The organism is Chryseobacterium sp. BGARF1, assembly GCF_001677955.1.
Lineage (GTDB): Bacteria > Bacteroidota > Bacteroidia > Flavobacteriales > Weeksellaceae > Chryseobacterium.
Genome location: NZ_LELA01000006.1, coordinates 1 through 95,441, shown reverse-complemented (window position 1 = coordinate 95,441; position 95,441 = coordinate 1). Strand labels below are relative to the sequence as shown.

The 95,441-nt window shown below is 34.6% G+C and carries 84 protein-coding genes; 47 read left to right on the top strand and 37 right to left on the bottom strand.

Features of this window, described 5'->3' with window-relative positions:
* Window positions 1-187: 187 nt before the first annotated feature.
* Together AB671_RS02085 and AB671_RS02080 are read left to right on the top strand one after the other, a co-directional pair.
* Window positions 188-1,375, top strand: coding sequence for a hypothetical protein (locus AB671_RS02085; RefSeq protein WP_066678835.1), 1,188 nt, complete (start codon window positions 188-190; stop codon window positions 1,373-1,375).
* Between the two features lie 6 nt (window positions 1,376-1,381).
* The gene (locus AB671_RS02080; protein ID WP_066678837.1) at window positions 1,382-1,765 is read left to right on the top strand and encodes a hypothetical protein; all 384 of its coding nucleotides are present in this window, start codon (window positions 1,382-1,384) and stop codon (window positions 1,763-1,765) included.
* Window positions 1,766-1,947: 182 nt separating this feature from the next.
* Here AB671_RS02080 and AB671_RS02075 read toward each other — a convergent pair whose 3' ends face one another.
* From AB671_RS02075 to AB671_RS02035, 9 genes are all read right to left on the bottom strand, one after another.
* On the bottom strand, window positions 1,948-2,484 hold the full coding sequence (locus tag AB671_RS02075; RefSeq protein ID WP_066678839.1) for an adenine phosphoribosyltransferase: 537 nt from the start codon (window positions 2,482-2,484) through the stop codon (window positions 1,948-1,950).
* A gap of 3 nt (window positions 2,485-2,487) precedes the next feature.
* Window positions 2,488-3,678: an NTF2-like N-terminal transpeptidase gene (locus tag AB671_RS02070; RefSeq protein WP_066678840.1), complete on the bottom strand. Its 1,191-nt coding sequence runs from the start codon at window positions 3,676-3,678 to the stop codon at window positions 2,488-2,490.
* A 52-nt stretch (window positions 3,679-3,730) separates the two neighbouring features.
* The gene (locus tag AB671_RS02065; protein ID WP_066678841.1) at window positions 3,731-4,750 is read right to left on the bottom strand and encodes a hypothetical protein; all 1,020 of its coding nucleotides are present in this window, start codon (window positions 4,748-4,750) and stop codon (window positions 3,731-3,733) included.
* Between the two features lie 150 nt (window positions 4,751-4,900).
* On the bottom strand, window positions 4,901-6,232 hold the full coding sequence (locus AB671_RS02060) for a quinol:cytochrome C oxidoreductase (protein ID WP_066678843.1): 1,332 nt from the start codon (window positions 6,230-6,232) through the stop codon (window positions 4,901-4,903).
* Between the two features lie 8 nt (window positions 6,233-6,240).
* A complete protein-coding gene (locus tag AB671_RS02055) occupies window positions 6,241-6,927 on the bottom strand; it encodes a c-type cytochrome (protein ID WP_066678847.1) in 687 nt (228 codons plus the stop codon).
* On the bottom strand, window positions 6,920-7,441 hold the full coding sequence (locus AB671_RS02050; protein ID WP_066678849.1) for a DUF3341 domain-containing protein: 522 nt from the start codon (window positions 7,439-7,441) through the stop codon (window positions 6,920-6,922). The genes AB671_RS02055 and AB671_RS02050 overlap by 8 nt, the downstream gene beginning before the upstream one ends.
* A complete protein-coding gene (gene nrfD / locus AB671_RS02045) occupies window positions 7,428-8,825 on the bottom strand; it encodes an NrfD/PsrC family molybdoenzyme membrane anchor subunit (protein WP_066678851.1) in 1,398 nt (465 codons plus the stop codon). The genes AB671_RS02050 and nrfD overlap by 14 nt, the downstream gene beginning before the upstream one ends.
* Before the next feature lie 30 nt (window positions 8,826-8,855).
* On the bottom strand, window positions 8,856-11,918 hold the full coding sequence (locus AB671_RS02040) for a TAT-variant-translocated molybdopterin oxidoreductase (RefSeq protein WP_066678853.1): 3,063 nt from the start codon (window positions 11,916-11,918) through the stop codon (window positions 8,856-8,858).
* A 24-nt stretch (window positions 11,919-11,942) separates the two neighbouring features.
* Entirely contained in the window at window positions 11,943-13,301 is a 1,359-nt protein-coding gene (locus AB671_RS02035; protein ID WP_066678859.1) for a c-type cytochrome, read from the bottom strand.
* A gap of 182 nt (window positions 13,302-13,483) precedes the next feature.
* Between AB671_RS02035 and AB671_RS02030 the strand changes: the two genes are divergently transcribed.
* Window positions 13,484-14,020, top strand: coding sequence for a sporulation protein (locus tag AB671_RS02030; RefSeq protein WP_066678860.1), 537 nt, complete (start codon window positions 13,484-13,486; stop codon window positions 14,018-14,020).
* 49 nt (window positions 14,021-14,069) lie between these two features.
* On the opposite strand, the gene AB671_RS02025 is transcribed toward AB671_RS02030, so the two are convergent.
* The 6 genes from AB671_RS02025 to ricT all read right to left on the bottom strand — a co-directional run bounded on the left by AB671_RS02025 (window position 14,070) and on the right by ricT (window position 22,244).
* Window positions 14,070-15,344: a DUF6080 domain-containing protein gene (locus AB671_RS02025; protein ID WP_066678861.1), complete on the bottom strand. Its 1,275-nt coding sequence runs from the start codon at window positions 15,342-15,344 to the stop codon at window positions 14,070-14,072.
* A 78-nt stretch (window positions 15,345-15,422) separates the two neighbouring features.
* Window positions 15,423-16,274 (bottom strand): T9SS type A sorting domain-containing protein, encoded by an 852-nt coding sequence (locus tag AB671_RS02020; RefSeq protein ID WP_066678866.1) that lies wholly within the window; start codon window positions 16,272-16,274, stop codon window positions 15,423-15,425.
* A 70-nt stretch (window positions 16,275-16,344) separates the two neighbouring features.
* A complete protein-coding gene (locus AB671_RS02015; protein ID WP_066678868.1) occupies window positions 16,345-17,886 on the bottom strand; it encodes a protein adenylyltransferase SelO in 1,542 nt (513 codons plus the stop codon).
* A gap of 76 nt (window positions 17,887-17,962) precedes the next feature.
* On the bottom strand, window positions 17,963-20,344 hold the full coding sequence (locus AB671_RS02010; protein WP_066678870.1) for a penicillin-binding protein 1A: 2,382 nt from the start codon (window positions 20,342-20,344) through the stop codon (window positions 17,963-17,965).
* 6 nt (window positions 20,345-20,350) lie between these two features.
* Window positions 20,351-20,812, bottom strand: a complete 462-nt coding sequence (locus AB671_RS02005; RefSeq protein ID WP_066678873.1) for a gliding motility lipoprotein GldH — start codon at window positions 20,810-20,812, stop codon at window positions 20,351-20,353.
* A complete protein-coding gene (gene ricT / locus AB671_RS02000) occupies window positions 20,805-22,244 on the bottom strand; it encodes a stage 0 sporulation family protein (protein ID WP_066678875.1) in 1,440 nt (479 codons plus the stop codon). Before ricT ends, AB671_RS02005 begins: the two co-directional genes overlap by 8 nt.
* A gap of 277 nt (window positions 22,245-22,521) precedes the next feature.
* On the opposite strand from ricT, the gene AB671_RS01995 reads away from it, so the two are divergent.
* From AB671_RS01995 to AB671_RS01970, 6 genes are all read left to right on the top strand, one after another.
* Window positions 22,522-23,760, top strand: coding sequence for an OmpP1/FadL family transporter (locus tag AB671_RS01995; protein ID WP_066678876.1), 1,239 nt, complete (start codon window positions 22,522-22,524; stop codon window positions 23,758-23,760).
* 9 nt (window positions 23,761-23,769) lie between these two features.
* A complete protein-coding gene (locus tag AB671_RS01990) occupies window positions 23,770-25,308 on the top strand; it encodes an SGNH/GDSL hydrolase family protein (RefSeq protein ID WP_066678877.1) in 1,539 nt (512 codons plus the stop codon).
* An 85-nt stretch (window positions 25,309-25,393) separates the two neighbouring features.
* Entirely contained in the window at window positions 25,394-26,332 is a 939-nt protein-coding gene (locus AB671_RS01985; RefSeq protein WP_066678878.1) for a ribose-phosphate pyrophosphokinase, read from the top strand.
* Window positions 26,333-26,388: 56 nt separating this feature from the next.
* Entirely contained in the window at window positions 26,389-27,033 is a 645-nt protein-coding gene (locus AB671_RS01980; RefSeq protein ID WP_066678880.1) for a 50S ribosomal protein L25/general stress protein Ctc, read from the top strand.
* Window positions 27,034-27,193: 160 nt separating this feature from the next.
* Window positions 27,194-28,414: an aminotransferase class V-fold PLP-dependent enzyme gene (locus AB671_RS01975; protein WP_066678882.1), complete on the top strand. Its 1,221-nt coding sequence runs from the start codon at window positions 27,194-27,196 to the stop codon at window positions 28,412-28,414.
* A gap of 166 nt (window positions 28,415-28,580) precedes the next feature.
* Entirely contained in the window at window positions 28,581-29,213 is a 633-nt protein-coding gene (locus tag AB671_RS01970) for an NAD(P)H-dependent oxidoreductase (protein ID WP_066678884.1), read from the top strand.
* A 57-nt stretch (window positions 29,214-29,270) separates the two neighbouring features.
* On the opposite strand, the gene AB671_RS01965 is transcribed toward AB671_RS01970, so the two are convergent.
* The 8 genes from AB671_RS01965 to hemA all read right to left on the bottom strand — a co-directional run bounded on the left by AB671_RS01965 (window position 29,271) and on the right by hemA (window position 35,382).
* A complete protein-coding gene (locus AB671_RS01965; RefSeq protein ID WP_066678886.1) occupies window positions 29,271-29,591 on the bottom strand; it encodes a type II toxin-antitoxin system RelE/ParE family toxin in 321 nt (106 codons plus the stop codon).
* Window positions 29,588-29,824 carry a hypothetical protein gene (locus AB671_RS01960; RefSeq protein ID WP_066678887.1) on the bottom strand — a complete coding sequence of 79 codons (237 nt, stop codon included), beginning with the start codon at window positions 29,822-29,824 and terminating at the stop codon, window positions 29,588-29,590. The genes AB671_RS01965 and AB671_RS01960 overlap by 4 nt, the downstream gene beginning before the upstream one ends.
* Before the next feature lie 230 nt (window positions 29,825-30,054).
* The gene (gene hemE / locus AB671_RS01955; RefSeq protein ID WP_066678888.1) at window positions 30,055-31,086 is read right to left on the bottom strand and encodes a uroporphyrinogen decarboxylase; all 1,032 of its coding nucleotides are present in this window, start codon (window positions 31,084-31,086) and stop codon (window positions 30,055-30,057) included.
* Between the two features lie 38 nt (window positions 31,087-31,124).
* The gene (locus tag AB671_RS01950) at window positions 31,125-31,811 is read right to left on the bottom strand and encodes a uroporphyrinogen-III synthase (protein WP_066678889.1); all 687 of its coding nucleotides are present in this window, start codon (window positions 31,809-31,811) and stop codon (window positions 31,125-31,127) included.
* A complete protein-coding gene (locus AB671_RS01945; protein WP_228390946.1) occupies window positions 31,811-32,470 on the bottom strand; it encodes an N-acetylmuramoyl-L-alanine amidase in 660 nt (219 codons plus the stop codon). The genes AB671_RS01950 and AB671_RS01945 overlap by 1 nt, the downstream gene beginning before the upstream one ends.
* 3 nt (window positions 32,471-32,473) lie before the next feature.
* Window positions 32,474-33,055, bottom strand: a complete 582-nt coding sequence (locus AB671_RS01940; RefSeq protein WP_066678997.1) for a DUF1287 domain-containing protein — start codon at window positions 33,053-33,055, stop codon at window positions 32,474-32,476.
* 157 nt (window positions 33,056-33,212) lie between these two features.
* Window positions 33,213-34,121, bottom strand: coding sequence for a hydroxymethylbilane synthase (gene hemC / locus AB671_RS01935; protein WP_066678891.1), 909 nt, complete (start codon window positions 34,119-34,121; stop codon window positions 33,213-33,215).
* Window positions 34,108-35,382, bottom strand: coding sequence for a glutamyl-tRNA reductase (hemA, locus tag AB671_RS01930; RefSeq protein ID WP_066678893.1), 1,275 nt, complete (start codon window positions 35,380-35,382; stop codon window positions 34,108-34,110). The genes hemC and hemA overlap by 14 nt, the downstream gene beginning before the upstream one ends.
* 240 nt (window positions 35,383-35,622) lie before the next feature.
* Between hemA and AB671_RS01925 the strand changes: the two genes are divergently transcribed.
* The 6 genes from AB671_RS01925 (at window position 35,623) to AB671_RS01900 (ending at window position 42,015) form a co-directional block, all read left to right on the top strand.
* Window positions 35,623-36,648, top strand: coding sequence for a rod shape-determining protein (locus AB671_RS01925; RefSeq protein WP_066678895.1), 1,026 nt, complete (start codon window positions 35,623-35,625; stop codon window positions 36,646-36,648).
* A gap of 31 nt (window positions 36,649-36,679) precedes the next feature.
* Complete coding sequence (gene mreC, locus AB671_RS01920; protein WP_066678897.1) at window positions 36,680-37,534, top strand: rod shape-determining protein MreC; 855 nt, start codon at window positions 36,680-36,682, stop codon at window positions 37,532-37,534.
* On the top strand, window positions 37,527-38,033 hold the full coding sequence (locus tag AB671_RS01915) for a rod shape-determining protein MreD (protein ID WP_066678899.1): 507 nt from the start codon (window positions 37,527-37,529) through the stop codon (window positions 38,031-38,033). The genes mreC and AB671_RS01915 overlap by 8 nt, the downstream gene beginning before the upstream one ends.
* Window positions 38,030-40,048, top strand: a complete 2,019-nt coding sequence (locus AB671_RS01910; RefSeq protein WP_066678901.1) for a penicillin-binding transpeptidase domain-containing protein — start codon at window positions 38,030-38,032, stop codon at window positions 40,046-40,048. Before AB671_RS01915 ends, AB671_RS01910 begins: the two co-directional genes overlap by 4 nt.
* A gap of 3 nt (window positions 40,049-40,051) precedes the next feature.
* Window positions 40,052-41,299 carry a rod shape-determining protein RodA gene (gene rodA, locus AB671_RS01905; protein WP_066678903.1) on the top strand — a complete coding sequence of 416 codons (1,248 nt, stop codon included), beginning with the start codon at window positions 40,052-40,054 and terminating at the stop codon, window positions 41,297-41,299.
* A 134-nt stretch (window positions 41,300-41,433) separates the two neighbouring features.
* Window positions 41,434-42,015 carry a pentapeptide repeat-containing protein gene (locus tag AB671_RS01900; protein ID WP_066678905.1) on the top strand — a complete coding sequence of 194 codons (582 nt, stop codon included), beginning with the start codon at window positions 41,434-41,436 and terminating at the stop codon, window positions 42,013-42,015.
* A 142-nt stretch (window positions 42,016-42,157) separates the two neighbouring features.
* Here the strand turns inward: AB671_RS01900 and AB671_RS01895 are convergent, their stop codons facing one another.
* Together AB671_RS01895 and AB671_RS01890 are read right to left on the bottom strand one after the other, a co-directional pair.
* The gene (locus AB671_RS01895) at window positions 42,158-42,847 is read right to left on the bottom strand and encodes a C40 family peptidase (RefSeq protein WP_066678906.1); all 690 of its coding nucleotides are present in this window, start codon (window positions 42,845-42,847) and stop codon (window positions 42,158-42,160) included.
* A 338-nt stretch (window positions 42,848-43,185) separates the two neighbouring features.
* The gene (locus tag AB671_RS01890; RefSeq protein ID WP_066678907.1) at window positions 43,186-45,381 is read right to left on the bottom strand and encodes a glutamine synthetase III; all 2,196 of its coding nucleotides are present in this window, start codon (window positions 45,379-45,381) and stop codon (window positions 43,186-43,188) included.
* A 217-nt stretch (window positions 45,382-45,598) separates the two neighbouring features.
* Here AB671_RS01890 and AB671_RS01885 point away from each other — a divergent pair, with 217 nt between their 5' ends.
* The 11 genes from AB671_RS01885 (at window position 45,599) to AB671_RS01835 (ending at window position 59,030) form a co-directional block, all read left to right on the top strand.
* Window positions 45,599-48,082, top strand: coding sequence for a toxin-antitoxin system YwqK family antitoxin (locus AB671_RS01885; RefSeq protein ID WP_066678909.1), 2,484 nt, complete (start codon window positions 45,599-45,601; stop codon window positions 48,080-48,082).
* 191 nt (window positions 48,083-48,273) lie between these two features.
* A complete protein-coding gene (locus AB671_RS01880) occupies window positions 48,274-49,965 on the top strand; it encodes a DUF6909 family protein (protein WP_066678911.1) in 1,692 nt (563 codons plus the stop codon).
* A 298-nt stretch (window positions 49,966-50,263) separates the two neighbouring features.
* Window positions 50,264-52,105 carry a M1 family metallopeptidase gene (locus tag AB671_RS01875; protein ID WP_066678912.1) on the top strand — a complete coding sequence of 614 codons (1,842 nt, stop codon included), beginning with the start codon at window positions 50,264-50,266 and terminating at the stop codon, window positions 52,103-52,105.
* A 103-nt stretch (window positions 52,106-52,208) separates the two neighbouring features.
* A complete protein-coding gene (locus AB671_RS01870; RefSeq protein ID WP_066678913.1) occupies window positions 52,209-52,712 on the top strand; it encodes a hypothetical protein in 504 nt (167 codons plus the stop codon).
* Between the two features lie 110 nt (window positions 52,713-52,822).
* A complete protein-coding gene (locus AB671_RS01865) occupies window positions 52,823-54,286 on the top strand; it encodes a DUF5687 family protein (RefSeq protein WP_066678914.1) in 1,464 nt (487 codons plus the stop codon).
* 156 nt (window positions 54,287-54,442) lie between these two features.
* The gene (locus AB671_RS01860) at window positions 54,443-55,174 is read left to right on the top strand and encodes an ABC transporter ATP-binding protein (protein WP_066678916.1); all 732 of its coding nucleotides are present in this window, start codon (window positions 54,443-54,445) and stop codon (window positions 55,172-55,174) included.
* A 47-nt stretch (window positions 55,175-55,221) separates the two neighbouring features.
* Window positions 55,222-55,599, top strand: a complete 378-nt coding sequence (locus tag AB671_RS01855) for a hypothetical protein (RefSeq protein ID WP_066678918.1) — start codon at window positions 55,222-55,224, stop codon at window positions 55,597-55,599.
* Between the two features lie 156 nt (window positions 55,600-55,755).
* Entirely contained in the window at window positions 55,756-56,316 is a 561-nt protein-coding gene (locus AB671_RS01850) for an RNA polymerase sigma factor (protein ID WP_066678920.1), read from the top strand.
* On the top strand, window positions 56,303-56,914 hold the full coding sequence (locus AB671_RS01845) for a hypothetical protein (protein WP_066678922.1): 612 nt from the start codon (window positions 56,303-56,305) through the stop codon (window positions 56,912-56,914). Before AB671_RS01850 ends, AB671_RS01845 begins: the two co-directional genes overlap by 14 nt.
* 29 nt (window positions 56,915-56,943) lie before the next feature.
* Window positions 56,944-57,981 carry an outer membrane beta-barrel protein gene (locus AB671_RS01840; protein WP_066678924.1) on the top strand — a complete coding sequence of 346 codons (1,038 nt, stop codon included), beginning with the start codon at window positions 56,944-56,946 and terminating at the stop codon, window positions 57,979-57,981.
* 20 nt (window positions 57,982-58,001) lie between these two features.
* Window positions 58,002-59,030 (top strand): S41 family peptidase, encoded by a 1,029-nt coding sequence (locus tag AB671_RS01835; RefSeq protein WP_066678929.1) that lies wholly within the window; start codon window positions 58,002-58,004, stop codon window positions 59,028-59,030.
* 131 nt (window positions 59,031-59,161) lie between these two features.
* On the opposite strand, the gene fumC is transcribed toward AB671_RS01835, so the two are convergent.
* Window positions 59,162-60,556, bottom strand: a complete 1,395-nt coding sequence (gene fumC, locus AB671_RS01830; protein WP_066678932.1) for a class II fumarate hydratase — start codon at window positions 60,554-60,556, stop codon at window positions 59,162-59,164.
* A 338-nt stretch (window positions 60,557-60,894) separates the two neighbouring features.
* Here fumC and AB671_RS01825 point away from each other — a divergent pair, with 338 nt between their 5' ends.
* Both AB671_RS01825 and AB671_RS01820 read left to right on the top strand, forming a co-directional pair.
* Window positions 60,895-62,502, top strand: coding sequence for a fumarate hydratase (locus AB671_RS01825; protein ID WP_066678933.1), 1,608 nt, complete (start codon window positions 60,895-60,897; stop codon window positions 62,500-62,502).
* A gap of 179 nt (window positions 62,503-62,681) precedes the next feature.
* Window positions 62,682-62,972, top strand: coding sequence for a hypothetical protein (locus AB671_RS01820; RefSeq protein ID WP_066678935.1), 291 nt, complete (start codon window positions 62,682-62,684; stop codon window positions 62,970-62,972).
* A 99-nt stretch (window positions 62,973-63,071) separates the two neighbouring features.
* On the opposite strand, the gene AB671_RS01815 is transcribed toward AB671_RS01820, so the two are convergent.
* On the bottom strand, window positions 63,072-63,938 hold the full coding sequence (locus AB671_RS01815; protein WP_185114094.1) for a helix-turn-helix domain-containing protein: 867 nt from the start codon (window positions 63,936-63,938) through the stop codon (window positions 63,072-63,074).
* 146 nt (window positions 63,939-64,084) lie between these two features.
* On the opposite strand from AB671_RS01815, the gene AB671_RS01810 reads away from it, so the two are divergent.
* Window positions 64,085-66,208, top strand: coding sequence for a T9SS type A sorting domain-containing protein (locus AB671_RS01810; protein WP_066678940.1), 2,124 nt, complete (start codon window positions 64,085-64,087; stop codon window positions 66,206-66,208).
* A 204-nt stretch (window positions 66,209-66,412) separates the two neighbouring features.
* Window positions 66,413-68,482 (top strand): T9SS type A sorting domain-containing protein, encoded by a 2,070-nt coding sequence (locus AB671_RS01805; protein WP_066678941.1) that lies wholly within the window; start codon window positions 66,413-66,415, stop codon window positions 68,480-68,482.
* 99 nt (window positions 68,483-68,581) lie between these two features.
* Here the strand turns inward: AB671_RS01805 and trxA are convergent, their stop codons facing one another.
* Genes trxA through AB671_RS01790 form a run of 3 tightly spaced genes read right to left on the bottom strand, consistent with a single transcriptional unit; the run spans window position 68,582 to window position 70,672 of the window.
* Window positions 68,582-68,881 (bottom strand): thioredoxin, encoded by a 300-nt coding sequence (gene trxA, locus AB671_RS01800; RefSeq protein ID WP_066678943.1) that lies wholly within the window; start codon window positions 68,879-68,881, stop codon window positions 68,582-68,584.
* A gap of 12 nt (window positions 68,882-68,893) precedes the next feature.
* Window positions 68,894-69,262, bottom strand: coding sequence for a rhodanese-like domain-containing protein (locus AB671_RS01795; protein WP_066678944.1), 369 nt, complete (start codon window positions 69,260-69,262; stop codon window positions 68,894-68,896).
* Complete coding sequence (locus AB671_RS01790) at window positions 69,263-70,672, bottom strand: MBL fold metallo-hydrolase (protein WP_066678945.1); 1,410 nt, start codon at window positions 70,670-70,672, stop codon at window positions 69,263-69,265. It lies immediately after the preceding gene.
* 384 nt (window positions 70,673-71,056) lie between these two features.
* Here AB671_RS01790 and AB671_RS01785 point away from each other — a divergent pair, with 384 nt between their 5' ends.
* The 14 genes from AB671_RS01785 to AB671_RS01720 all read left to right on the top strand — a co-directional run bounded on the left by AB671_RS01785 (window position 71,057) and on the right by AB671_RS01720 (window position 86,522).
* Window positions 71,057-72,583: a helicase HerA-like domain-containing protein gene (locus AB671_RS01785; protein ID WP_066678947.1), complete on the top strand. Its 1,527-nt coding sequence runs from the start codon at window positions 71,057-71,059 to the stop codon at window positions 72,581-72,583.
* A 125-nt stretch (window positions 72,584-72,708) separates the two neighbouring features.
* Entirely contained in the window at window positions 72,709-73,932 is a 1,224-nt protein-coding gene (locus AB671_RS01780) for a PolC-type DNA polymerase III (protein WP_066678951.1), read from the top strand.
* A 258-nt stretch (window positions 73,933-74,190) separates the two neighbouring features.
* Window positions 74,191-75,390, top strand: coding sequence for a diaminopimelate decarboxylase (lysA, locus tag AB671_RS01775; protein WP_185114095.1), 1,200 nt, complete (start codon window positions 74,191-74,193; stop codon window positions 75,388-75,390).
* Window positions 75,391-75,569: 179 nt separating this feature from the next.
* On the top strand, window positions 75,570-76,805 hold the full coding sequence (locus AB671_RS01770; RefSeq protein ID WP_066678952.1) for an MFS transporter: 1,236 nt from the start codon (window positions 75,570-75,572) through the stop codon (window positions 76,803-76,805).
* A gap of 65 nt (window positions 76,806-76,870) precedes the next feature.
* Window positions 76,871-77,353, top strand: a complete 483-nt coding sequence (locus AB671_RS01765) for a hypothetical protein (RefSeq protein ID WP_066678953.1) — start codon at window positions 76,871-76,873, stop codon at window positions 77,351-77,353.
* A gap of 3 nt (window positions 77,354-77,356) precedes the next feature.
* The gene (locus tag AB671_RS01760) at window positions 77,357-77,695 is read left to right on the top strand and encodes a hypothetical protein (protein ID WP_157444104.1); all 339 of its coding nucleotides are present in this window, start codon (window positions 77,357-77,359) and stop codon (window positions 77,693-77,695) included.
* Between the two features lie 177 nt (window positions 77,696-77,872).
* Window positions 77,873-78,601, top strand: coding sequence for a hypothetical protein (locus AB671_RS01755; protein ID WP_066678959.1), 729 nt, complete (start codon window positions 77,873-77,875; stop codon window positions 78,599-78,601).
* A gap of 130 nt (window positions 78,602-78,731) precedes the next feature.
* Complete coding sequence (gene miaB / locus AB671_RS01750; protein ID WP_066678961.1) at window positions 78,732-80,171, top strand: tRNA (N6-isopentenyl adenosine(37)-C2)-methylthiotransferase MiaB; 1,440 nt, start codon at window positions 78,732-78,734, stop codon at window positions 80,169-80,171.
* Between the two features lie 126 nt (window positions 80,172-80,297).
* Window positions 80,298-81,341 carry a YhcG family protein gene (locus AB671_RS01745; RefSeq protein WP_066678962.1) on the top strand — a complete coding sequence of 348 codons (1,044 nt, stop codon included), beginning with the start codon at window positions 80,298-80,300 and terminating at the stop codon, window positions 81,339-81,341.
* Window positions 81,325-81,756, top strand: a complete 432-nt coding sequence (locus tag AB671_RS01740) for a hypothetical protein (protein ID WP_066678963.1) — start codon at window positions 81,325-81,327, stop codon at window positions 81,754-81,756. Before AB671_RS01745 ends, AB671_RS01740 begins: the two co-directional genes overlap by 17 nt.
* Window positions 81,757-81,839: 83 nt before the next feature.
* Window positions 81,840-83,132, top strand: coding sequence for a sigma-54 interaction domain-containing protein (locus AB671_RS01735; protein ID WP_066678965.1), 1,293 nt, complete (start codon window positions 81,840-81,842; stop codon window positions 83,130-83,132).
* An 18-nt stretch (window positions 83,133-83,150) separates the two neighbouring features.
* Entirely contained in the window at window positions 83,151-83,858 is a 708-nt protein-coding gene (locus AB671_RS01730; protein WP_066678967.1) for a hypothetical protein, read from the top strand.
* A gap of 17 nt (window positions 83,859-83,875) precedes the next feature.
* Window positions 83,876-84,400, top strand: a complete 525-nt coding sequence (locus tag AB671_RS01725) for an LptE family protein (protein ID WP_066678969.1) — start codon at window positions 83,876-83,878, stop codon at window positions 84,398-84,400.
* 1 nt (window position 84,401) lies between these two features.
* The gene (locus AB671_RS01720) at window positions 84,402-86,522 is read left to right on the top strand and encodes a tetratricopeptide repeat protein (protein WP_066678975.1); all 2,121 of its coding nucleotides are present in this window, start codon (window positions 84,402-84,404) and stop codon (window positions 86,520-86,522) included.
* A gap of 71 nt (window positions 86,523-86,593) precedes the next feature.
* Here AB671_RS01720 and AB671_RS01715 read toward each other — a convergent pair whose 3' ends face one another.
* Window positions 86,594-87,589, bottom strand: a complete 996-nt coding sequence (locus AB671_RS01715) for a hypothetical protein (protein WP_066678977.1) — start codon at window positions 87,587-87,589, stop codon at window positions 86,594-86,596.
* A gap of 62 nt (window positions 87,590-87,651) precedes the next feature.
* Here AB671_RS01715 and AB671_RS01710 point away from each other — a divergent pair, with 62 nt between their 5' ends.
* Together AB671_RS01710 and prfA are read left to right on the top strand one after the other, a co-directional pair.
* A complete protein-coding gene (locus AB671_RS01710; protein WP_066678979.1) occupies window positions 87,652-88,416 on the top strand; it encodes a hypothetical protein in 765 nt (254 codons plus the stop codon).
* A gap of 104 nt (window positions 88,417-88,520) precedes the next feature.
* Window positions 88,521-89,606, top strand: coding sequence for a peptide chain release factor 1 (gene prfA / locus AB671_RS01705; protein WP_066678985.1), 1,086 nt, complete (start codon window positions 88,521-88,523; stop codon window positions 89,604-89,606).
* 158 nt (window positions 89,607-89,764) lie between these two features.
* Here prfA and AB671_RS22675 read toward each other — a convergent pair whose 3' ends face one another.
* A complete protein-coding gene (locus AB671_RS22675; RefSeq protein ID WP_317040100.1) occupies window positions 89,765-90,529 on the bottom strand; it encodes a M23 family metallopeptidase in 765 nt (254 codons plus the stop codon).
* 230 nt (window positions 90,530-90,759) lie between these two features.
* On the opposite strand from AB671_RS22675, the gene AB671_RS01695 reads away from it, so the two are divergent.
* The gene (locus AB671_RS01695; protein WP_066679006.1) at window positions 90,760-91,518 is read left to right on the top strand and encodes a type III pantothenate kinase; all 759 of its coding nucleotides are present in this window, start codon (window positions 90,760-90,762) and stop codon (window positions 91,516-91,518) included.
* A gap of 59 nt (window positions 91,519-91,577) precedes the next feature.
* Here the strand turns inward: AB671_RS01695 and AB671_RS01690 are convergent, their stop codons facing one another.
* The 5 genes from AB671_RS01690 to AB671_RS01670 all read right to left on the bottom strand — a co-directional run bounded on the left by AB671_RS01690 (window position 91,578) and on the right by AB671_RS01670 (window position 95,233).
* Complete coding sequence (locus tag AB671_RS01690; RefSeq protein WP_066678987.1) at window positions 91,578-92,009, bottom strand: nucleoside deaminase; 432 nt, start codon at window positions 92,007-92,009, stop codon at window positions 91,578-91,580.
* A gap of 236 nt (window positions 92,010-92,245) precedes the next feature.
* Window positions 92,246-92,797: a DUF3575 domain-containing protein gene (locus AB671_RS01685; protein WP_066678990.1), complete on the bottom strand. Its 552-nt coding sequence runs from the start codon at window positions 92,795-92,797 to the stop codon at window positions 92,246-92,248.
* A gap of 56 nt (window positions 92,798-92,853) precedes the next feature.
* On the bottom strand, window positions 92,854-93,399 hold the full coding sequence (locus AB671_RS01680; protein ID WP_228390947.1) for an energy transducer TonB: 546 nt from the start codon (window positions 93,397-93,399) through the stop codon (window positions 92,854-92,856).
* Between the two features lie 115 nt (window positions 93,400-93,514).
* Window positions 93,515-94,435: a helix-turn-helix transcriptional regulator gene (locus AB671_RS01675; RefSeq protein WP_066678992.1), complete on the bottom strand. Its 921-nt coding sequence runs from the start codon at window positions 94,433-94,435 to the stop codon at window positions 93,515-93,517.
* A 372-nt stretch (window positions 94,436-94,807) separates the two neighbouring features.
* Window positions 94,808-95,233 carry a hypothetical protein gene (locus AB671_RS01670; RefSeq protein ID WP_066678994.1) on the bottom strand — a complete coding sequence of 142 codons (426 nt, stop codon included), beginning with the start codon at window positions 95,231-95,233 and terminating at the stop codon, window positions 94,808-94,810.
* Window positions 95,234-95,441: the final 208 nt, after the last annotated feature.

The window sequence follows — 95,441 nt, the reverse complement described above, 5'->3', positions numbered from 1 at the left end:
TTTTTGTTTTGCAACTCTAAAATGACAATTTTTAGCCAGTTTTTAGCCCATACTCTTTTTTATTATTCATTTTTTAAACAGGCTCTTACAACAATCAAAATAAAAAAAGTAAAATTTGTTTGAAGCAAAATTAGCAGAGTATTATTTTTATTAAAACAAACCTTTAATCACAAAATCTTTAACATTTATGAACAAAAAAATTAAAAATCTATTTTATTTCCTGTTACTTACATTAGGAATAATCTCTTGTAGACAAGAGGAAGGATTATCGGAAAGGAATGATGAGCAAAAGACATTTAGTCTTTTTAATAAAAAAAACTATGAGAATAGTAAAAGTTCTCAAAATGATTCTTCTTTAGGTAGAGCGTATGCTTTAGATTTCTTACAAGCCTACTATTCTTACGACCTAAAACATAATACAAACTATACAGGTCTTAACGTAAAAGCTCCAGCACCAGATTCATTTATTAATTTCAGAGTACATTCACAAGTTATTGAGGATGAAAAGGGAAATATCTATATGGTTTTTCCAAAAATTAAAAATGAAAAAGTTTATGAACTTTATTTTTCTACAATTAACAAAGAAAATACTTTCTTAGGATTATTTAAATTAGAAAATGCTACTGAGAAATATGATGAGTATTTTTCTGCTTTTGAAAATGCCTACAATTATCCAAACGCAAATATTGCAGCCAATAAAGACGGAGGATACGGAGATATTGAAGAAGTTATCATTTCAGGGCCATTAAAACCTGTATTTAATGAAGCTCCAGTATTACCTGGAGAGTGTGAAATGTATGGTTATTGTAATGGTGGGGGCTCTAGTGGAGGTTCAGGCGGTGGCGGTGGCAGCGGTGGTGGAAATACCCCCGTGCTTCCACCTCCTCCTCCTCCAAATGTTGCAATTTCAGATTTGAAAGATTATTTAAAATGCTTAAATATCAATCAACCAGCAACTTTAAAAGTTTATGCTCAAAAAGTGTTTAGTTCATTTCCTGGTCACGCATTTATTTCAATCACACAAGGCAATAATACGATGACTTTCGGTTTTTATCCTAAAAATGGACTCAATCAATCTATAACTGGACCTGGTATTTTTGGGGACAATGGCGGACATGCTTATACTCATTCATGGAATGTAGGTACTATCTCACCTACACAATTACAACAGATTATCGCGGCTTCTGTAGCATACTCTGGGTACACATACGATATTGGGTTTAACAATTGTGCAGATTTCACTCTTAATGTATTAAGCTATGCTGGAGTTAGCACCAATACCTCAGGAATTGACACTCCTGATACTGTTGCTAACTTAATTGGTGGCTTACCACAGCCTGGAACAGCTCCTGCAACTAAAAAAACTTGTAATTAAAATTTTATGAAAACTTTAAAAGTTATTTCTGTTGTTTCTTTTTTACTTATTTTTGGTTTACAGGAAGTAGGATTGCCTATTTTTATTTCTATATTGTATATAATAGTTAATCTTTTGGTAAATAGTAATAATCCAGATATAGATTTTTGGATTGGGGGACTATTGGGGATTTCACTAATAGCCACTCTAATAATTTTTCTTCTATGTAGAAAAGGTAAAGATAGGTTTCTATTATTATTCTGTTTTATTGCTTTATTAGTATCTTCTTTGTTTCTAACAGGGGTGTTTGACCAAAATAATTACGAAAGGATTTCATTGGGATTTGTTATACCTCTATTGACTTTTATAGTAAGTTCAATACTATTGATTGTAAAAAATTTCAGAAAATAAAATAAACCACTGCAAACGCAGTGGTTTATTTTATTGATTTTTCCTACAAATTGGTAAGCTATGAGAAAAAGATATTTTGAGATTTTACATATGTAGAAAAGGTATAGATGTACTAAAAATTCTACACAGGGAAACACGTAAACTAATATAGATATTAATAAAATGTAAGAGATAAAAAATATTTAATATTCTAAAGTATGGTAGATTTCCGCATTAAACTTTTTAAGTTTTTCGTCTCCTTTCAAACCTTTTAAACCGATTAAAAAACTAAACTGAACGACTTCTGCACCTTGCTTTTCTACGAGTTTTGCTGCGGCTTCTGTAGTTCCACCGGTTGCTAAAAGATCATCATGAATTAAAATGCGTTGTCCTTTTTTTATTTGTCCTTCTCTGGTTTCTATTTCGGCACTTCCATATTCCAAATCATATTTTTCTGAGATGATTGGTGGTGGAAGTTTTCCTTTTTTTCTGATCAGAATAAATGGAACTTCCAAAGCTACTGCGATCGCGATCCCGAAAAGATAACCGCGGCTTTCTATTCCGCAGACAGCATCTACTTTTCCTTTGCTGAATTTTACCAGATCTTCGATTACTTCTTCATACAATTTAGGATCAAGAAAGATCGGTGTAATATCTTTAAACTGAATTCCCGGGATCGGAAAATCAGGAATGTTTTCTATAGTTGCTTCCAGCTTTTTGATGAGTTCCTGAGATGCCATATTTTAAGGATTTATCTTATAACTTGAGATCTTCCACTCTCCGTTTACATTTTTAAGTCCAAAAGTAACTTTTAAAGAGGTTGTTTTTCCACTTTTATCGGTCACATCATATGTTGCATTAACACTTGATGCATTCGTGCCAGTTCCGTTTGTTGTAATGTTTTTAACACTTACATTCTTTACAGCTCCAAACCCTGAAGTAGGGTTTGAGAACGATTCATAAGACCCCCAACTTGGGTTGCTTGAAGATTCGAAAGCTGCTTTTAAATTTTGAGAACTTACATTATTTAAAAACTTGCTTACCGTATTTTTAGGATCTGCAGTCGGCTGTTTTGGTGCTGCCGGAGTTGCTGTCGCTGGATCTGTGGTCGTTGTTGGCGGTATCGTAGGATTACTTGGATCAATTACTGCATTTGGATCTTGCTCAATCATCGTAGAATCCGTTTTAGGTACTTCAGGAACCTTTAACGCTGAAGGATTTACATCTAAACCAATTTTCGACATTTTGAAAGTCTTGGCAGTAGTTTTTACAGAAACGGTAATGTCAATTTTATTGTCAACAATTTTGGAAGCCAATAAAGATGAAAATTTAAGATGAAAACCTTTAAAGTTATTATCCTGCATTAGGTTTTTAGCGGTTGAAAGCTTTACACCGTTGCTGAATACTTCTAAAGTTGTTTCTAAACCAGCACCTGTAAAGGCAATAGGATTTCCTGCATTGTCAACTAATCTTGGTACGATCTGCATCGCAGTTGGCCCATTTCCTGTGTCTCCTGAAAGCTGGGTAAGAATGCTTAATGAGCTTGCTCTTACATCATTCGGATCACTTTCTTTAGCAGTTTCATCACCGAAAATATTCATTTCTCCTAATGAAGGAGGAGCTGTACTTGCCCATTCGATACCGTTTTGTTGTGCTACCTGATCTGCCAAAGCCAAAATTTCAGGCACCTTTTTGCCGTTGATCAATTGACCCAATGCTTTCAATTCGTTTACATCACCTTCAGCTTCTACACCGAAAGTTTTAAGAATATATAGCGCTTCATTGAATTTTATCTGCTTAATGGTGGTAAGATCAGACGCCATATCGTTGATACTCGACTGTAAAGTCTGTGTCGTAGTCGCATCTACATGATCTTTTTTGCATGCTGTAAACATCAACAGACTGAAGATGAGTAGCAAAGAAAACTTTTTCATTTTAATAATGGTTTACGACAAATTTAGTAAAACCTTTATTAATACAGATTTTTTATTTTTTGTTTTCTTTTTCTTTTAAATCATCTTTAAAGAATGAACTGAAAATTGCCTGCATGTTTGGGAAAGACGCATCCTGCCAATAATTTGACTGGTAACTGCTATTGTTTTTATTGAATTTTACTTTTCCTTCAACATTATTATCATCACTGAAGCTTAGTTCTGTTGGATAAAAGTTTCTGTAAGCAATAATTTGATTGTAGTTAGGCTCGCTTTTATGTTTAAGCTTGATGAAAGCAATTTCATTAGACTCAAGAAAATCTCTTAATGTTTTTTTTGAATCTTTTTCATATGAATGGTTAACGATACCCCTGATATCATATATTCTGTAACCGAATAGTGCCAATTCTTTTTCCTGTAAACCTTCGCCTGTAATTTCTATTTCGTCTTTCTTAGTACCTTTAAGCTCTTTGATTTTGGTGTTTTTGGATCTGTACTCTTCAATATTTCCTACATCCTTTAATTTTGGCAGATCTAAAAAGCTATTGTAATCCCAAGAACCGGTTTCTTTTTTTTCATTTTTAGCATCTTCCAGTCTGAAAATTCTGTACTGTTCTACATTGGTACTTTTCAGTTTTTTAGTTTTATTATCGAAAACATAAGTGATCACGCCATCTGCATAACAATTCAGTTTACTGTTTAGAGTAACATAGGTATTGAAATTACCTCTTACAAAAACATATTTCGCGGGTTTATTATTTTTTATGACAACCGCTTCGATATCTTTTACTCTGTCATTTAGTTTTACAACCTCTTTATTGATTTCGTTAAATGATAAAGTGGCGATAGACATGTTATCATACACCAACTGAAATTTTTCCTGTTCGGGAGAAAGAGCTGATTTCTCAATTTTTCCATCAATGTCTGATGTTGCCAGAATATTTCCGTTTTTTCCAAATACCGAAACTTTAGGAAGTGGAGCATCTGTCTTTTCTGAAACAAAAGTAATGCTTTGCGCATTGAATACACTGAATAGTAGAATCAACAGAAAGTTTAAAAGAATAGTTTTTTTCATAGTTTTTAATTTAGTTTAAAAGGTAAGCATTAAAATCTATTCATAAGACGAAATATTTTTGAAATGGTTGCCTGGCTTTTTTTGATTATTGCAAAAAAAAAGACTGATTTTAATAATCAGTCTTTTTAAAGTTTATCTTGTTATAAGTCCTTAGAAAGGATACTCATAAATTTCAGATTCATGTAAGTAAGGGTTACCTGTAGGAATTAATTTTAATTTAGCTAATGCTGAAAGCACTGTAAACATAAATAATCCTGCGATAAATAAAATAGCACCCAATACTAATAACAGAACTTCTGGAGTATTCCAGTAAGGACCTACTGTTCCTGGCATTACCATGTTGAAGTAATCTAAAAGGTGACCTAAGATTACTACAATTGCCATTATAGTTACTACTTTGTAGTTTCTCTTGATGCTGCTACTTACCAATACCAATAAAGGTAATAAGAAGTTTACAACAAGCATCGGTAAGAAAGTAGGAGAGTAGTGCTCAAATCTTCCGAAGAAATAATTTACCTCTTCCGGAATGTTTGCATACCAATACAACATGAACTGTGCAAACCAAGTATAAGTCCAAAGCATACTTGTAGCAAAAAGGAAAACTCCTAGATCGTGCAAGTGATTGTCGTTAAACTGTGGTAAGAAACCATTTTTCTTAAGATAAACACTTAATAGAATGATTACCGCAATACCACTTGAAAGGCAGCTAACCATTGAATACCAGATATACATTGTAGAATACCAGTGAGGGTCAATAGACATCAACCAGTCCCAAGCCCAAGCTGCAGAAGCAAACCCGAAGAATGCGATATATCCTACTGCCCATCTGTAAAGGAACTGATACTCAACCAAAGATTTTGTATCGTCTACTTTTTTAGACTGAGCTTTTAATTTCCATGCGAAGAATGAAGCTCCAATTACATAAATTAAAGTTCTTACTGCGTAGAAAGGAATATTTAAGAATATTTTCTTTTCAAATAAGATAACATCAAAGTGTGGAGATCCTTCTTTTGTTAATTCAGGATCCATCCAATGGAAAAGGTGACCGTTGTGCGTGATATTAAGAATCATCAAGATTACTAAAATAGCACCACCCCAAGGAATGTAAGAAGCAATAGCTTCCATCACTCTAGTGATAATAATTGGCCATCCTGCATGAGCAGCATGCTGAATACAGTAGAAAAATAATACTGCGCAACTTACTCCGAAGAAAAATACTGCTACAAAATGAAGTGAAGCTAATGGCTGGTTGTGAACCTGCATTTCCGCGTGCTCTAAGTGTGCAGCATGATCTTGAGGTCCCACCATTTCGCTTGAATGTGTAGGAGAATCATGACCTGCAGAATGCACTGCTTCCATCATGTGTTCTATTTTTTCTGTAGTAATTCCTTTATTTAAAAAGAAACCTGCAGCAAATAAAACTAAACCTACAACAAGAAGGATAATAGAAGTTGATTTTAATTTTGGTGAAAAACTATACATTTCTTTTCTTATTTTTTAGTTTCGGTAGTCTCAGTTGTTGCTGGCGCTGCTGCGGGAGCCGGAGCTGCGCTTTTTTTGAAAGCACTCATTACATACATTGCCACTCTCCATCTGTCTCCAGGATTTAATTGCCCTGCATAAGATCCCATAGCATTTCTACCGTTTGTTAATACATAATGTACAGATCCTACAGTGATTTCTCTGTCTGCATAATTTGGTACACCAGAATAAGCTCCGCTTTGTACGATTGGTCCTTGTCCGTCACCACCAGTTCCGTGACAAGCTGAACAAGTACGATCAAAAAGCATTTTACCTCTTTCTATATCTTTCGCTGCGTTAGCAGGATTAAGAGGAGAAGTACCTATTGCTTTTGAAGCGTCATAACCTGAGTTATATTCATCCGGAGTTTTAGGAAGTTTACCTTCTTCAAATACTCCGTCTTTATTTTGAGCTACTGAACCTTCTACAGGAGCAAGGCCAGTTGCACCGTTATTTCTTACAAATGCAGGAATTTCATTTTCATGATCTGAATAAGCATCTTGAGCTTTCATCAACGGATCGTATGCCACAGGGAAATACATATCCGGGAAATATACTAGAGGTGCATTTTCATTTGGTCCGCAAGAATTAAGTAAAACTGTAGTTAAACCTAAAATTGCTGTAATTTTTAATACATTCTTTTTCATTTTAAGCATCTTTAACAGTTATTTCTTCTACTCCCGTTTCGATAAGCAACTGCTTTACAGATTCTACATCTTCTGTAACAAACTCCATCAAGAATTTATCATCTGTAGTTCTTGGATCTGGGTTTTGTGCAGGAGCTCCTGGATACATTTTATTTCTTACAAAGAAAGTAAGAGACATCATGTGAGCTGCACAGAATACCATCAATTCAAACATCGGATCAATAAACGCTGGGAAGTTGTCTACCCAGTTAAAAGATGGTTTACCACCAATGTTTTGTGCCCAGTCATGGTTCATAATGTACCAAGTAACCGTCAAACCAATTGAAACTCCATAAAGCGCATAAATGAAAGCAGCATCAGAAATTCTGGTTTTCTTTAAACCTAAAGCTTTGTCTAGGCCGTGAACAGGAAATGGGGTATAAACTTCGTTTATTGCAATTCCTTTATCGTTGAATGCTTTAACGCCGTTCATTAAATCGTCGTCATCGGCATAAAGTCCGTATACAATTTTAGTGGTGCTCATCTCCTTCTTTTACTTTATAAGTTTCACCTGAGATCTTCAAGATCGATTTTAATTCTGCCTGTGCAATTACAGGGAATGTTCTTGCGTATAATAAGAATAATACAGAGAAGAATCCGATTGTACCTAAATATACACCTACGTCAATAATGGTTGGTTTAAACATCGTCCAAGAACCAGGCAAGTAATCTCTTGAAAGGTTAATTACGATAATGTCGAAACGCTCAAACCACATACCGATGTTGATAATTAATGCAATGATAAATGTTGCAATAATGTTTGTTCTAACTCTCTTAAACCAGAACAACGCCGGAATAACAAGGTTACAGATAATCAATGCCCAGAATGCCCACCAGTAAGGTCCTATTGCAGCACCTGGAGAAAGGTATGTAAAGTCTTCATATCTTGAACCAGAATACCATCCGATGAAATATTCAGTTGCATAAGCTACTGTTACCATACCACCTGTAAGAACGATTACGATGTTCATAATTTCGATATGATACATTGTGATGTAGTCTTCCAAGTGACAAACTTTTCTAGCAATTAACAATAGTGTTTGTACCATTGCAAATCCTGAGAAGATTGCTCCAGCTACGAAGTAAGGAGGATAGATTGTAGAGTGCCATCCTTTAATAACTGAAGTTGCGAAGTCAAAAGATACCGTAGTGTGTACCGAGAATACAAGTGGAGTTGCCAAACCTGCCAATACTAAAGATACTTCTTCAAATCTCTGCCAGTGTTTTGCTTTTCCACCCCATCCGAAAGATAGTAGGGTATAGATTTTCTTAGTCCAAGGAGTTTTAGCTCTGTCTCTGATCATAGCAAAGTCAGGAATCAACCCGATAAACCAGAATACTGTTGATACAGAGAAATACGTACAGATTGCAAATACGTCCCAAAGTAGAGGCGAGTTGAAGTTAGTCCAAAGAGAACCAAACTGGTTAGGAAGAGGGAATACCCAATATCCTACCCAAACTCTACCCATGTGAATAAGCGGGAAGATTGCCGCCTGTACAACTGCGAAGATTGTCATTGCTTCCGCAGAACGGTTTACAGACATTCTCCATCGTTGTCTAAATAATAATAATACTGCTGAGATTAGGGTTCCGGCGTGACCGATACCTACCCACCATACGAAGTTGGTAATATCCCAACCCCAGTTAATAGTTCTGTTAAGCCCCCATGCTCCAATACCTGTCCCGATAGTATAAGCGATACAGCCGAATCCGTAGATGAAAAGAACTAAGGCTGCATATAGTGAGATCCACCATAATTTACCTGCTCTTTCTTCGATAGGTCGTGCAATATCTTCTGTGATATCGTGATAAGTTTTGTGACCAATAATCAGAGGTTCCCTTATCGGAGCTTCGTAATGTCCTGACATTTTTTACCTATTTATTATTTAAACTTTATTTTATACTCTATTTCTTACTTTAGCGTGATAGAACACATTTGGTTTGGTTCCGATCTCTTCAAGTAAATGATATCTTCTGTTGCTAGAATATAATTTTCTAACTGAAGATTCTTTATCATTCATATCTCCAAACTGCATTGCTCCAGTAGAACATGCTGCTGCACAAGCACAAGAATTTTTAAATTCGTCGTCTGTTACTTTTCTGTTTTCTCTCTTCGCAGTCAAAATTGTTGCCTGAGTTTCCTGAATACACATTGAACATTTCTCCATTACCCCTCTTGTTCTTACAACAACATCAGGGTTAAGAACCATTCTTCCAAGATCGTTATTCATATTGAAATCGAACTTGTCATTCAAGTTATAGGTAAACCAGTTGAAACGTCTTACTTTGTACGGACAGTTGTTTGCACAATATCTTGTTCCAATACATCTGTTGTAAGCCATATGGTTTTGTCCTTGCTTACTGTGAGAAGTTGCCGCTACCGGACAAACAGTTTCACATGGAGCGTGGTTACAGTGCTGACACATTACCGGCTGGAAAATCACATCTGGATTTTCTGCTGGGTTTTCTAATGCTCCTTCAATACCAAGTACGCTACTTCCGTAAAGCTCAGGAACTGCCATTCCTTCTTTAAGACCATCATAAACAGTCACTTTTTTCTCAGAAGAATAGTAACGGTCAATTCTTAACCAGAACATATCTCTAGACATTCTGATCTCTTCTTTACCAACTACAGGAACGTTGTTTTCTGCCTGACAAGCAATGATACAAGCTCCACAACCCGTACAAGAGTTTAAGTCTACTGATAAGTTGAAGTGAGGACCATCTGTATCATCAAAAGCATCCCAAAGGTCAATTTTACCTGCTGGAAGAGCTCCACTGATAGTGTGATATTCCAAAGGCTTATTCCATCCTTTATGTTCGTCATCGAAAGGTACATTAATAAATTCTGCTAAAGGTACTTCTTTTGCAATTTCGTAACGACCCATTAGTGTATTCTGAAGCTGAACTCCTGCAAACTCGTGCTCTTCACCCGTTTTCTCAATTGATACGTTTGAAATCACCAAGTTTGACCCGTCAAATAGAGGATAAGCATTTACCCCAGTATCTGCAGTAGCGCCAGAATCTTTTTTACCATATCCTAAAGCAAGACCAACAGATCCGTCTGCTTGACCTGGCTGAATGAATACTGGTACGTTTTCTATTTTTACTCCGTTTACTGTAAGATTTACAAGAGAACCATCCAACTGCATTCTTGCATTAAGACTGTTTTCTATTCCTAATTCTTCAGCATCTTTGGTAGAAATTGTTAAATAGTTATCCCAAGACATTCTTGTAATAGGATCTGGTAATTCTTGCAACCAAGGATTGTTTGCCTGAGTTCCGTCTCCAATAGAAGTTTTTGTATAAAGAACTAATTCTAATCCTGCAGCTTTAAAGTTTCCTAATTCTGCTACAGCTTGAGTACCATTTCCACCAGCATAAGACAACATCGTTGCATTATTAGAAGAAACAATACCGTTATATAAAGCTTTGTTGAAAGAAGTCGCTCCTAAAAGAGAAGCCGCACTTGCTTTTAAGTAATCGTAGTAATTGTTTGCAGCATTGTTTTTTCCGTTTTTCCAAACCAATAAAGATTCTTCAATCTGTCTTGATTTATAGATTTTCTGGATTGTTGGCTGCATTAATGTATAAACTCCAGTCTGAGGTTCCATATCCCCCCAAGATTCTAGCCAGTTAGCTACCGGAATTACAGCTTTTGCTGCTTTATACATTTCGTTTTTCTTATCTGTAACTGCAATTACGTAAGGAACTTTTGCCAAAGATTTTTTGAAATCCTGACCTTTGTTGTTAGAATAAATCGGGTCAACGTTGTTTGTAATCAATACTCCAACTTGTCCTGCATTTACCCAACCTAAAAATTCCTGATATCTTGCATTATCAAATTCTCTTAAGAAGTTTGCTTTACCTGTGAAAGCAACTGAACCTAATTTTTGGTTAATTAAGTGTGCTAAAACCTGTGCAGCTTTAGAACCATCAGCTAAAACAACCGCTCTGCTTCCTTTAGCTTGTAATTCTTTTACAATATCTGTAGCAGCTTTGCTTTTTGCAGCAACACCTGTTACAATTGCGTTATAAACTTCAACCAAAGCTTTGTTTACATCGCTAGGCTTAAGTCTGTATCTTGAATCTGAGTTTGCCCCAGTTAAAGACATATTAGATTCAACCTGAACGTGTCTCAACATGTTTGGTCCCGGAACTCTTGCCGCTGCATAAGAAGTTTCTAAGCTCGCTGCATTGTAGTCTCCTAAGAAATCAGCCTGGAAAGCAACCACCAATTCAGATCCTTTAAGGTCATAAACCGGCAATGCTCTTTGTCCGAAAACTTCCTGAGCTGCATCTAAAGCTGCAGAATAAGGGAAAGCATCATAAGTTACTAATTCAGCGGTAGGATATTTTGCTTTAAATTCAGCAAACAATTTTTTGAATGTAGGTGAAGCGAAAGACTGAGATAAAAGAACAATCTTTTTACCAGAAGCCTTAGCCTCTTCAAGACCTTTGATTGTAAAAGTATCTACCGTATCAAAAGTATCATCTTTACCTTCAAATTTCGGCTGTTTTACTTTGTCGTTATCATAAAGAGAAAGTACACTTGCCTGAGCTCTTGCATTAGTTTTACCTAAATCTCCAGCTGCCGGGTTTGGGTCGATTTTGATGGGTCTACCTTCTCTGGTTTTTACTAAAACACTTGCAAAGTCGAAACCGTCAAAATATGTTGAAGCGTAGAAGTTGGGAACCCCAGGAATAATTTCATGTGGTTTTACTACGTAAGGAATCGTTTTGATTACCGGAGCTTCACAAGCAGCTAAAGTTACGGCTGCCGTAGAGAATCCTAATATTTTTAAGAAATCTCTTCTCGATGTACCGTCAGTTTTTTCGGCACTTTCCAGAAAATCTTCTACCGGAATTTCTTCTTGGAACTCTTTAAGAGCCAGCTTACCAGTTAAGGCAGGGTCTTTAAGTTCGTGAATACTTCTAAATTGTATTTTGTTTGAAGCCATTTTATACTTCTAATTTTTTAGTTATTAATAATGACATTTACCACACTCAAGACCTCCAATTGCATCTACAGTGATTTTACCACCATCTTTCGGGTATTGCTTTTTAAGCTTTTCGTGTAGATTTTTGAAGTATTCTTTATTATAACCGTTGTTCATATCAATTTCGGTTGTTCTGTGACATTCGATACACCATCCCATAGTGAAATCGTTCGCCATTTGTACAACGTTCATTGTATCGATTTTTCCGTGACAAGCTTTACAAACTACGTCGATTTTGTTGTCTGGATTTTTCTTGTTGAATGAATTGATAATCGCTTGCTCACCTGCTACTACGTGTTGAGAGTGGTTGAAGTAAACGAAATCTGGCATGTTGTGGATTCTTGTCCATTCTACAGGGGTAGTTTTCCCAGTGTACTGTTGTTTTTCAGCATCCCAACCTGTAGCCGCATAGATCTTCTGGATTTCTCCGTCGTAGAATGCTTTGTCTTTTCCTGGCTCCATGTATTTACCGTTGTATTCAGAAACAGTTCTGTGACAGTTCATACAAACGTTCATAGAAGGTATTTCAGATACTTTACCGTATTTAGCACTTGAGTGACACAATTGACAGTCGATTTTCTGTTCTCCAGCGTGAATTTTGTGAGAGAAGTAGATAGGTTGTTCAGGCTTATATCCTTTGTAAACACCAATCCACATAATCCAGTTCCAGATACCGTAAGTCGCTAAAATAGCAAGAATAGCTAAAGCTCCTTTTCCGATATAGTGGTATTTTTCGTAGATCTCGCTGAAAGATTTTACTCTAGTTTCATTAAGAGATGAAAGCTCTTCAGATTGACCTAGTTTTACAAGTTGTCTTAACTTGATTAAAATCCAAGCTAATAATCCTGCGATAGCAATAAGTGAAATAATCACAATACTTGAAGTTGTATTGTTTGCTGGTGCAGCATTTGCAGCGTCTCCATTAGCTGGTGTTTTATCATCAACTGGAGGTGCTGGTTCAGGAGGATTAGTTGTATACGCTAAAATATCGTCAATATCCTTATCTGCAAGATTAGGAAATTGCTGCATTTCAGTTTTATTAAATTTCTCAAAGACTTCATTCGCATACTTGTCGCCTGAAGCTCTAAGTGCTTTATTGTCTTTAATCCACTTGTGAAGCCAATCTGTGTCGAGTCCTTGCTCAGTTTTCAATCTGTCAACCACACCTTTCAGTGCAGGTCCTACAACTTGTTTGTCTAAAGCGTGACATGCCGTACAGTTTGCCTTAAAAAGTTTCTCACCATTTTTAGGATCTCCGTCTTGCCCGTAAATTGAAGCACTTGTTGATAGCAATAACCCTATCGCAATCAGCCCTTTTTTATAATGCTTTCTCCAACTAATCATTTAAATTATCTTATGTTAGTAAATATTGAATGTGTATCAATCCCGCAAAAATAATATTTTTAAGAAGAATTTAACGGCTTTAGCAAAAGGTAAAATGTCATATAGCTATAATTTGTAACTATTCTAAATAACTCTGTTTGCTGTATTTTCAAATTATTATAACTTTGCGGAAACAAGTTTAAATGAAAAAAATCATCAAAATATTTTCTCTACTTTCTTTAATGGGTTTTTATACTGTTGAAGCCCAGCAGGTTGTAAAGAAGGATACATTGTCTGGAACTGAGCTGATTATTACTATGGATGCTCGTGTGAGCGATGCTTTAACTGCAATTGAGGATCGTTGTGCGAAAACTGCGGTGACAAAAGGGCTTTCTGGTATTGATGATGATGCTCCCGCAAAGCCTGCAAAAATATTCGTTCCCAGTCGTGAATTGACAAATGCAGAAATTTGTAGAAAAAATCCTAGAATTTTAGGCTTTAAAATTCAGATTACAACGGTGAAAAGTAATGAAGAAGCTAATGAGATTAAAGCTTATTTTAGAAAAAGATTTCCCAACCTAAAAGTTGAAACAGATGCTTCTTTAAGACCAAATTATAAGATTTTGGCAGGAAGTTATTTCTCAAAACAAAGTGCCGCGAGTGATTTGGCTAAAATAAAAGAATACTTTAAATCTGCAACGCCAGTTCAGTACAGAGTTTTCTGTGCAGAGGCAAAATAAAGATTTAAATAAAAATTAAAAGGCTGAGAAAAATATTCTCAGCCTTTTTTTATCTATAAAATTGATTCACAAAATCATAAAATTCCCACATTCTCATGTAATTGTTAAAAAGTAAATACACCAGCATTATTCCAATGATTGACGTGAAAAATGACATCATTTTTGGTGATTTTCTGTAAGAATAAAATAGCCATCCCAACATAATTGGGAAAACAAAAACAAAATGCCCTCCGTAAATGTAAGAAGTGTGAAGTCCAAATCTGAAAACGCAATGAATTAAAATGTCAACCAATAAAGAAAGCATGATAATTTGCACTAATTTATTCTTGAAATTTCTAAAATAACTCCATAAAACAAGTCCTAAAAGTAATCCTATGAATAAATAAGGAACGATTGAAGTGTAAACATTCATGAAAAGAGCTTTGTAGTAAAAGCCTTTCATATTGTGCTTTTCACGGATAAAAAAGCTTGGAAAAAGGATGCTTCCTCCAAAAAAATAGGAGTAAATCATATCCCAAGTCGGAGTAGATTTTACATTAGAAAACTTCTCATATTGCTCTCCTGATTTTGAGAGAATATTGGTGTATTTAAAATCGATTCGATAAAGGTAAAGCAAGATGAAAGTTACGCAGGTAAGCGCGACTCTGAAAACAGCATTGCCAAATTTTTTCCAGCTTTTAAAAACATCTTTTTCAAACGCGATAGGGATAAAAACTTTTACAATATTTGTTACTGTTAATCCGCCAATTGCAACTCCTGCTAGAACCAAAGCTGTGCCTGCAATTTTTTTATTTTTCTGGAATTTTATTGCTGTGTAATAGTTAAATAAAACCAATAAAAATAGGGTATAAGTATAGGTTTCTGGCGTGAATGACAATAAAATATTAGTTGAAAAAACACTAAAAAAAGCAACAAGTAATAAGTTTAATCCTATGGGAAGGCGAACGATATTTTTTAAATATTTAAATATTTGAATTAAGCTTAAACTGATGGTGATATTGCTCAACCATGCCAATGTTAATCTAAAATTACTTCCCGTTTTTCCATCTGAAATATAAAAAGCAAGCTCGCGAACCCAGTTGAAAAAATAATAAGATAATGGATGTCTTTCGAAGCTCCCGCCGCTCATGACGATGGCTTTGTTGTCGAAACTGAAATATCCATCCCAAGGAATTCTTGCATCAAAAATAATGCGGTAATGCTGGGCTAAATAAGTTCCGAATATGCCATACGCGATGATGAAAAAAATAAATATACCCCATTCTGTGTACGAAGAAGGAAATACGATTTTAAAAAAGTTGATTAATTTTGACTTAAATGACACCCTGTATAATTTATTGCAAAAATAAAATAAAAAACCCACCTGAAAAGATGGGTTTAAAAATATTAAAAAGAATATTAATTAATCTTTGATAATTTTCTCTGTTTTGCTCGTTCCGTCAGCAAATTCAACTTTAAGTAAGTAAGTCCCTTTTGTGAAAGAACTGATATTAGCTCTTTCAGAACTAGTTTGTAATAAAACTTTTCCTGACAAATCAAGTACTGTAGTAGATTTTATCTTTTTATCAGTTTTGATGTTGATTTCTCCTTTTGTAGGGTTAGGATAGATGCTTGTTTTAGATTTTGAAACTTCTTTGGTAGAAAGAGTTGTTGCTAAAACCTGTACGTCATCTATCGCAACGGCATCAGCATCCGCGCCACTATATTGAAATCTGATACGGACATCCGCTTGTCCTATGTATGGACTAAGACTTTTCTGTACGGCAACTGTATTATATGTATCTGAATCTTCATCACCATCACCGTCATCAGTAAATCCTGGTTCGGTATCTTCGTCCCAAAGAGTGGTCCAAGATGTTCCTCCATTAGTTGATACTTGAGCGATTAAATCTCCGGCGTCAATGTCAATCATATAAGACCAACCTACAACCACGTTAAACTTCAGTATTGGACTAGCTGCGCCAACTAAAGTAAATGAAGGACTCGTAAGATTAGCGGTATTAGCTGTGCCTACCCAATTGATAGTTGCTGAGTTGTTACCAGTAATTGTAAAGTGGTCTCTTGTTTCAAGATCTTGTGCTGTAGTTCCTGGAAAATTAACTGTAGATAAATCCCATTGACGAGTTGCATTGGTGTTTGTTCTAACCCATCCATTTGGAGGGAATGTTGTTCCTTCAAAATTTTCAGACAATAATGTCTGGGCATTCATTGATAAACAAGACAAAATGCCTAAAGAAAGTAGAATTTTTTTCATGAAAATTATTTTTTTTTGCTAATTTAGTCAATATAATTACATGTAAGTGTGAAAACTTTAATAAATTACACTAAGAACTACAAGAAAGCATAGAACATCCGGAAATATCGTCATAATTCGCAGGTTTTTTTACCGAAAATTCGGGAAAAATTTCTTCATAGGGATTCTCCAAAGCTTTTGTGAGTTTTTTTAACATTTCGGTTTTTCCATTGTTGATTTCTTCAATACATTCAAAAAGAAGGTAGTTTCTGAGAATGAACTTCGGGTTTGCCTTTTTCATTAAATCTAAAGACTCTTCTTTTGAAATGGTATTGGTTTTTAATCGGAGATTATATGTTTTTATAAAATCTTCAAGCTTTTTTATTTTAGCATCGTCCAAAGATGTATAAGATATTTTCTGAAAATCTGTTTTGATATCAGAAATACTTTCAAGTTTTTCTAAGAGATTAAAAAATAGAGTATAATCGAGTTGAAGTTCCTGCATGAGGCCTTGCCAATTCGTGAAAAATTCTTCGTCTTCTTTTCTTAATTCATCAAAACCAAATTTTCTACACAGCATCTTGTCGTGAACTTCCCAGAAGTAATTACCGTAACGATTGAGTGTTTCCTCCAAGAATTTTTCATCTTTTATTAAGGAAAAAAGAGCGTTGGCCAATTGCCAAAGATTCCATTGTGAGATTTGCCCTTGTTTTCCAAAAGCATATCTTCTTCCGAGTAAGTCTGTGGTATTGGGTGTGAAATTGAGGTCATATTCATCCATCATCGAAAAAGGACCGTAATCTATCGTTAAGCCTAGAATCGACATGTTGTCAGTATTCATTACGCCATGTACAAAACCTACTCTAAACCATTCAGTCATTAAATCTGCAGTTTTGGTGCAAACTTCACTGAAAAAGTCTTTGTATTTCTGTTCGCCCTGAGCAGTTATATTTTTAAAATAATTTTTAATTGTAAAATCTACTAACTCGGTAAGGGTATTTATTTCTTTCTGAGCCGACAATAATTCAAAATGACCAAAGCGGAGAAAACTTTCCGCAGTTCTTACAACGACCGCTCCTTTTTCTTCTTGAGGATTTCCGTTATACATTATATCACGAACTACACTTTCACCAGTGAGACTTAAGCTTAAAGCTCGGGTTGTGGGAACTCCCAAATGATACATGGCTTCACTCATCAGATATTCACGAACAGAAGACCTTAAAACGGCTCTTCCGTCTGCATGGCGGGAATAGGGTGTTGCTCCGGCTCCTTTCCATTGAATTTCGTTTTTTTGTTCTGTCTCATTGGTGATTTCACCGGCGAGAATTGCTCTTCCATCTCCTAACTGACCAGCCCAGTTTCCGAATTGGTGTCCTGCATAAGCGGTGGCGTAGGTTTTTATGTTTTCGGGTAAATTGGTGGCGGCTAAAAAGTCAATATCTTTTTCGTCTAATTTTCCCAATCCTATTTCTTCTGAAAGCTTTTCGTTAAAAATAATCAGTTCAGAATCTTCAAATCCAACGGGCTCGACAGTTGAAAAAAGAACTTTGGGAGTATTTCTTTGAATGGTATTTCCTGAGAAGTCTCCTGGGAAAATCTTTGTAAAAGGCTGGGTAATCTTGTCGATATTCATAGTTCAAAGATATTAAAAGAAGAAACAAAAAAGACCTTTCAATTATTGAAAGGTCTTATGATAATGATCAATAAGTTTATTTGTTAAAATCTACATCTTCACTGGTATTCAGGTGTTCATTTACATTTTCTTCTTTTTTACCAGGGTTATTTTTTTGTCCGTTGTCTGCAGGACGTGGGTTTTTTAAATCATCAATGGTTTGTAATCCTCCATCGTCACCATATCCGCCGCCTAAGCCTTGAAGATTTGAGCAGCCGTCTTTCCAATCAAGAGGTTTTACAAATTTATCGTCAGGTGATATTTTTAAACTTTTATCAGCCCATACTTTTTTCATAAATATTGCCCAGATTGGCAATGCCATTTTTGCTCCCTGACCTTCACCTGTTCCTAAGAAGTGCGTTGCTCTGTCTTCCCAGCCCACCCAAGCTCCGGTTGCTAATTTAGGAGTAATACCCATAAACCAACCGTCTGAGTTATTCTGAGTTGTTCCGGTTTTTGCAGCAATTTCAATGTCCTTAGACACTCCTCGTCTTCCCAATTCTCCTGAAGCTGTACCGTATTGTGCTACACCTTTCATCAATTCAATCATGGTATAAGCGTAATTAGGATTCATTACTTCTTTCGGTTCAGAAATCACTTCTTTTATCACTCTTCCGTTTACGTCTTCAATTCTCCAGATCATTTCTGGTTTGTTGTAATTTCCGTAATTGGCAAATGTGCTATATGCTCCAAGCATTTCATAAATCGTAATATCTGAAGCTCCTAAAGCCATTGGTAAACTTGTTGAAATTTCTTCAGTTACTCCCAAATCTCTTGCGGTCTGAATGACACTTTGAGTTCCTGTCATTTCAGCCAATCTCAATGCAACAGGGTTTTGAGAGTGAGCTAATGCGTCTTTTAGAGTTAGCATTCCTCCTCTTCCCGGTACTCGATAATTGCCTTTGGTAAAAGTAGCGTTAGAAATCGTCGAACAAGGTGTTAAACCTAATTTCATAATAGCAGTAGCGTAAACAAAAGGTTTAAAGGTAGATCCTACCTGTCTTTTTCCTTGTTTGATGTGGTCATATTGAAAATGCTGCCAATCAATCCCTCCAACCCAAGCTTTAATCTCACCTGTTCCTGGAACCATAGACATTAAGCCTGCCTGTGCAATTTGTTTGTGCCATCTGATAGAATCCCAAGGGCTCATTTCTACTTCTTCTTCACCAGCCCAAGTAAATCTAGACATTTTTACAGGCTTGTGGAATTCCATCATAATAGAATCCTCAGGAACTCCTGCTCTGTTCAATTGTTTATAACGACCAGTTCTTTTTACAGCCTGCATCATTATTTTATTTACCTGTTGGTCATTAAGATAATAGAAAGGTCTGTTTTTTCTACCTCTTTGTTCTGCATCAAACCTTTTTTGAAGGTCAGTTAAATGCTCTTTAATTGATTCTTCGGCGTATTTCTGCATTTTAGAATCCAGGGTAACATATATTTTTAAACCGTCTTTGAAGAGGTTTAAAGGTTTTCCTGTTTCTTTTTCATAGTCTTTAAGGTAATTATCTATTTCCTTTTTTAAATAAAACTTATAGTACGCAGAATAATCATCTGTGATATTTTTTATAGGACGGTAATCTGTTGTAATAGGAGTTTCAACTGCTTTGTCGTGAGTTGCTTGATCTACATACCCTGTTTCAAGCATTTGGTCTAATACAACATCTCTTCTTCTTTTTGCGCGCTCAGGATTTCTTAAAGGATTATTGGCAATAGGCGCTTCAAGCATTGATACAAATACAGCAGCTTCCGGAAGTGTTAATTGCGAGGTCGATTTATTAAAATAAATTTTAGACGCCATCTCAATTCCGTTTGCGTTGTAGGTGAAATCAAACTTGTTGAAATACAAAGTGATGATTTCTTCCTTGGTGTATCTTTTCTCTAAACTTACCGCAACAACCCATTCTTTAAGCTTTTGAATGGCTCTTTTTACAGGGTTTTTTGAAGGCTCTTTAGTGAATAAAAGTTTTGCCAACTGCTGTGTGATTGTAGAACCTCCACCTCGGTCTCCACCATATCTTACGGCCCTCAGAATTGATTTCAAGTCAATACCCGAATGTTCCTTAAAACGCTCATCTTCTTTTGCTTGAAGAGCATATATCAAGTAAGGAGGTAAGTCTTTGTATTGAATAGGTTGAGTTTTTTCTTTCTCAAATTTTCCTAAAAGTACTCCGTCTGATGAATAAATTTCAGATGCAACATAAATATCAGGATTTTCAAGCTCTTTTACATCGGGCATTTCACCAAGAAAACCTTGGGAAACTGCAAAGAAAAGCCCTGAAATACCTAAAACAACTGCAAGGAACCCGATCCAAATGAATTTTACCCATCTTTTCCAAGCTGGGTTTTTAGCATTTTTTTTAGGAGGAAGCGGGAAGGTTTTTCCCTTGCTTCCTTTATTTTGTTTGTTTTCTTCCATGTATAATTACGGTTTAGCCGTTTCTACTTTTATACCTAAGTCTTCAATTCCTGGAAGGTTGTCATTTCTCATTGCCTGAGCAACAGAAATTTCATAATTACCTTTTTCAGGGAATTTGTAATTCAATTTATACTGAAATAAAGTTTCTTTCGTTTCTCCAAATCCTGTTCCAAGCCATTCCCCATTTGGTTTTGCCAAAATATAATTCAGCGTATCAATTTGCTTGGCTTTGGTTTTCGGATTGGTAAGATTAACAATGAATCTTATATTGCTGTAAGGATACTCGTTATTATTTCTTACAACAAATATAAGGTTTTTAGGATTTTGCGGATCCGAAATTTCAAGATTAAACTTTTGTTCGGTCTTCTTATTCCATTTATTATCAATGTTATTCATGATAACGTCTTCTCCGGAAGCATTACAGCTTACCAAAAAAATAAGGAGAAAAAGCCCTGAAATTTTATGCATTATTATCTTTTTTTGGAGGAAATTTCTTTTTAAACTTCTTTTTGGGTGGTTGATTCTGAGGTTTTGTCTCAGTGTCATTATTTACAGCATTTACATTTTCCGTCTTTTCTATTGAGGGTTTCTGTTGCTGTGGTTTTTGAGGCCTTTGATTATTATTTTGATTAGGTCTCACCGGTTTTTCAGGTCGCGGTTGGCGTTCCTGTCTTTCTGGTCTCTCTTCTTTATCGTTTCTCTCAGGTCTTTGGTTGTTGTTTTCAGGTCTTGGTTTTCTTGGTCCTTGATTCTGATTGTTGCTTGGTCTGTTTTGATTTTGTCCTTGATTCCTGTTTTTGCTAGAACCTCTATTTTTCTTTTCAAAACGATCAACACTGTTTTCTTGAATCAAATCTACCGTTTTCACAGAGATTTCAGGTTGTTTTAAATCTTCGAGAGGTAACGTTCTTTCGCCTCTTTTATTTTGCGAAATCATTTTTTTTACCAAATCAACGTCGAAATCATACCACGCCATCGAGCTGTCTACATACGCAAACCACATTTTCTTTTTGAAAACATCAATTTTTATACAAAAAGCTCTTCCTTTTTCGGTGTCAATCATTGTTGAAGAAGAAGGGAAGTGGCTTAATGCATCAAGATAGCTGTCTAATTCATAATTTAGACAACATTTAAGCTTACCGCACTGTCCGGCCAGTTTTTGAGGGTTGATGCTCAATTGCTGATATCTTGCAACGTTGGTGTTTACTGATCTGAAATCTGTTAACCAAGTTGAGCAACATAGTTCTCTTCCGCAAGATCCAATTCCGCCTACTTTTGCGGCTTCTTGTCTGAAACCGATTTGTTTCATATCGATTTTTGTACGGAAAGCTCCTGCAAATTCTTTAATCAACATTCTGAAATCTACTCTGTTATCAGCAGTGTAATAGAATGTTACTTTAGAAGAGTCGCCTTGATATTCCACATCAGTAATCTTCATTTCAAGACCAATTCTGTGCGAAATTTTTCGGGCTTCAATTTTTATATTTTCTTCTTTTTTTCGGACTTCCTGCCAAACTTCAATGTCTTTTTGGTTGGCTTGCCTATATATTTTAAGTGGGTTTTCTTCTGAAGCTCTTTTTTTCTTCATCTGAATTTTCACTAATTCTCCCGTAAGGCTTACTACGCCTACATCGTGTCCCGGACTAGATTCTACTGTTACAACGCTACCTATATGTAAAGGGATATTATTTACATTTTTATAAAATAATTTTCTGTCATTTTTAAATCTAACTTCCACAAAATCAAACCTGTTTGATGCAGGGTTTTGTACGTTAGATAGCCAATCGAAAACACTTAATTTATAACTATTACCGCAGGTATTTACACTTTCACAGCCATTCGCAGATTTTGTTCCGCAAGAATGTGCAGAATCGCCAGATGTTTTACATCCACAACTCATATTATAATTTGTTTAATCTTGCAAATTTATTGATTTTTATCTTTATACAATTCCAAATGTACTAAATATTAATTTTTGAAAATGTTTAATATTAAACATGATTAGTATAATGTTAAAATTTTAAATTTAAATATTTGTTATTGAGTATGTTATTTTGTTTTTTGTTTGAAATATTATTTTAAACATAGCTTTCTTTTACTTGTTAGTTTAAAATGTTGTGATTTATTAACAGGTGTATTCAAAATAATTTTATATTTGGGTTATATAATAATAGTCTATGAAAAAAATATTAATATCAACTGCTTTATTGGCTGGTGTTTTATCTTATGCGGGAGGCTTTAGAGTTTCTTTGCAAGGGGTAAAGCAATTGGCAATGGCGCACACCAGTGCTCATGCTGAAGATGCAAGTGTTGCATTCTTTAACCCAGCAGGTATGTCATTCATTCCTTCTAAACTAAGTATTGTTGCGGGAGGTTTTGGAGCAAGTAATAAGGTTACTTTTCAGAATTTAAATACTTTATCGAGTACACAGACTGACAATCCTCTAGGTACGCCTATTTATGCGGCGATAGCTTATAAGCCGATCGATAAATTGTCTATTGGTTTTAGTTTTTCTACTCCTTTTGGTAGTACAATTCAATATCCTTACGATTGGGAAGGAAGAGAAATGGTACAGAAACTTGAGCTGAAAAGTTTTTATTTCCAACCAATGGTTTCTGTGAAAATGGCTGACTGGGTGTCATTCGGGGCTAGCTATATTTATGCTAGAGGATCAGTAAACTGGGATAAAGCGGTAACTCAATTTGGAGGAACGGTTAATATTAATGACGAAAAAGCAAGCGGTCATGGTTTTGGTTTTGGTTTCTATTTCAGACCCGATCCTAAACTTGATGTAAGCATCGCTTACCGATCGCCGGTAGATATGAAAGCTAAGAAAGGAACAGCTACTTTTGTTGCTCCTGCCCAGAATACAGTTAATTCACTTTTAGGGTTAAATGGAGCTGGACAAGACAGTTTTACGGCAACTTTACCTCTTGTAGAAGAATATACAATTGGTTTGACGTATAAGGTAACTCCAAAATGGTTAATCTCGGCAGATTTTAATTATCATGGTTGGGAAAGATACAGCAAGCTAACTTTAGATTTTGCTAATGCTCCAATTGGAAATCAGGCAGATCCTACGATATTGGTGGCTCCAAAGAATTTTAAAAATTCAAAAACTGTAAGATTGGGAACTCAATATGCATTCACGAATATGATTTATGGTCGTTTAGGTGCTTATTACGATGAGTCTCCTTATTCTGATGAAAACTTCATTCCGGAAACACCATCTTTTGATTCTTTTGTTTTAACAGGAGGGGTAGGTTTCAAACTTAAAAAATTCGGAGTTGATGTTGCGGGCGGTTATGCAATGCCACAAAGCAGAGATGTGAAAAATAATTATTTAGGCTTCTATGGTCAGGCAAAGGCTAAAGCATTCTATTTTGGTCTAGGTTTATCTTATAATGCTTTTTAAATTTAAATTATGAAAAAAATAATAATATCTACAATAGCTGTTTCTGCACTTCTTTTTACAGTAAGCTGTAATACAGATTTTGATACTGATGTAGAAGACATCGTTGTAACGAAAGGGGAAGCAGATTTTTCTAAATATGTAGCTTTAGGAAATTCCCTAACTTCAGGTTATAGAGACGGGGCTCTTTATATTGATGGGCAAAATGAATCTTATCCTTCAATGATGGCTCAGCAAATGAAGCTTGTAGGAGGAGGTGATTTCAAACAGCCTTTAATGGCTGATAATAATGGAGGTCTTCTTCTGAATGTTGGTGCAAATGTACAGATTGCGAGTACAAAGCTTTACATTGACAGCTTTATAGCAGGTGCTCCAGACATAAAAAATGCGAATAATAACGTTGCTACAACTGTAACAAATACTGTTTTGGCAGGACCTTTCAATAATATGGGAGTTCCGGGAGCAAGAGTTTCTCATTTGTTGGCTCCTGGGTATGGAAACGTTGCGGGAGTTTTAGCAAAAACAGCAAATCCTTATTTCGTAAGATTTGCATCAAGCCCTACAACCTCAGTTATTGCAGACTTTAAAACTCAAAAGCCGACATTCTTTTCTTTATGGATAGGTAATAATGATGCTTTATTGTACGCTCTGGCAGGTGGTGATAGTTCGGTAGAAGCTTTAACACCTCCGGCTCAGTTTACTCAATATTATAACTTGTTGATTTCTGAGATTGCTACAACTAATGCTAAAGGAGTTGTTGCAAATATTCCTAGTGTAACATCTATTCCTTCGTTAACAACAATCCCTACAAATCCTCTTACATCTGCTGTTTTAGGAGGAGGAAATGTGGCTGCAGGTGAAGCGAATATTGATAATTTGAATACAAATCTATACGGACCATTAAATCAGATATTAACGGCATTTGGAGCTGGAGACAGAATTAAGCTTCTTTCTAAAACTGCTGCAAATCCATTGCTTATTAAGGATGAGAGTCTTCCAGACCTAAAACTTCAAATTACGGCTGCAGCGGCGGCTTCAGGAAATGCTCAGTTGGTTGCTTTGGCTACTTATTTGGGAAATACCTATGGGCAAGCAAGACAAGCAAAGGCAGGAGACTTGGTTCCTTTAACAACTAAGTCTGAAATTGGTAAAACAGAACCGACTGCATTAGCTGCTCTTTCGGCAAGAGGGGTTTCTTACCCGTTTGCAGATAAATATATTTTAATTCCATCTGAAATTACAGAAATCAATACAGCTATTGATGCTTATAACGTGACAATTAAAGCAGCAGCAGCTTCAAAAGGATATGCTTTTGTTGATGCAAACAAGAAAATGAATGAGCTTGGATCTCAGTCAGGAGTTTCATGGGATGGCGTGAGATATACTGCTAAATTTGTTACAGGAGGAGCTTTCTCTTTAGATGGAGTTCACCTTACAGGTAGGGGGTATGCGATTATCGCAAATGAATTTATTAAATCAATAAATACGACTTATAAATCGAATTTACCACAGGTTGATCCTAATAAATATTCAGGCGTTAAATTTCCTTAATCGGGAATAAAAATAAATAATAGAAACCACAGGATTGATTCTTGTGGTTTTTTTTTAAATTTGCAAAATCTTTTAAAAAGTAAAAATGGCCGATCAGTTAAGTTATCTATTTTCTACAAGAACCAGTAAGGATCTTGCAGAAAAAATTGCCCAGCATTATGGGAAAGAATTAGGAAAAATCAACTTTCAGGAGTTCAGCGACGGAGAATTTGAACCAGTTTTAGACGAGTCTGTAAGAGGAGGAAGAGTTTTCCTAATCGGATCTACGTTTCCGCCGGCAGACAATCTTTTAGAATTGCTTCTAATGATTGATGCTGCAAAAAGAGCTTCTGCAAAAAGTATTACCGTAGTACTTCCGTACTTTGGGCTTGCAAGACAAGACAGAAAAGACAAGCCAAGAGCACCGATTGGAGCTAAATTGGTGGCAAATCTTTTAACGGCTGCAGGGGCAACAAGAGTAATGACGATGGATCTGCACGCAGATCAGATTCAAGGATTCTTCGAAATTCCTGTGGATCATTTGTATGCTTCTACAATCTTTGTAGATTACATCAGAGACCTTAAGCTTGATAATCTTACGATTGCTTCTCCGGATATGGGAGGTGCAAAAAGAGCAAAAAACTATGCCGGTCACCTAGGTGCAGATGTAGTAATTGCTTATAAAGAAAGAAAAAAAGCAAACGTGGTAGAAGAAATGTTCCTTATCGGAGATGTGGAAGGTAAAAATGTAATCCTTATTGATGACATGATTGATACCGCAGGAACGCTTTGTAAAGCTGCAGAGATTCTAATGGAAAAAGGTGCAAAATCTGTAAGAGCAATGGCTACTCACGGAGTACTTTCTGGGAAGGCTTACGACAATATCGAGAACTCACAATTGTTAGAAGTTATTGTAACTGACTCAATTCCTGTGAAAACTAATTTGTTATCTAAAATAAAAGTGCTATCTTGCGCCCCATTATTTGCAGATGTTATGAAGATGGTGCATGAGCATCAATCTATTAGCAGTAAGTTTGTTATCTAATTGATAATTAATAATTTGCAAATTAAAAACGAAACAATTTTTTTAAAATTTTTATAATGAAATCTATTACAATTCAAGGTACAAAAAGAGAAAGCGTGGGCAAAAAGTCTACAAAAGCTTTACGTGATGCTGAATTAGTTCCTTGTGTTGTTTACGGAGGTGGTGAGCCATTGAATTTCTCTGCTACAGAGAAGTCATTCAAAGGTTTAGTATATACTCCTGAAGCACACACGGTATCTATTGAAGTTGATGGGCAGGTAATTCCTGCAGTTCTTCAAGATATTCAGTTCCACCCAATTACAGACAAGATTATTCACGCAGACTTCTACAGATTAGCTGACGATAAGCCAGTGGTTATGGAAGTTCCTGTAAGAATTACTGGTCGTTCTAAAGGTGTTGTAGCTGGTGGTGTTTTACGTCAGACTTTCAGAAAATTGAAAGTAAAAGCTATTCCTGCAAACTTGCCAGATGAGGTAGTTGTAGATATCACTTCTTTGAAGATTGGTAACAAACTTTATGTTGGAACAATCAAAGCTGAAGGGTATACTTTCATGCACCCAGACAATGCAGTTGTTGTAGCGGTTAAAATGTCTAGAAATGCAGCGAAAGGTGGAGCAGCAGCTCAAGATGACGATGAGGATGAAGAAGAAGTTGCAACTGAAGGAGAAGCTCCTACAACTGAAGAAGCAGCAGCAGAATAAGAATATTTTCTTACTCAAAATACAAGAACCTGTCAATTTTGGCAGGTTTTTTTGTTTTTAGATTACATCTATCATGAGTTTTAGCATAGAATGTTTTCAGAAAAAAGACGTAAATTTGATGCGTTCTAAATAAAGAACCTTTTAATTAAAATTGTAATAAATGTTTGACATTCAGGAAATCAGAAGTCAGTTTTCTATATTAAACCAAGAAGTGAATGGTAAACCTTTGGTTTACTTAGATAATGCAGCGACCTCACAAAAACCGAACTCCGTTTTAGAGGTTTGGAATCAATATTATACAGAAATCAATGCCAATGTACATCGTGGAATTCATACATTGAGCCAATTGGCAACCGAAGAAATGGAACTTTCGAGAAGGAAAATCCAGAAATTCATCAATGCAAAACATGATTTTGAAGTCATCTTCACCAAAGGAACAACCGAAGGTTTAAATCTTATCTCTTATATTTTAACTCAGAAGCTAAAAAAAGATGACGAGATTATCGTTTCTTATCTCGAGCATCATTCTAATATTGTTCCTTGGCAATTGCTTTGCGAAAGAACAGGTGCGAAACTTCGTGTTATCCCAATCGATGAAAACGGAATCCTTCAGCTTGATTATTTAGACCAGTTTTTAAGCGAGAAAACTAAAGTAGTTTCTGTAAATCAGGTTTCCAATGCGTTGGGAATAGTAAATCCTATTGAAGAAATTATTGCTAAAACAAGAGCTAATTCTGATGCTTATATCGTTATTGATGGTGCTCAGTCGGCTCCGCATTTTACGATTGATGTTCAGAAATTAGACTGTGATTTCTTCGTGTTCTCAGGGCATAAAATGTACGCTCCGATGGGAACCGGAATATTGTACGGAAAACAGGAAATTCTTGAAGATCTGCCGCCTTTCCACGGTGGAGGTGAAATGATCGCGGTATGCTCGTTCGATGCAACAACGTATGCAGGATTACCTTTTAAATATGAAGCAGGAACTCCAAATGTAGGCGGAAATATTGCTTTGGGAGCGGCTATTGATTTCATTAAAAAAGTAGGGCAGGAGAATATTCAGAATCATGAAAATGCTTTGTTGGAATATGCACAAAAACAACTTTTAGAAATCGAAGGACTAAAAGTATATTGCGAAAAAGCGCATAGAACAGGTGTAGTTTCATTTAACTTAGAAGGAATTGGTATTTCTTCGGATGTAGGAATGATTCTCGATAAAATGGGAGTTGCGGTAAGAACCGGACATCATTGTACGCAACCGATTATGGATTTCTTTAATATTGCGGGAACCGTAAGAGCAAGTTTTGCGGTTTACAATACATTTAATGAAATCGATTTGCTTGTAGAAGGGGTGAAAAAAGCAAAACGAATGCTTTCTTAATAACTTAACAGACTGTTTCTTTGAAGCAGTCTGTTTTTTTACCTTACAAACATAATGTAATCAATTTTATTACATTATAGATTTTAACAATTGTTCAAATTACTTTTTTATCGATTTTCTTAGGTTTGTTTATACTAATTTTGTCCAGTAAAATTTTATTCAATCTATGGAATTGTTAGATAAATTAAACTGGAGATTTGCTACAAAAGCAATGAACGGGCAAAAAGTGCCACAGGAAAAACTAGATAAAATATTAGAGGCGGCAAGATTAGCGCCTACATCAAGCGGTTTGCAGCCTTTTGAGATTATCGTGATCAGCAATCAGGAAATTAAAGAACAAATCAAACCTCACGCTTGGAATCAGCCTCAGGTTACAGATTGCTCACATCTTTTAGTTTTTGCAGCTTGGGATAATTATACCGAGGAAAGAATCAACAAAATGTTTGATTTGACCAACGATGTAAGAGGTTTTAAAAATGAAGGCTGGGAAAATTACAGACAGCAGATCTTGGCAATGTATCCTCCTAGACCGGCTGAAGAAAACTTCACACATGCAGCAAAACAGGCTTATATTTCTTTTGGTGCAGCGATTATAGCAGCAGCTTTCGAAGAGGTAGATTCTACGCCAATGGAAGGTTTTTCCCCTGAAGCAGTAGACGAAATTTTAAATTTAAAAGAAAAAGGTTTAAGAAGTGTTCTTCTTTTGCCAATCGGTTACAGAGACACTGAAAACGATTGGTTGGTAAACCTTACCAAAGTGAGAAAATCGAAAGAAGATTTCATCACAGAACTTAATTAACGGCTAATTTTTTTCTTCATAGAAAAATCCCTTTCAAAGTTATTTTTGAAAGAGATTTTATTTTTCTCGTTCCATTTTTTCTAGATTTTGTCTGGTGTCAAAAAAATCGGCAATTTTAATGAACTGATTTTCATCATCAATAGAATAAATGATTTTATAATTTGATTCTACAATATAATGATACTCAATATTCCTGTTTTCCAGCAAAAGTTCTCTTTGATCGATTTTAGGATTGTAAATTAATTTATCGGGAGCTAAAAGAATTTTAGTGATAATTTTTAATGCAACTTGATAACTCTTAGAAACTTCTTTGTAATAATTGAAAATTTCATCAATCTGTTTTTCAGAAAATTCAGACCAAATAACTTCGTATTTCAATTTGAATATTTTGAAAGTAATTCAGAAGTTGTTTTAAACTTTTTATTTTCAAAATCATCTTCTGACTTTGAAATCCTTTCATTCATCTCTTCAACAGTTAGCTTTTCAAGCGTGTTTTCTTCCTCAATATTTTTAGCTTTTTTCAATAACCTTTCAAACTGAGCAATCACTTCCTCGCTTTGAAGCTTAAGAAAGTCTTGTATAAACTCTAATTTTCGTGATTGAATATTCATTTTATAAATATTTGATAATCAAATATATAAAAATAATTTTGGAATTGAAAATCCCTCTCAATTAGTTTGAAAGGGATTTTATTTTTAATAAATATTACATAAAGTTTGTCATTCCGTAGGAATCTCGACAATGTATTTGCGTAATTTTTAAAGCTAAATTTAGATTCCTCCGGAATGACAAACGTATTGAAAAATCTGTGTTAATCCGTGAAGATCTGTGGGAATAAAATTTAATTATTCGGCTTCCAATCTACCACCGCTCTGATAAATGCTTCTGCATTTTCCAAAGGAATATTAGGTAAAATTCCGTGTCCTAAATTGGCAATATATCGGTCTTTTCCGAAACGGTTGATCATTTCATTCACCATTTTCTTAATGGTTTCAGGTGTAGAATGCAATCTTGCAGGATCAAAATTTCCCTGAAGCGTCATGGTGTGATTCGTCAAAGTTCTTGCAAATTCTGGTTTGATCGTCCAGTCAACTCCCAAAGCTGAAACCGGAGCCATTGTCATTTCTTCCAAAGCGAACCAGCATCCTTTTCCGAAAACTACAACGTGCGTTAATGGGCTTAAAGCTTCAACGATTTGATTGATGTACTGCCAAGAAAACTCCTGATAGTCTGTGGGAGAAAGCATTCCGCCCCAAGAATCGAAAACCTGTACTGCAGAAACTCCTTTTTCAACTTTTCTTTTCAAATAAGCGATTGTAGTATCTGTGATTTTCTGAAGTAACAAATGTGCCGCTTCCGGTTGTTGGAAACAGAAAGATTTAGCAATATCAAAAGCTTTGCTTCCTTTTCCTTCCACGCAATAGCAAAGGATCGTCCACGGAGAACCCGCAAAACCTATCAATGGGATATCGTTGTCTAATTTAAGTAAAGTTAGTTCTATGGCATCAAAAACGTAGCCTAAAGTATCATTCACATCAGGAACAATTACATTTTGTACGTCTTCCATCGTTCTGATCGGATTATCCAACCACGGTCCTACATTTTCCTTCATTTTAAAATCAATTCCCATTGCTTGAGGAACCACCAAAATATCAGAAAATAAAATCGCAGCATCCAAAGGATATCTTCTTATCGGCTGTACTGTAATTTCAGAAGCCAGTTCCGGAGTCTGACATCTTGTGAAGAAATCGTACTTGTCGCGAAGTGCAATAAATTCCGGCAAATATCGTCCTGCCTGTCTCATCATCCAAACCGGTGGTCTTTCTACAGTTTCACCACGAAGTGCTTTTAAATATAGGTCGTTTTTAATCATATCTTTTAGTTGATAGTTGAAGGTTTTTAGTTGATAGATTATGAAATATCTTTCTCTAATCTATCTTTTATGACCGACAATATGTTTAATAATGTATTTTCCGGACTCGTAAAAATCTCAGATCTTGTATGTTTTCTTACTTCTTTAGAGGTTGTTTCTCCTATTGAAAATAGAATGGCGTTTTCTAAAGAATTATTTTTCGCAAAACTACGAACTCCACTCGGGCTAAAAAAAACTATTGCATGATATTTTTCATGTATCACAGGATTAAGTGCTTCGGTCTCATAAACAGTCACTTTTTTATATGAAATATTTTGTAACGGAAGTTTTTTATCTAAAACATCCAGCGCTAAATTTCCACAAAAATGAATGAATTTTTCGTGAGCGCAGTTTTCGATAATAAAATGGGATAATGTTTCTGCGTTTTTTAAAACCTTAAAGGTTCCGAATCCGTTTTTACGAAGTTCTCTTTTGGTTTTTTCACCTACACAATAAATTTTATTATAGTTTTTTGCGGTAAAATCTTCATTAGGCAGAAACCTGTTTTCAAAAAAAGATTTTACGCCATTGAAACTTGTGAAGATAAGCGATCGATCTTTCAGGTCAAAACGCTCTATAGAAATCGATTTTGTTTTTATTACCTCAACACAATCAATCGAAATATTATTTCCCAGTTTTTCTGAAAGATATTTTGGATCGATGTTTTTGGTAAATAAAATGTTCATTAAGGTTTGTCTTTTAAGTGTAAATCGGCGACTTGCTTTCGTACTTTGGTCATGAAATCTTTTCCTGGATCTTCTTTTCCGGTGAAATATTTGGGATCAGATTCTTTCCATAATTTAGAATTTCTGAAAACTCCGTATTCCGAATGTCCGATCAAGTATTCTATTTTATATTTTTTGGTTAAATATCTCACCAGTTCTGCGTTGGCTTCCACTTGTTTTTCGGTAAGCGGTTGTTTCTTGCTTCCGATGTTTTCAACTCCGATGGCGCAATAATTTAGACCAATCGTATGTCTTGCAAACATTGTAGGTTCCATTAACTGATAAATAGTTCCATCTCGGTCTATAATGAATTGTGAAGAAACATTTAAAGTGCTTTGCTTTTTTAGAGTGTTTCTTGCACTTTCAAGGTGAGTTTTATTGAAATATTTGTGGTTGCTTTCTACCGTTCCTCCTGCTGTGTAATGCAAAACAATCATTTTGGGAACAATTGTCGGCGTTTTTTGAGTTAAACCGTGATGTTCTTTTAGATACTCTAAACTTAATTGAATTCTTTCCGCAGAATAACTGATCGGTTTTTCGATAATCTTTAAGCTTGAGTTTTGTGCCAAGCTAAAGTTTAAAATAAATAAGAAAAGAACGAAACCTATCTTTTTCATCATAAATTATTTTGAATATTGATAATGTCCGGTAATGTCAAATTTAAACAGACAATCTTCAATAACCTGTCCTGCACCGATGTTATGTACAATTAAATATCTTTTTCCGTCTGTCGATTTTTTGTTGACCACAATTCCGATATGCGTTAAATTTCCTGGAAGAAGCCACGTTACAATATCTCCGGGAGCATATAATTCAGGTTTGGTTTCGATTGATTTAGATTTTCCAAATTTTGCAAAGAAAACCATCAGGTTGGGAACTCTTCGGTGATCAATATTCGTGTCGGGTCTTTTCAAACCAAACTTTTTAGGATATTTAGAAAAATTCTTCTTCATATCTTCATGCACTTCTTTTTGTAAATCAATTCCCAATTTTCTGTAGGCTCTGATAACAACGTCTGTACAGACACCTTTGTCTGAAGCTACATCGCCGTTTGGATATTTGATGGAGTAGTAAGCAGGATCGTAAGTCACCTTATCTTTAGTTAAGCTTAAAGCTGCATCAGATAATTTTTGAGCAAACTGAGCTTGTGCTTTTCCAAAAAAAACAAAAAGTACTAAAATGAATATTGAAAAGAATTTTTTCATTGGCTTAAAATGTTGAATTGAAAAACAAGGTTTGTAAAGTTCAAAAATTAATTTTAAACATGAAAATTCTTTAAGCATAAAGAAATGTTAAGATTCAGAAAATCTTAATTTTACCTAAAACCTAAAACCTAAAACCTAAAACCTAAAACCTAAAACCTTAAAGCTGACTTTTAATTTCAGTCATCAATTCTTTACCTCCGTTTTCTAAAACAATATTGGCAAATTTTTCACCAAAATTTTCTTCTTCATTATATTCAAAACTTTCGTCGGTTGCGATATAATTTTTTCCATCTAAAGAGCAAAGAGCAGCTTTGAATCTGATCTGATCGTCAAATTTTTCAGCAAAGGCTCCAATTGGTGCGGTACAGCCACCTTCCAAAGTGCTCAGGAAGTTTCTTTCGATCTCTACACAAATTTGAGTCTGTTTGTGAGAAATTTGTTTTAAAATATCGTTAATTTCTTTTTTATCCGAATGTCCGGCAACAGCTACCACACCTTGTGATGGTGCAGGAATCATGAATGGAATAAACTCATAATCGATATCCATTTTCATTCTTTTAATTCCGGCAAGAGATAAAATAGTAGCATCAAAATCTTGTTCCTCCAGCTTCTGAAGCCTAGTTTGGATATTTCCTCGGATGTCAAAAAATTCTGTAGTAGGATAGTGTTTAGACCAGAAAGCCCTTCTTCTTAAACTGCTTGTCGCCAATTTAAGTTCGTGAAATTCTTTGTCGATTGCTGATTTTCTTTTAATCAAAACATCCTGCGGAAAATCTCTTTCAAGATAAGCGACAATTTCTATGTTTTCGGGTAGTTTTGTAGGTACATCTTTAAGCGAATGTACGGCAATGTCTATTTCGTCATTCAGTAATGCGGTGTCTAGATCTCTCGTAAAAACACCTGTTATTCCTAAAGTATAAAGAGGTTGGTTTAGATTTTTATCACCTGAAGAAACGATTGGGACAATCTCGGTAAGGTAATTAAGGTTTTGCAAATGCCTTGCAACTTCTCTTGCCTGCCAAAGAGCAAGTGCAGAATTTCGGGTTCCTATTCTAATGCTTTTCATTGAATTCGTTATTGGGTTGTTCGACTAAAATTTCGTGCATTAATTTACTAATTTCCTCCGCTTTTAAAGGGTTGTCGATAATATATTTTGCAAAACGGTTGGTTATTTTCTGAATCATCTTCTCAGAAAGCTCCATGTCGTTGATATTGATGTACTTATTTTTTCTGTAAAAATTGTGCATTTCGTTGCGCTCCATATTTTTCAGCACTGCTTTGAAATGATGAATGTTTGGCGCTAGTTTTCTCTTTTTTTCCCATTCCAGAAAATCTTTGGTCATTTCTTTAATGATAACCTCGGCTTTGGGGATTTCTTTTTCACGCTGCTGAATGGTTTCCTGAATTTGTTTTGAAAGCTCGTCAACATCGATCAAGGTTACATTATCGAGTTCGGAAACATCTTTGTCAACATTATGAGGAATAGAAAGATCAATAATCAGAATTTCTTTTCCGTTTTTTAAATGAGACTTATTGATGATGGGAGTTTTTGCGCCCGTAGCAACAATTAAAATATCAGTATTGTCTAATTCCTTTTCAAAATCATTATAATCAATATTGGGAATATTGTATTTTTCTGAAATTTTCGCCGCTTTTTCCTGAGTTCGGTTAGCGATTTTTATGGTGGGTTGATAAACGTGTTTTACCAAATTTTCGACCGTATTTTGGCCAATTTCACCAACTCCGAGAAGGAGAATATTCTTTTCGGTAATTCTTTTTTGATTATTTAAAATGTAATGAACTGCCGCATAAGAAACAGAGGCCGCTCCGTTTGAAATTCCGGTTTCGTTTTTTATTCTTTTAGAAATCTGAATCGCAGAATTAATCGACCTTTCTAAAAAAGGATTTGAGTTTTGTCTTTCTTTTTTAAAACGGGCATACGCTTTCTTAATCTGACCGATGATTTCAAAATCACCAATAATCTGACTTTCTAATCCTGCCGATACTCGGAAGAGATGCTGCAATGCTTCTTCTTTTGTGAAAATATTGGCAAAACGTAAAAAATCTGAAAAATTAACACCGATAGATTTGCAGTATTCTTCGGCGACCAAAAGATAGTTTGGTGAAGTGGTGTAAATTTCGGTTCTGTTGCATGTGGAAACCACAAATGCGTCCCCTAAATTCTCATCGTGAATTCGGGTAACAAAGTTTTTAATATTGTCATCAAAAAAAGCAAATTTTCCCCTTGTTTCTACATCAGCCTTTTCAAAACTGATAGATAATACGGCAAAATTTGATGTCTGATGTATATTGGAATACTGTATCATAAGCAGTCGCAAATTTAAGCAAATTTTACTTAAACATTTTGCGATTGTTTGTATGATAATTATCGTAAAAAGCTATAAATTAATTATCTAAGTTTTTGTCGCTTTTTCTAAAACTTACAAAAACAATACATTAAGAAAAAAGTGTAATTTTAATAAAAATTTAACCAAATTATATAAAACTTTGTAATCGTTAGTATAGTATAATTTATATCTTTGTAAACTTAAATCAAGGAGAAAATTATGAGTTTATTCGATATGTTTACGCAAGAAATAGCGATAGACCTTGGAACTGCCAACACGCTTATCATCCATAATAATAAAATTGTTATAGATCAGCCTTCTATTGTTGCAATAGAGCGTTCTACAGGAAAGCCAATTGCTGTTGGGGAGCAGGCGAAACATATGCAGGGTAAAACACATGAAGATATAAAAACTATCCGTCCACTTAAAGACGGAGTTATTGCAGATTTCCACGCTTCAGAGCACATGATCAAAGAATTTATCAAAAAAATTCCGGGGATCAAAGGGAGATTTATTCAGCCTGCTTTAAGAATTGTGATCTGTATTCCTTCAGGAATTACAGAAGTTGAAAAAAGAGCAGTAAGAGATTCTGCTCAGAAAGTAAACGCAAAAGAAGTACGCTTGATTTATGAACCAATGGCTGCTGCAATAGGAGTTGGTATTGATGTACAGAAACCTGAAGGTAACATGATTATCGATATAGGTGGTGGTACTACCGAAATCGCTGTTGTTGCTTTAGGAGGTATTGTTTGTGATAAATCTGTGAAAATTGCAGGTGACGTATTCACTAATGATATTGCTTATTTCCTAAGAACACATCATAATTTATACATCGGAGAAAGAACTGCTGAAAGAGTGAAAATTGAAGTAGGTTCTGCCGTTGAAGATCTTGATGTAGATATCGACGATATTCCAGTACAGGGAAGAGATCTTATTACCGGTAAGCCAAAAGAAATTATGGTTGGGTATAAAGAAATTGCTCGTGCTTTAGATAAATCAATTATCAGAATTGAAGATTCTGTAATGGAAACACTTTCTCTTACGCCGCCGGAATTGGCTGCAGATATTTACAAAACAGGTATTTATCTTGCAGGGGGTGGTGCTTTATTGAGAGGTCTTGCAGACAGATTACACAAGAAAACAGGGCTTCCGGTTTTCGTGGCAGAAGATCCTTTGAGAGCTGTTGTTCGCGGAACAGGGATTGCACTTAAGAATATGGATAAATTCAATTTCTTAATTAAATAAATTTTTTAACTTTTTACGACTTTTTATCTAAATGGGATTTTTGCTGAGATTATTTTCGAAGAATGCTCTTTTTGTATTCTTTATTTTCCTGCAAATTATTGCTCTCATTTTGATATTCTCTAAGAATGCGATGCAGCAATCTTGGCTTGCGGGTCAGACTGCGGCTTTCAACTCATGGGTTTCAGGCTATATTGATGAAGGTGTTTCTTATTTAAAACTGAAACAGACCAACGAAGATCTTGTTGCTCAAAATAAGGCTTTAATGGTTGAGCTTTATGGAAAACAAGGCGCTGCAAATCCTCAATTCAGAAAAGTACATGATACTTTGGGAGGTGGACAGATCTATACTTTTGTAGATGGCGAAATTGTTTTCAACAGCATCAACAGAAGAAACAATTATTTTACAATCAACCGTGGTACAAGAGACGGTGTTTATCCTCAAATGGGCGTAATGGCTCCAAAAGGAATTGCCGGAATTGTTATTAATTCTACCGACAGTTATGCTTTGGTACAATCTGTTTTGAGTGTAAATAAAATCAGAATTAATGCTTCACTTAAAAACTCAGGATATTTCGGAACTTTAACGTGGAAAGGAGATAATTCCCGATTGATGCATTTGGCTGATGTGCCAAAATATGTTTCCCTGAAAATTGGTGACACGATAGAAACCGACGGAAAATCAGCGATTTTTCCTAAAGGAGTTATGATTGGTAAAATTGCGGGCTACACCGTAGATAATAAAACAGGATTTTGGGATATTTCAGTGGAATTAAGCGAAAAAATGGGAGCTTTAAACAAAGTTTTCGTAGTTAAAAATCTTAAGAAAGCTGAGGTTCAGAAAATTCAGGATACTATGCAGGCTGTAATAAAAAAAGAAAATGATTAGTAGAACCGTATTTACAGATCTTTTGATCATGGCTTTTCTGGTTGCATTACAGATTTTTGTATTGAACAGAATTACGCTGTTTGGTAAATTCACTCCGGTTTTGTATCCGGTTTTTGTGATGTTTTATCCTTTTTTTAGAAATAGATTTCAATTTTTGGCTCTAAGTTTTTTAATAGGTTTATCAATTGATGCCTTTTTATATTCTTGGGGAATCAACGCTTTGGCAACCACTTTAATTGCTTATTTCCGTACGATAATTTTCCGTACGTCTACAGATACTTCTACAGATTTCTTCTCATTTCAGTCTTTGCAATGGACGCAGTTTTTACTGTTTCTGTTTTCAAGTATCTTTCTGCATCAGCTTTTGGTGCAGTATATTGAGTTTTTTAAATTCAGCAGAATTTTTGAAATTTTCCTTAATGTGTTGGTAACTAGTGGAATTTCCTTTATATTTATCATAGTTTACGCATTAATCTTTAAAATCAAACAGAAAGTTTGAACACACGCCATATAAAAATCTTAACGATTCTCATTGCCATTGCTCTTATTTTTGTAGCAAGGCTTTCTTATTTACAGCTGTTTACAGATCGTTATGCATTGAATGCAGCTAATACTTCCATCAAAACCGAATATGTCATTCCGCAACGTGGTGTTATTTTTGATCGAAATGGAAAGATCATGGTAGGAAACCAGCCTGCCTATGAGATTTCTTTTACGCAGGCTTTAATGAAACCTGATTTTGATACTTTGGCGTTCTGTAATTTAATGAAAATTGAGAAGAGAGATTTCATTAAAAGAGTCAATTTAATTAAAGCTGAAAAATACTATTCTAAACTCACACCGATGACTTTCATCAAAGATCTAAGCAGGGAGGAAATAGCGAGAGTTCAGGAAATTATATTCAAATATCCGGCTTTCAGTATCGTTCAGCGTCCGCAAAGACAGTACGAAGTTTCTACTTCTGGAAACCTTTTGGGGTATACCAGTGAAGTTAACGATAGAGAAATTAAAAAAGATTCTACCTACTATCTTCCGGGTGACCTCATCGGTAAAACGGGTGTTGAAAAATCTTACGAAAAAGAACTGAGAGGTGTAAAAGGGATTAAATATATTCAAAAAGACATCAAACTCAGAAACGTTGGACCCTACAAAAACGGAACTTTAGACAGAGATGTTGTAACCGGAAAAGATATTACACTGACCATCGATTATGACTTGCAAAAACTAGCAGAAGAAATGTTGGTGAATAAGCATGGCGCTATCGTTGCAATAGACCCTAATAACGGTGAAGTTCTTGTTTCTGCAACCGGACCAGATATTGATCCGAACCTTTTTACCGGACCTAATAAATCTAAAAATTTATACGCACTTTCAAAAGATACGATTTACGAAAACAAACCTACATTTGATAGAGCTTTGCAGGCAGGCTATCCACCAGGTTCTACTTTCAAATTGTTAACCGCTTTGGCAGCAATGCAAATGGGAGTGATGGATGAGAATACAATTTTCCCTTGCGGAGGAGGATTCTTCTACAAAGGAAAAAGAATAAAAGGCCACGGTGGAGCAGATCCTTTGATTCCGTCTATTCAGGTTTCGAGTAACTGTTTTTTCACCTATGCATTTATTGCGATCATTAAAAAATATCCCGGAAATCCATCTAAAGGTGTTGATGAATGGAAAAAAATAATGAGCAGCTTTGGAGTTGGAGAGTTTTTAAATAACGATTTCGCTGTTGGTGCAAAAGGAAGAATTCCTTCGGGAGACTTTTATGAAAGAAGATTTAAAGCCATCATTAAAGCAAACGGTTCTACAAGACAAGATTATAAGAATTGGGATGAAATGTCAACCGGAGCCATTTACAATGGGATGGGTCAGGGAGACGTAATGGTAACTCCTTTACAACTTGCTAATTATGTTTCAGCGATTGCTAATAGAGGTTGGTACTATACGCCACATATTGTTAAGCTTATTGATGGAAGACCAAATCCTGATCCTAGATTTAAAGTGAAACATCATACCTTAGTTGATCCCAAACATTTTGGACCTGTTCTGAAAGGGATGGAAGCAGTGGTTCTTCGAGGTACTGCGAGAAGTTTAAAATCAAATGACTTTACCCAATTGGCAAAAACGGGTACTGCACAGGTTCCGCAAGGGAAAGATAATGCTATTTTTGTGTTGATTGCTCCAGCCGAGAAACCCAAAATTGTCGTAGTGGGTGTCATGGAACATGGTGGTTTCGGGGGTACTTGGGCCGGTCCTGCTTGTACAATTATTGCTGAAAAATATATCACCGGAGATATTAAACGTGAACATCTTTACAAAAAAATGATTTCGTCGAGTTTCATGCCTGAATATAAAAGACAATGGATTGTCGACCTGAAAAGAAAAGGTTTGTATAAAGAACCGAAACCAGATTCTATAAAACTGAAAAGAATACAAGACAGTCTGAATCTTGTAAAGAAAGCTAAAGAAAAACTTCAAAAGGCCCAAACTGTTAAACCCAAAAAACCGTAAACCATGAAATGGACAGAAGGAATAGATAAATTAGGTCTTGGGTTGTATTTTTTGCTTTGCTTATTTGCGATAGCCAATATTTACAGTGTAGATGAAGGTTTAGGTAAAAAACAATTGATCTTTTTTGGGATTTCAATTTTTGTAGGCTTAATTATTTTCTTCAGCAGAAGTAAGTTTTTCGAAAATATGTCGGGGATTATTTACATTGGCGGAGTTTTAATGCTTGCCGGCCTTCATGTTTTCGGAACAGAAATTCTCGGTCAGAAAAACTGGTATAAATTCGGAAGTTTTACCATGCAGCCCGTAGAGTTTTCAAAAATTGGAACGGCTTTGATGTTGGCAAACTATGTATCCGGAGCAGATTTCGATCTTAAAAATACAAAATCATTAATAACTGCGTTGGCAATCATTGGTATTCCAGCAGTCGTTGTATTGTCAATTCCTGATGTTGGGTCGCTGCTCGTATTTACAGCGTTTTTTATTGCATTATACAGAGAAGGTCTTTCCGGAAAACTATTTTTGATTGGAGGTCTTTTTGGAGCGGTATTTCTTATTGCAAATTATCTCAATGATCCTCTGCAATGGAGTTTGTGGTATTTCACAGTATTTATTATTGTAATTGGTGGATTGTGGTTTGCATTTAATGCAGCTTTTCTCCGCAAAAATACATATACTCTTTTGCCTGGAGTAGGAGTGGTTCTTTTATTGGCGGCATTGGCATTTATTTCGCCTGTTATTTTTGAAAAATTACCAAAACATCAGCAGGAGCGTGTTGAGGTTTTGTATAAAGGGGAAAGAGAATTTCGTGATACTTCAGGATATAATTTATTGTATTCAAAAACCGCAATTGGGTCTGGAGGAATGTTTGGTAAAGGATATCGTGAAGGCTCTGTAACCCAAGGGAAATTTGTTCCGGAGCAGGAAACCGATTATATTTTCTGTACTGTTGGAGAAGAGTGGGGTTTTGTTGGAAGTGCTGTTTTAGTTTTTGCTTATATGATTTTCATTGGAAGAATATATTATCTCGCAGAAAAGCAGAAATCGGTATTTAACAGGGTTTTTGGCTATTGTTTTGCTTCCATCCTGTTGATGCACTTTTCTATCAATTTAGGCATGGTTATGGGGTTGTTTCCAACTGTTGGAATTCCGTTGCCGTACTTCAGTTACGGAGGAAGCTCGTTGCTTGCCTTTTCTATGATGACCTTTATTTTCTTTAAACTCAATTATGCAGATAAAAACAGTTTGGTATAGAGCTGAAAGTCAGAAGTAGGATGATGGAAGTTTACAATCATTCTTTACAGATAATATTTAAAATCTATTCAATCGCAAAATCAGCGAAATAAAATTTCTACTAATTTTTCCATTAAATAAAATCATAAAAATTTATGAGAGAAGCTTACGTTATTGATGATAATTTCGATAATATAAATTTTACACAACAACCTTTAGAAGTTGGAGAATATGAGAATTGTACTTTCCGAACTTGCAATTTTGAATATATAAATCTTTCTGAATTTAAATTTACCAACTGTGAATTCGTCGATTGTAATTTAAGCATGACCAAATTAGCAGGAACTGCTTTTCGAGACGTTGTTTTTAAGGATTGCAAAATGTTCGGAATGCATTTCGATGATTGTAATGAGTTTGGGATGTCTTTCAGATTCGATGGATGTGCTTTGAATAATTCTGTTTTCTATAAAACGACTATTAAAAGAACCTTATTTAAAAACTCTAAACTGATTGAAGTAGATTTTGCTGAATGTGATCTGTCGAATTCTGTATTTTCCAACTGCGATTTTAGCGGAGCGACATTCGAAAGAACCAATTTAGAAAAGGCAGATTTAAGAACCTCATTCAATTATACCATTAATCCAGAATCTAATAAGCTTAAAAAGACCAAATTTTCACTTTCTGAAGTTCATGGGCTCTTACGTCAATTTGATATAGAAATTGATAAAAATAGCTAAATCTAAGGTTGAATTTTAGTAAAATATTCAAGACTTGAATTTTTGGCAACTTTTGCTTTAAGGCAAAGTCCAGAAAACAATATGAAAAAAATTAAAGCCATCAAAATTTGATGGCTTTATTTATATAATCAATTATTTAAGACTAAAAATTAGTAGAGGCTAAGTTGTTGTAATTATCTCCGTTTTCATTGATTACTCTTTTTGCAAACCTGAATTTTGGTCCCCAATAAGAATCATTCAATGATGAGATCATTACTCCTTTTGATGTTGCTGCGTGAATAAATTTTATTTCACCTTCTTCAGTTACGCTTTCTACAATTCCTACGTGAGAAATTCTTTTTCCGTGAGAGAAGAAAATTAAATCTCCTTTCTGAAGGTTTTCTTTATCGATCGCTTCTCCTTCCTGAGATTGAGATGCTGCCACTCTTGGTAAAGTAAGGCCTGCTGCGGCTCCGAATACTGATAATACAAATGCTGAGCAGTCGATTCCTTTTCTTGTCATTCCTCCATATCTGTAAGGAGTTCCAAGATAAGTTTGAGCTTCTGTTAAGATATTATCAATTGTCTTATTATGTTTGATCGCTTTTGCGATTTCAGAATTTTTTAAAGAATTTTTAGCGTTTGAGAGTGCCACTGCTTTTTCAGAGATAAAAGAGTTGATTAACAACTTTTTATCATTATCCATCTTAGTGTCAATTGCAGCTAGTTTGGCATCTGTTTTGTATTCTTTAGCATAAGTTGCTGGTTTTGAAACTACGTAATTAGTTACGCATGATTGTAGTGATATTGTAGAGACGAAAGCAACTAAATAAAACAAAACTCTTTTCTTCATATTTTTTAATTTCCGGTTGAAAAAGAAATATTTATTTCTCTAAAGCCCTACAAAAGTAGAGATTCCATCTAAAACAGCCTCGATATGATTATTGTCATGTTATTGTTTTAACATATTTTAACATCGTGCATCAGTATGTTAAAGAAAAAGTAGCTGCTATGCGCCTGTTTTGGTGAGTGTGAAGTTTTTTTTATTAAGATTTTTTAACAAAATATATTCGCTTTCCTTTATTCATCGGGTTTTATTATTTTTTAATTTTAAAAGAAAGGTATTAAAAAAACATAAAAAAAGTCCTCCGGAAAACCGGAGAACCTCACTAATATGGAACTTTACAGATGTTATCTTGTAAATAACATTTCTCTATATTTAGTCATTGGCCAAAGCTCATCATCCACCATCATTTCAAGATCATCAGAAGCATCTCTGATAATATCAAATAAAGGTTTTACTTTGTTACAGTAATCTTCTGCCTGCGTCTGACTTTCTTTTACAGCTTTTGCTGCATCTCTTGCTTTAAGTAAATCTTCTACACCAACTTTGATGATAGAAACGTTTTCTGAAATGTTGGTAATTAAGCTCATTTGCTCTTTAGCCAACGTTTTAAATTCTTTATCCCCGAAGATTTCTTTAAGACCTTTTACGTTCTCAATCAATCTGTTTTGATATTTTAAAGCAGAAGGAATAATGTGGTTTCTTGCGATATCACTTAAAACTCTTGCTTCAATATCAATTACGGTAGAATATTTTTCTAATTTGATCTCGTTTCTTGCTTCAACTTCTCTGTGGTTGAAGATTCCTATTTCTTCGTAAAGATCAACAAACTTCTGATTCATTTCCTGCTTCAATGCTTCAGGCGTTGTTTTCCAGTTGTTTAATCCTCTTTTTTCAGCTTCTATAGCCCAGTCATCAGAATATCCGTCACCTTCAAACATAATGTTTTTACACTGCTTGATGTATTCTCTCAAAACATTGAAGATGGCTTCGTCTTTTTTCAATCCTGTTTCAATTAAAGCATCAACTTCTATTTTGAAGTCGTTTAATTGTTTAGCAGCGATCGTATTCATTACGGTCATAGACTCTGCGCAGTTTGCAGAAGAACCTACTGCTCTGATTTCGAATTTATTTCCTGTAAATGCAAATGGAGAAGTTCTGTTTCTGTCTGTGTTGTCCAACAAAATTTCAGGAATTTTTCCAACAACATTTAGTTTTAAATCTGTTTTTTCGTCAGGAGAAAGTTTTCCTTCAGTTACTTTTTCAAGCTCTTCCAAAACTCTGAACAATTGGCTTCCGATAAATACAGAAATAATTGCTGGTGGAGCTTCATTTGCACCCAATCTGTGGTCGTTGCTTGCAGAAGCAATACTTGCTCTCAAAAGATCTGCGTATTCGTGTACTGCTTTAATAGCATTCACGAAGAATGTTAAGAACTGTAAGTTTTTCTTAGGATTTTTTCCTGGGCTTAAAAGGTTTTCACCAGTATCAGTTGCTAAAGACCAGTTGTTATGTTTTCCGCTTCCGTTTACTCCTGCGAATGGTTTTTCGTGGAATAAGATATGGAAATGGTGTCTGTGAGCAATTCTCGCCATAACATCCATCAACAAAGAGTTGTGGTCAACAGCAACGTTTACTTCTTCAAACATTGGAGCTAGCTCAAATTGGTTTGGTGCAACCTCGTTGTGTCTTGTAGTAACCGGAATTCCCAATTTCATACATTCGATTTCCAACTCTTTCATGAAGTTCATTACTCTTGTCGGAATAGAACCGAAATAATGGTCATCTAATTGTTGTCCTTTTGCAGGAGAATGTCCTAATAAAGTTTTCCCTGTTAAAACTAAATCTGGGCGAGATTGATACAATGCAGAATCAACCAGGAAATATTCTTGCTCCCAGCCTAAAGTAGGAGTTACTTTCGTTACGTTTTTGTCAAAATACTGCATTACGTTGGTTGCAGCTTCATCTACAGCATTTAAAGCTCTTAATAGAGGCGCTTTGTAATCTAAAGTTTCTCCTGTGTAAGAGATGAAAATTGAAGGAATACACAAAGTAGTTCCCATAATAAATGCAGGAGAAGTAGGATCCCATGCGGTATAGCCTCTTGCTTCAAAAGTATTTCTTATACCTCCATTCGGGAAAGAAGATGCATCCGGTTCTTGCTGAATCAATAAGTTTCCGCTGAATCTTTCGATTGCTCTACCACCTTCGATAGGAGTGAAAAAAGAATCGTGCTTTTCTGCTGTTGTACCTGTTAATGGCTGAAACCAGTGAGTGTAGTGGGTAACCCCTTTGCTCATTGCCCAGTCTTTCATTGCTACGGCAACTTGGTCTGCTATTAATCTTTGGATTTTTGTTCCTTTTTTAATAGCATCCATAATAGATTGGAATGCCTCTTTTGTTAAATATTCTCTCATTGTGTTTTCAGAGAATACATTTTCACAAAATAATTCTGATAATTTAGCAGGAATTTCTACTGAGTTATCTTTTCTAAAGTCCTTAAAAGGTAAAGTTTCTAATGCTTTGAATCTTAAAGTTGACATAATTGGGTTTGGTTTTGCAGTGCAAATTTACAAAAAAAATGATTCGAAAATAAAACACCCCTATAATTTTTCATTATTTATTTGTTTTAATGGTTTAAATATCGAACACCCCTGTCTTTAATAGGGTGTTGTTTTTATTTTAATTAAATTTATTATTCTTTTCAAAAGAAAATCTGATGAAGCTGGAATTTCTTATTTTTGAGTAAATCCAAATCAAATGATTAAAAGAATTGTTCTTATTACAGCTTTTTTATTTTCCCAAATACTATTTTCTCAAAAGCCAGAATCTGTTTATTATGACAAAGAATGGAAAGTAACGTCAAAGTCAAACGCTTCTTATTATAGACTAATACCAATGAAGGAATTGGGTGAATTGATTTTGCTCCAGGATTTTTATATCGATGGAACTCCGCAGTTTGAAGGCTATGTTTTTAAAAAAGATGAAAATGCATACGTTGGAGATATTGTCTGGTATGATGAATATGGAAATGATAATGATTTCAGGCAATACAGAAATGATACAAAGAACCTTACCTTATTATATTATCATCCAAATGGTAAGCTCAGGAAAAAAGTTCAGTATAAGAATGGTGTGAAAGATGGCGAAACTATAATTTACGGTACTGATGGAGCGATTTTAATGAAGGGAATTTATACAAAAGGAAAACCTACAAACGGAAGCTTTGAAAAAGCAAAAAATAGTGATGATTACGACTATAATACGAGAGGTGAAGAATCACAAAGCAGAATTGAAGATTCTATTGTTCCGCCACCGCCACCTTTGTCAACGACTGTAGGGATTGAACCTCAAACAGTAGAGCTTTTAGCTCCAATCGATGATGAAAGAAACTCTTCGAAAAAATCCAAAAACAGAAAGACTATCACTGAAAAAATATTTTGGAAAGATTCGAAACAACTTGCCCAGGAAATAGTTTATGAAATCGGTTCGTATGATTTTAAACTCATTGGGCAAAAAGATTATGATCAATCAGGGAAATTAATTCAGGTCTTAAATGAAATTGATTTTAATCAATATGTAAACGGTTTTGTAAACGGAGTAGAATATCAATATTATCTCAAGAATAATTTTGCAACAGGGCTTAAAGAGAAAGCTAAATATATCAATGGCAGCAGATCAGGAATGATAATTTCCTATTTTCCAAATGGTAAAGTTTCATCTGAAACAATGTATCAGGATGGTATAAAAAATGGAGACGAAGTGCTTTATTCTAATGATGGGAATTTGAAAAACAAAAGAATCTATAAAGAAAATGAGCCTTTTCAGGGTAATTTTGATGAAAAAATGGACGAGCTTACTGTTAACTTAAATTACAGTAATGGTGTGAAAGAAGGCGAGGCAATTGCTGCTGATGAAGAAAAACACATTGTTGCCAAAGGAATTTATAAAAACGGAAAACCTTTCAACGGGACTTTTGTTGTAGAATTAAATGACCGATCCGATGATTTTGAATTGATTAATGTAGAAAATTTCAAAAAGACCGGATTGCAGAAAGTTTTTGGTTACAGATTGGATAATTTAGAAAAAACGTATACCATTAAAGATGAAAAGCAGAATGGAATGACCACTTTTTATGATGACGGGAAAATTGTAGGAACTTTAGAGTATAAAAACGATGAGCCTTACAGCGGAACTTTAGTAGGTGAAGGAAAAACTTCAGTTTACAAAAATGGAAAAATTGCCGATGAAACTTTTTTTGAAGACTCTTATAATAAGGACAGAATTCAAAAACAAAAAATCTACGAGAATGGAATTTTAGCAAAAATCAAAGACTATTCTTTTACTATTGCTGAAAAACCGCAGGAATTTTATGAAGGTATTTATAAAAATGAAAAACCTTTTTCGGGATATTTTGAAACTGAAGATAATCGTGAATTTAAGCAGGTTGATTATTTGGAAGACGGAATTCGGAAATTTCAATATTCTAATGATTATCTGAAAAATATGGATAATTACAGACATCAATTGTATGATATCAAATCAACCTATAAAAATGGAAAGATTTTCGATGGTGTAGAATATAAGCTGAATGAAAAGCAATTTGTCTCAAGATATTGGAAAAACGGTATTTTGAAAAGTTTCGATTGGGATTTGTTTGCGATGCATTATTTTAACAGGATTCATTTTGAACTGAAAAATAATAATATTGAAATTATTGATATGCAGGGTAAGAAATCTGCGGTGATTACAATTGATATTTCAAAAAACGGATTCGATAAAAAGCTTTCCATCGATGGTAAAGTGATTGATGATACAATAAAAAATTATCTGGAATCGAAATACAGTGAAACGGTAACTCTTTATTATGAGGATAATGATAAGATTATTTCTAAAAAAGTTAATGTGCAAGACGAGCCAATCGAGCCGAGCGAAGGAATAGAATTGTTTTATAAAGTTTATGCTGTTATTGCTGACTTTCCAACAGTTCAAGAAGTATTTAATAATCTTGCAGATAAATTCATAAACAACAAATTTATAGAGGAAACCGACGAAAATCTAATTCTTACAGGAGTTCAAATTGATTCTACAGGAAAGCCAAAAGATGGAATTTTGATTACACCAGCTCAAAACAATACTTATACTTTACAACTGTATATGAATAGAAAATTGATGAAAATTGTAGAAAATGTTACTTTTAATAAAGTGAAGGAAGAAGTGAAAAAGCTGGAAATAATAGATTAAATTATTATCTCTAATATGAAGAAAACTTATTCTAAATTCCTTTTTAGTACCCAGTATTAATGTTAATTTTAAAAACTTTAATCATTAACCTAGGTTTTTAGATTAAAAAATTAAGTTATTGAAATCAGGTAAAATCTACTATTAAATATATTTTTCGTAACTTGAAAGACTTTTTATAAAAAATTTAATATATGACAAATTCTAGAGCAAGAGAAACTACCGAGGCAATTGAAAGACTATACATATCTATGAGACACCTGTTTTATAGAGGTTTTTTCAAGCCAAGTGGAGTTTCTGGAGAGAGCATTAGAAGTTTGTTGAAGACGATCAATCCGGAAATTTACGGTACCATGAGCATTCCAAGCAAGTTGGAACTAGATGGTTTGATGTATGTTTTAGACAGACTTCCAGAGGGTATTGAAGAGTGTGCTTTCATTCATCTTACCTCAGATGAAGGTTTTGATAAAGGAAGTTTCGAGCCGATTGTACCTAAGAAGAGAAGAAGAAACTGTTACCGTATCGATGAGCACCAAATGAATATTGAAGTTCTTTTGGGTCGTTCAGAGATTTATGATATTCTTACGCATTTAACATTCTTATTTATAGAAGCAGATAAAATTCGTAACCTCGCATTTATTCAGGATGAGAATTGGAAGCCGACAAGAGCTTTCAAAATCATCGAAGAAGTGGTAAAAGGGGAGAAGAAATTCAGCAGAAGAGAAAAAGAAGTGGCATTAATCCATCTTTCTTCTTTAATAGGAAGAACTTTTGATGAAACTTTAAATGCTTATAATACTTTTGGCGATGACGAAAATCCAGACAGATTATTCAAGATTATTTACCATTTAGGAAAAGTGAGTCTTGAAGATGCTAAACAGAGCAGAGAAAGAGAGATCTATTTTAGTGCTATTCTTAAAGAAAGAGTAGGGCATCACTATTTTGGTGAAAAATGGGCCAATAAAGTAAAAGAAGTTTTGTTTGAAAATGATCTTCACATGCGTCCGCTACACATTATTTCGGCAAACATGCATTCTGTAAAAAATATGCTGTACGGAAATGATGCTTTAAAGAAAAAACATGCCAAAGAAGTTGATTACAAACTGTATGGTGATATCTCAGACAAAAAAGAGCTTCGCGATAAAGTTTCAAAATATGCTTTAGAAGAAGGTTTAATTCATATTCATGACAAAAGCGGAAGTAATATCGATGTTCAGATTATCGATTTAAGCAAAGTAGATTTAAAAAACACTCCTTTTAATGATGTGAAATTTACAGGAGATGATGTTATCATGGTTTTCGATTATGCATTTGGTGAGCAGGCTTTTGAAGTAATGGATGAATTACTGAGACCTTTCGAGCAAAAGGGTGAGGTTTATATGATGAAAGTGAAATCAGTTTCTATCATGGGGAAAGCAGGAATTCTTGAAGGTGGAAAAGGAGATATTATGATTCCTACTTCTCATATTTTTGAAGGAACGGCAGATAATTATCCATTTGAAAATGCTTTGAAATTAGAAGATTTTAAAGATGATGAATTAAAAGCTTTTGAAGGGCCAATGATTACGGTTTTGGGAACATCCCTTCAAAACAGAGATATTCTTCAGTATTTTATGAATACTTCATGGAAGGCAATTGGTCTTGAAATGGAAGGTGCTCATTATCAGAAAGCAATTCAAGTGGCATCAAAAATCAGACATCACATTGCACCGGATCTTTTTGTTAGTTATGCTTATTATGCTTCAGATAATCCTTTGGAAACAGGAGCTACACTTTCTTCTGGTGGTTTGGGATTGACGGGAGTGAAACCAACCTATCTGATTACTTTAAGAATCCTTGAAAAGATTTTACAAAGCGGAAAGAAAGAAGTTTCTGTAAAGAAATAATTTAATTTAAATATAAACCTCAAATGTTTTTGCATTTGAGGTTTTGCTTTTTCTCCCCTGTATCATTATTAGCCTTGTCAAGGTTTAAAACCTTGACAAGGCTTGTTGAAAAAAGTATACACAATCATCTGTGAAAATCTGTGGGACGCTCTTCAAAAAATTATTCTTTTCGTCAAAATATGCAATAAAAAATTTTAACATTCTCCTTATTAAATAATCAAAAGAATTAATGAGCTGAAATAGTCACATTTGAGCCTCTTTCAAAATTTACTTACCTTTAAAGAAATAAAATTTATCAATGAGAAAATCGTTTATCATCCTTTTTGCGTTTGTTATTTCGCAGTTTCAGGCTCAGCAAAAAGCCTATTACCAGCAGGCTGCACAATATAAAATGGATATCGACGTCAATGCAGAACAATTTACTTATCAGGGAACTCAAACTTTAAAATACCGCAACAACTCGCCCGACGAACTCAACGTTGTGTATTTCCATTTATATTGGAATACTTTTAAGCCTAATTCTATGATGGATCAGAGAGTGGCAAACCAGGGGAAAAACGGTGATTCCAGATTGCAGAAAGATGGTGTTTCAAGGTTAGCATCCATTCCGAAAGATCAGGAAGGGGCACAAAATATTCACTGGATCAAACAAAACGGAAAAAATCTGAAGTTTGAAATCCAGGAAACTGTAATGAAAGTATATCTGGATAAACCGATGAAAGCACATTCAAAAACAACTTTCACAATGGAATGGGATGCGGTGATTCCTCAGCAAATCAGGAGAGCAGGAAGAGATAATAAGGAAGGTGTTGATATGACAATGACGCAATGGTATCCTAAAATTGCAGAATACGATTATGACGGTTGGGCAACTTTCGACTATGTGGGTAGAGAATTTCACGCCCCGTTTGCAGATTTTGATGTGACGATCAAAATTAATAAAGATTATGTTGTGGGAGCTGGAGGAACGCTTTTAAATCCAAAAGAAGTAAAAGGGTATGATGCGTCAGCACAAATTAAAGCTGATCAAAATAAAGCAACCTGGAAATGGGCTGCCAAAAATATGCTCGATTTTGCTTGGGCTGCAGATAAAGATTATTCGGTAGAAAGTTTTGATGTTCCTCAAGGTCCGAAAGTATATTTCGTGTATCTGAAAAATGAGAAAACGAAGGCTTGGGGTGAAGCAAAGCCTTATGTTACCAAATATTTCCAGATCATGAATTCTAAATTCGGGAAATACGCTTATCCTTCTTACGCTTTCATTCAAGGTGGTGATGGCGGAATGGAATATGGAATGTGTACCATGATTTTGGGTGAAGCAAAAAACATTGAAGATTTGATGGGATTAATGGCTCACGAAGGCTCTCACTCTTGGTATCAGCAAATGTTGGCAACCAACGAACCTGTAAGACCGTGGATGGATGAAGGCTTTACAAGCTATGCTGAAAGTTACGTAATGCATCAGCTTTTCCCACGAAAAGATAAACAACCCAATGCTTTCGTTGATAAAATTGAAGCCTACAGAAAATTTCTTAAAAAAGGAATTGAAGAACCTGCTGTTTGGTTGGGCGATCATCACGATAATGGTACAGCATACTCTTACGCAACATATGTGAAAGGTGAATTGTATTTGGTACAGTTGGGCTATATCGTTGGAGAAGAAAATTTGTCTAAAATTATGACTGAATATTTCAAAGAATGGAGCATGAAACATCCTACCGACAGAGATTTCCTTCACATTGCACAGAAAGTTTCAGGCATGGATTTGAAATGGTTTCATCATTATTGGATCAATACAACAAAAACCATCGATTACGGAATTAAAGACGTACAATACGGAAATACCTCTACAACGATAACTTTAGTTAATAACAGTCAGGTTCCTATGCCGATTGATTTTAGCGTAATTACTGCCGACAATAAAATGGTTAATTATCAAATCCCATTAAACATGACGCATACCTGGAAAACCAAAGACGCATTCGGTGAGTTTACCACTTTGAAATACTGGCCTTGGACGCAGAAAGAATATACATTCACAGTTCCATACAACAAATCTCAATTGAGAGTTTTAGGAATAGATTTCAGCCATAGACTTGCGGATGTGAATCCTGAAGATAATTTTGTTGAAGTGAAATAGCTTTTAGTTTAAATAAATAATAATCCCCGAAGAGTTTTTCTTTGGGGATTTTTCTCTTTTGATGTTTATATTTGAGAGTATTAAAAATAAACTTTCATTTAAAATGGATAAAAAAGAGCTTTTAAAATTAATCTACGAAGAAATAGATTTTAAAGAAGGAGAATTTAAAGATGATGAAATTGTCTGGAAAAATATTTTCGGAGCAGAGCACGTTGTTTCCGAGTACAATATTGCTTTTCGAAACGAAATGTTTGCTTGGTATGAAGATAATGACGTAGGTTTTGATATTCTAAAATTGAAAATCAACAGCAACTTTATTCTCGAATGGAAAGTTCCTGTGAATTCGATGGGGTTTTCTTATGGAGGTTGCATGTTTATTGAGTTCTGTGAGAATTTTTTAATCGTAATGTATGCAGATAAACACCGCAGTCAGTTAGTGGTAATCAATACCAAAACCTTTGAGCTTGAAAACTTAGGTGTACTCGGTAGAAGTCCTTCAGTTGATTTGAATGGAAATGTATTAACCGTAAAAGAAAAAAATGAAGAAAGCTCAGGTTTTACAGTGAGATTTCATGATGAGGTTTTTATAAAGGAAATTTTGGAATAATCTTTCAAATGAATCAAAAAAAATATAGGAAGTATTGATTATCCCCATATTTAGTGACAAATTCTGTAACATTTTTAAACTTTTCTTTACTAATATTTAAAAAGTAAACTATGTTCAAACGATTTTTGAAGCTGGAATGGAAAAGTTTTTTTAGAGGATCTTCGGTCGGGATCAATCTTGCCATGAAAATCTTTAGAATTATCGGGATTTGCTTCTTCATTTTATGGCTTGCAATGATGTCTTTTATTGCGTACTTCTATGTACAGGAAGAAATGAAGGAAAATCCGCTGAAGGTTATTTCGCGTTTCATGATTATTGGCTGGTTGATCGATCTGGTTTTTAAATATATGATTCAGCAGATTCCGACGCAGAATATCAAGCCTTTTCTTACGCTGAATATTCCTAAAAAAGTCGTTGTCAATTATACTTTAATTAAAACATTTCTTACGCCGCTGAGTTGGTTTAACTCAATATTTATTGTAACCTTTTGCGGGATTTTGGCTTTCAATGGTTACGGTTTTCTTGGCGTCTTCACTTGGTTTATAGGTATTTCTTCGTTATTTTACCTAAATAATTTCATCAATCTTTTATTTAATGATAAAGAAAATATCGCAATTGGGGTTGGAGTTCTAATTGCTGTTTTTGCAGCTTTAAATTATTATCAAGTTATTCCTGTTTTATCTTACTCAGAAAAGTTTTTCTATGCTCTTTACGAGAGACCTTACTTTGCGGTAGTGCCTGTAATGCTCTTTTTCAGTCTTTGGAAAATCACCTTTAATTATATCCGAAAAAGCTTTTATCTGGATGAGGGTCTTGAAGCCAAAAAAGAGATTGGTAAAACCGAAAATATTGCCTTCCTTAATAAATACGGAGCCATCGGAACTTTTATCAATAACGATATTAAAATGCTGAAACGTAATAAAGTCACAAAAGGCGTTCTTATCGGAAGTTTTATGTTTCTATTTTACGGTTTGCTGATGTTTACGAATGATATATACAGAGGTCCGGCATGGATGATGCTTATGGGGCTTTTTGTAACGGGAGGCTTTCAGTTTGCTTTCGGGCAGAGAGTTCCGGCTTTCGACAGTGCTTATTACCCTTTGATGATGACCCAAAACGTTCCCTATAAAGAATATCTTAAAGCAAAATGGTGGCTGATGAATATTGTTACGGCAATTTCTATTGTTCTAGCTCTGTTTTATTCCTATTTTGGATGGAATATTTATTTCGCCTTCTTTGCAGCAGGATTATACAATATCGGTGTAAATTCTCAGTTAACCCTTTTATCGGGAGCGTATAATAAAAACCTTATTGATCTTAATTCAAAAGAAAAAAGGGTCGGACAAAAAAATACGATCACTTTCAAGGCATTTATTTTAATGGTTCCTAAAATGCTTTTACCAATGGCTGTTTTTTATGTGATGAATTATTTCTTCAATATTTCTACTGCCGTAATTAGTGTCGCTGTTTTAGGAGTTCTAGGATTTATTTTCCGCGAAAAAATATTCGATATTATTATTAAAAAATACAAAACTGAGAAATACAGTACGCTGGAAGCTTTCAAAAAAGATTAGTTTTTAATGTGCCAAGGCAAAAGTAAAAAGAGCCAAGTTTAAAAAATTAAATATAAGACTTGGGCGACCTCGAAGAGGTCAAACAATAGTAGCCGTGGGTGAAAACCCATGGTAATTGAAAATTTAATTAACACCCATCATCAAACACCCAACAACATGATTACAATACAAAATTTAAAGAAAACTTACGGTACAGCAACCGTTCTCAATATAGAAAACCTTGAAATTACAAAAGGCGAAACTTTCGGTTTAGTTGGAAACAACGGAGCCGGAAAAACAACGCTTTTCAGCTTAATGCTTGATTTGATACAGCCTACAACAGGGTTTGTAAGCGTTGAGAACATTAAAGTAAACGAATCTGAAGCCTGGAAAAATAAAGTTTCTGCTTTTATCGACGAGACTTTTTTAATTGGATATCTTACTCCTGAAGAATATTTCTATTTCATTGGCGAATTGAGAGGTCAGAATAAAGCTTCTGTAGATGAGTTTTTAAAGCAGTTTCATGATCTTTTTAATGGCGAGATCGTAAATGCAGGAAAATACGTTCGTGATCTTTCAAAAGGAAATCAGAAAAAAGTAGGGATTGTGGGAGCTTTGATTGGTAAGCCGGAAATCATTATTCTGGATGAGCCTTTTGCGAACCTCGATCCTTCTACACAGATTAAGCTTAAAAATATGATCCGTGATTTTGCTAAAGAAAACGGAGTTACATTTTTGATCTCAAGTCACGATCTTGCGCATACCACAGAAGTTTGTAACAGGATTGTAGTGGTAAATAAAGGGATTGTTGTTCAGGATATTCAGACGACTCCTGAAACTTTACGTGATTTAGAGAAATATTTTGAAGATCAGGTGAATAAGACTTCTGCTGTTGTAAGTGTTGAGTAATTTGTAAAAATAAATTCTTATTTTTATGAAATCTTAATCACAATACCATGAAGATTTTAACCCTGATTCTTTTTTGCGGAATCTTTTTTATTCCTTTAAAAATATATTCTCAGTCTAATTGCAATATGTCGGTGACGTATTCTGAAATGGCTTTTGAAAAATTTAAAAACGCTTACAAGTCAGACAATTTAGATAATGCGAAAATTTTTATCAAAAAAGGAGTAGAAGATGCCGAGCAAGCTTCTGCATACGCTTTGATCTGCGATTGCCCATTAGCGAAAAATTATGCTTTAAATGCTGTTACCTTCGGGATAAAAGCAGGCAAAGCTGACAATTTAGAAGAAGCAAAAAAACAGTCAAAAAAGGCGATGGATATGTCTTTGGATGTAATGACGGCAACGCCTAATTGCAAAAGTGACGAATAATAAATTAATTTCAATTTACGATCCACTTTATTAAAAATAAAAAGTGGATTTTTTTGTGTTCATTTTCAGTATGTTACATTAAGTGTAGCGAAAAAATAAAAATTTCCGTAACCTTTTCAAAATTTCACTGTCTTTACTATAGAAACAGAATAAACCATGAAGCTTTTGTTTAAAAATAAAAAAGAAGATCTGCTGAGCCGGCTGAAGAAGCAGGATCCTGCTGCGCAGAAGATCTTTTATGACCAAAGTGTAAAAAAATTCCTGAGTGTGGCAAAAAGCTACGTCAGCGATTTGTATCAGGCGGAAGATTGCGTGATCAAAGCATTTTGTAAAATTTTTAAACATATAGAAAGCTTTCGCGGTGAAGGAAATTTTGAAGGATGGGCGAGAAAAATTGTGGTCAACGAATGTCTTAATTTTATCAAAAGCCGTAAGACGGTTTTCTATCTTGATGATGTTCATGCGTCTGTTTTGGAAGATCTACATGAAGAGTCAATAGATCTTGATTTTAATGCTCAGGAACTTTTAGATCAACTTCCGGATGCGTACAGAATGGTTTTCAACCTTTATGTGATCGAAGAATATTCGCATCAGGAAATTGCAGATACGCTAAATATTTCCTTGGCAGTAAGCAAAACCCAACTCTTCAGAGCAAAGGAAAAATTGAGAAAGATCTACTTTCAACAACAAAAACAACTGAGAAATGAACACGTTTAAAAATAATTTAGAATATCAGATCAAAAAGCAAATCGATGAGCGGGAAGTAGCTCCGTCAAGAGATTTGTGGTCGGAAATTCAGGCTCAAACCGAAAATACGAGTTCAAAAAAAACTAATCTTAACTGGGTGTTACTTGCTGCGTGTTTTGTTTTGGTATTTGGTTTGGGGACAGTTTTGTTTTTTAATAATGAAACCGAGCCCAAAGTACAGGTTGCAGACACGGTTAAAATTCCTTCTTTAAATGAAGAAAGAACAACAACACAGCCTGAAAAAATAAATTCACAGGAAATTATTGTAAAAGAAGATCAGGGAAAACTGACTCAGATAAAAAATACTTCTTCGGAAGAAAAAATAGAAAAAATAGTTCCTGTAAAGAATAATCTGCCGTTAATTAAAGAAAATCCTTCAGGAATTGCTTCTCAGATAACGTTGAATCCACCAACGAAAATTATGGCAAAATCTGATTCTGCTAAAATTCAAAAGAAAAAAAGATATGTAGATCCTTCTACACTGCTTTTCTCGGTAGAGCATAAAGATGTCATCGAAAGATCTAAGGATGGAAGCAACGTTGCGACGATCGACCTTAATACAAAATAATCCAATTTAAACTAAAAAAATATAATATCATGATTAAGAAATTTATCATCACAGGAATGTTGTGCCTTGTTGCGACCTCAATAAATGCACAAAGAAAATCGCTAAGTTTAAACCTTCAGTCAAAAGAAGATACTACGGTAAGTCCGATTGTAAAAGAGAAAGTAGAAGAATATGCTGCGAAAATAAATGCCATTATTCAGGAAGAAAAGAAACAGATGGAAACCGAATTGAAGTTTCTTCAGGAAAAGAATTTGGATAAAGCAGATTTTGATAAACAAAAAGCTCAGATTGCAGATACCTATTCTCAAAAAATAGATGAAAAAATTGAAGCTTTGGGATTTGATCTAGACCAAGTTATTCAAAAACAGGTAAGATATTCTTTGTTGAATTCTGATGTAACTTCAAATGAAGAATTAAAAGAAAAACTATTGAGAAAGTTTCGACCTAAAAAAAGCTTCGATGGATATGTTTCTTACGGAATTATGACGTTAACGAATGATAAGGCAGATAATGATTTAGATAAAAATTTAGGTTACGCCAATAATCTTGAATTTGGCTTGAAATTTAATTATCAATTCAGCAGAACCAGTCCGTGGGGATTGACTTCAGGTTTAGGTTTTTCCTGGAGAACCGTTCGTACAGATAATAATATGATTTTTGTAAAACAAAACGGAGATGTTTTTCTTACAAAATATGAAGGAAGTCTTGATAAAGCTAAACTAAGAACGGGTTATGTTATGGTTCCGCTGGGTCTTCAGTATAATTTTTCTAAATTGAAAAGCGCAGGAATGGATGTTCAGTACAGACCTTATTTAGGCGGGTTAAGAGTAGGAGCCAATGTTTATGGAGGAATTAAAATGGCAACGAATAATATCGTGAAAGGTGATAGTCAGGGTTTCAGAGATAAATCAAATTATCAAGTAAATCCTTTTGTTTACGGTGCGCAGTTGACGCTTTCTTATGGTACTTATTCCCTTTTTGTGAAAAAAGATTTCAGTAATTTCTTCAAAGACTCTTATTTTCAAAACGACAAAGCTTTGGTTTTTGGAGTAGCTTTGGGATGGTAATTTAAGCTAACAAATAAATAATGAAAAAAACTTTAGGATTAATTTGCTTACTGTATTTTGTGTTGAATGTAAATGCACAAAAGTTGAAAACTTCGCAGGATAGTACAAAAGTATTTTATGATAAAATTTTTAAATCTTTAGAAGTAGCTTATCTGCATAAAAAAGATTTTGACTGGAAGAAATTAAAAACAGAAACGTTTGAAAATCTGAATTCTGCAAAAGATTTTAAAAGTTCTTTAAAAGAAGTGAAGGTTTTACTTGAGAAAATTGGGGCAGATCATTCTAAAGTAATGTATCAAGGAAAAAACTACGGTCCAGCAGTAGAGATTTCGTGGGAGAATTTTAGCAAGCAATGGATGACAAAGTTTGCTTCCAAACCACAGTTTGAGGTAAAAGTCTTAGATGAAAAATATGGTTATATTTTAATGCCAAATATTTCATTTGATGATTTTAGTTCTGAAAATGTTCATAAAATTGCTCAGCCTTTATATGACAAAATAGCTGAACTGAAAACGAATAATAAATTGGAAGGTTGGGTTGTAGATCTTCGCTTTAACACAGGTGGGAATTCAGCGCCAATGTTATTAGCTTTATATGATTTGTTAGGAGATAATGTCGTGTGGGGAACTCTTGATGGAGAGAAAAAACTGATTAATTCTACTAAACTAAATAAAGGAGTTTATGATCAGGGAGAAAAGAAGCCTTCTTATATAAATCCAAACGGAGAATTAGTTGATAAATCTAAAGTGGCGGTTCTTATTGGTGGGTTAACAGCAAGTTCTGGTGAAGTGACCGCTTTAGCTTTTAAAGGAAGACCAAACACGATTTTTATTGGAGAAAGAACTTTAGGAAAAACTACTTCTAATATGGTTGTGGATCTACCTTTTGATGCAAGAATGCCTTTAAGCATTGGTTATGATTGCGATAGAAATGGTAATTATTATAAACAGATTGTACCAGATGTTGCTGTTTCAAAGCAGGATAATTTTGATGATTTGCTCCAAGACAGAAATATTCAGGAAGCAATACAATTTTTCACTAAAAAATAATTTCATGACAAACTAACGAATATCTCAATTTGGCATAAGAATTGAGTAGTAAAAATCAACATTCACATTAACAAACAAAAACACTCCGCAGAACTTTCTACGGAGTGTTTTTGTTTTTATGTCGTTGAGCCTTATTTCAGGCTTCCCACCATGTCTTCAGGTTTTACCCATTCGTCGAATTGTTCAGAAGTTACAAAGCCAAGATTTATTGCTTCTTCCTTTAAAGTTGTTCCATTTTTGTGAGCTGTTTTTGCAATCTTTGCGGCGTTTTCATAACCAATATGCGTGTTTAATGCGGTTACCAACATCAAAGATTTATCAACCAGTTCTTTAATTCTTTCATGATTCGGCTCGATTCCCACTGCACAATGGTCATTGAATGAAATACATGCATCAGCAATCAATTGGGCAGATTGCAAGAAATTATAAGCCATTACCGGTTTGAAAACATTCAGTTCATAATTTCCCTGAGTTCCTGCAAAAGAAATTGTTGTATCGTTCCCTAAAACTTGTGCGCAAACCATTGTTAATGCTTCGTTTTGAGTAGGATTTACTTTTCCCGGCATAATTGAAGAACCAGGTTCATTTTCAGGAATATGAATTTCACCAATTCCTGAACGAGGTCCTGAAGCTAGCAATCTTACATCCTGCGCAATTTTATATAAAGAAACCGCCAATTGTTTTAAAGCTCCGTGAGATTCTACAATAGCATCATGAGCAGCCAAAGCTTCAAACTTATTTTCAGCCGTTACAAAAGGAAGATTGGTGAATTTTGCAATATATTTCGCTACTTTTACATCATAACCTTTTGGAGTGTTCAATCCTGTTCCTACAGCGGTTCCCCCTAAAGCAAGTTCAGAAAGATGAGGTAATGTGTTTTTTAACGCTTTGATTCCGTAGTTTAACTGAGCAACATATCCTGAGAATTCTTGCCCCAAAGTGAGTGGAGTAGCATCCATCAAATGCGTTCTTCCGATTTTTACAATGTCTTTAAAAGCCACTGCTTTTTCGTTCAACGTATTTTTTAGTTTCTCAACTGCAGGAAGGGTTATTTCAACTACTTTTTTGTAAGCTGCAATATGCATCGCAGTTGGATAAGTATCGTTTGAAGACTGTGATTTGTTCACGTCGTCATTCGGATGAACTTCTGATTTGTCGCCTAAAGTTCCGCCATTGTTTACGTGTGCTCTGTTAGAAACCACTTCGTTCACATTCATATTCGATTGCGTTCCTGAGCCGGTTTGCCAAATCACCAAAGGAAATTGGTCATTCAGTTTACCTTCCAAGATCTCGTCGCAAACTTTAGCAATCATATCTCTTTTTGAAGCCGGAAGAACTCCCAAATCCGTGTTGGTAAATGCTGCTGCTTTTTTTAAATAAGCAAAAGCTTCAATGATTTCGTGAGGCATAGAACCTTCCGGACCGATTTTGAAATTGTTTCTTGAGCGTTCCGTTTGTGCGCCCCAAAATTTGTCTGCAGGAACCTGCACTTCACCCATGGTGTCTTTTTCTATTCTGTAATTCATTGTGATTGAAATTTTTTAATTTTAATTTAACCACAAAAGTCACAAAAGAATTTTCTTGCATTTTTAGTTGAATTATAAGAATCTTTAAAGTTCACAAAATGAAGATCAAAGATCTTCAAAAACTGATGTGTTCTTCTAAGACAGTATTTAATTAAACTTAAAATAACTAATGTGTTTAAAAACTTTTGTGTCTTTTGTGGTTAAAAATATTCTCCTATAAAATTACTCAATAATAAAAAACCTCACAATTTATAATCATTATAAATACGAGTATAAGTCTCTGATTTTGCTCATGTTTTTTTTCGTAAGCCGTATTTTTGCACTGAAATAGAAAGTAAATGGATTTTAAATATCAAGATCCGTATCCAATTTTAAAAGACGATACGGCGTACAAAAAATTGACTTCAGACTACGTGAAGGTTGAGCAACATGGAGAAAGAGAAATTTTAACGATTGATCCAAAAGGATTGGAATTGCTAGCTGAAGAGGCTATGGCAGACGTTTCTTTCATGCTACGTTCTTCGCATTTAGAAAGTTTGCGAAGAATTATTGATGATCCTGAAGCGACTGATAACGACAGATTTGTTGCCTACAATTTATTGCAAAATGCTGCGGTTGCTGTGGAAGGCGCTTTGCCTTCTTGCCAGGATACCGGAACGGCGATTGTGATGGGTAAAAAAGGTGAAAATGTTTATACCGGTGTAGAAGATGGTGAATATTTAAGCAAAGGAATTTACAATACCTACCAAAAAAGAAACTTAAGATATTCTCAGGTGGTTCCTTTAACGATGTTTGATGAGAAAAATTCAGGTTCAAATCTTCCGGCACAAATTGATATTTATGCTAAAAAAGGAAATTATTACGAATTTTTATTCTTAACAAAAGGAGGAGGTTCTGCCAATAAAACTTTCCTTTATCAAAAGACAAAGTCTTTGTTGAACGAAAAATCTTTGGAAGCTTTTGTAAAAGAGAGGATTTCAGATTTGGGAACAGCGGCTTGTCCACCTTATCACTTAGCTCTGGTAATCGGAGGAACTTCTGCAGAAGCGAATTTAGCAGCTGTGAAAAAAGCCTCAGCAAAATATTACGATAATCTTCCGACTGAAGGAAATGAAGCAGGTCAGGCTTTCAGAGATTTGGAATGGGAAGCAAAAGTTCAGAAGATTTGCCAGGAAAGTGCCATTGGAGCACAGTTTGGGGGTAAATATTTAACACACGATGTTCGTGTAATCAGATTGCCTCGTCACGCGGCTTCTTGTCCGGTTGGAATGGGAGTTTCTTGTTCGGCAGACAGAAATATTAAAGGAAAAATTACCAAAGACGGTATTTTCTTAGAGCAATTGGAGCAAAATCCGAAAAGATTCTTACCGGCAACTCCGCCACATTTGGAAGAAGCAGTTGAAATTAATCTGAATAAGCCAATGCCTGAAATTCTGGCTGAATTGTCGAAATATCCAATCAAGACAAGACTGAAATTAAACGGAACTTTAATTGTTGCTAGAGATATTGCTCACGCAAAGATCAAAGAATTATTGGATGCCGGAAAACCAATGCCTGAATATTTTAAAAATCATCCGATTTATTATGCAGGACCGGCAAAAACTCCGGAAGGAATGGCTTCAGGAAGTTTCGGACCAACAACAGCAGGAAGAATGGACGTGTATGTTGACGAGTTCCAAAGTCATGGCGGAAGCATGGTCATGTTGGCAAAAGGAAACAGAACGGCAGATGTTACCAATGCTTGTCATAAATACGGTGGATTCTACATTGGCTCGATTGGTGGACCTGCTGCAATTTTAGCAAAAGATAATATTTTGTCGGTTGAGGTGGTAGATTTTCCGGAATTAGGTATGGAAGCGGTAAGAAAAATTGAAGTGAAAGATTTCCCTGCATTCATTATTACAGATGATAAAGGAAACGATTTCTTTGCAAACCTTGCCCATTAAAATTTTTAGTTTGAAGTTATAGGCAAGAGTATTAGCGCTGCAATTGTAGTCTAATATCTAACCTCTAACTTCTAATATCTAGATTAATTAGTTTAAAATAAAAATAAATAATAAAAATAGGGCGTATATCTTTTGGCGCAAAAGAAAAAAGCCCTATTTTTGCTTAAAATTTAAGAAACATGATGTTATCAGCATTTTGGCCGTTTTACCAATTCCTTTGGACAATTTATTTCGTATGTATGTTCCTTGTAGGGTTCTGGTGTATCTTAATGTTTTTCGGTTTTATTATTCCTTTGTGGTTAACTGAAGGTTTGAAAGAATATTTTGGTAAAGTAAAACCTTTTGATCCAGAACAGATCAGAAGCAAATTGCTTACTGAGCAAGAAGGTGTTGAGGTAATTTTCAGCCAACCTAAAGGTCACGGTCCTTTCATTCACGATAGCCACGGGCACAATCACGGACATCATTAATTGATTGTCATTGCTTTCTCACATGAATTCCGAGGAAGTAATATCAAAGCAAAACAACATATACTAAACCACTAATTTATTTTAGTGGTTTTATTTTTTTTATCCTAATCTAAGCTTTTCAGGAGAGACTCCAAACTTTTTCTTAAAAGCACGTGTGAAATTCTGTACGTATTCATAGCCGCATTCTATAGCAATTTCTTTGATCATTATTTCTTTGTTGATAATCATTTTTTTAGCTTTCAACATTCTGAGTTCTGAAATATAATCTACAATTGTGGTTTGATAATGCTCTTTAAATTCTTTTCTCAATTTATTTGGATTAATACCTATAATTTTAGAGATCTCTTCTATTTTAAGATTCTTATGATAGTTTTCATCTAAAAATTTCTTGATTGTTTCTGGCGTTTTAGACAGATCTTCTTCAATATCTTTTTCATTAAACTGTTCAAAAATCAGAATTAATAGTTTGATGATTTTTGCTTCAATAAAGAGTTTTTGCATAACTCCTATTCTAGAATATCCGGAAATTTCCTTCAAGATCATGTGCATTTCTACCGTCATATTGGGTGGAGTCTGCTTATGAAGAAAAATAAAATTATTATTCTTCATATTTTTCAGAATTTCGGCACTTTCAGTGTTAGAATGCGGATCAATCAGATTGAAAACATATTGATAGTTGATCTGTATCTGCAAGTACTTTAAAACTTCCTGATTTTCTGTCCACAATTCTGCACGATTTTCTAATGAAGAATAGTGCAGGATGTATTGGTTTTTTTGAAATTTAAAATAAGTACCACAATCTGATGCTCTCAAATTGATATTGGGACTCAGTAAAAACAAAAGATTAAAACTAGATTCTCCTTCAATAAAATGAGATTTTAGATAATTTTCTGTTGTTTCGTCTTCATTAAAAACCACTTTAATGTCCTCAGATTGAAATAGTAAGCCTCTTTTCTTCTGTTTCATTGTGCGAAGTTTTTTTGTTTCTGTCATAGTTGAAGCAAGCCTGCATCCGATAAGTAAAAATTTGAAAATGATAACTAGGGATTTAAGAAGCAGATTACTTTTGCAAAAGTAAATTAAATTTAGAATAAATAAAAACAATATACATTATGTTTAAAAATTTATATTCTGCTATTGCAAAAGTTGGTTTAAGTGCTTTTGTGCTATCGATTGCAGGAGCGAATTTTGTAAATGCTCAACAGTGGCAAAATGTAGGAAATACATCAATAATATCTGCTAACGGAAGTGGATTTAATGACCTGGTAATAGATAATACAGGAAATTATTATGTTTCTTACTATGATCTTTCTGTTGATAAAGGCTCGGTACAAAAACTTAACGGGACTTCATGGTCTTATCTAGGAGGGTCGGCTGGAGTTACTGATGATTATGCTAATCATAATTCTTTATCCGTGGCATCCGACGGTAGTGTTTATCACTTAAGTAAAGGGAACAATATGGATGTCAATAAATTTTCTGGAACTGCATGGTCTTCTTTGATTTCTATTCCTACGAGTGGTTTTGCAGGATATCCATCTTCAGTAGTCTCATCAGATAATATTTTGTATACGTATGTTCAGGGTACCGTAAGACGTTTTGTAAATGGTGCATGGCAACAAATAGGGGCTAGTGTAGTTTCTGGAACCGCTTACCATAGCAAAATTAAAATTGGAACTAATGGAAAAGTCTATGTTTGCCAAATCTCTAATGGGGTAGTAAGTGTCTATGAAAATACATTAACAGCGTTATCTACTACAGCTTGGACGTTGGTGGGAGGAGCTTCTTTGGGAAATGCTTTTACTGAAAGTGTATATGCTACCTTAGATTTTACGATGGATGCTGATAATAGTTTGTATGTAGTGTATGGTAAAACATTAAATAATCCAAATGACCCGAACAGTTTACTTAGAAAAATCAATGTAAAGAAATTTGATGGTACTAGCTGGTTGCAAATGGGAGACGAAAATTTTGGTGTAGCTGAAAGCAATCTAGATCTTTCAATAGCTGTTACGCCACAAGGAAAACCGTTTGTTGCTGCAAGCAGTTGGTATGAAAACGAAGGTAAAAATACGGTATATGAGATCAATACAACGACCAATACATGGAGCCCATTCGGAGGGAATTATGTGTCTGATGGCTCTACACACTACAATGATCTAGAATTTGATACCAACACTAATAGTTTGGTTCTAGCTTATTCTTTAGATGATTATTTTTCTCAAGGAATTACTGAAGGAACAGTTGTGAAAAAGTTTGCTTTACAAGTTCAGCCATCATGCAATAATACAGACCCAGGAAATAGCCCTGGAAATCTAGGTTGTGTAACATTTAATTACAGAGGACAATCGGTTACATACACAACAGTAAGAGGAACGGATGGTAAAATCTGGCTTCAGCAAAATCTAGGAAGTACGAAAGTAGCAGCATCACTTACAGATTCTGATGCTTATGGAGACTTGTTCCAATGGGGAAGATGGGATGATGGTCATCAGCTGAGGAATTCAACATTATCTGCTACAGCTCCTTCACCGAATAATCCTTCAGGTTTAAATGGAGGAAATGCAGCTTTTCATTCTGCGGCATATAATTCGTCTTCAAACTTTTGGTCAGGAGGAACTGATTCTGATACCTGGACCGCAGAAAACGCTTCCGCTGCAACAGCAACAAAAGGAGTTGACCCTTGTAAAGCCATCGGCTTAGACTGGAGACTTCCAACAGTTGGAGAAATTGACGCAGCGATGGTGGCAGAAAATATTTCAGAATATAATTCAGCGCTTTCAAGTCATTTAAAACTGATTCCTGCAGGAATGAAAGATTATAGTGGTATTTTCTCTCCGGGAACTCGACTTTATCTTTGGTCTTCATCGGCATCGCCTTATACAGGCTCTGGTCAGCATTTGTATATCAGCGGATTCTCAACCTTATCCAATAGTGCAAGCAGAGACGCAGGAATGTCTGTAAGATGTATAAAAGATGTTACTACCGGATTGGGAACTTCAGAAATTAAAAAAGTAACCATCGGTGTTTATCCTAACCCTACCAATGGGATTTTAAATATTAAAACAGATTCTGAAATTATTTCTGTAAATGTAACCAATGTTGTGGGACAAAGATTAAAAATTCAGTATTCTGATCATCAAATTAATATGCAAGGTTTACCAAGCGGAGTCTATATTGTAGAAATGATATTGAAAAACGGGCAAAAAATTTCTAAAAAAGTCATTAAAAACTAACGTTCATTTTAACATTTGATTTGTATTTATCCGACAATTTTATCATGAAATTGTCGGATAATGCTTTTATGATCAGAATGATGATAAGCGTTGTGCTTGATATGATAACTAAAAAATTGGAAATGATAACTTATTACTTTTTTTCAGGATTAATTTTGCCGAAATTATTAAAATAATTTAGAATAAATAAAAATAGTATTATTTATGTTTGAAAATTTACAATCAAAAATAAAAAGAATTGGAGCCGGATTTGGTATCCTTTCGATAGCTGTGAGCTCAATCAACGCTCAGCAATGGGTAGATGTTGCTTCTTCAGGTAGTATTTCTACGGGTGGAAGCAGTTATAATAATCTGGCAATAGATACGCAGGGTAATTATTATGTTTCTTACTACGATGTTGCTGTTCAAAAAGGTTCTGTACAAAAGTTTAATGGAACTTCATGGTCATATGTAGGTGGAAGTGCAGGAATAACGACTGCAACAGCTACGTATAATTCGCTTTCTATAGATACTTCAGGAAATGTATATTATACCAATCAATGGGGGTATCCCAACTCAGGAATGGAGGTGAGAAAATTTGAAGGAACATCATGGAATTTACTTCCCCTTCCATTCACGGATACTACAAATTATCAGGCGTCTGCAGTAGCACCTAATGGTATTCCTTTCGTTTATGGATCTGTTGGTTCAGGAACCGTAAAACGCTTTGTAAGCGGAGTCTGGGAACAGGTTGGCCCAACTAATATTGCGGGTGCAAACCCTACTCATGCGGAAATGGTCATCGGAACAAACGGAAAGGTTTATGTTTGTCATATTGCATCCGGAGTAAGAGTTTTTGAAAATAATTTAACAGCTTCTTCAACGGATGCGTGGTCTTTAGTTGGTGGAGCTTCAGTGGGTAGTGCCTTCACAGAGGGAGGAAACTCAACTTCAGATATTGCAATAGGCACAGACAATACCTTGTATGTTGTTTATTCATCTACAGCCGCAAATAACAGAAGGCTGAATGTAAAAAAATTCGACGGAACAAATTGGGTACAGGTTGGAAATGCCGATTTTGGGATCTCAAATGATCTGTATAATGTTTCTATTGCTATAACTCCTTCTGGTAAACTCTACACAGTAGCAAGCGGATGGTCTGTAAACGGTGGTAAAAATACGGTTTACGAATTTGATACCACAACTAATACCTGGACAACTTTTGGGGGAGATTTTGTATCTGATGGTACTGCTTTATATAATGATCTACAATATGATGCAGCGAGCAATACTTTGGTCCTTACCTATTCTCAAAGTGGGGTAAGGGTAAAAAGAGTGCAGCTGCCTAATACCACTCCTGTATGTAATAACGCTGATCCAGGAACAAATCCTGGAGATACAGGCTGTGTAACTTTTAATTATAAAGGTGCGTCGGTAACGTATACGACCGTAAGAGGTGCAGATGGTAAAGTTTGGCTTCAGCAAAATTTAGGAAGTAGACAAGTCGCGACTTCTATGGCAGATGCCGAGTCTTACGGAGATCTTTTCCAGTGGGGAAGATGGGATGATGGTCACCAAGACAGAAACTCAGCAATGGCTAATGTTCCTTCACCAAACACTCCTGAAGGTTTAAATAATTCCACTTCATTCATTCTCGGATCATGGTGGGGAGGAAATGATCTTAGTGATCAATGGACAGCGACTTCTAATTCTTTTAGCTCAACCAATGGAACAGATCCTTGTAAAGCAATAGGACAGGATTGGAAGATGCCGTCGCAGGCAGACTGGACTGCCACTAAAAACGCTGAAGGAATAAATAATCCTGCAACTGCATACGCAAGTAAACTTAAACTTCCGGCCGGAGGTAACCGATCTTTTGTAGATGGTGCTTTTGATTATGTAGGACAAAGAGGTTATTTCTGGAGCTCAACCACAACCGGATTAGGAGCTAAGTATTTTTATGTAGGTACTGCTATTGGAAATCCTTCAGCTGGAGGACCAAGAGGCCAGGGACAATCGATAAGATGTATAAAAGATGTTACTACAGGTTTAGGAACTTCAGATATTAGAAAAATTGCTGTAGGAGTTTATCCAAATCCAACCAATGGGATTTTAAATGTTAAAACAGATTCTGATATTGATAAAGTAAACGTTACCAGTATTGTAGGACAAAAAATGAATGTACAGTTTTCAAATAATACAATCAATATGCAACAACTTCAGAAAGGAGTTTATATTGTTGAATTACAATTGAAGAACGGACAGAAAATTTCTAAGAAAGTGATTAAAAATTAGTGCTTTTTAGGATTTATATCGTTTCAAAGAGAAGGCTTAGATTTTATGATCTAAGCCTTTTTTATAAACCAACATTTAGGCTAATTTTTTTTAAATCAGTTACATATACTGTTCTAGAAGTTGCGTCAATCGATTAACATCATGCACACCGCTTTCTTTATATAACAATTCTCCTTTTTTGAAAACTGCTAAGGTCGGAACTCCACGAACTCCATACTGAGAAGCAATTGAAGGATACTGATCAACATCAATTTTTATAATTCTGGCTTTTTCACCAACATTTTCTTTCACTGTGTTCAAAACCGACGATTGTACTTTGCATGGTTGACACCAAGTGGCAAAAAAATCGATTAAGACCGGTCTTTCAGAATCTATTATTTCTTGGAATTTTTGTGACATCGTATATCGTTTTTACTGTTTTTCTTGCTGTATAGCTTTTACGTTTTTCCAGGTGGTACCATCGTAAACCTCAACTCCGTTTTTCTTCAAAATTTCTACTGCCTGATCTGCCTGAATGCCTTTGTTGCAAAAAACAACCACTTTTTTACCTTTCAGATTTTCAATATTATTTTGCAGTTCAGCCAAAGGAATATTCACGGCGTCTTTCGCTGTTGCTTCAGAATATTGTTCCGGAATTCTTACATCAACCAAAACAACGTCGGAGCTTTTTACGAGCTCTTTAATATTAGTTTTAACGCTGTATTCTGTTACAGCTTTTGTTTTACAACTATTTAACGCAAATACTGAGATTAGAATTAGCGCACCTATTTTTACTTTCATCTACAATGTTTTAGATTGACATACAAAATCTGAAACAGGAAGTTTTTCTGTTTTTTTGATGCCGTTAAAACCACCTTCTATTTCTGTGAAATTTCTGATTCCGTGTGAGTTAAGGATGCTTGCTGCGATCATGCTTCTGTAACCTCCTGCACAATGCAAAAAGAAATGTTCAGAATCATCAATGGATGTAACCCAGTCGCTGATTGTATCCAAAGGTCTGCTGTAAGCGTTGTCGATATGTTCCGCCGAATATTCTCCGATTTTTCTTACATCTATCACTTTTGAATTTTCATTAAATGCTTCTGCAAATTCGGCAGGGGAGATTCTTTTTACTTCGTCAGTTTCTTTTGTTGAGTTTTTCCATGCTTCAAAACCGCCTTTTAAATATCCTAAAACATTGTCAAAACCAACTCTGCTTAATCTTGTAATGACTTCTTCTTCAGTTCCCTCATCCGCAACCAATAATAAAGGATGTTTTACATCTACGATAAGATTTCCTACCCATGGTGCAAAATCACCTTTTAAACCGATATTGATAGCATTTGGAATAAATCCTTTATGAAAATCTGCAGGTCCTCTTGTATCTAAAATCAAAGCTCCGGTTTCTTCAGCAAAACTTTCAAAATCTTCTACTGAAATAGGGTTTAAACCTCTGTCCATCACCGTGTCTAAACTGTCGTAACCACCTTTATTCATCGCAACATTCATCCCGAAATATTTTGGAGGCGCCGTTAATCCATCTAAAACTTCTCTGATGAATGATTCTTTATCAGGCTGATTCAGTGCGTAATTTGTTCTTTTTTGATTACCTAAAATATCTACGGTCTCTTTCTGCATATTTTTTCCGCAAGCAGAACCTGCCCCATGAGCCGGATAGACTGTAATACTGTCATCTAAAGGAAGAATTTTACTGTGTAAACTTTCGTATAGAATTCCGGCAAGATCTTCCTGCGTCACACTTCCTGCTTTCTGAGCAAGGTCAGGTCGTCCTACATCACCTAAAAATAAAGTGTCTCCTGTAAAAATGGCAGTTTCTACACCGTTTTCGTCAATTAAAAGATAGGTCGTACTTTCCATCGTGTGACCAGGGGTGTGGAGTGCTTTTATTTTGATATTTCCAATTTCGAAAATCTGATTGTCTTCTGCAATGATTGCTTCAAATTCAGGTTGTGCAGTAGGCCCGTAAACGATAGGGGCATTAGTGTTTTTGCTTAAATCTAAATGGCCTGAAACAAAATCTGCATGAAAATGAGTTTCAAAAATATATTTTAATGTGACATTGTCTTTTTCCAGACGGTCAAGATATGGTTTTACTTCTCTCAGCGGGTCGATAATCGCTGCTTCATTTTCTGATACGATATAATATGCACCTTGTGCTAAACAGCCTGTATATATTTGCTCAATTTTCATTTTTTGTTTGAGAATTTTTTGTTCTTTGATCTACAAAAATCGGGTTTTATTTTTTAATACGAGTTAAAATAAAATATCTGTTATAATAGAATAAATCTATAAAGTTTTATTTATTCTAAATTATAAAAAATCTTATAAAAATTTCATTGGTATTTTCAGAGATATATTTATCAATTTTAAACTGTCTTTTCTAGATTCGCTTTCAGGGTAATCATTTACTCAGATATGCTTATTATTTTTTTAAGAGATTATCTTCTGATAATCTACTCTAGCCGCTAATTTAATTTTTTTTTATTACAAACTGTAAAAATGAATGTGATAAAGTAAAATAGATTATTAAAACTTTTTACAAAAAACTTTATCTTTAGGTGTTAAAAATATCAAATGGCAGACAAAACAAAATTTATCGAAGAACTTTCTACAAGATATACTCCAAAAGGAGAACATATTATTTTAGGAAAAGGAATGTTGGATGGCGAAGTAGTTACTGAGGTCAACGTTACGATTCCTTTAAAAACGATCAATCGTCACGGTTTGATTGCCGGAGCTACCGGAACTGGAAAAACAAAAACACTTCAGGTTTTCGCCGAACAGCTTTCTCATGCAGGAATTCCGTCTTTGGTTTTAGATATTAAAGGTGATTTTTCGGGAATTGCAGAGGCGGGACAAATGAATTCTATCATTGAAGAGCGATATGCAAAAACGCAGCTTCCATACAATCCACAACCATTTCCGGTAGAGTTGATGAGCATTTCTGGTGGCAAAGGCGTAAAATTGCGTGCCACGGTTACCGAATTTGGACCTGTTTTGTTAAGCAAAATTTTAGAATTGAATGATACTCAGCAAAGTATCATGTCGATTGTTTTTAAATATTGTGATGACAAAGGTTTGCCGTTAATTGATTTAAACGATTTAAAGAAAGTTCTGCAATATGTAACCGATAATCCGCAAGGTAAAGCAGAATTGTCTGCCAATTACGGTTCTATTGCTCCAGCTTCTTTAGGCGCAATGTTGAGGTCAATTGTTGCTTTAGAGCAGCAAGGTGCCGCAGATTTCTTTGGTGAACTGAGTTTTGATGTTCACGATTTATTGGAAACACGTGACGGAAAAGGAGTTGTCAATATTTTAAGAGTTGCCGATATTCAAAACAAGCCACAACTGTTTTCAACATTTATGCTTTCGCTTTTTGCCGAAATTTATATGACTTTTCCTGAAGAAGGTGACAGTGGAAAACCCAAATTAGTTCTCTTCATTGATGAGGCGCATTTAATTTTTGATGAATCTTCAAAAGCTTTGGTTTCGCAAATTGAAACGATGGTCAAACTGATTCGTTCTAAAGGGGTCGGAATTTATTTTATTACCCAAATTCCGGGTGATGTGCCTGAAAGTGTACTTTCTCAATTGGGATTAAAAATCCAGCATGCATTGAGAGGTTTTACCGCAAAAGATAAAAAAGAAATTTCTAAAGCGGTAGAAAATTATCCTACGACAGAATTTTACAATGCTTCTGAATTGATTCAGAACTTAGGAATTGGTGAAGCTTTTATCACGGCTTTGGATGAAAAAGGAATTCCAACACCGCTTGTTCACACCTATCTAATTTCACCAGAATCAAGAATGGATGTGTTGAATGATGCAGAAGTTTCAGAATTAACATCAAAATCGGCATTGGTTTCAAAATATGAAAAGCCAATCGACAGCGAGTCTGCCTACGAAATTTTAGTAAGAAGAATGGAACAGGCCGTTGAAAATTCTGCCCCAACACAAAAAACAAAACCAGTGAAAGAAGAACCGGGAATGTTTGAACAGGTTTTAAAAAGCAGTGCAGGAAGAACTTTCGCTAATACTTTGATGAGAGAAGGCGCAAAAGCTATTCTGGGAATGTTTGGCTTGGGGGGAAGAAAAAGATAGTGTTTTGAGTGGTCTGTTTTTGGATTTCTTAAAGTAAATTCCTTATTTTAGCAGAATTGCCTTTTAGTAAAATCAAAATTTCAAAAGGTTTGATTTTTGATTATAGAAGATTAAGTTAGATTATAATGTATTCAATTATAGATATAGAAAGCAATGGTGCAGGTTTTAGAAAAGAATGCATTATCGATATCGCCATTTTCAAATATGACGGTCACAAAATTGTAGACCAGTTTATTTCGCTCGTTAATCCCGAAAGCGAGATTACTCCCTTTGTACAAAAGTTGACGAATATAAGCCCGAAAATGGTAAAAACTGCTCCAAAATTCCATGAATTAGCCAAAAGAGTAGTGGAAATTACCGAAGGGACAACTTTGGTAGGACACAATATCGATTTCGATTATAGAATGCTTCGTCAGTCGTTTCAAAGGCTTGGTTATGATTTTAAAATCAATACTTTAGATACAATTCCTTTAGCGAAAAAGCTGATTCCGGATGAGGTAAGTTATTCTTTGGGCAAGCTGGTAAAATCATTAGGAATTCCGTTGGTGAATGCGCATCGTGCAGAAGGTGATGCAAGGGCAACTTTAGAGCTGTTTAAATTATTGCTTTCAAAAGATACGAATAACGATATTATTCAGGAGCAGCATGAGGAAACAAATGCTAAAACTTACATCAACAAAATCAAGTTGTTGACTCAGGATTTACCAAGCGAAAAAGGGTTTGTTTATTTCCAGAATGAAGCCGGGAAAATTATTTTTTCAGATTACGTTCAGGATATTAATAAATTTTCGAAGAAACTTTTTAATTCTAAATCAAAAAAATGGGAAAATATTCAGACTGAGGTTGAGCAAATCAATTTTGAACTGACGGGAACTGATATTATTGCCAAGCTGATCTTAAATTCAAAAGGAATAAAAAAGAGAGAAACATTGCCTTTCGGACTGTATTTTAGAAATGATAAATATATAGTCGAAAAAAATACTTTAAATAAAACCGAAAAACCAATCCTTAAATTTAAGGCCTTTACACAGGGCTCAAAAGCGGTGCAGTTTATCAGTAAAATTGAAGAATTTAAGGATATCAATGTTTTTAAAAAGAAAATCGATTTCAGAAAAAGAAATGAGCTTTGGCTGGGAAGCGGAAGAAAGCTTGGTGAAAAACTTTTCCTGATTATTGATAACGGAAAAGTTACGTCATATGGTTTTTATGAATTGTTTACTCAAATTCAGACGATGAGTAAAATTTCAAAACTCAAAATAGATTTGCCTTTGCCGACTAGTGACCTCATCAATGACTTGCAATTGGCAATACTTCGTGGTGATTTTGAGACGTTACCGTTACCAAAATAAAAGAACTTTTTTAGATGAATCTGTATTTTGGTCATGAAGAAAACTTTTTTCAAATTAATATTTTCGCAAAATAAATAGTACTTTTGCAAAAGAATAAAAAAAGCAATGCAAAATTTTAAACAAAATAAAACTGGTAAAAAGGGAACTGTAAGGTTCTCTAAGGTTTGGAATATTTAAGGAGTTGCCTTGCATAAAAAATAATTATTGCGGCAGACTCTTTTCGGAAGAATCTGCCTTTTTTTATGTAAAATCGAAATTATGAATTCAAAAGAATTATTAAAGATTGCCAGCGAATTTGGCACACCGGTGTATGTTTACGATGCAGAATCGATTAAAATTCAATACGAAAAACTTACATCCTCTTTTTTAAAACACACAAAGTTCTTCTATGCTGCAAAGGCATTGACAAACATCAATATTCTGAAATATGTCAAGAACTTAGGTGCTTCTTTGGATTGTGTTTCAATAAACGAAGTGAAATTAGGTCTAAAAGCTGGTTTCACAAAAGAAAAAATATTATTTACGCCCAACTGTGTAGATTTGGCTGAGATTGAGGAAGCAATGGCTTTCGGTGTTCACATCAATATCGATAATATCTCTATTCTTGAGCAATTCGGGAATAAATATGGGAATACATATCCTATTTTAGTGAGGATCAATCCGCATATTTTTGCTGGCGGAAATTACAAAATCTCTACAGGTCATATCGATTCTAAATTCGGAATTTCTATTCATCAGGTTCGTCATATTGAAAGAGTGATGAAATCTACCAACCTGAATGTAGAAGGTCTTCACATGCATACAGGAAGCGAAATAAAAGATCCTGATGTTTTCCTTCAGGCTCTTGATATTATGCTTGAATTGTCTGAGCATTTCCCGAATCTGAAATATCTTGATATGGGGAGTGGTTTCAAAATTCCTTATCAAGACAGCGAAGAAGAGACCGATGTGAAAACTTTAGGAAAAAAAGTAGAAAGAGTAATCTCTGAATTTTCAAAATCTACCGGAAAGAAATTTGAACTTTGGTTTGAGCCTGGAAAATTTCTAGTTGGAAAAAGTGGCTATTTATTGGTAAAAGCAAATGTCATCAAACAAACGACAGCGACCGTTTTTGTTGGCGTAAATTCTGGATTCAATCACTTGATTCGTCCGATGTTTTACGATTCTTACCACCAGATTGAAAATTTATCTAATCCAAAAGGAGCGGAAAGAATTTATACGGTTGTAGGAAATATCTGTGAAACAGATACTTTTGCTTGGGACAGAAAGCTGAATGAAGTAAGAGAAGGCGATATTTTAGCATTCCACAATGCAGGAGCTTATGGTTTTGAAATGAGTTCAAACTTCAATTCAAGATTAAAACCTGCAGAAGTTCTTTTCTTAGATGGAAAAGCTCATTTGATCAGAAAAAGAGATGAGTTTGAAGACCTTTTGAGAAATCAGATCGAAATAATTTAAAAATAATAGAGCTCCACAAGAAATTGTGGAGTTTTTTTGTTTAATTTAAATCTCAGAAAACAATCATTGATTCTTTTGGAATCTTAGTAATTGCTTACATTTGATCTTCTATAAAATGATTTAAAAATCTTGGCAATTATGGCCAAATATATCTATAAATACAATAAAGAATAATTATAATGAGTAGTTCTCTGAAGAAATTCTATATCATCGCTTGGGTTTTCGGATTGGTCTTTTATTTTTTAGACTACGTCATTCGGTCTGCTCCTGCGGTTATGATCCCTCAACTGGTTGATAATTTCAATACCACCGAGTTGAAACTTATCAGTATGATAGGTACGTATTACTACACTTATTCTACTTGCAGCTTAATCGCGGGGATTGCTCTAGATAAGTTTGGTGCGAAAAAGTCTCTCTTTGTAGGAACTTTAATTTTGGGAATTGGCTGTCTTTTGTTTTTACTTTCCACTCAGATCGGTGGAGTTTCCGGAAGACTTTTGCAGGGAGCAGGATGTGCATTTGCCTTTCCGGGATGTGTTTATCTTGCAAGTAAAGGGTTTTCATCAAAATCTTTGGCAACAGCAATTGGGGTTACCCAATGTATAGGAATGTTGGGTGGAACAGCGGGACAGTTCGTTGTAGGACCTTGGATGGAAGCAGGAGTAAGTGTTCATACTTTTTGGCTTTGGTCTGGAATTGCCACAATTATTACAGCATTCTGTTTGTTTTTTGTTATTCCTAAAGAAAAGGAAAGTGAAAATACTTCCGATAATGAGCCTAAACATTTAGGATATTTAGAACCATATAAAATCGTTTTTAGAAATCCTCAATCTTGGCTTTGCGGGATTATTTCGGGATTGCTTTTTGCTCCGACAACTATTTTTGCAATGACTTGGGCGGTTGCTTTTTTCCAAAAAGATAAGCAGTTTGCTTTTCATGATGCAGCAGTAACAAGCGCAATGGTTGCTTTTGGTTGGGTTTTCGGGTGTCCTTTGCTCGGTTTTATCACCGATAAAATAGGGCGAAGAAAACCGGTTTTGGTGGGCGGTGCAGTTTTGATGATCTTAAGTTTGCTGCAGATGATCGTATTGCCAGATCTATATTCTGCAAAAGTGAGTATGTTTATTTTAGGTCTTGGTTCAGGAGCAGCGATGATCCCGTATTCTGTGATAAAAGAAACCAATCCGGATTACGTGAAAGGAAGCTCTACAGGAGCAATTAATTTTATAACTTTTGGTGTGACCACATTGTTGAGCCCTGTGTTTAGTAATCTTTTTGGTAAAAATCTTGGTTTGTCTGATGCAACTATTCATTTTCAAAATTCTCTGTTTTTCTGGATTGGAGGAATCGTTTTAGCCATCATTATTTCGCTAATGCTTAAAGAAACAGGAACTAAGGCGAAAATTGCAAATTAAAATTAGACCAAAAAAATAGTCTCTTTTTTTGGTCTAATTTTTTATGTATTTTTAAAAAATATTTTATGAAAACACTAGCGTTATTTATCGGGCTGTTTGCTGCGAACTTTGCATTTGCCCAAGATCTTGAAGACAGAGATGAATCTTTTATCGTAGAAAACAACAAAAATCTTTTAAAAATAGATATCAAAGAGCCTTTTATGCAGGTTGCCGTAAAAGGTTGTAATGATTTTCAGGCAGCTAGTTTTGACGGAGGAGCGGCAGCTTACAAAGCTATTCTCAAGAAGTATATGTACACCTATTTGAATTCAGATTTTTATACTTTAACGGGTGATTTTACATTTACGCTGACCATTGATGCAATGGGAAAAGTAGTTGACGTAGTCGGCGATCCTAAAGTTTTGAACAGTGATGTTTTCTTTGATGACATGCAGTATGTAGTAAGAAGGATTAAGAAAGACTGGAAACCTGCAATGTGTAACGGACAACCCGTAAAATCTGAAATGAAACTTAAGATGAGCTTCTCATCATTATCTGCCGATATGTAAATGATGAAAAAATATTTTTTTGTACTTATTTTATTAATAGGATTTAAAAGCTTTGCTCAAGAATCTAAAGTTGAAGCTGAGAATCTCACCAAAACAGAAAAAGCCGAATTTCCGGGAGGAGACGAGGTTTTTACTAAAGAATTTTTAAAAATGATCCATGGCTATATTGATTTGAGAAAATATGCTGTGAATGGTCAGTTTACTTTTCTTTTCGACGTCACTACAGATGGGAAGGTCGACAATCTTAAAGTTTTACCTAAAGTAAAAGACAGCGAATTATTTATCGATGATATGAATTTCGCCATTAAAAGAGTTAAGAAAAAATGGAAACCGGCAATGTAGGATGGCAAACCTGTTGTTTCAAAAAAAGTTATTAGAATAAATTTCACTTCAGATTATTTTGATTATGGAGATTAATTTTTTCGATTAATTGTTGTTAAAATACACCAGTAAATGAATTAATTCATTTATTTTAGTCATTGCATTTTGTAATGACTTTTTTTATTAAATTTTTTCACGATGAGATATCGATTTTATATTTTTCTATTCCTTTTAAATACAGTTTTATTCAAGGCTCAGTTTTTAGACGAATACCCTAAAGGTCAACGTTTTTATGAAGGTGGAGTTGTACAGTTTTATAAAGAAATTAATGAATATTTAATTAAAAATAAAATTCCTGAATGTGATTCTAAGGAGATTTATCAACCGAGAATCATCGTTATGCAAGATAAGACGGTAAAATTGGTTCAGGATATCGATTCAGATTATATTTCTAAAAATAAATGTGCTTATGATATCTCTATGGATTTGTTGAAAAATCTTAAAAATTGGAAACCAGCTGAAGTAAAAGGAAATAAATTGGGAGCCGTAACCGAGTTTATTATTTATCCTAAAGATTTAATCAGCGGTTATGAAAGTGGATATAATCCGTATAAAAATGTTACTCGAGCACAATATCCAGGTGGATACACAGCTTTTGATAGCGATTTTGTAAATCATTTCAAGTTTCTTTTTAGAAAATATGAACTGAATGATGATATTAATTTAGAGTTTTACGTTAGTAGAGAAGGTGAGATTATCAATGCCAGAATCTATCCCGAAGTAAAAAATGAAGCCTTTAATATTGATTTTAAAAAAGCCTTAAGTAGTCTTAAAAAGAAATGGAAACCAGCTCAGTATTCTGATATTCCAATTAAACAAAGGGTTGCTTTTCCTGGAAAGTTTTCTGCTTATTTTCGGAAAAAATAGTTCTGCCATTCTGGCATAAGATTTTGTATCTTTGCAAACTAATTTAATTTGAAATTTGATTTTTAAATCTAAAATTGTATAGCAGTTTTGGTGTAAAACCTCAAATCTCAAGTCTCAAATATTAAAAACCGTGCAGGAAAAATATATAGACGAAACAAAACAGGGAGAAGCTTTTGCAATTGCAGAAAAAGATGGCAACTCTAAGAAATTATTCTTGGAAAGCTACGGCTGTCAGATGAATTTTTCTGATTCTGAGATTGTTGCGTCAATTCTTAACGAGCAAGGCTATAATACAACATTAAAGGTTGAAGAAGCCGATTTGATTCTTCTTAATACCTGCTCAATTCGTGAAAAAGCAGAGCAAACGGTAAGAATGCGTCTTGCTCAATTTAAAAATCTGAAAAAAGAACGCCCAAGTATGACGGTTGGGGTTCTAGGTTGTATGGCTGAAAGGCTGAAAACCAAATTTTTAGAAGAAGAACAGTTAGTTGACCTTGTTGTTGGCCCCGATGCTTACAGAGATTTACCTAATCTTTTAAAAGAAACCGAAGACGGAAGAGATGCCATCAATGTTATTCTTTCAAAAGAAGAAACTTACGCAGATATTAATCCGGTTCGTTTAGGTGGAAATGGCGTTACGGCTTTCGTTACCATTACAAGAGGTTGCGATAATATGTGTACTTTTTGCGTGGTTCCATTTACCAGAGGTCGTGAAAGAAGTCGTGATCCGCATTCGATTATTGAAGAATGTAAAAGCCTTTGGGAAAACGGTTATAAAGAAATTACTTTATTAGGTCAAAACGTTGATTCTTACCTTTGGTATGGAGGCGGTCCGAAAAAAGATTTTGCAAAAGCATCAGAAATGCAGAAAGCAACCGCTGTAAGTTTTGTGCAATTGCTTGATTTAGTAGCTAAAGCCATTCCTGAAATGAGAATCAGATTCTCGACTTCCAACCCTCAGGATATGAGTTTGGATGTGTTCAGAATGATTGCAAAACATGATAATATCTGTAATTATGTACACCTTCCTGTTCAAAGTGGAAGCAATAAGATGCTTGAAGCCATGAACAGACAACATACCCGTGAAGAATATTTAGAACTCATTAGAAAAGCGAAAGAAATTGTTCCGGATATTTCTTTTTCACAAGATATGATTATCGGCTTCTGCAACGAGACCGAAGAAGACCACCAAGATACTTTAAGCTTGATGAGAGAAGTAGAGTTCGATTATGGCTACATGTTCTCTTATTCTGAGAGACCAGGAACTCCGGCTCACAAAAAAATGGAAGACAATATCCCGGCTGATGTTAAACAGAGACGTTTAGCAGAAGTAATTGCTTTGCAGGGCGAGCTTTCAAGAAAAAGAATGGAAGGTTATGTTGGGAGAGTTCACGAGGTTCTAATCGAAGGAATCTCAAGGAAAAATAAAAAGCAGTGGAAAGGAAGAAATTCTCAAAATGCTGTTTGCGTATTCGATATGCAGGAAGGTCAGAAAATGGGTGACTTTGTGAACGTTTTTGTATTTGACAACACGCAAGGCACACTTTTAGGGGAAACGGTAAAAGATTAATTTTTTTAGGGCAGCTTTATCCGTCTTCCGCTCTCGCTTTTGTGCTTGTCATTCTTCCTCGAAAAAAGAGCTCCACTCAGGTCGGGCTGCGAATTAAGGTTTCAAAACAAGATTTTTTTAATCAAAATGAAAGATTTACAAAACGTACAACTTCTACAAAATATTTCTGCATTACTAGATGATGCCAGAAAAAATGTTGTTGTCGCTGTAAATCATACCATGGTTCTTACTTATTTCGAGATTGGTAGAATGATTGTAGAAGAAGAGCAAAACGGTGAAAACCGTGCAGAATACGGAAAAAAATTATTAAAAGATTTGTCAATTGGTTTGACGCAAAGGTTTGGAAAAGGATTTTCTGCTTCAAATTTACAACAGATGACGCAGTTTTATTTGTCTTATTCAATTCGTCAGACACTGTATGACGAATCTAAAAAATCAATTTCACAGACACTGTCTGTGAATTTCAAACTATCTTGGTCGCATTATCTAAAATTAATGCGCATTAAAGATATCAATGAAAGAAAATTCTACGAAATTGAATCTTTTAAAAACAACTGGAGTTTGCGAGAATTGCAAAGACAATACGATGCAGCCTTATATACAAGATTAGCTTTAAGTAAAAATAAAGAAGAGATTATTCAATTGTCTGAAAAAGGACAAATTATAGAAAAACCAAGAGACCTCATCAAAGATCCGTACATTTTAGAATTTCTTGGACTGCCCGAAAAATCAACTTATTCTGAAAATGATTTAGAAAGTGAGCTAATTGATAAATTAGAGCATTTTCTTTTGGAATTAGGACAAGGGTTTACCTTTGTTTCAAGGCAAAAAAGAATTAGCTTTGATGAAAAGCAATTTCGTATCGATTTGGTTTTTTACAACAGAATTTTAAAATGCTTTGTTCTTATTGATTTAAAAATAGGAGAACTAAAACATCAGGATATCGGGCAAATGCAGATGTATGTGAATTATTTCGACAGAGAAAAACGTCTCGAAGACGAAAACAAAACCATCGGCATCATCCTTTGTCAGGACAAAAGTGAAGCATTAGTACGATATACACTACCGGAAGATAATGAGCAGATTTTTGCAAGTAAATATCTTACCGTCTTGCCAAGTAAAGAAGATTTTATTAACATATTAAACTCAGACAATGGAAAAATTTCATAAATATTGCCTAAGTGTATTGTTAGTAATTATCTGCAGCAATATTTCTGCACAAATTAGTAATGGCACAATTAGAAGTGAAGATTGCAAACAGCTGTATGAAATTTACAATCAGTTTCTAAACTCTAAAGACAGCAATGCGTTAAAAAATATTTTTTTAAACGAAAAGTCAAGACGCAAACTTAGCATAAGTGGTAAACACAATGCAGGGGATATTTTAGGGGATATTTTTATTAAAAAAAGTCAAAACTATTCATATCCTAAAATAGTAATAGCATTTTCTGAAAAAGAGAAGCATTGTCAGATTTTAATCAATTTTTTAAAAGAAAGTAAAGAGAATGTCTTTGCTGAGGTTTTATATTTTAAAAGTAAAGTTTCGAAGATTAGAAACAAAGATTATTTGGATTTGGTTGCTTAAAATTTAAATCAAATTATTTCAACTAATTAAGAATCTACGATGATAAAGTAGACGAAATTTAATCAACAATCTAAATTTTACTCATGAGTAACGAACTTCAAAATATAAAAAACCGCTTCGGCATTATCGGAAATTTTCCGGCTTTAAACCGAGCTTTAGAAAAATCTATTCAAGTAGCACCTACCGATATTTCCGTTTTAGTAATCGGAGAAAGTGGGGTGGGGAAAGAATTTATTCCCAAAATTATTCATTCAGAATCTAAAAGAAAACATCAGCCTTATATTGTCGTAAACTGTGGTGCAATCCCCGAAGGAACAATAGATTCCGAGCTTTTTGGTCACGAAAAAGGGTCTTTTACAGGAGCTACAGCTACAAGAAAAGGGTATTTTGAAGTTGCCGATGGGGGAACAATTTTCTTAGATGAGGTAGGAGAACTGCCTGTTCAAACACAAGTTCGTCTTTTGAGAGTCTTAGAAAGTGGTGAATTTATGAAAGTAGGTTCTTCACAAGTGCAGAAAACCAATGTAAGAATTGTTGCCGCAACCAATGTGAATATGATGAAAGCAATTCATGACGGAAGATTCCGTGAAGATTTGTATTACCGTCTAAACACTGTGCAAATTGATATGCCGGCTTTAAGAGAAAGAAAAGGCGATATTCATTTGCTTTTCAGAAAATTTGCAATCGATTTTGCCGAAAAATACAGAATGCCAGAATTGGAATTAGACCCAAGTGCCGTTCATTACATCGAAAATTATACTTTTCCCGGAAACGTACGTCAGCTAAGAAATTTAGTGGAACAAATGACGGTAGTAGAACGTGAACGGAATATTACTGTGGCGAAACTTGCAGAATACATCCCGATGGATACGCATTTACCAATGGTGGTCAATCAGCCAAATTCTCAAAAACAGACCGATTTTGGCAACGAAAGAGAAATTATGTATAAGATTCTCTTCGATATGAGAAATGATATTAATGATTTAAAATCCTTAACTTCGGAACTCATTAAAAACCGCGGTACTGCAGACCTCAGCAATCAGGAGAAAAACTTAATTAGCAGAATTTATACACCTGAACCTCAGCAGGCTGCCAATGCCAATTCGTTATTGTATTTTGAAAATAACAATACGAGTAATCAGAATGTTCAGAATCCTACAATTATCTCAAATTCTGACGATACTTACGAAGATTTTGAAGATATTGAGGTGGAAGAAAACAGACCGGAATCTTTATCTCTTCAGAATAATGAGAAAGATCTAATCGTAAAAGCATTAGAAAAACATAACGGAAGAAGAAATAGAGCGGCAGATGAGCTGGGAATTTCACAGAGAACATTATACAGGAAAATAAAACAATATAATTTAGAAGAATAAACCATAACACATTAAATCATGAATGTAAATTTATCACCCAAACCTATCAATTTTAAATTTGGCGAGTACATCAATAAAGGCTTTGAGCTTTTGAAAAAAGACTTTGGAGGAGTTTTCGTAGGCTTTTTAGTATGTCTTATCATGACAATTATCCCTCTTTTTGGGGTTTTGGCAGTTGGTAATTACTATAAATATCTTAGAAAACTTTCTAAAAATCAGCCAGCAAGTGCAGGGGAAATTTTTGATTTCAAAGATTTTATGCCGTATCTTATTCTTCAGCTTATCATTATTGGTGGAATGATGGTTCTTTATATTCCGATGATATTTATTATGATATTAGGAGGAGCGGCGTCTTATGGTAGCGATGAGCCAAGTGTAATGGGGCCTCTCTTAATGTTCCCTTATATGTTTTTGATGTTCGCAGCCATTTTATATTTTGCTTTAAAGGGTTTTTACATTCCTGCATTAATTAGTTTTAAAGGAATTACAGATATAAAAACAGCTTGGAATATCTCAAAAGTAATGACCAAAGGAAATCTTATCAATATTTTCCTATTTTCATTTGTAATTGGAATTTTATCACAGCTTGGGATTTTAGCTTGCGGAATCGGGCTTTTCCTAACATTACCATTTATGTATGCTGCTAATTATTTTGCATTTGAAGATGCTATTCAACAAATTGAATACGACGAAATTACCGAAATCGGTATTAAAGAAAAATATTAAGATCAAAATTATTTAAAATGAATCAGCTGAAAAATCTTTTCCTTTTAATCATATCTGTCGGATTTTTGAATTCTTGTTACTCATTTACGGGTTCTTCTCTTACAGACGAGAAAACGGTACAGATCAATGAGTTTCCCAATAATGCAGCGCTGGTAAACCCTACTTTAGCACAGCAGTTTTCTACAGATATTCAAAATAGGTTTTTGCAGCGTACCACTTTAAAAGGAACGAAGCAAAATCCGGATATTTTGATTGAAGGTGAAATTACAGATTATTCAATTTCTCCAACCACGATCAGCTCTACCACGCAGCAGACGAGTGCAGGTGGAACGATTCAGGAATCACAGAATAAGCTGACCATTACAGTGAAGGTTCGTTATGAAAATAAACTGCATCCTGAATTGAGTTTTGATAAAAATTTCTCTGATGAAGCAGTGTTCAACAGTAATCTTTCTCAAAGTCAGATAGAAACGTCTCAGGTAAAACTGGCTACTGATAGAATTATCAATAAAATATTTAACGACATTGTAGCGAACTGGTAATATGATGAATGCTAGAGTTTTAGAATTATTAAAAAATCCGAAAAATATACAGTCAGAAGATTTACATCTTTTGAAGGAAGAAATAATTTCTTTCCCTTATATTCAAAATATTCGTGCTTTGCATCTGTATGGCGTTCATCTTTTTGATAAAGAAAATTATCAGAAAGAATTATCAACTACTGCTGCTTATACCACCGATAAGAAAATTTTGTATCAGTTGATTAACGGAAAAATTTTGCCGACAAAAATTGAAACGGCAGAAAAAGAAGCTCCGATTATTGTTGAAAATAAAACAAAGGCTACCAAAGAACCTTTTTGGTGGGTTAAAGAGAAAAAAACGTTCCCGAAGCATGATTACAAAGCTATTTCAGAATCTTTGGCAGCACCCAAAACTGAAATTAAGCATGTTGTTGTAAATGGTGAGCGCAACAGAATTTTATTTGAAGGTGAAGAAAACTTCTTAGATGAAAACCATTCCGAAATCATCGATTTAGAGTCTACACTGGAATCTGGAGTCATTGTTACTCAAAAATCTTCTTTTCCAATTAAACGTATTGTTGAAGAGGATGAAAATATAAATGATACCTCTTCGGCAGAAGTTTCTACTGAAATTATTCCTCAAGAAGAGATTATTGAGCCTGAAAAAATCAGTAAAAAATCAGAGGTTAGCTCTGTTGAAATAGAATCTTTTAAACCTGAAGCAGAAGTTCAGCGTGAAGAATCTGTAGAAGAAGAGGCGACAGAAAATATTGAAGCAGAAAATAGTACAGAAGTATTAGAACCTGAAGTAACCATCAATGATGATGCAGTAGAAACTGAGAAAACTGAGGAAGATATTATTGATGAAGCAGATGTGAGTTTTGCTGAAACAGAATCTTTTGAATCTGAAACAGAAATTCAGAAAGAAAAATCTGTTGAAGATGTGAATTTGGCAGAAAACACAGATACAGAAGAAATTGTAACGGAAGTTTTAAACCCGGAAATGATTATCAATGAGGGTGAAATAGATTCTAAAGAAGTTGCTGAAGATGTAAATGACGAATCTCAACTAAGCTTCCACGGAACAGATTCTTTCTTGCCGGAAGTTAAAGTAGAGGCTAATGTTTCAGAGCAAGTACATCAGCAAGAAACTCCAAAATCTACGGTGAATAAGCATGAAGATGAAATGCGACGTTTGATTGAAGAAGTTGAGAAAAAGATGAAAGCTAATAAGCAAGAGCCGGAAACAAAAATCAACGAACCGGAAGAAGAAATTGGAGGAGAAATAAGTTTTGCAGACACGCAGGATTTTGTTGTTGAAACTTCAAATGAAACTAAAGAGGTTGAAAAGGTAGAAATTGCTCAGGAAATTAACGATAATCTTTCAGCCGAAGAAAATCAAACTTCTGTTTCTGAAGTAGAAAATGAAGAAAAAACAGCATGGAAACCAATGAATTTTGAGTCTCATGCGCCAGATTCATTCAGCAAAAAAATCGAAATAAAACCTGAACCGGAAGAAAAGATTGAAGCAGTAAAAGAAGTTTCGGAGGAAATTATTTCAGAAGAAGAAAAATCAGAAACTGTAATCGAAAATAGGGTAGAGGAAAGTATAAGCGAAGTTGAAAGTTTAGAACAAGAGATCACAAGTTCTCATGAAAAAGAAGAAGCTCCCGTGATGAATGTTTCGTTCTTTGGAGCAGATATTTCAAGCTTAGCTATACAAAAGGAAGAAGAACAACCAAAAGAAAAAGTAGAAGAATTACCTTTGGAATCTGAAACCCAATCTGTTTTGGATAGTAATGTTCCTGGTTTTATCAATACTTGGCAAAGCTGGCTGAAAATCGACAGAACAGATGACATTGAAAAGGTTAAAATAGAGACTAAAAATAAAGTGATTGAATCTTTCATAGAAAACAATCCTAAAATAAGCCAGTTAAAAGATGAAGTAAATTTCGTGGTTAAAGAAAAAACAGACGATATTTCTCACCTGATGACCGAAACTTTAGCTACACTTTACATTGAGCAGAAATTATACACGAAGGCCATTAAAGCATTTCAGGTATTGATTAATAAACATCCTCAGCGAAAAGAACATTTTGAAAATAAAATTCAGGAGATCAAAGATAGCAGAGGGAAAAATTAGAATGAAGGCAAAATTTTGCTGCCAATTCGAATCAAAAAAGCAAAAAGCTCATGAAAATGAGCTTTTTGCTTTTAATAATTGTAAGAATATTGGTCTTCTTTATTTTCAATTGTTTGATTTGCAATTTTTACGCTGTGTTTAATATTATCCGGAATAGTATGATAATAAAGAACAGCGGAGTTTCTGCTATCCGTTTTTATAGCAAATCTATCCTTGAAGTTAACTGCTTTTGTTTTTGAAAGTTTCCAGTCTTCTGATTTGTTGGAAGGAACAAGGCTGTCAATCACAGAATTTTTACCATAATTTACATACTCGGTGTATAAAGAACTTTTTGCCTCATCCGGTGTATCTTCTTTGAAATAAGCATCTTTAATGATATAAACATTAGAAAGCATTAATTTTTTCCCCAAGGTATTGATCAGTTTTTTTGAAAAAGGTTCTTTTAGTGCAATACTGTTTTTAATTTCCTGTTTGGCTACCCAAATGCTGTCATTGGTATTTTCTTCATCTTTAGAAGAAAGGTAATAGCTGATAGAATGAGGGATATTTATCATCATTCCTTTATTTACTTTTTGTAATAAAAATTTGTTTCCTTCTCTTTTTAAAACGGCGTAATTGTCTTCACCATAATTTTCATTTTCAAAAGACATAATCACACTGTTTTTATTGTCTATAGAATCCAGCTGTTGGGTTAATAATACACCTTTGTTTTCCATCTCGGCGATGTACCTTTTTTCAGATTGGTAATTGGCTATTTTTTCATAAGTAAAATAACCAAAAAATCCCAGAATTAAAATTAGAGGCAGTGCAAAAGCACCCACATGAACTCGTGAAGGATAGTGGTAAAGAAGTTTGTGTTGCAAATCATTGATAAGATGATACGATTTACCGTCTTTTCTTAAAATCCACTCTTGCCCCATCGGGAAAACCGGAATAAAATAAAGATGTGCATATTTCTGAATAAGCTGTATCTCTGCATTTTTCATCTCGGGATTATTTTCTAATCCCAGTTCTTTTGGTGATAATCTTTTAATGACAAAGTTGTTGTGTCCGAAAACAATACTCATGGTTCAATGTTATTAGTGTTGCAATATAAAAATTTTTGGTTATGTTTATAAAAAAATAACCTATGAAATTCAAAACTACTCTTCAGTTACTTATTTTACTTATAACGATGATTTCCTGCCATAAAGCTTCGGTTGCAGTGGATGTAAGTTATGACCCCGAAACTCAAAAAGGCACATTAAAAGTAGATGATAAATTTACATTTAAGCTTTCAGAAGATTCTACAAGCACAACGATTACCATCACAGAAGGAAGTCACACCTTTAAGCTTAATAACGGAAAAGAGTTTACTCAGGTAATATCAAGTAAAGGTGGAATTTTAAATCTTAGCAATGAAGATTTTGTGGTCATGAGCCAACCTTACGGGATGGATGTTGAAAATGTGTCTGGGCTTAATGCTAATATTGATTTTACTGCAGGAAATCATTTTGTGGTAATAGACAGTATGCTTTATTATTCTAAAACAGATTCTTTAGAAGAAGTTTCTGATGCACGTTTGAAAAAAGCACTTGATATGAATAAAAGGCTCGATGGGAAAGGAAATTACATGAAATATCATAAACCTGCCAAGTTTATTGTAAAAGATTGGGACTTTGGTTTGAATCAGGATTTTCCGAAAACCATTGAGACAAGGTCTTCAGGAGGTTCTCCTGCCTTCAACACCCTTACTTATAAAACAAAAGTGATTCCTGCTACCTTATTCAAGTTATATGCTTTGATGAGCCCTCAATATTTTGTAGTACGGAATCTAAAAGATATAGAGTCTGGTAAAGAAGATATAAAAGAAGACAGAGAAAAAACCAGTAAACAAATGGAATTTGATCAATAAGGCTATGCAAGAACTCTTTTTAGTTTAAAATAAATAAAAGCTCATGAAAATGAGCTTTTGTTCTTCGTTGTCAATTCCGTATCTTTGCAAACTAAATTTTTAATATGTCTAAATCATTAATTCCAAAATTAGAAGCGATAAAGCAAAGATATAATGAGGTTGCCGACCTTATTATTCAGCCTGATGTCATTTCAGACCAGAAAAGATATTCTTCTTTAAACAAAGAATATAGTGATTTGGGAAAAATTGTAAAAGTTTACGATCAATATAAAGGGGCTTTAGATACCATTGAAGAGTCTGATGAAATCATTGCAGATGGTTCTGATAAAGATTTTGTAGAATTAGCAAAAATCGAAAAATATGAAGCTTTAGAAAAGATCCCTGCGTTTGAAGAAGAACTTAAAGTTCTTTTAATTCCCAAAGATCCTGCAGATGATAAAAACGTTATTGTAGAACTTCGTGCCGGAACCGGTGGAGACGAGGCTGCAATTTTCGTAGAAGATGTCTACAGAGCTTATGCTATGTATTTTAAAACCAGAGGCTGGAAGCACGAGATTACTGACTCTAGTGAAGCAGCAAAAGGATATAAAGAATTAATTCTAAGAATTGAAGGAGATGGTGTTTACGGGATCATGAAATTTGAATCTGGTGTTCACCGTGTACAAAGGGTTCCTGAGACAGAATCTCAAGGTAGAGTACACACTTCTGCGATTACCGTTGCCGTTTTACCGGAAGCGGAAGAGATTGATTTTGAATTAAATCCTGCAGATATAGAGATGCAGACCTCACGTTCTGGTGGAGCGGGTGGACAAAACGTAAACAAGGTTGAAACTAAAGTGCAGTTGACGCACAAACCTTCAGGTATGGTAGTTGTTTGTCAGCAAGCCCGTTCTCAGTTGGCAAACCGTGAGTTGGCAATGGAAATGTTGAGAACTAAATTATACGATATCGAAGTTCAAAAAGCGGTGGGAGATATTGCGGCACAGCGTAAATCGATGGTTTCTACAGGTGACCGTTCTGCAAAGATCAAAACTTATAACTATCCTCAAGGAAGGGTGACCGATCACAGAATTGGTAAATCAATGTATAACCTTGATGCCTATATGAATGGTGATATCTCTGAAATGATTGATGCCGTAATCATGGCAGAAAACGCCGAAAAAATGAAAGGCGAAGAAGATAATTACTAAATTATTTCTCTTTATTATATACAAAGCTTCTGAGTAATCGGAAGCTTTTTTGGTTTAATAATCTCTGAAGAGTCCCGAAGGGACAGCCTATTAAAGGATAGGATAAAATCCTATTAACATTTTAGATCTAAACAAACCTGTTTGAGTAAAAAAGAAATTTAATACGCCCTCGAATACGATTTTCTCTCTTCCAAATATTCAAGTTTATCTCCGTATCCGGTTTTAAAAAGAGTTTTTACAGTAATTCTGTTCTTGTCTCCTGTTGCACTTGGCAAGTAAGTGACGAAATGTAAATGCGGACCACTGCTCCAACCCGTATTTCCGCTTAGAGCGATGAGTTGACCTTTTGTTACGCTGTCGCCAATCTTTACCTGCGCTCCGTTTTGCTGTAGATGATAATATTGCGCAATCGTACCATCAGAATGCAAAATAGAAACGTAATTTCCATAAGGAGCACAGTTTCTGGTAGGGCAACCTTGATTATTGTTTTGTACCACATCGATAATTAAACCTTCTCTTGCTGCCAAAATTTCAGTTCCTTCCGGCATGATGAAATCTAGAGAATTTTCGTTCTGATGTGAGAATGTTCCATTATAGCCTTGATGTATCCAGAAGGCTTTTCCTTTGCCAAATGGTAAGTCGTAGGTGTAGTTTTTATTGTAATTTTTAATAGTGATATCTCCTATATAGCTATTATAACCAGGCATTTTCTTTACGCCCCAACCTTTCTGATTATCATTTACCACAAAATAAGCGACTCTCATTTTTGTCGTTTTTGCCGGAATTACTTGTGTTGTTTTAAAAACTTCCGGCTTTTTCATATTATTTACTTCCGGTTGACCTTTAAAGACGAATGAAACAGGGTAGACCTCAAGATTATCTGCGTAATAAGTAATTGAATCTCCATTTTTTTCGTGGTACATTTTTATGTTTTTCTGAGCCAATACAAAAAGACATTGAATTATTAGAAAAAAGGAGAAAATATTTTTCATAAGTGTTTGGTTTAAAACAAATCCATTACAAGTATAGACCATTTTCATTGATTTTAAAAGCTTATTTTAATGAAAAGTATTATTTTTACCTCTGAAAAATTAATATGGATATTCGTCTTCATTAAAAAAATGGGATGAGTTTCCGGCTGAAAAATATGTCAATGAATTCTATCGTAATCAATGTTGGAAACAGCAATATCAGATTTGGTCTTTTTGATGATGATAACTGTGATATTTCATGGATTATTAATACAAAACCTTACCGTACTGCAGACGAACTGCATGGGCAGATGTTGATTTTGTATCAAACTTATAAAATTAATCCCAAAGATATTAAGAAAGTAATTATAGGTTCTGTAGTACCGCAATTAACGAGAGAAATTACTTCTGCAATCAGAAAAATTCACGGGATCGCTCCTGTAATGGTTGATAGAACGACTCCTTCAGAAGTCGTAGCAAAGTCAAAACAGATGGGAACCGATATTTATGCGAATCTCGTTGCAGCACACAATATGTATCCCGGAAGAAAAAAGATCGTTTTAGATTTTGGGACAGCACTTACTGCAAGTTGTGTTGCCGAAAATGGCGAATGTTTAGGCGTAATTATCGCTCCCGGAATTGTAACTTCTTTAAATTCTTTGATCAGTCAAACTGCTCAGCTTCCCGAAATTGAACTGGTAAAACCGAAATCTGTTTTAGGATTAGATACGATTACTTGTATGCAAAGCGGAATGGTGTACGGCTTCCTGGGAATGGTGGAAGGTTTTATTGACAGAATAAACAATGAGGTGAATGATGATTGTTTTGTGATAGCAACGGGCGGAGTTTCTCATGTTTACAAACCTTTAACGGAAAAAATTCATATTGCAGACCGACTTCACACCTTGAAAGGACTTTATTTCCTTGGAAAAGATTTATAACTGAGGTTGAGGCTAAGGTTTAAAGAAATAATTTATCAACTTCAACCTTAGCCTTGACCTTATCTTTTTGATTTAAAAAACTCTTTCACAATCGTAGAACATTCGTTTTCCATAATTCCTGAAACTATTTCTGTTTTAGGATGAAGACTTAGGTTTTTATTGATAAAACCACGTTGCTCGTCTCTTGCACCAATCACTACTTTTGAGATCTGTGACCAGGAAAGTGCTCCGGAACACATCACACAAGGTTCTAATGTCACATACAACGTACAGTTGATCAAATATTTTCCGCCCAAATAATTGGCTGCAGAAGTGATTGCCTGCATTTCGGCATGCGCCGTCACATCGTTTAATGTTTCGGTAAGATTATGAGCTCTTGAAATAACGCGATTGTTGGAAACGATGATACATCCGATGGGAACCTCATCTTTTTCTAATGCAATCTGAGCTTCCTGAAAAGCCATTCTCATAAAATATTCGTCTGTAAACATAAAAATAAAAGCTTAGTGCAAAACTAAGCTTTTCAATATTGTACGTGGCTTTTTTTTAACCGCAAAAGACACAAAAGTTTTTTATAGTGTAATAAGTAATTCAAAAGCTAACAAAACAAAAAAGTAAATAAGAATTTTACATTTTGAAAACTTTTGCATTACTTTTTTTCAATCATTTCTATTGATTCTTTTGCGGTAAAAAATAAGCTTTAAATTTTTTGCTTTTTTGAGGGGATTTAGAATCTATACCCAATTCCGCCCATCACTTTTCCTGTAACAGGACCGATGTCGTAAGTATCGAAATCTCCAAATCTTCTTGCGATACCCCCACTTGCTTCTATCACCAATCTGTCTTTGATGACCCATTTTCCTCCAACTCCAAAACCTACTCCTACAGTGGTAATGTTTTTTGCACCCCCATAATTATAATAATAAGTATTTGTTGGGCTGTCGTAGTAGTTATTGTAGTACTCATCTTTTTGCATGGTAATCGGAATAAAGCCTTCAAAGAAAAACCCTGAAGCATATTTTTTTCCGAAATAGTATCTGAAGTAAGGTGAAATTTGTTTGAAGTCGTCTACTTCGTCGCTCAATGTAATCATTGCATTCACCCCAATCCCTTTGTTTTCAGAAATTAATCTTTCGTAAGAAACGTTGGCTAACGGTAGTGCGATCAATAAAATAGGATCGGCGAGGATATCGTTTTTTCTTTGCTTTTCTGTATTTTCCTGTGCCTGAGCTGCAAAGGTTCCGAGAATTAAAGATAATCCAAGTAGAATTTTATTCATTTAGTTTTTTTGCCAAAGATAAATAATAAAACCATATATGGTGATAAAATTACAGGCTAGTCAAAATTGAGTGCTAAAGGCAGTCTGAAGCGGTATCTAACTGGGTCTCCGTTATGAGAAGCTGGAGAAAATTTTTCAGAAACAGAGTACAACGCAATTTCTGCCTGTCGGTTGAATGTAAAATTATCACCTTCGGCTTTTACATTGCTAATGGTTCCGTCTTTTTCTACAATAAATGCAACGTTGGTTTTCAAGTTTCCTGTTTCAGAAAACACTCCGTCTCCATAAAAAAGCTGTGCAACTTCTTTTCGTAAAGCATTTATTCCGCCGGGATAATCTGCCGTTTTTTCAATCGAACTTGGGAAATCCTGTTGAGGGATGAGAACTGTTTTAGATTTAATTTTTTTTAAATCTTCAAGATTTTTTACCTTAAGCAAAGCTGCGATAAGGGCTACATTTTCGATACTGTCCATCTTTTTCATAAAAAAAAGAAAGTCATTCTTAACAGCTGTTTTGTATAAAGGATTCTGCTCGGCATCAAACTTTTTCTTAAACTCAGTATTCAGCATTGTTCTGTGCTGATTATAATAATTCTTCACCATTTTGAAATCCTCGGTTTGCTGAGAAAAACAAAATGTTGAGAGAAGTATAAAAAGAAGAGATAAAGCTTTCAATACATGATTATTTATGTAAATGTACTCAAAAAGATGTGAAATTCTACTCTTTCAAATAACTGTTTAGCGATTCTTGTAAATGTTTTTTGATATCTTCAACTAAATTGATAGGTTCTAAAACTCTTACTTCTTTTCCGTACGATAAAATTTCCTGCATAAAATCGTAAGTAGGGTGGAGGAAAAACTCAAAATAAATATCAGTTGGGGTTTCTTTAACTTCTTTTTGAGATTGATGGAGCGCAAAGCTTCGAATGTATTCTCCCTGATGGCGGCTGCATTTCAGCACAATTTTCTGTGGATTTTGTTCGGTAAGATTCATCACGCCAAAAGCATTTTTGAAATGTTCTCTAAAGTTATACTTATATTTTTCCCTGAATTTTTGTGGAGTAATATCCAGATAATTAATTCTGTCTAAACCGAAAGATTTCAACGTTTTGTCTTTGGTATCAATCGCAATGAGATACCATCGGTCTTTAGATTCTTTCAACGCTAAAGGATGAACTTTTCTTGAGGTCATCAGTTTGTTTTTGTAATTGTAGTGCTCAAACAAAACAATTCTTTTGTTTCTGATGGCAAAGAAAAGATCATAAAAATGCTCAACTCCAGTAGGTTTTCTGCTTTCAAAAAAGATAAAATTAGCAAAATCGGGATAATTATTTAATGCATTGCTTACCTGAAAAGATTCTAATAGTTTTTGGTTGTACTCATCGACTTCCATCATCGGACGACTTTCGATATAATACCGATTATCACCTTTCTTTTTGTTGTGAATAGATAGATTAAAAAGATTGGATATCTCACGAATATCCCGTTGCAAAGTACGAATAGAATAGCTCTTAATTCCCGCATCCTGAAATTCGAAAGAATTCAGAAGATAATCTTCCATCTGCGAATACGTCGCTGGAGCGCTCTCTAATTTCTTAATGATCAAGGCATATCTCGTAAGGTAAAAATCTTTTTTCATTTCGTATCATTTTCTAAAACAAATATATGCGGTTACTGCGACAAATGGTGTCGTGTTTTATTTTTTTCTTTAAAAGTTTTTGGAATTTGTTTTTTAATGGTTGGTTGTAATTAAAAAAGCCACACGATAGAATCGTTTGGAAGTGGAGACAACATTTTATGCACTTACTATGAGAGAAAAAAACAGGAAGGAAAACATTCCCTCCTGATTATAAATAATGTAAAGTGTAAAATTATAAGTAGAGCATTCTCTGTCATTGCCAGAAACGAAGCTTTTGTAAATACCTACAAATTTGCATAATAGTTTTAACAAATTTTATTTGGTTTTTATCATAGAATGCGGCAGCAGAAGGTAATGTGGTATATTAATTACTTAATCTAAGATAATTAAATTTTTTGCAGATTGTTTTTTACCATTTACAGTTAATTCTTTTAAGTCACATATAATTCCTTGTTTCTTATTTATAATTAGTGTGTCTACATCAAAATCGTATATTTTAATAGTTTTGCTATTATCTTTTATAAAAAGAGTGTCTTTTATAGATTTATTAAATAACATTTCTATAGATAATATAAATCCTTTGCCATAAGATTTTTTCTCATATTCTATTTTTTTTCCGGCAAAAATAACATCAGTTTTTTCTTTATTTAAACTAAATGTTGCAAAGTCTTTCGTGATATATATTCCCTTCAATCTACAATCACAAATGATTTTTTCATGTTTATTTTCTTGATTTCTATAGGCAATATAAATATAGCAACTAATTATTGCTAAAATTATTATAAACTTTTTTTTCATATTATTTTACTTTTATATAACCGTAATAATTCTTAATAAAGTGACTTCGAGAAATAGGAGATTTAAGAAATCCTTTATTAGGATTTTTCCTGTCATTTCCTTTTTTATCTTTAATAGTGTCCCTCGCTGCCGCACGAATCCTTTCGTGTGGTCAGTGATCCTATAAATCAAACATTCTAAAAACCACAATATCATCCAAAAGTCCTTT

Bases quoted from the DNA above. Each gene is read 5' to 3' on its own strand.
- lysA (WP_185114095.1), top strand. From the start codon at position 74,191: ATGAATTCAAAAGAATTATTAAAGATTGCCAGCGAATTTGGCACACCG.
- AB671_RS01845 (WP_066678922.1), top strand. From the start codon at position 56,303: ATGAACACGTTTAAAAATAATTTAGAATATCAGATCAAAAAGCAAATC.
- prfA (WP_066678985.1), top strand. From the start codon at position 88,521: ATGTCTAAATCATTAATTCCAAAATTAGAAGCGATAAAGCAAAGATAT.
- AB671_RS01820 (WP_066678935.1), top strand. From the start codon at position 62,682: ATGATGTTATCAGCATTTTGGCCGTTTTACCAATTCCTTTGGACAATT.
- AB671_RS01715 (WP_066678977.1), bottom strand. From the start codon at position 87,589: ATGAGTATTGTTTTCGGACACAACAACTTTGTCATTAAAAGATTATCA.
- fumC (WP_066678932.1), bottom strand. From the start codon at position 60,556: ATGAATTACAGAATAGAAAAAGACACCATGGGTGAAGTGCAGGTTCCT.
- AB671_RS01760 (WP_157444104.1), top strand. From the start codon at position 77,357: ATGAAAAAATATTTTTTTGTACTTATTTTATTAATAGGATTTAAAAGC.
- AB671_RS01835 (WP_066678929.1), top strand. From the start codon at position 58,002: ATGAAAAAAACTTTAGGATTAATTTGCTTACTGTATTTTGTGTTGAAT.
- AB671_RS01765 (WP_066678953.1), top strand. From the start codon at position 76,871: ATGAAAACACTAGCGTTATTTATCGGGCTGTTTGCTGCGAACTTTGCA.
- AB671_RS01745 (WP_066678962.1), top strand. From the start codon at position 80,298: ATGAAAGATTTACAAAACGTACAACTTCTACAAAATATTTCTGCATTA.
- AB671_RS02035 (WP_066678859.1), bottom strand. From the start codon at position 13,301: ATGATTAGTTGGAGAAAGCATTATAAAAAAGGGCTGATTGCGATAGGG.
- AB671_RS01870 (WP_066678913.1), top strand. From the start codon at position 52,209: ATGGATAAAAAAGAGCTTTTAAAATTAATCTACGAAGAAATAGATTTT.
- AB671_RS01755 (WP_066678959.1), top strand. From the start codon at position 77,873: ATGAGATATCGATTTTATATTTTTCTATTCCTTTTAAATACAGTTTTA.
- AB671_RS01980 (WP_066678880.1), top strand. From the start codon at position 26,389: ATGAAATCTATTACAATTCAAGGTACAAAAAGAGAAAGCGTGGGCAAA.
- AB671_RS01950 (WP_066678889.1), bottom strand. From the start codon at position 31,811: ATGAACATTTTATTTACCAAAAACATCGATCCAAAATATCTTTCAGAA.
- AB671_RS01860 (WP_066678916.1), top strand. From the start codon at position 54,443: ATGATTACAATACAAAATTTAAAGAAAACTTACGGTACAGCAACCGTT.
- AB671_RS01985 (WP_066678878.1), top strand. From the start codon at position 25,394: ATGGCCGATCAGTTAAGTTATCTATTTTCTACAAGAACCAGTAAGGAT.
- rodA (WP_066678903.1), top strand. From the start codon at position 40,052: ATGAAATGGACAGAAGGAATAGATAAATTAGGTCTTGGGTTGTATTTT.
- hemE (WP_066678888.1), bottom strand. From the start codon at position 31,086: ATGATTAAAAACGACCTATATTTAAAAGCACTTCGTGGTGAAACTGTA.
- AB671_RS01900 (WP_066678905.1), top strand. From the start codon at position 41,434: ATGAGAGAAGCTTACGTTATTGATGATAATTTCGATAATATAAATTTT.
- AB671_RS01780 (WP_066678951.1), top strand. From the start codon at position 72,709: ATGTATTCAATTATAGATATAGAAAGCAATGGTGCAGGTTTTAGAAAA.
- AB671_RS01840 (WP_066678924.1), top strand. From the start codon at position 56,944: ATGATTAAGAAATTTATCATCACAGGAATGTTGTGCCTTGTTGCGACC.
- nrfD (WP_066678851.1), bottom strand. From the start codon at position 8,825: ATGTCAGGACATTACGAAGCTCCGATAAGGGAACCTCTGATTATTGGT.
- AB671_RS01895 (WP_066678906.1), bottom strand. From the start codon at position 42,847: ATGAAGAAAAGAGTTTTGTTTTATTTAGTTGCTTTCGTCTCTACAATA.
- AB671_RS01970 (WP_066678884.1), top strand. From the start codon at position 28,581: ATGGAATTGTTAGATAAATTAAACTGGAGATTTGCTACAAAAGCAATG.
- AB671_RS01995 (WP_066678876.1), top strand. From the start codon at position 22,522: ATGAAAAAAATATTAATATCAACTGCTTTATTGGCTGGTGTTTTATCT.
- AB671_RS01850 (WP_066678920.1), top strand. From the start codon at position 55,756: ATGAAGCTTTTGTTTAAAAATAAAAAAGAAGATCTGCTGAGCCGGCTG.
- AB671_RS01810 (WP_066678940.1), top strand. From the start codon at position 64,085: ATGTTTAAAAATTTATATTCTGCTATTGCAAAAGTTGGTTTAAGTGCT.
- AB671_RS02020 (WP_066678866.1), bottom strand. From the start codon at position 16,274: ATGAAAAAAATTCTACTTTCTTTAGGCATTTTGTCTTGTTTATCAATG.
- AB671_RS01940 (WP_066678997.1), bottom strand. From the start codon at position 33,055: ATGAAAAAATTCTTTTCAATATTCATTTTAGTACTTTTTGTTTTTTTT.
- AB671_RS01790 (WP_066678945.1), bottom strand. From the start codon at position 70,672: ATGAAAATTGAGCAAATATATACAGGCTGTTTAGCACAAGGTGCATAT.
- AB671_RS01815 (WP_185114094.1), bottom strand. From the start codon at position 63,938: ATGAAACAGAAGAAAAGAGGCTTACTATTTCAATCTGAGGACATTAAA.
- AB671_RS01730 (WP_066678967.1), top strand. From the start codon at position 83,151: ATGAATGTAAATTTATCACCCAAACCTATCAATTTTAAATTTGGCGAG.
- AB671_RS01925 (WP_066678895.1), top strand. From the start codon at position 35,623: ATGAGTTTATTCGATATGTTTACGCAAGAAATAGCGATAGACCTTGGA.
- AB671_RS01720 (WP_066678975.1), top strand. From the start codon at position 84,402: ATGATGAATGCTAGAGTTTTAGAATTATTAAAAAATCCGAAAAATATA.
- AB671_RS02005 (WP_066678873.1), bottom strand. From the start codon at position 20,812: ATGCATAAAATTTCAGGGCTTTTTCTCCTTATTTTTTTGGTAAGCTGT.
- hemA (WP_066678893.1), bottom strand. From the start codon at position 35,382: ATGATACAGTATTCCAATATACATCAGACATCAAATTTTGCCGTATTA.
- AB671_RS02075 (WP_066678839.1), bottom strand. From the start codon at position 2,484: ATGGCATCTCAGGAACTCATCAAAAAGCTGGAAGCAACTATAGAAAAC.
- AB671_RS01975 (WP_066678882.1), top strand. From the start codon at position 27,194: ATGTTTGACATTCAGGAAATCAGAAGTCAGTTTTCTATATTAAACCAA.
- AB671_RS01890 (WP_066678907.1), bottom strand. From the start codon at position 45,381: ATGTCAACTTTAAGATTCAAAGCATTAGAAACTTTACCTTTTAAGGAC.
- AB671_RS01680 (WP_228390947.1), bottom strand. From the start codon at position 93,399: ATGGTGAAGAATTATTATAATCAGCACAGAACAATGCTGAATACTGAG.
- AB671_RS02040 (WP_066678853.1), bottom strand. From the start codon at position 11,918: ATGGCTTCAAACAAAATACAATTTAGAAGTATTCACGAACTTAAAGAC.
- AB671_RS02060 (WP_066678843.1), bottom strand. From the start codon at position 6,232: ATGTATAGTTTTTCACCAAAATTAAAATCAACTTCTATTATCCTTCTT.
- AB671_RS02010 (WP_066678870.1), bottom strand. From the start codon at position 20,344: ATGGAAGAAAACAAACAAAATAAAGGAAGCAAGGGAAAAACCTTCCCG.
- AB671_RS01855 (WP_066678918.1), top strand. From the start codon at position 55,222: ATGAAGATTTTAACCCTGATTCTTTTTTGCGGAATCTTTTTTATTCCT.
- AB671_RS02050 (WP_066678849.1), bottom strand. From the start codon at position 7,441: ATGAGCACCACTAAAATTGTATACGGACTTTATGCCGATGACGACGAT.
- AB671_RS22675 (WP_317040100.1), bottom strand. From the start codon at position 90,529: ATGTACCACGAAAAAAATGGAGATTCAATTACTTATTACGCAGATAAT.
- AB671_RS02070 (WP_066678840.1), bottom strand. From the start codon at position 3,678: ATGAAAAAGTTTTCTTTGCTACTCATCTTCAGTCTGTTGATGTTTACA.
- AB671_RS01785 (WP_066678947.1), top strand. From the start codon at position 71,057: ATGGCAGACAAAACAAAATTTATCGAAGAACTTTCTACAAGATATACT.
- trxA (WP_066678943.1), bottom strand. From the start codon at position 68,881: ATGTCACAAAAATTCCAAGAAATAATAGATTCTGAAAGACCGGTCTTA.
- AB671_RS01725 (WP_066678969.1), top strand. From the start codon at position 83,876: ATGAATCAGCTGAAAAATCTTTTCCTTTTAATCATATCTGTCGGATTT.
- AB671_RS01675 (WP_066678992.1), bottom strand. From the start codon at position 94,435: ATGAAAAAAGATTTTTACCTTACGAGATATGCCTTGATCATTAAGAAA.
- AB671_RS02030 (WP_066678860.1), top strand. From the start codon at position 13,484: ATGAAAAAAATCATCAAAATATTTTCTCTACTTTCTTTAATGGGTTTT.
- AB671_RS01685 (WP_066678990.1), bottom strand. From the start codon at position 92,797: ATGAATAAAATTCTACTTGGATTATCTTTAATTCTCGGAACCTTTGCA.
- AB671_RS01670 (WP_066678994.1), bottom strand. From the start codon at position 95,233: ATGAAAAAAAAGTTTATAATAATTTTAGCAATAATTAGTTGCTATATT.
- AB671_RS02055 (WP_066678847.1), bottom strand. From the start codon at position 6,927: ATGCTTAAAATGAAAAAGAATGTATTAAAAATTACAGCAATTTTAGGT.
- AB671_RS01735 (WP_066678965.1), top strand. From the start codon at position 81,840: ATGAGTAACGAACTTCAAAATATAAAAAACCGCTTCGGCATTATCGGA.
- AB671_RS01695 (WP_066679006.1), top strand. From the start codon at position 90,760: ATGAATTCTATCGTAATCAATGTTGGAAACAGCAATATCAGATTTGGT.
- AB671_RS01990 (WP_066678877.1), top strand. From the start codon at position 23,770: ATGAAAAAAATAATAATATCTACAATAGCTGTTTCTGCACTTCTTTTT.
- AB671_RS01885 (WP_066678909.1), top strand. From the start codon at position 45,599: ATGATTAAAAGAATTGTTCTTATTACAGCTTTTTTATTTTCCCAAATA.
- AB671_RS02065 (WP_066678841.1), bottom strand. From the start codon at position 4,750: ATGAAAAAAACTATTCTTTTAAACTTTCTGTTGATTCTACTATTCAGT.
- AB671_RS01710 (WP_066678979.1), top strand. From the start codon at position 87,652: ATGAAATTCAAAACTACTCTTCAGTTACTTATTTTACTTATAACGATG.
- AB671_RS01945 (WP_228390946.1), bottom strand. From the start codon at position 32,470: ATGATGAAAAAGATAGGTTTCGTTCTTTTCTTATTTATTTTAAACTTT.
- AB671_RS01880 (WP_066678911.1), top strand. From the start codon at position 48,274: ATGACAAATTCTAGAGCAAGAGAAACTACCGAGGCAATTGAAAGACTA.
- AB671_RS01795 (WP_066678944.1), bottom strand. From the start codon at position 69,262: ATGAAAGTAAAAATAGGTGCGCTAATTCTAATCTCAGTATTTGCGTTA.
- AB671_RS02085 (WP_066678835.1), top strand. From the start codon at position 188: ATGAACAAAAAAATTAAAAATCTATTTTATTTCCTGTTACTTACATTA.
- ricT (WP_066678875.1), bottom strand. From the start codon at position 22,244: ATGAGTTGTGGATGTAAAACATCTGGCGATTCTGCACATTCTTGCGGA.
- AB671_RS01740 (WP_066678963.1), top strand. From the start codon at position 81,325: ATGGAAAAATTTCATAAATATTGCCTAAGTGTATTGTTAGTAATTATC.
- AB671_RS01805 (WP_066678941.1), top strand. From the start codon at position 66,413: ATGTTTGAAAATTTACAATCAAAAATAAAAAGAATTGGAGCCGGATTT.
- hemC (WP_066678891.1), bottom strand. From the start codon at position 34,121: ATGAAAAGCATTAGAATAGGAACCCGAAATTCTGCACTTGCTCTTTGG.
- AB671_RS01960 (WP_066678887.1), bottom strand. From the start codon at position 29,824: ATGAATATTCAATCACGAAAATTAGAGTTTATACAAGACTTTCTTAAG.
- AB671_RS02080 (WP_066678837.1), top strand. From the start codon at position 1,382: ATGAAAACTTTAAAAGTTATTTCTGTTGTTTCTTTTTTACTTATTTTT.
- AB671_RS01875 (WP_066678912.1), top strand. From the start codon at position 50,264: ATGAGAAAATCGTTTATCATCCTTTTTGCGTTTGTTATTTCGCAGTTT.
- AB671_RS01825 (WP_066678933.1), top strand. From the start codon at position 60,895: ATGGATTTTAAATATCAAGATCCGTATCCAATTTTAAAAGACGATACG.
- AB671_RS02015 (WP_066678868.1), bottom strand. From the start codon at position 17,886: ATGAATATCGACAAGATTACCCAGCCTTTTACAAAGATTTTCCCAGGA.
- AB671_RS01865 (WP_066678914.1), top strand. From the start codon at position 52,823: ATGTTCAAACGATTTTTGAAGCTGGAATGGAAAAGTTTTTTTAGAGGA.
- AB671_RS01770 (WP_066678952.1), top strand. From the start codon at position 75,570: ATGAGTAGTTCTCTGAAGAAATTCTATATCATCGCTTGGGTTTTCGGA.
- AB671_RS01690 (WP_066678987.1), bottom strand. From the start codon at position 92,009: ATGTTTACAGACGAATATTTTATGAGAATGGCTTTTCAGGAAGCTCAG.
- AB671_RS01915 (WP_066678899.1), top strand. From the start codon at position 37,527: ATGATTAGTAGAACCGTATTTACAGATCTTTTGATCATGGCTTTTCTG.
- mreC (WP_066678897.1), top strand. From the start codon at position 36,680: ATGGGATTTTTGCTGAGATTATTTTCGAAGAATGCTCTTTTTGTATTC.